Below are 115,343 nucleotides of genomic sequence, written 5' to 3'. Positions count from 1 at the left end.
CCGGTGTGCCCGCCGTGCGGCCGGGGATCGGGAAGAAGCCGAGCTTGCCGGCGAGGGCCGGGTTGGCCTGTTCCACGATCTGGGCGCCGCCGGGGACGGCGATGATCTGGGCGACGTCCCCCTTGGCGAACACGTCCGCCTGCGGCGGCTTGGCCTCGTCGGAGTCCTTGGGGCCCTTGCCCAGCGCCTGGAGCCGCTGGTAGAAGTCCATGGCCCGCAAGGCCTCCGGGCTGTCGAGCGCGCCCTTCCACCGGTCGCCGTCCTTCTCGGCGAGCTCTCCGCCCTCCTCCCAGATGAAGCCGGCGAGGGTGTACCAGTTCTGACCGGGCAGATAGATGCCCTGCGTGTCGCCCCGGTTCAGCTTTCCGGTGATCCGCAGCCACTCGTCACGGGTCCGGGGCGGGGAGGAGATCCCGGCCTTCGCGAAGAGGTCCTTGTTGTAGAGCACGACGCGGTTGGCCGCGTACCAGGGGATGCCGTACTGCTTGCCGTCGATCTTCCCCGGCTCGGCGAGGCCGGGAAGCCAGTCACCGCCCCGCAGTTCCCCGACCTTGTCACTCAGGTCGAGCACGCCACCACTCTGCGCGTACTGTGCGACCTGGGTGTTTCCCACCTCGATGACGTCGGGGGCGTCGTTGCTCGCGAGCGCGGCGGTGATCCTCTCGCCGATTCCGTCCCACTCCTGTATCTGGATGTCCAGGACGGTGTTCTTGTGCTGCCGCTCGAAGTCCTGCTCGAATCGCTGGAGGTACGCGTCGGTGACGCTGTCCTTCATGATCCATACGGTCAGTGTGCCGGGGCCGGCCGCCCGGTCGGAGCCGGACGAGGAGCTACCGCAGGCGGTGAGGACACAAGCGGCCGCGAGTGCCGCGGCGGTGGGGATGAAGCGGATCTTCACTGGATTCACCTCGGGGGAGTGTTGACCAGTTGGTCAACTGGACAACGATGTGGCTTGAAGGTGGCATAGACCAATGTGGCCGTCAACCCCCCGGGTGACAGGGCTTTTTCGGTAGGCGGGGCAGCGGTGAGCGCCTAAACTGCCGTTTACCACCAGACCAGTTGTGGGCGGCGAGGCAGAGAGGTCGGAGTCATGGAGAACAACTCCTCAGGGGCCGTACTCAAGCGGGAGCGGGTCCGGGAGTTCCTCCTCGGCCTGATCGAGGTACGCAGTCCCGGCGACGCCATCCCCTCGGAGCGCACGCTCAGCGCCGAACTGGGCGTGTCCCGGCCCACCCTGCGGGCCGCGGTCGACGAACTCGTCGCCACGGGGCAGCTCGTACGCGAACACGGCCGCGGCATGTTCGTCGCCCCCGCCAAGATCACTCAAGAACTGGTCTCCGACGACGCCGCCGTCGCCGTGCCCCGGGCCGGGGGCGCCTGGTCCAGCAGACTGCTGAGACTGGACACCATCCGCGCGGGCGCCCGCATCGGCCGCAAGCTGCGTGTCTCCCCGGCTGCCGAAGTGGTCTACATCGCCCGGCTGCGGCTGGTCGACGGAACGCCGATGGCCATAGAGCACCTGCACATCCCCGCAGCCCTGGTCCCCTCCCTCAGCCCACGGGAGCTGGAGGCAGGGGATCTCTACGACCACCTGCGCGAGCACCACCAGGTCCACGTCGACCAGGCGGTGCAGTCCATCGAGCCGACCGTCGTGAACGAGGCCGAAGCCGGCGTGCTCGACGTTCCGGTTCTTTCCCCCGCCCTGCTGATCGAGCGCCTGACCACCGACACCGCCGGTCATCCGGTCGAGTACGTCCACTCCGTCTACCGGGGCGACCGCTACCGCATCGTTTCCCGGCTCGCCCTGGGCGTCACCGCCCCGCACTCACGTCCCGGGAGCCACCACCCGGGCATCCCACCGGGCGACTTCGCGCACGGGGACATCATCACGTCATCGACGACAGGAGACGCCCGCTGACCGCGCCGAGCCACCGGCGGCGGCCACCGCGGGCGCTCGGCCCCGCATCACCAGGCGCAGCGACCGGGGCCGCCGGTCCCGGCCACGTGGGTCCGCGGCGCGGGCAGCCGGTGGCCGACGGGAGCCGACGAGGTTCGGCCGGGGACGGTCACGCCAGACGCGGCACTGGTGGACCCGCGCCACTGCCACCCCCGGCCGGGCGGTGGCGGTGCGGCCTCGCAGAGACCCGACAGGGGGCGGCCTGGCGGATGCCCGACAGGGGGGCGGCCTGGCAGAGACCGACAGGGGGGCGGGGACGCGGACCGTATCGACCCCCATTCCCCGGCGTCGCGGCGGTGCACCACCTGAGAACGCTTCCTCGGCCGGCCCCCGGGCGGTGAACGGCTCCTCGTGGGCGCACGGTCTGGGCCCGACAGCGGGGCGGTGGGCGGGGCCGGCGCCGGCGCCGGGGCCGCCCCGGGGCCTCTACGGCAGGGGACGCCCGGGGCGGCGGCCGTCGGCGCCCGGGACCGTCGGGTCACCGCTCGGGCGGCGAGTGGCCGGGTGGGGGATCAGATCGGTGTCGAAGTCGCCGTCGGCGATCTCGCGGGCGAGCTGGGCGAGCTGACGTTGGTGGGCACGGGCGTAGGAGCGGAAGGCGGTGAACGCGTCGTCGAGTGAGATCTGCCAGCGCTCCGCGAGGATGCCCTTGACCTGTTCGAGGACGATGCGGCTGGTCAGGGCGTACTGGAGCTGGGCACGCTCGATGTGGCTGTGGTCCAGGGTGCGCTGCTGAAGGATGGCGATGGTCGCGATGTCGGCCAGTGCCTGAGCGAGGGTGATGTCCGGTTCACTGAGCGGTTCGGGGTCGGTCTGGAACAGGGCGAGTGCGCCGATGACACGGCCGCGCAGCCGTAGCGGGAGCGCGTTGGTGGCCACGAATCCGGTCTCGTGGGCACGGGCGGCGAACTGCGGCCAGCTCACCGTGGTCCCCGGGTCCGTGAGGTTGATGTTGGTGCGGGCCTGACCGCTCTTGTAGCAGTCCACGCAGGGGCCTTGGTCGTGCTGCAGGGCGAAGAGTTCCAGCAGCCGGGTATGTTCGTCCGAGGCGGCGATGGTCTGCAGGATGTCGTGCTGGTCGGCCAGCAGGATGCCGACCGCCGCCACGTCCAGCAGCTCCATGCAGCGCACCGAGAGCTGCTGGAGGAAGTCGATGAGGTCGAAATCGTCGGTCAGGGAGTCCGCGACTTCCACGAAAACCTCGGTGAGCCGCTGTTCGCGGGGCATGTCGATCAGTCCTTGTCTACGACGGTCGGGGGCGTGCCGTTGCCGTTCCGGTCCAGGCGAAGCTGCCGGTCCACCACGTCCTGGGAGATCTCGGTGATGGAACGCCCACTGCTGTAGGCATGCGCGCGCAGCCGCAGCAGGGCTTCGGGCAGGGGCAGGGAGAGTTGGACGCTGACCATACCCGTCGCCTGGTGGATCACGGCGTGCTGCAGGGCGGGCGGGGAGTCGGCAGGGGACGCCCCGGCCACGCGCGACTCACCGGCGCCCAGACACCGTCCGGTGAGCGCGTCGGCCAGGACCAGCGCGTCGTCCGCCTGCTGGGCGGTCAGGGGACCCGGGGTGCGGCGTACGGTGGTCAGGACGCCCGTGCGGATCGCGCCGATCGCCATGGGGAAACAGAAGACCGCCCGGACCGGCAGGGCGGGAGCCTCCATGGCCAGCGCGGGCCAGCGGGCAAGGCGTACACCGACCAGGTCGGGCACCCACACCATCGCGCCGGTACGGGCCGCGTCGGGCCCCGGGCCCTCCCCGAGAGTGAGCTGAAGGTCCTCGAAGCGGCGCGTCGCGGCGTCCGAGCACCACAGGAGCTCGGTGAGGCCGCCCTCGGTGACCAGGGAGACCGCGAGGCCGTCCACGCCCAACGCGGCGGCGCCGGCCGCGGTGACATCGACGACCCGGCCGGAGCCGTCGTCGGACCGCAGCAGACGCAGGACCCCGACCATGAGATCACTGATCACCCCGCACCACCTCGCCCCCTGCCACCGACGCCGAGCGGGTTCCAGGTCGTGCTTCCCGGCCCGGTCACGAGGCCAGCGATGGGGGACCTCCGGCGGCCGGGTCGCCCGCCACGGCGGCGTGCGACGCGGACACCAAGGGCCGGTCGTAGAGGAGGAAGCCGGTGTCGGTCAGATCCAGGAGGCGGGTCAGCATCGGGTTCGGGTGGCGCAGCCACAGCACACCCCGGGCACTGGTGGTGAGCCGAGACGAGACCAGGAAGGCGTTGAGGCCGCTGACGTCGCAGAAGGTGAGGAGAGTCAGGTCTATGTCGACCTCGCGGATTCCGTCCGCCAGGCACTCTTCGACCACCTCGCGCACGCAGTGCGCCGTCTCCAGGTCGAGTTCACCCGCCAGGGTGATGGTCGCGTGGCTTCCCCGGTCGCGCCGGTGGAAGTTCAGTCTTGAGAGAACAGGCATGGTGCCTCAGTTCTTATGACCACCTGGGGCGGTGCCGGGCGGGCCGGGGGTTCCGGCTGCGCCTGGCACGTGTCCCATGTGGTCGGACGCCTTTACAGGTCAGGCAGAAGCGACGGATGGCAACCCTGTCGCAGGGCGCCGTGCACCCGGCCGGCTTCACCTCGCATTGTGGGTCTGTGGTGGTCCGGAGTCCTGTCCACTCCCCGCAGACACCAGCACGACAACAGCATTGGGCCACGCCGGGGTCTGGGACGTCCATCGCAGCATAGCCCTCGCGCGCACCCCCCGGCAGCCGTTCCCCGGCCACAGCCTTCCACCGGCCCCCGGCACCTCGATCCGGTTGTTCCGGTTGTTCCGGTCGATCCGGCCCTCGGCTTCACGGAGCGGTTCCTTCCCCGGTGCCCCACCGGTCACTGGTGGTACTCGCGGTCCCGCCGGTCCCAGTGGCTGGGGCGCTGCTGCCTGTACCGGCGCTCCCAGCGGTCCTGACGGTCCCTGTACGCCCGGTAGTCCTGGTAGCTGCGGTACTCGGAAGCACGGCGGTGGGGCCCACCCCTCGCGCCACGCCGGCCGGAGTGCGCGAGATCGAAGACCAGAACGGCTGCGGCCACCCACCAGACGGGACTGAGGAACCCGAGACCGAACAGGGCCAGGAGGAGGATGAGAAGTAGGACGGACATGGCCAGCCTTCCCGGAGCGCGACGGAGCATGGCTGCCGGGGACTGGGGCTTCACTCAACACCGTAGTCCTGCCAGGAGCTTACGGATAGCGCCCGTACCCCGCGGGAACGGCCGGCATCGCGGAATCGACGCTGCCGTGGGGCAGGAGGGGACAGTGCGCCTTGCCGAGGCCGGCGTCCGGCGTCGCCCCCCGGGGCGAGCCGGGAGATGCCCTACGCCGGGTACGGGGGGCGCCGCGACAGGTCGGCCGCTGATTGCCACCGGCCCCGTAGACGGCGGAGGCCGCCCCTCGTCGACGGCACGCACAGGCGGCAGAGATACGGCTGAACCCACGCCTTCCGCGGACCAGCACGTCACCGGTCGCGGAGTACGCGCGACGTTCGGGCTCTCAGGCGGCCCGGTGGGTCAGCCTCGGGTGCACGCGATCCTACGGAGCCGTGACGCAGGGACGGGGTATCCGCCGTTCATGAGGCGTTGGTGGGAGTGGATAGGTGCTCCGGTCGTCCTGGGCATCGCAGTGGGCTCGCTCTCCGTCGACGGGGTCGTACAAGCCGCCGTCACATGGACGGCGGATCCGCCAACGGCATCCCGCGCTCCGGAGCGGGGCACTGGCGCGTCAGGGGCCGTACGGAGAACTCGTTGCCGTCGGGGTCGAGCATCAGCACCCGGCCGTCGCCGCCCCCGCCGATGTCGGTGCGCGTCGCGCCGAGCGAGATCAGGCGGTCGGTCTCCGCCTCCCAGTCGGCGCCGGCAGGGAGCGCCAGCTCGAAGTACAGCCTGTTCCTACCCGTCTTGGGCGCCACCGGAGGACCACCCCACGTGATCTTCGTGCCGCCGTTCGGCGACTGGATCGCGGTCTCCTCGTCCTGGTCCCAGACCAGCGGCCACCGCAGCACCTCGCTCCAGAAGTAACCGACCTCCTGCGTACCGTCGCACGCCAGAGCTCCGACGAAGCCGGTGTCGGCGAGGAACTCGTTGCCCGCCTCGATGACGCAGAACTCGTTGCCGTCCGGGTCGGCGAGCACCACATGGCCCTCTTCGGGGAGTTGGCCCACGTCGATGTGCTTCCCGCCCAACTCCAGCGCCCTGGCCACCGTCCGCAGCTGATCCTCCGGAGACGTGCTCGTCAGGTCGAAGTGCGCCCTGTTCTGGCCGACCTTCGGCTCCTGGCTCGGCAGGAAACGAATGCGGAACCCGGCTGGATCGGGGGGCAGGATCGTGACGTCGTCGTCCGGACCATCGGCCGGCTCCCAGCCCAGGAGCCCGGACCAGAACCGCGCCAGGCTTGACGGCCGGGTCGCGTTGAAGCAGATCGCGAACAGTTGACTGGTCATACCTTGTGCCTCTCCGATCCACTGACGGCCGGTACGGCACCCCGCCCGCCCCGAGGGCGCAGCCTAGGGGCGGCCCCGCGGCGCCCGCATCCGAGTTTCCGTCGCCGGGAATCCGGTCCCGCGAGGTGACGCAGGTTCCTCTGCCCGGTCATCTCGTGCGGGCGGCGGACCTTCGCCGAACAGTTGCCAGGCTTGACCTGTCGGTAAGGCCGAGGGACCGAGCGCCTGCGGTCGACACTGACCGCGGTCGGCCTCGACCTCGCCGGCCGGGCCGGTGCCCGCCTGGCGCGCGTCTTCGGCGTGTCCGTGAGCCGCAGCACGGTGCGGCGGCTGGTCGAAGCGTTACTCGACCCCGAAGTTCCGGCCCCGCGGGTGGTGGTCGGCGTCGATGAGTACGCGAGCCGCGAGGGGCGTCACTACGGGACTGTCCTGGTTCATCGCTGGCCTCACCCTGCCCTGGAGCTCCGGGGTCGTCGAAGGCCACGTCAACCGGACCAAGATGCTCAAACGCCCGATGTTCGGCCGGGCCGGCTTTCATCTCCTCCGCTAGCGCGTCCTGCTCTACTCGTGAAGCACAGGTCAGACCGCATCATCAAGGAGGCCGAACCCTTCCGGGAACCCTTCCAGGAACTCCCGCCGCACAGGGTCGGATTCGGCTTCGGCCATCGTCCCGAGTAGGTCGGCCAGTTCGCTCCGTTGGTCGCTCGGCAGCTTACTGACCAGGTGGGCTACACCCTCCAGGACCTTGACGGCGTCGTCCGGATCCATCTGCTCGTCTTCACTGCCCTCGATGAACCGCAGGACATCGACCAAAGCTGCGGCCAGGGCGTGGGTCAGAGACGAGTACACGGGCATGAAGGCGGTCTCCCACAGGGCACGGCAGCAGAGTCAGGCCATCCCACCACATGCCACTGACATCACTCTCAGCCAGCCCTCCACGAAAGTGAGCCGGAGCCGGAACGCGTGAACGTGCGGGCGGGGCCGCGACCGGTCCAGGCTCGCGGTCGCAGGGAGCCGAAGACCCGGCGCACACCTCTTGACCAACGACACCTACCGCTCAGTACGCTCGGTCCACCCCTCGTTGACACCGACGTCCTCTCCCGCGGACCTCGGCGAACCGGCCGTCCGGCATGCTCGGTACGCCTCACCTGTCCGCAGGCACTGCTCCCGTGACCCGGAAGCTCCCAGCCCCCCAGCGCGCTCTGCCCACCGGAACGCGCCGTCGAGCGCTTCCCCGTCCAGCTATCGAGGCCCCCGTGAAGAGATCCCGCGTCACCGCAGCCGCCACCGCGGCCTGTGCCCTTCTCGCCGTACAGGCGCCGGCTCCCGCCCAAGCGTCGGACAGCTCCCGTTTCCACTCCGGCAGCAATCCCGTCCTGTTCGTCCACGGCTACAACGGTGATGGCAGCAACTGGAACACCATGGCCGACCGCTTCGAGTCCGACGGCTGGCCGTCCTCCCACCTGCGCCAGTGGACCTACGACTCCCGCCGGTCGAACACCGTCACCGCCGACCAGGTGTCCACCGAGGTCGATCGTCTCCTCGCGGCCACCGGCGCGACCCGTGTCGACATCGTGAGCCACTCGATGGGCGGGCTCTCCTCCCGCTACTACCTCAAGAACCTCGACGGAACCACCAAGGTCGACGCCTGGGTGTCGCTCGGCGGCCCGAACCACGGAACCGACACCGCCAACGGCTGCTTCGACACCTCCTGCACCGAGATGCGCATAGCCTCCAGCTTCCTCACCGCCCTCAACTCCGGCGACGAGACCCCCGGCTCGCCCCGCTACGCGACCTGGTGGTCGCCCTGCGACACCGTGATCAACCCGGACAGCTCCGTGTCCTTGTCCGGCGCGGCCAACACCAAGACCACCTGCCTCACCCACAACGGCCTGCTCACCGACGCGACGGTGTACGCCCAGGCACGCGACACGATCAACCGCTGACCCGGCCCGTCGCGGACCGGCGGCCGGTGCCCTCCACGGGAACCGACCCGCCGCGCGGCCGTCAGGGGCCACCCGTCAGCGTGCCCCGGCGCACGGAGGGTCTTCCGCCGGTGGCTCAGGGCCAGGTTCACCGTGCCGGGACTGCCGGAGTCGCGGAAGTGGTCGGCCGCCTGTGGGTTGACGGCGACGGCCTCCTCGTGCCGTTCCACGTCCACCAGGAGCCCGCCGCGGAGAGGGCGCTGCCCTCTCGCCGGTTGTCAGCGGTGTGCCGGCAGATCTCCAGGTATCGCCCGAACGCGGAGACGGAGTCCTCGTACTGCCAAAGCTCCATGGTGACGCGGCTGAGCCGGAACAGCGCCCGGCCTTCATCGGCGTGCCGGCTCTTATCGTGAATCCCTCGCCCAGGCGGTAGAGGGCCGGCGCCTCGCCGCGTCGGTCGCCCGGCTCCCGGGAGCCGACCGCGGCCTGGCGCACGGTGGCGACGGGCTCCGCCTCCCGGCCCACCGCGGAGGGGGCGCCTGGGCTTGCCCCGCCCCGCCAACCCGGGGCGGGCCGGATGACGGTGAGGCGTGGGCCTCCCGACGGTGGTCGCCGGACCGCCGGTGGATCTTGGCGGCGTGCCGGCCGGCGGCGAGGCCCCACGCGGTCGGGCCGATCCGTGGCATGAGCCGAACTCGTGAGCCACGGCGTCAACTGCCCTTTAATGAAAGGTGAAAGAAAAGTAGTGACAGGGTCCTTGACCGCCTGTGTGGTTACGGGCAAGGTTCCGGAGAGCGCTCTCCCATATCGTTCCCGTATCCAAGGAGCCCCCGCATGCCCGCAGTTGGCATACCGTCCGTGGCGCCACCGGCGCCGCGCGGATCCGTTCGCCGAGGCGTCGTCGGTGTGGTGGTCACCGCTCTCGCGGCCACTCTGCTCACCTTCGTCCCCGCCCGGACGGCCGAGGCCGCGCCCGTACTCCTCTCCCAGGGCAAGCCGGTCACCGCCTCCAGCCAGGAGCACCACGGCACGCCGGCGACCGCCGCGGTCGACGGCGACAACGGCACGCGGTGGTCCAGCGCCGCCGCCGACCCGCAGTGGATCCGTGTCGACCTCGGTGCGTCGGCCACGATCAGTCAGGTCGAACTGCGCTGGGAGGCCGCGTACGCCAAGGCTTACCGCGTCGAGACGTCCCTGAACGGCACGGACTGGTCGACGGCGTACTCGACCACCACGGGGGCCGGTGGTATGGAGACGCTGAACGTGTCCGGCGCGGCCCGCTACGTCCGGATGCTCGGCACCGCCCGCGCCACCGGATACGGATACTCGCTCTGGGAGTTCAAGGTGTACGGCTCCACGGGCGGCGACGGCGGCCCGACCCTGCCGGGCGGTGGGGACCTGGGGCCGAACGTGCACGTCTTCGACCCGTCGACGCCGGGTATCCAGGCCAAGCTGGACGAGGTGTTCCGGCAGCAGGAGTCGGCGCAGTTCGGCAGCGGCCGGCACGCGTTCTTCTTCAAGCCGGGGACGTACAACAACCTCAACGCGCAGATCGGTTTCTACACCCAGATCGCGGGCCTCGGGCTGCGGCCCGATGACACGACCATCAACGGCGACGTGACGGTCGACGCGGGCTGGTTCAACGGAAACGCCACGCAGAACTTCTGGCGGGCGGCTGAGAACCTGGCCGTCAACCCGGTGAGCGGGACCAACCGGTGGGCGGTTTCCCAGGCGGCCTCGTTCCGCCGCATGCACGTCAAGGGTGGCCTGAACCTGGCGCCGAACGGGTACGGCTGGGCCAGCGGCGGCTACATCGCCGACACCAAGGTCGACGGGCAGGTCGGCAACTACTCGCAGCAGCAGTGGTACACCCGGGACAGCGCGATCGGCGGCTGGTCCAACTCCGTGTGGAACCAGACCTTCTCCGGCGTCGAGGGCGCCCCGGCGAGCAGCTTCCCCGAGCCCCGCTACACCACCTTGAACACCACCCCCATCTCCCGCGAGAAGCCGTTCCTGTACCTCGACGGCAACGAGTACAAGGTCTTCGCCCCCGCCAAGCGCACCGACGCGCGCGGCACCACGTGGGCGAACGGCACTCCGCAAGGCGAGTCGATTCCGCTGAGCCGGTTCTACGTGGTCAAGCCGGGCACGACCGCCGCCACCATGAACGCCGCCATCGCGCAGGGCCTGCACCTGCTCTTCACCCCGGGCGTGTACCACGTCGACCGGACCATCGACGTCAACCGCGCGAACACCATCGTGCTGGGCCTCGGCCTGGCGACGATCATCCCGGACAACGGGGTGACGGCGATGAAGGTCGCCGACGTGGACGGGGTGAGGCTCGCCGGCTTCCTCATCGACGCCGGACCGGTCAACTCCCCGACGCTGCTGGAGATCGGCCCGCCGGGAGCCGCCGCCGACCACGCGGCCAACCCCACCACCGTCCAGGACGTCTACATCCGGATCGGCGGCGCCGGCCCCGGCAAGGCCACCACCAGCATGGTGGTCAACAGCGACGACACGATCATCGACCACACCTGGGTCTGGCGCGCCGACCACGGTGAGGGCGTGGGCTGGGAGACCAACCGGGCCGACTACGGCGTCCGCGTCAACGGCGACGACGTCCTGGCCACCGGCCTGTTCGTCGAGCACTTCAACAAGTACGACGTCGAGTGGTACGGCGAACGCGGCCGGACGATCTTCTACCAGAATGAGAAGGCCTACGACGCGCCGAACCAGGCCGCCATCCAGAACGGCACCACCAAGGGGTACGCCGCCTACCGCGTGGACGACTCGGTGAACACCCACGAGGCGTGGGGACTGGGCAGTTACTGCAACTACAACGTGGACCCGACCATCCGCCAGGACCACGGCTTCAAGACCCCGGTCAAGCCGGGCGTGAAGTTCCACAGCCTGCTCGTGGTGTCCCTCGGTGGAATGGGCCACTACAACCACGTCATCAACGACACCGGAGCGTCCACAGTGCCCGCCGGCACCTCGACCGTCCCCTCCACCGTCGTCTCCTTCCCCTGACACCCGGCCCCCGACCCCTCGCCCCGATCCTCTCGCCCCTGTCCGCCGTCCGCCGTCCGCGCCGGGTGACCCGGCGCGGACCGGCCCCGACTCCCCTCCGGTCCGGGTGACATCCCCGCGACCCGGCCCGGAGGGGCCACCACCCGGTGCCAGGACCCGAACGGTTCGCACCGCGCACCGCCTGACCACCGACCGCGCTGTCCCGAGCCGGGGAACGCTGTCGCGACCACGCGCCGACGGGCGCCGGGGATCCCCCGCAGAGCGTCCCCGCCCCGCCCGGGCCCCCCGCCCCGCCCGGCACTCCGACCCGCCAGGAGAAGCCGTGTCCAGACCCTCCTCACCACCTGCCCCGGCCCGCCGCCGCGCCGGCGTCCCTCTGCTCGCCCTCGGCGCGCTGGTGGCGTCGACGTTCACCCTCACCGCCCCGCCCGCCCAGGCGGCGGACACCCTGCTGTCGCAGGGCAGGCCCGCCACCGCCTCGTCCCAGGAAGCAGACGGATACCCCGCGTCGGCGGCCGTCGACGGGAACCTCACCGGCACCCGCTGGTCCAGCCGGTGGAGCGACCCGCAGTGGGTGCAGGTCGACCTCGGGCAGCGGGCGAGCCTGAGCCGTACCGTCCTGACGTGGGAGGGCGCGTACGGCAGGAGCTACCAGATCCAGGCGTCCGACGACGGCACGGACTGGCGGACGCTGAAGACCGTGACCGGCGGTGACGGCGGCACCGACGACCTCGCCCTCTCCGGCTCCGGCCGCTACGTACGGATGCTGGGAACCGAACGGGCCGGCGGCTACGGCTACTCCCTGTGGGAGTTCCAGGTCTACGGGAACACCGACGGGACCCCGCCGCCTCCCACGGGAGGCGCGGTGCGGGTCGCCGGCTCCCAGGAGAACTGGCAGCTGACCGTCGGCGGTCAGCCGTACACGGTCAAGGGCCTGACCTGGGGGCCGTCCGTCGCGGACGCCCCGAAGTACATGCCGGACGTGCAGTCGATGGGCGTCAACACCATCCGCACCTGGGGCACGGACGCCTCCACGAAGCCCCTGCTCGACACGGCGGCCGCACACGGCATCCGCGTCGTCAACGGCTTCTGGCTCCAGCCCGGCGGCGGCCCCGGCAGCGGCGGCTGCGCCGACTACGTCACCGGCTCGACGTACAAGAACACCATGCTGACCGAGATCGCCAAGTGGGTCGACACCTACAAGGCGCACCCGGCCACGCTGATGTGGAACGTCGGCAACGAGTCGGTGCTCGGCTTGCAGAACTGCTACAGCGGCACGCAGCTTGAGGCCCAGCGCAACGCCTACACCTCCTTCGTCAACGACGTGGCCGAGAGGATCCACGCGATCGACCCGGACCACCCGGTCACCTCCACCGGCGCCTGGACCGGCGCCTGGCCCTACTACAAGCGCAACGCCCCCGACCTCGACCTGTACTCGATGAACTCCTACGGCGACATCTGCAACGTCCAGGAGGACTGGGAGGCCGGCGGCTATACCAAGCCCTACATCATCACCGAGGGCGGCCCGGCCGGTGAGTGGGAGGTGCCGGACGACGCCAACGGCGTCCCGGACGAGCCCACCGACGTTCAGAAGGCCGACGGCTACACCACCGCCTGGGAGTGCGTCACCGGCCACCGGGGCGTCGCGCTCGGTGCCACCCTCTTCCACTACGGCATCGAGCACGACTTCGGCGGCGTCTGGTTCAACCTCCTGCCCGACGGGTTGAAGAGGCTGTCCTATTACGCGGTGAAAAGGACCTACACCGGCTCGACCGGCGGCGACAACACACCACCGGTCGTCACGAACATGGCCGTCAGCGCCGCCTCCTCGGCCCCGGCGGGCGGTGAGTTCGGCGTGCGCGCCGACGTACGCGACCCGGACGGCGACCCGATCACGTACAAGATCTTCCTCAGCGGCAACTACGCCGGTGGCGACAAGCGGCTCGTCGAGGCCCGGTGGCGCTCCACCGGCAATGGCACCTTCGCCGTCACCGCGCCCGAGAAGCTCGGCGTCTGGAAGGTGTACATCCAGGCCGAGGACGGCCGCGGGAACGCCGGCATCGAGACCAAGTCGGTCAAGGTCGTCGCCCCGCCGGTCTCCGGGACCAACGTGGCGCTGAACAAGCCGACCACCGCCTCCTCCTTCCAGACGTCATACGGCGACTGCCCCTGCGAGCCGGCCAAGGCGACGGACGGCGACCCGGCCACGCGCTGGGCCGGCGACTGGAGCGACCCGCAGTGGATCCGCGTCGACCTGGGCGCCCCCACCGCCGTCCGCAAGCTCCAGCTGGTGTGGGACCCGGCCTACGCGAAGTCCTACGAGGTCCAGGTCTCCGACGACGGAAGCACCTGGCGCACGGTCCACACCACGACGACCGGCGACGGCGACATCGACACCATCGACGTCGCGGCGACCGCGCGGCACGTCCGTCTCCACCTGACGGCCCGCGGGACGGGCTGGGGCTACTCGCTCCACGAGTTCGGCGTCTACAGCTGACGCATCACGCACGCCACGCCCCCCGGCAGGGGGCGGCGCTCAGCCCCCTGCCGGGTCACGATCCCCCCACCCACGGGCTGGAGGCCCTCCATGAGATGGCGTTCGAAACGACTCCCCGCGCTCCTTGTCGGCAGCGCTCTCGTCGCAACGGTCCTCGGCGTCGGCACGGTCGCCACCGCGGCCGATCCAGGAAGCGACGGCTACATACCGGCCGTCCCCCAGGTCACCGGCGTCACACCGTCCACGCACACTCCGCCGCCGCGGTACCACAAGGAGTGCTCCCGGTGTACTGCTGCGCGTGCTGGACGACGAGGGGCGGGAACTGTACGCGGAGCACCGCTTCTCCGGCCGTCAGCTCGAGCCGGACCTGCCTCCGGGGGCACGCACGGTGGAGATCAGCGCGCGCCTGCGGCCGGGGTCGGCGGGGGAGTGGTCGTTCGGTGTCGGGGGCTTCGGCCGGATGACGCTCACCGTCGACGGGCGCACGGTCCTGGACGGCACGTTCCCGCGCGAGACGGACGACCCGGCGGTCGTCCACGTGAATCCGCCCGTGCACACGGCCCGGGCGGCGCTGACCTCGATGCGGCCGGTGCACGTGGTGGCGCGGCGCGAACTGGTCCCCGGCTGCGGACGCGCCACCATCGTCACCGCGGCGCCGCCGGACCCCGACGCGGCGAGCGCGCTGGCGGCCGCGGTGGAGGCGGCCCGGGACGCGGACGCCGCGGTGGTGTTCGTCGGTACCACCGAGCACGACGAGACGGAGGGGTACGACCGAACCGGCCTGTCCCTCGGCGGTCACCAGGACGCTCTCGTACGGGCGGTGGCCGCCGTCAACCCGCGCACGGTCGTGGTCGTCAACAGCGGTGGCCCGGTCGAGACGCCGTGGCGGGAGGAGGTGGGCGCGCTGCTGCTCGCCTGGTTCCCGGGGCAGGAGGCCGGCGCGGGGATCGCCGACGTCCTGTTCGGCCTCGCGGAACCGGGTGGCCGGCTCCCCACGACCTGGGGCGCGTCCCTCGCGGACGCACCCGTGACGCGCACGCGGCCCGTGCGGGGCCGGCTCGATTACGCGGACGGCCTCCACATCGGCCACCGGGCCTGGCTGCGGGCGGGGCGCGAGCCGGCTTTCTGGTTCGGCCACGGACTGGGCTACACCACCTGGGAGTACGAGACCGTCGAGGCGCCGGTGAAGGCCGCGGCAGGGGACGCGTTCACCGTTCGGGTACGGCTCCGCAACACCGGGGCCCGCGCGGGGCGGGAGGCCGTTCAGGTATACGCGGCCCGGCCCGGGTCGGCCGTGGAGCGGCCCGTACGCTGGTTCGCCGGCTGTGCGGCGGTCCGGGCGGAGGCGGGCCGGGCGGTGACCGCCGAGGTGGAGGTTCCGGCCCGTGCCCTGCGCCACTGGTGCGAGGAGGAGCGGGCCTGGTCCACGGAGCCGGGGCCGTACCGGCTCATGGTGGGAAGGTCGGCGGGGGACCTGAGGTGGGAGGGGACGGTGACGGTCGAGCAGTGGGCAGCCGGCGGCTGAGACCCCTCACTGCGCCGCCCGTTCCCGCAGAGCCGCCCGCCAGGCGGGGCCCTGCTCTTCCGGATGCGCCTCGGCGCGGCGGCCGCCGCGGGCGAAGAAGTCGGCGAGCGGCAGGATCGCCGCTCCGACCGTGACGGCGTCCGGCCCGAGGGTGCCCAGATCGATCTCCACGCGTGCGGCCGGGTATTTCAGCGAGTACGACGAGGTGTGGGTCCGTACGGAGTCGAGGAAGCGCCGGCCGAGCTGGAGGCCCGCCCAGCCGCCGACCAGGATGCGTTCGGGCTGGAAGAGGTTGACCAGGTCGGAGAAACCGGCGCCGAGGTACTCGGCGGTCTCCTCCAGGACGGCCAGGGCGGTCGCGTCGGCCGGTGCCGTGGTTCCGTCGGCGCCCGGGACGGGATAGGCAGCGGCGAGCATCGCGGTCAGCGCGGTCTCCTCGTCCGTGCCGGCGGGGGGCCGCCCGCCTGCCTCGGACCAGCGTTCCAGGAGGGCCTCGGCCCCCGCGTACGCCTCCAGGCAGCCGCGGGCTCCGCAGCGGCACCGGCGGCCCCGCACCCGCACCGTCAGATGCCCCCACTCCACTGCCCGGCCCGAGCGCATGTCGTCGGTGACGAGGCAGGCGCCGACACCGGAGCCGAAGAGGACCACCACCGCGTTCTGCGCGCCGCGCCCGGCACCGAACCACATCTCCGCCTGGCCGAGGGTCTTGGCGCCGTTGTCGATGTGGTACGGGACGGCCCCGGGCAGGAGCCGTGACTCGCGCAGGAGCCGCTCCAGCGGGACCGCGTCCCACCCGATGGTCTGGCCGTGCACCACGGCGCCGTCCTCGGGGGTCCTGGCGACGATGCCCGGCACCCCGACGCCGACGCCCAGCAGCCGCTCCGCCGGGATCCCGGCCCGGTCCAGGACCTCGGGGATGCCCTCGCGCAGATGCCCCAGAACGACGCCGACGTCGTAGCGGTCGACGCGCCGGGGGCCCTCGGCGTCCAACGGCCGCTCCAGGCGTGCCAGTTCGGTGAGTGCCAGGTCCAGGAGCTCGATCCGTACGCGCGTCTCGCCGATGTCCACGCCGATCATGTAGCCGCTGTCCGCGCGGACGCGGAGCAGCGTGCGGGGGCGGCCGCCGGCCGAGTCGACGCTGCCCGCCTCCTCGACCAGACCCTCGGCGAGCAGCTCGGACACCACGTTGCTGACCGAGCCGGAACTCAGGCCGGTGGCCGGGCCGAGTGAGAAGCGGCTCTGAGGCCCGTCGAAATACAACCGTTGCAGTACCGCGGTGCGGTTCTCCCGCCGCAGGTCACGCACAGTACGGCCGCTGCGCACCTTCACCCTGCCCCCTCATCTCCGTTGTCCTTCAGGCAACTTACATGCGACCGAGCCCTTGACGCGACCTTCGCTTGAGGTTTAACTCACATCCTAAATTAAGCAGCGGGGGGGTTCGGGGTCCGCACGCGGGGAGTCACTCGCGTCGCACCCTCCCCGCAGGTGAAGTCCGCCCACCTCCCCGGAAGGCCCCTGGAGTCATGCGCAGAATCAGAGCCGCAGCCGTCGGCGCCGTCACCCTCTCGCTCGTTCTCACCGCGGCCGCCTGCGGCGGGGGCTCGTCCGGCTCCGGGGGCTCCAACGAGCAGCCGGGAACACTCACCTACTGGGCCTCGAACCAGGGCGCCAGCCTGGAGGTCGACAAGAAGGTCCTCCAGCCCGGACTCGACAGGTTCGAGAAGGAGACCGGTATCAAGGTGAAGCTGGAGGTGGTGCCCTGGTCGGACCTGCTCAACCGGATCCTCACCGCGACCACCTCCGGCCAGGGGCCCGACGTCCTCAACATCGGCAACACCTGGAGCGCCTCCCTGCAGTCCACCGGCGCCCTGCTGCCCTGGGACGCGAAGAACTTCGAGGCGATCGGCGGCAAGGACCGCTTCGTGGACTCCGCCCTCGGCTCCACCGGCGTCGAGGGCCAGGACCCCGCCGCCGTACCGCTGTACTCCATGGCGTACGCGCTCTACTACAACAAGAAGCTGTTCGCCGACGCCGGGGTGGCGAAGCCGCCGGCCACCTGGGACGAGCTGGTCGCCGTCGGCAAGAAGCTCACCGCCAAGGGCCACAACGGCCTCGGCGCCGAGGGATCCAACCTCTCCAACAACATCCACCAGGTGTTCGTCCTCGGCAAGCAGCACGGCGCCGACTTCTTCACCCCCGACGGCAAGGCCGACTTCACCTCCGACGGCGCCGTCGCCGCCGTCAAGCAGTACGTCGACCTGATGGCCAAGCACGAGATCATCGCGCCGGGCAACGCCGAGTACGCGCAGAACCAGTCCCTGAGCGACTTCGCCAAGGACAAGACGGCCATGGTCCTGTGGCAGACCGCGTCGGCCACCTTCACGTCCCAGGGCATGAACGGGGACGAGTGGGGAGTGGCGCCCGCCCCGGTGCGATCCGGAAAGCCCGGCCCGGGCAGCGCCACCAACTCCATGGTCGCCGGCATCAACATGGCCGTCTTCAAGAACACCAGGAACATCGACGGCGCCAAGAAGTTCGTCAAGTTCATGACGAGCGACGAGGAGCAGGTCATCCTCAACAAGGCCTATGGCTCCATCCCACCGGTCAAGAGCGCCCAGCAGGACCCGGCCTTCAACACCCCGGCACTCGCCGTCCTGCGCGAGACCCTGGCGACCAGCGCCACCGCGCTTCCCCAGGTCCCCGAGGAGTCGCAGTTCGAGACCGTCGTCGGCACCGCAGTCAAGGAACTCTTCGCCGACGCCGCCGCCGGCCGGCCGGTGACCACCGAGTCGGTGCGGGCCAAGCTCGAAAAGGCCCAGCAGCAGATGCCCAAGAAGTGAGCACGGACACCACGATGACCCTCACCGCTGCCTCCACCACGGGCGAGCGGACGGCACGGAAGAACTCCCCCGGAGCGGCGCCGCGCTCGCGCCGCTCCGGGCGGCTGCGCCGCATCGGCCTGCCGTACCTCCTGCTGCTCCCCGCCCTCCTGCTCGAACTCCTGGTCCACCTGGTGCCGATGGTGATCGGCATCGTCGTCAGCTTCAAGGAACTCACCCAGTTCCACATCCGCGACTGGGGCGCCGCGCCCTGGGCCGGGCTCGACAACTACTCCCTCGCGGTCGACTTCAACGCCCCCGTGGGCGAGGCGCTGCTGCGGTCCTTCCTCACCACGTGCCTGTTCACCCTGTTCTCGGTCGGGCTGTGCTGGCTGCTCGGGGTGGCCGCCGCCGTCTTCATGCAGGAGACCTTCCGCGGCCGGGGCCTCCTGCGCACGGTCTTCCTCGTCCCGTACGCGCTGCCCGTCTACGCGGCCGTCATCACCTGGGCGTTCATGTTCCAGCGCGACAACGGACTGGTCAACCACGTCGTGCACGACCAGCTCGGCCTCACCGACAGCCCGCCGTTCTGGCTGATCGGCGGCAACAGCTTCGTCACACTGCTCGTGGTCTCGGTGTGGAAGGGCTGGCCCTTCGCCTTCCTGATCGTCATGGCGGGACTTCAGAGCATCCCCCGGGAGCTGTACGAGGCCGCCGCCCTCGACGGGGCCGGGATCCGGCAGCAGATCCGCCGCATCACCCTGCCGTCGCTGCGTCCGGTCAACCAGGTGCTGGTGCTGGTGCTCTTCCTGTGGACCTTCAACGACTTCAACACCCCCTTCGTCCTCTTCGGCAAGGCGGCACCGGAGGCGGCGGACCTCATCTCCCTGCACATCTACCAGTCCTCGTTCCAGACCTGGAACTTCGGCGCCGGCTCTGCCATGTCGGTCCTGCTGCTGTTGTTCCTGCTCGTGGTGACGGGCGCCTACCTCCTGCTCACCTCCCGAGGAAGGAAGGCCACCGATGCCTAGCCACTCCCGGCGGCCGGTCCGCTCCCCGATGGCCGCCCCGCGGTCCTTCCTGTGGAGCCGGCGGATCTTCCTGACGCTCCTCACCGGATTCGTGCTGCTGCCGGTGTACGTCATGGTCTCCAGCTCGCTCAAGCCCCTGGAGGACGTCTCCGGCACGTTCCAGTGGATCCCCTCGGACCTCACCGTCCGCCCGTACTTCGACATCTGGCGAACCGTCCCGCTGGCCGACTACTTCGTGAACTCCCTGATCGTGGCCGGGGCGGCGACCGTCTGCTCCGTCACGATCGCCGTGTTCGCGGCCTACGCGGTCAGCCGCTACTCCTTCCGGGGCAAGCGCGTCTTCACGGTCACGGTGCTCTCGACCCAGATGTTCCCCGGCATCCTGTTCCTGCTGCCGCTCTTCCTCATCTACGTCAACATCGGCAACGCCACCGGCATCGCGCTGTTCGGCTCCCGCGGCGGCCTGATCCTCACCTACCTGACCTTCTCCCTGCCCTTCTCCATCTGGATGCTGATCGGGTACTTCGACTCGGTGCCCCGCGACCTGGACGAGTCGGCCAAGGTGGACGGCTGTGGCCCGCTCGGCGCGCTCTTCCGCGTCATCGTGCCCGCGGCCGTCCCCGGCATCGTGGCGGTCGCGGTCTACGCCTTCATGACCGCGTGGGGCGAGGTCCTGTTCGCCTCCGTGATGACCAACGACACCACCCGCACCCTCGCCGTCGGCCTCCAGGGCTACTCCACCCAGAACGACGTGTACTGGAACCAGGTCATGGCCGCCTCCCTGGTCGTGAGCCTGCCCGTCGTCGCCGGTTTCCTGCTCCTCCAGCGCTACCTCGTCACCGGCCTCACCGCCGGTGCCGTCAAGTAGCCGACGGCAGCCCCCTCACCCCCATCACTCCAGAGAGGCCCTCCGTGTCCGATCCGATAGACCTCGCCGCCTTCCCGCCCCACTTCGTCTGGGGCACGGCCACGTCCGCCTACCAGATCGAGGGCGCCGTCACCGAGGACGGCCGGTCACCGTCGATCTGGGACACCTTCTCCCACACCCCGGGAAAGATCGACAACGACGACCACGGCGACGAGGCCTGCGACCACTACCACCGGTGGCCCGAGGACATCGCGCTCATGCGGCGGCTCGGCACCGACGCCTACCGCATGTCCATCGCCTGGACCCGCGTCCTGCCCGCCGGCGACGGCCCGGTCAACCCGGCCGGCCTCGACTTCTACGACCGGCTCGTCGACGGACTCCTCGACGCCGGAATCACGCCCAACATCACTCTCTACCACTGGGACCTTCCCCAGACGCTCCAGGACCGCGGCGGCTGGACGGCCCGGGAGACGGCCGAGCACCTCGCCGCCTACGCCTCCGTCGTCGCCGGGCGGCTCGGCGACCGGGTCACGCGCTGGGCCACCCTGAACGAACCCCTGTGCTCGGGGTGGATCGGCCACCTCGAAGGCCGGATGGCCCCCGGCCTCACCGACCTGACCGCCGCCGTCCACGCCTCCTACCACCTGCTCCTCGGCCACGGACTGGCCGCACAGGCGATCCGCGCGGCGGCGTCCGGTGCCCGGGTCGGGCTCGTGACCAACCACTCGACCGTGGCGGCCGCCTCCACCCGGCCGGAGGACCTCGCGGCGGCCGCCCGCATGGACGGCCACACCAACCGCTGGTGGCTCGATCCCGTCCACGGCCGGGGCTTCCCCGCCGACATGCGCGAGCTCTACGGCGTCGAACTCCCCGAGCGCCCGGGCGACCTGGAGACGATGGCCGTCCCGCTCGACTGGCACGGCCTCAACTACTACTTCCCGGTCACCGTCGCCGACGACCCGTCCGGCCCCGTCCCGTACGCCCGCGAGGTCCGCCTGCCCGACGTGCCCCGCACCGGTATGGACTGGCAGGTCGACGCCGACGGCCTGGAGTCGTTCCTGATGCGGCTGACCGACGACTACGGCGTCCGGAGGCTCTACGTCACCGAGAACGGCTCCGCCTTCCCCGACACGGTCCGCCCCGACGGTACCGTCGACGACCCCGACCGGGCCGACTACCTGGAACAGCACCTGGCCGCCTGCGCCCGGGCGGTGCGCAAGGGCGCCCCGCTCGCCGGGTACTACGCCTGGTCGCTCCTCGACAACTTCGAATGGGCCTACGGCTACGACAAGCGCTTCGGACTCGTCCACGTCGACTACGCGACGCAGGAACGCACCATCAAGGCGAGCGGCCGCCGGTACGCGGACATCATCCGCGCCCACCGACAGGCCCACGCCTGACCCGCGGCTCCCGGAGCCGAAGAGGCGCCTGCCGACGGACCCGCGCGCCGGCGGGAGCTGCACGGCGGTGACGGGCAGGCCGCCGCCGGTCCCGTCAGGCGGACTCCCGTACGACCAGCTCCGGTTCGAAGATCACGGTCCTGGGCTCGGTCCGCGCGCCCTCGACCTGCTCGTGCAGGAGTTTGGCCATCGTCGAGGCCATGTCCTCCACGGGTTGGCGCACCGTGGTCAGGGGCGGCCGGCACGTCATCGCGATGCTCGAGTCGTCGAAGCCCACGACCGCGACGTCCTCCGGCACCCTCCTGCCCTGCTCGCGAAGAACCTGACAAGCTCCCTGCGCCATCAGGTCGTTGGCCGCGAACACCCCGTCCACCTCGGGATGCTCCCGCAGCAGCGTCGTCATCGCCGCCGCGCCGCTGTCGAGGGTGAAGGCGCCTTCGACGACCGGGGGCGGGCACCGGTCGGCGCGGGCCAGAGCGTCACGGAACCCGGCGAGACGGTCCTGGCCGGCCGGGAGCTCCGGCGGGGCGCTGATCGCCGCGATGTGCCGGCAACCGCGGGCCAGCAGCCGAGCGCCGGCCAGTCCGCCCCCGGCGCGGTGGTCCACGTCGACGTAACTGATCGGTGCCGTTCGGCCGGGACGGGCGAACAGGACGGTGGGGACCTTGGCGGAGAGGAGCATCTCCGGCAGGGGGTCGTCGGCCAGGATGGACACCACCAGCGCCCCGTCGGCGCTGCCCTGCCGCATGTAGTCCACCACCTGCTTCCTGCCCGCCTCGGATTCGGCGAACAGCAGCACCGGGTGCATCGATCGCGCCCGGAGGTACCCCACGACGCCGCTCACCACGCGTCCGAAGAACGGGTCGGCGAAGACCCGGGCGGCGAAGGCGTCCTTGGCCCCGGAGACGATGAGGGCCACGGTTTCCGCTCGCCGGGTGACCAGCGACCGGGCCGCGCGGTTGGGCGTGTAGCCGGTGCGCTCGATCGCGTGACGGACCAGGTCCTGGATGTCGGGGTCGACGTTGCGCACGCCGTTCACGACCCGCGACACAGTCGCACGAGAGACCCCCGCCTCCCGCGCGACATCCTCCAACGTCGGGGCCTGTCTGCTCATCCCCGAACTCTACCGTCGGCGGTGTTCCGACCGGCAGGGAGCCGCCACGGGGCCGGCCGCCGCGCTCCGCCGGTCGCCGGTCGCCGGTCCCGTGCCGACGGCCGGACTCCGGCCCGACCCTCGGCGGCCGCCGCCGCCCTCGCCACCCCCGGCGGGAGCACCGCCGGCATCGGTACGCCCCCGGGGCCGATCCGGACACCGGCGTGGACACCGCGAACGCCCACGGCGGGAACACGAGGCCGGCCGGCCGTGTCCACGCCGTACGCGTTCACCGCGGCGCCGTTCCGGCCAGGCCCGGCCCGTTCCGGTCCGTCGCGTTCCGGCCAGGCCAGGCCCGGCCCGGTCCGTTCCGGCCCGGCCCGGCGACGGACGCTCGGTCGCGGGGGAGGGGCGGAGGCGTCGGATGGTTCATACCGGCTCCTGTCCCGGGCGTCCGGTGGGAAGAGCGGGAAGGTCGGCCACCACGCGGCGCAGCGGCAGCTCCAGGCGCCGCCCCGGTGTTGCCCACCGCGCCAGGGAGCGCTTGGCGGCCTCGGCGCGCCGGGGTGTCAGACCGGGCAGGTACAGCGCATCGACCAGGAGGGCCGCCGCTCGGGCCGAGTCGACGGCCAGGGTGAAGACGCGTCGCTCGTCGCACCGGACGCGAAACCCCGCGGTGCGCAGGAGAGCGGCCAGCCCGTCGCGTGCCCGCGGGTTGGGCCACGGCTGGCGTACGGCGCGCAGCGCCGCCATGACCCGCAGCCAGCCCAGCGTGCCGGACGGGGAGAGCCCGGACCGGGAGGGCACCAGCGCCGCGAGAGTCCCTCCGGGCCGCAGTACGCGCCGGATCTCCCCGAGCACGCGCGGCAGGGGAGTGACGACCGGCAGGCACATGGCCGCGCAGACGGCGCCGGCGCTCGCGGAGGCGGCCGGGAGCGCCTCCGCGCCGGCCCGCACCAGCGGTCCGCGGCCACGGCGCGCCGCTTCGGCGAGTTCCGCCGCCGACAGGTCGATCCCGACCCAGTCGGCGTCCGGGAGCTCGTCGCGGGTGGGCGCCGAGCCGCAGGCCAGGTCGAGGACCGCGCCCTCGACGCCGCGCAGCGGTTCGGCGAGCCAGGCGTAGGGGGAGGTATCGGCCAGTGAGAGGAGCTGCTCGGTGATACCGGGGTGTGCCTGGTGGTAGGCGGTGAGGAAGCGCCGCCAGTCCGGTTCGTCCATCCGACCCTCGTCCCTCTTCCCGCCCGTGGGGCACTGCTCGCCCCCTGCCCTTGCCGTGCCGGGAACCCTGCCGGGCCGGCCCTCCATTCCGTATCGGACACGCCGGACGCCGGACACGCCGGACGCGGCAGGATGACGGGGGCCGGGCTTCCCGGCCGTGATGGTGGGTCCGAGGAAGGGAAGGCTTGGCCCGTGTCATCGGGTTCCCCGCATGTCTCAAGACCGTGTACCGACCGGAGAGAGTCCACAGCATGAGCAGGTACGACCTGGTGGTTATCGGTGGCGGCAGTGCCGGTCTGACCGCGGCCCGGACGGCAGGGCGTTTCGGCGCCCGGACGCTGCTCGTCGAGCGGGACCGGCTGGGCGGGGACTGCCTGTGGACGGGGTGCGTATCGAGCAAGGCGCTGCTGCGTGTGGCCGCCGACGTGCAGGCCGCCCGCCGCGCCGCCGCCTACGGGCTCCCGCCGGTGCCGGGCCCGGCCGACCTGGCGGCGGCCATGGCGGAGGTGAAGCGGGCGATCGGCGCGATCGAGCCGCACGACTCGGCCGAGGCGCTCGCCCCGTACGGAGTGGAGGTCGCCCACGGCGCGGCGTCCTTCACCGGCCCGCGAACCCTGACCACGGGCGATCGGGAGGTGGCCTTCCGGTACGCCCTGCTCGCGACCGGCTCCGCACCGGCCCTGGTGCCGGTCCCCGGCCTGGCCGAGGCCGGGCCGCTGACCAGTGACACCGTCTGGGAGCTGTCCCAACTCCCGCGCCGCCTGGTGGTGCTGGGCGGTGGGCCCATCGGCTGCGAGCTGGGCCAGGCGTTCGCCCGGCTCGGCTCCGAGGTCACCCTCGTGGAGGCCGAGGACCGCCTGGTGCCCCGTGAGGAGCCTCGCGCCTCGCAGGTGCTGCGGGAGCACCTGGAGGCCGAGGGCGTCACCGTACGGACCGGGTACCGTGCCGAGAGAGTCGACGACGGCGCCGTCCACGGGCCCGGCGGCCCTCTCCCCTACGACGCGCTGCTGGCCGTCACGGGCCGCCGCGCCAACACCCGGGGCCTCGGCCTGGAGGCCGCCGGTGTGGAGCGGACCGAGACCGGCGATGTCCGCACCGACGACAGGCTGCGCACCACCAATCACCGGATCTACGCCGCCGGTGACGTCACCGGCCGTTCGGCCTTCACCCACCTGGGCGGCGCACAGGGCGCGGCGGCCGCCACCGACGCTCTCCTCGGGGTGCGCCGCCCCATCGACCACCGCGCGGTGCCCTGGGTGACGTTCACCGATCCGGAGATCGCCCGCGTCGGCCTCACCACCGAGGAGGGGCGCGAGAAGTACGGCGACGCCGTACGCGTCCACACGCTGGAGAACGACCGGGTCGACCGGGCGGTCGCAGACGGCCGCACCGAGGGCTTCACCACTCTGGTGCTGGGACCGCGCGGGAAGATCATCGGGGCCACGGTGGTGTCACCGAGGGCCGGGGAGACCATCGCCCACCTCGCGGCGGCGGTGCGTCTGGGCTGGACGCCCTCCGACTACGCCCGCACCGTCCACCCCTATCCCACCTACGCCGACGGTCCCTGGCACACGGCGCTGGCCGACGTCTACGCCCGTCTGGCCCGGGGGAGCGGCCCCATCGGCGCGCTGCTGAAGCTCCGCAGGGGGTTGATCCGGTGATCCTCCGCATCGTCCTGGGTGCTCTCCTCGCGGCGATGGCGCTGGGCCAGCTCGCTTCCTTCGACGCCATGCCGGCCATCCTCACCGCCTACGGCCTGACGTCCGGCGCGGCCTCGACCGCCCTGGCCGTGGTGTTGATCGCCGCCGAGGCGGTGACGGCCGTGTGGTTCCTCGCCCGGCCCCGCTCCCGTGCGGAGGTGCCCGTGTGGCTGTACACGGGCGTGGCGGTGGTGTGGACGGCCCTGACCGCCCAGGCGTTCGCCCGCGGACTCGTCCTGGACAACTGCGGCTGCTTCGGCACGTACGCCGCCCAGCCGCTGCGCTGGTACGTCCTGGTCGAGGACGCGCTGATGCTGCTGTACGCAGGACTGCTGTGGCGCGGACTGCGCCGGGCCCGGCCCGCCTCGCCGCCGGCCACGGTCCGTCCAGCTCAGACACCGTGGGAGAACCACTGATGCGCATCCTCGCGAAACTGCGCGTCCTCGAACGTGCCACCCGCCCCTACGACACCGGGTTCGCCGAGGCCATGGAACGCCGCTGGGCGGAACTGCCCGACGCCGCCAGAACCCCCGGCCAGATCCTCGGCCGTCACGGCGTCGGCTGCGAGGGCACCCACGGCGTCTTCCCCAGGTGCGACCTGAAGTGCACCCCCTGCTACCACTCCCGGGACGCCAACCGGGTACGCGTCGACGGCCCCCACACCCGCGAACAGGTCGCCGCGCAAATGGCTCTCCTGCGTGAGCTGCGCGGCCCGCGCGCCCACACCCAGCTCATCGGTGGCGAGGTGAGCCTGCTCGCCCCCGACGACCACGCCGCCGCCCTGGCGATCATGCGGGAGCACGGCCGGGAGCCGATGAGCTTCACCCACGGCGACTTCGACGACGACTACCTCACCCGCCTCGCGCTCGGCCCGGACGGCACCCGGCGGTTCGGGCGGCTCTCCTTCGCCGCGCACTTCGACAAGTTCATGTACGGCCGACGCGGTATCGAACGCCCGCCCAGCGAACGGGCGTTGAACCCGCACCGGGCGCGGTTCGCCGCCATGTTCCTCCGTCTGCGGCGGGAGCACGGCGTGCGGTTCTTCCTCGCCCACAACATGACCGTCACCCCGGGCAACCTCGACGAGGTCGCGGGCGTGATCCGCGACTGCCATGCGATGGGCTACGGCATGTTCTCCTTCCAGCCCGCCGCCTTCCTCGGCGACGCACGCCGCTGGAAGGAGGCGTTCCGCGAGGCGACCCCGGACGTGGTGTGGGCGGAGATCGAACGCGGCGCCGGAACCCGGCTCGACTACCGGGTCTTCGAGAACGGCGATGTGCGCTGCAACCGCACCGCCTACGGCTTCTACGTGGGCCGCCGCTGGTATCCGTTCCTCGACGGCGACGACCCGCGCGACCTCGCCGTACGCGACGCGTTCTTCCGGTACTTCGGGAAGATGACCTTCACCGGGACCCCGCCCGCCCTCCTCGCGGCCAGGGTCCTGCGGGTGGTGTTCCGGCACCCGTCCACCGCGGTGACCGCGCTGCGCTGGCTGGCCCGTACGGTCCGCCGGGTCGGGCTGCCGCGGCTGGCCCGCCACCGGATGCGGGTGCGCCCGGTCACGTTCGTCATGCACCAGTTCATGGACGCCCATGTCGTCGCCCCGGCCTGGCAGATGATGCAACGCGGCGAGCAGGCCACTGACCCGCAGCTGCGGGAGGCCCAGGAGCGGCTGGCCGCCTGCCACTACGCCATGGCCCACCCCGAGAACGGCACCCTCGTCCCCGCCTGCGTACAGCACGCCGTACTCGACCCGGCCGAGAACGCGGCCCTGCGCACCCTGCTCCCGATCGTCGAGGTCCGCGCCACCGGCGACCGCTCATCCGGAACGCCACCGAAGGAGAAGTAGCCCATGCGCATGGCCGGTTCCGTCCACCGGTTCGACGCGTGAACGCCCCCGGCCACGGGGGCGCCCCCGCGATCCTGATCATGGCGAAGCCGCCCCGGCCGGGAACGGTCAAGACGCGGCTGCACCCCCTGCTGGGCCCTGCCCGCTGCGCGGCGCTCCAGGCCGAACTCATCCGCCACACCATCGAACTGGCCACCGCCCACACCCCGCGCCGCTACCTCGCCTACGCCCCGGACGTCGGCGGGGACGCCACGGCGGTGCCTGCCGGCGTCCGGTTCCTCCTCCAGCGCGGCGAAGACCTCGGACAGCGTCTGGCCGCCGCCGTCACGGATGCCTTCGCCGACGGCGCGCGCCCGCTGCTGGTCGTCGGCACCGACGCGCCGACCCTCACCGGCGACCATCTGACCGCCGCCTTCACCGCCCTGGAGAGCCACGATGTGGCCCTGGGCCCCGCGCTCGACGGTGGCTACTACCTGATCGGCATGCGCGAGCCCCACACCTCGCTCTTCAGTCTCGGCCCGGACGTCTGGAGCACCGACCGGGTACTCGCCGCCACCCGCGCCCTCGCCCGGGGCGAGGGGCTGAGCGTGGCACTGCTGCGTCCACTGCGGGACCTGGACACCCCCGAGGACGCCGCCGCGCTCCTCCCGGACCCCGCGCTGCCCGCTCCGATCGCCGCCCTGCTCCAGCCCGTGGAGGCGCCATGACACGAGTGTCCGTCATCGTCCCGGTACTGAACGAGGAGGCCGTGATCCGCAGTGCGCTGAGCCGCCTGTGCCGCGACTTCCCCGACTGCGAGCTGATCGTCGTGGACGGCGGCTCCACCGACGCCACCGCCGAACTCGCCGCCCCGCACGCCACGGTGGTCACCAGTGAGCGCGGCCGGGCCAGGCAGATGAACGAGGGTGCCCGGCACGCGTCCGGCGACATCCTGTGGTTCGTCCACGCCGACACCGCCGTCGATCCGGGCGCCCTGGGCCAGATCCGGGCCGCACTCGCCGACCCGGCCGTGGTCGGAGGCGGCCTCACCCTCCGCTTCGACCGCCGTACACCCGCCCTGAACCACCTCGCCCGGGCGTCCAACGCCCGTGCCCGCCGCCTCCACCACATCTTCGGTGACCAGGCCATGTTCGTCCGACGCACCGTCTTCGACGCCCTCGGCGGCTTCCCCGACCTGGCCATCATGGAGGACCTGGAGATGTCGCGGCGCCTGCACCGCCGCGGCCGGCTGTGCCTGCTGCCCGCCACCTCGACGGCCTCCTCGCGCCGCCTGGTCGCCCATGGGACCTGGCGCATGATCGCCTTCATGCAGTACCTGAAGCTGCTGTACTTCGCCGGCGTCGACCCCGAAGCCATCCGGGCCCGCTACGCGGCGGGCCCCCGCCTCTTCGCGAAGAAGAGCCCGGCGGTGGCACGGAGCAGCCGTCCCTGAACGCTTCCTTCCTCTCCCCGTACGACACCCTGGAGACCGACCTCATGCGCATCGCAGTCTGCGGAGGCCCCTACGGAAACCCATACGCCCTCCAGGCATTCGTCGACGACGCCCGCATCCGAGGCGCCGAACGGTTGTTCTGCCTGGGGGACCTCGGCGGATTCGGCGCCGACGTCGACGCGCTGTGGCCGATCCTCACCGGCAACGCCGTCGAGTGCGTCGCCGGGAACTACGACGTGGCCATCGCGCGCGGCGACACCGACTGCGGCTGCGGCTACCGCGACGCCAAGGACAACGAGTACGCCCAACTGATCTACGACCACACGCTCGCCACCACCGGCCGCGACTTCGCCGCCTGGATGGGCACCCTGCCCGCCGAGCGCCGGGAGACCATCGGCGGCGCCGACGTCCACATGGTCCACGGCTCGACGCTGGCGCTGAACGACTTCTGGTGGGAGTCCCTCCCCGACGAGCAGCACCGCCTCCGGGCCGAGGCGTCCGGGGCCGACGTGGTCCTGTGCACCCACAGCGGCCTGCCCTGGCAGCGACGCGTCGGCGACACCCTCGCCGTCAACGTCGGCGTGCTCGGAAAACCCGCCAACGACGGCCGACGCGAGGTCTGGTACGCGATCCTCGACCTCGCCGACGGCACCGCCACCGCCGAGCTGATCCCGCTCGCGTACGACTGGCGGGCACAGGCCCGCTCGATGCGTGCCGCGGGGCTGCCCGAGATCTTCGCCGAGACCATCGAGACGGGCTGGTGGACCACCTGCCTGGAGATCCTGCCGCCGCGTGAGCGTTCCCGCGGCCGCTACCACCTCTACCGCTCCACCCTGCCGACCGGATTCCGGCCGGCCGATGACGGCTGGGGCGAGACCGCACCGCAGGCCCTCGTGGGCGACCGCCCGGTGGTCCCGCTGTTCGGCACCCCCTACTTCCCGCCCCGGCTGTGGATCTACACCAACTTCCACTGCAACCTGGCCTGCGACTACTGCGCGGTCGCCTCCTCCCCGAAGGCGGTTCCCCGCACCCTGCCCGCCGGCACCTTCCGCACCCTGGTCGACGAGGCCGTACAGGCCGGGTTCACCGAGCTGTACCTGACCGGCGGCGAGCCTTTCCTCCACCCCGACATCGTGGACCTCCTCGACCACGCCTCCGCCGAGCTGCCCACCGTCGTGATGACCAACGCGATGCTGCTGCGCGGCCGCCGCGCCGAGGGCCTCGCGGCGCTGGCCGACCGCGAGCTGACCGTGCAGACCTCGCTGGACGGCGCCACCGCACACACCCACGACCTGCACCGCGGCCCCGGCTCCTGGCAGCGCACCATCGACAGCATCCGCCACCTGACCGGCCTGGGACTGCCTCCACGCGTCGCCCTCACCGAGACCGAGGACAACATCCGGGAGGTCCCCGCGGTCGCCGAGCTGCTGGCCGGACTCGGCCTGCCCGCCGACCACTTCGCCGTACGACCGCTGCTGCGCCGCGGCTTCTCCGAGACCGGCGTGGAGATCGGCGAGGACTCCAGCGTCCCGGAGCTGACCGTCACCGCCGACGGACTCCACTGGCACCCCGCCGGAGCCGACCTCACCACCAGCCCCGACCTGCACCTCGCCCCCGCCGGTACCTCGCTCGCCGTGGGCAAGCAGCTGGTCACCGAGCGGTTCTTCACCGCACGCCTCACCGACGGCACCCTGCCCCGCCCCGTCCACTGCGCCATCTGACCCGTACGGAAGAGGGAGTTCACCATGGGGCGACGACACGTCGCGATCCTCGGCGCCGGGCCCGTCGGCCTCGACGCCGCCCTCGCCTGCGCCGACGCCGGACGGCCCTTCACCGTCTACGAGGCCGGGGCCGCTGCCGCCGCCCACGTACGGGCCTGGGGCCATGTCCGGCTCTTCACCCCGTGGGGCCTCAACGTCTCCCACCGGATGCGCGCCCATCTGCCGCACGCCCCGAGCGGCGAAGACTGCCCCACCGGGGCCGAACTGGTGACCCGGCTCCTCGACCCGGTCGCCGCACTGCCCGCACTGGAGGGCAGGATCCGGCTGCGTACCCGCGTCGCCGCCATCGCCCGCACCGGCCTGCTCAAACACGAGCAGATCGGCACCGGCACCCGCGCCGCCGCACCCTTCACCCTCCTGCTCGACGGACCGGACGGCGAGGACACCGCCGAAGCCGATCTCGTCCTCGACTGCACCGGCACCTACTCCCACCCCAACACCCTCGGCCCGGGCGGCATCCCCGCCCTCGGCGAACGGGCCCTCGCCCACCGCGTCACCCGCACCCTCCCCGACACCGCCGAACCCGGCCGCTGGGCCGGAACCGTCCTGCTCGCCGGAGCCGGGAAGTCCGCCCAGACCGCGGCCCGCGACCTCGCCGCCCTGCCCGGCACCCGCGTCGAGTGGGCGGTGCGCAGCCCGGGGCCCGACTGGGGCGCCGTGCCCGACGACACACTGCCCGGCCGCCGGCACCTCGTCGACACCTCCCAGGCCCTCGCCAACGGCACCCACGACCGCGTCACGGTCCACACCGGCACGCACGTCCGGGCCCTGCGACGAGCCGGTGACCGGGTGCGCGCCACCTTCGCCACCGCCGACGGCCCCCGCGAGATCGTCTGCGACCACATCCTGGCGCTGACCGGATACACCGGCGACGCCTCCCTCTACCGGCAGCTGCAGGTCCACGAGTGCTACGCCACCGGCGCCCCCATGAACCTCTCCGCCGCCCTTCTCGGCTCCGCGGGCGGCGACTGCCTCGCCCAGCCGTCCGTCGGGATCGACACCCTGCGCAACCCCGAACCGCACTTCTTCATCCTGGGCGCCAAGTCCTACGGCCGCCTCAACACCTTCCTGCTGCGCACCGGCTACGAGCAGATCGACCGGCTCACCGCCGCGTACACCGGCGAAGCGGAACTGCTGCCGGAGGGGGCCACGGAGTGACGCCGAGGGACGCGGGGTGCGCACGGGAGGAACGGGTGCCGGTCAGGGCGGGGGCTCCCCGGTCCTGACCGTGCGCACGGTCGCGCTGCCCACCGGCCACGGCCGGCGGGCGGCGCGGCCCGCTCAGTGGCTGGCGGTGAGCCGGCCGGCGAGCTTGTCGTGCATGTCGGCGCTGGGCCTGTTCAGGCCGACGATGGTGACCTTCTTGCCGCGCTGGGCGTACTTGGTCTCTATGGCGTCCAGGGCCGCGACGGAGGAGGCGTCCCAGATGTGGGCGTCGGTGAGGTCGATGACGACGTCGTCCGGGTCGTCCCTGTAGTTGAACTGGTAGACGAGGTCGTTGGAGGAGGCGAAGAACAGTTCGCCGGTGACCGCGTAGACGACCTGGTTGCCGTCGGGGTCGACCACTCCCGTCACCTCGGCGAGGTGGGCGACGCGCTTGGCGAAGATCACCATGGCGGTGATCGAGCCGAGGACGACACCGATGGCCAGATTGTGGGTGGCGACGACGGCGGCGACCGTGATCACCATGACGGTGGTCTCGCCGAGCGGCATCCGCTTGAGGGTGTTCGGCCGGACGGAGTGCCAGTCGAAGGTCGCGACCGACACCATGATCATGACTGCGACGAGGGCCGCCATGGGGATGTCGGAGACGACGGGGCCGAAGGCGATGCAGAGCACCATCAGGAAGGCGCCGGCAAGGAAGGTGGACAGGCGGGTGCGGGCGCCGGAGACCTTTACGTTGATCATGGTCTGACCGATCATGGCGCAGCCGCCCATGCCACCGAAGAACCCGGTGACGATGTTCGCGATGCCCTGGCCGAGCGATTCACGCGTCTTGTTGGAGTGGGTGTCGGTGATGTCGTCGACCAGCTTCGCGGTCATCAGTGACTCCATCAGCCCGACGAGCGCGAAGGCGAAGGCGTACGGCGCGATGGTCGTCAGGGTCTCCATCGTGAACGGCACGTCCGGCAGGCCCGGCACCGGCAGCGACGAGGGCAGCTCGCCCTTGTCGCCGACGGTCGGCACCGCGATGCCCGCCGCGACCGTGATGACGGTGAGGATCACGATCGAGACCAGCGGGGCGGGGATCACCGCGGTGATCCTCGGGAAGAGGACCATGAGCGCCAGGCCGCCGATGATCAGCGGGTACACCGGCCAGGGGACGTCGCGCATCTCCGGCACCTGGGCCATGAAGATCAGGACGGCGAGCGCGTTGACGAAGCCGACCATCACCGAGCGCGGGATGAACCTCATCAGCTTCGCCACGCCGAGCGCGCCCAGGGTCACCTGGAAGACGCCGCCGATGATGACCGCGGCGATCAGGTGGCCGAGGCCGTACTCGTGGTTGAGCGGGGCGATGACGAGCGCCATGGCGCCGGTGGCGGCGGAGATCATGGCCTTGCGGCCGCCGATGACCGAGATGACCACGGCCATGGTGAAGGAGGCGAACAGGCCGACGGCCGGGTCGACGCCCGCGATGATGGAGAAGGAGATGGCCTCGGGGATCAGGGCCAGGGCGACCACCAGACCGGCCAGCACCTCGGTGCGGAAGACCTTGGGGGAGGCCAGCCAGTCGGGCTTGGACATGCGCAGCTTCGGGGCTGCGGCGAGCGGTGAGGACATGCGACCGTTTCCGTTCGGGCGCAGGCACCCGTCAAGGGGATGCGCACGCGTCGTACTCGACTCCGCACCGGGGCGGATTGCCCGGCGGCCCGGCCACTCGGGGCCCTGCCGGGGGATTGGCAGCCGTTCCTGCTGCCGGTCGGGCATCATTGCCCGGAAGTCTGCGGGTGCCGGCGGGCCCCAAGGGGCCGCGCTCCGGCGGAACGCCCCGGTCGCCTCGGTGCGGCAGGAGCCTTCTCCGACGGGAACTTTACCCTGACGTGAGGGGAGAGTCGACCCGCGGTGGGTGAATGGCAGGTAAACGCGCTCTCGGACCATGTGATTCCAGATACGTATGCTGGAGCACTTCGAACATGCGAACGTGCGGGACGCAGAAGGAGAAGGCGTGACGATGACCGAGCGGCGGATGCAGATCGGTGAGGTGGCCGACCGGACCGGTTTGTCGCTGCGCACGATCCGTCACTACGAGGAGGTGGGCCTGGTGACCCCCTCGGCCCGCAGCAAGGGCGGCTTCCGCCTGTACACCGAGTCCGACGTGGAGCGGCTGATGGTCATCCGCCGCATGAAGCCGCTGGACTTCTCCCTCGAGGAGATGCGGGACCTGCTGGAGATCACGGACCGGCTCGCGGCGGTGGACGATCCGCCGACCGGTGAGGAGCGTGAGCGGCTGCGTGAGCGGCTCGACTCCTACCGCGAGGTCGCGGACGCGCGCTGCGAGAACCTGCGTGCTCGGCTGATGGCCGCCGAGGACTTCGCCGCCACGCTCAGGCGGCGCATGGACGGCTGACGACAGCCGCCGGGAGGGGGTCCGGTGGTCGCCGGACCGCCCCTGCTCGTGGGTCCTCGTCGGCGTCCCCGTGTGCGTCGCGGGTCACGGGCCCGGCCTGCTGGGAGCGTCCCGGTGCTTCGGTGCTTCGGTGCTTCGGTGGCCCGGTGGCCCGGTGGCGCGGTGAGCGGTGTCGTTTCCGTCGTCCTCGCTGATGTGCGTACGAGCGGTCCGTCCGGCCTTGACGGCCACATGACGCCCACGTGACGGACGACACGGAGCGCGGGCGGCACCCGCACGCCACTGGGCAGGGCTCCGGGCCCCGGTGACGGCAGCCGGAGACCACCTCGGCAGCCGCCGCAGGCCCGGCGGGGGGCAAGTGGATCACAACCGGCGCACTCTCCGGTAGCGTCACCGTATGAGTCATCCACATCCCGAACTGAGTCCCGCGCCGTCGCTGCCCGCCGGAGGGCTGAGGGTCACCCCGCTGGGGGGCCTGGGCGAGATCGGCCGCAACATGACGGTTTTCGAGCACGCCGGCAAGCTGCTCGTCGTTGACTGCGGCGTGCTGTTCCCGGAGGAGACGCAGCCCGGCGTGGACGTGATCCTGCCGGACTTCACCTCGATCCGGGACCGCCTGGACGACATCGTGGGCGTGGTCCTCACCCACGGGCACGAGGACCACATCGGCGGTGTGCCCTACCTGCTGCGCGAACGCCGGGACATCCCCGTCATCGGCTCCAAGCTGACGCTCGCCTTCCTTGAGGCCAAGCTCAAGGAGCACCACATCAGGCCGGTGACGGTGCGGGTGAAGGAAGGGCAGCGGAAGGCCTTCGGGCCCTTCGACTGCGAGTTCGTGGCGGTCAACCACTCCATCCCCGACGGTCTCGCGGTCGCCATCCGCACCGGCGCCGGAATGGTGCTGCACACCGGCGACTTCAAGATGGACCAGTTCCCCCTCGACGACCGGATCACCGATCTGCGCGCGTTCGCCCGGCTGGGGGAGGAGGGCGTCGACCTGTTCCTCACCGACTCCACCAACGCCGAGGTGCCCGGTTTCACCACCTCCGAGCGGGAGCTGAACCCGGCGATCGAGCAGGTCATGCGGACCGCCCCGCGCCGGGTCATCGTCTCCAGCTTCGCCAGCCACGTGCACCGTATCCAGCAGGTCCTCGACGCCGCCCACCAGCACGGGCGGAAGGTCGCCTTCGTGGGCCGGTCGATGGTCCGCAACATGGGCATCGCCCGCGAGCTGGGCTATCTGAAGGTCCCGCAGGGGCTCCTGGTCAGTGTCAAGGAGCTGGAGAAGCTCCCCGACCACCAGGTGACCCTGGTCTGCACCGGCTCCCAGGGCGAGCCGATGGCCGCCCTCTCCCGGATGGCCAACCGCGACCACATGATCCGTATCGGCGAAGGTGACACCGTCCTCCTCGCCAGCTCCCTCATCCCGGGCAACGAGAACGCCATCTACCGGGTGATCAACGGCCTGACCCGGTGGGGCGCCCACGTCGTCCACAAGGGCAACGCCAAGGTGCACGTCTCCGGGCACGCCAGCGCCGGGGAACTCGTCTACTGCTACAACATCGTCAAGCCCCGCCATGTCATGCCCGTCCACGGTGAGTGGAAGCACCTGCGGGCCAACGCCGACCTCGCCATCCGCACCGGAGTGGACCCGGAGCGCGTCCTCATCGCCGAGGACGGTGTCGTCGTCGACCTGGTCGACGGACGCGCCTCGATCGCCGGGAAGGTCCCCGCCGGCTACGTGTACGTCGACGGCATGGAGGTCGGAGGCGCGACGGAGGCGTCCCTGAAGGACCGCCGGGTCCTGGCCGAGGAGGGCGTCGTCACCGTCGTGGCGATCGTCGACGCCGACACCGGGGCGCTCGCCGAGGCGCCCGACTTCCTGGCCCGCGGGTTCGAGCACGACACCGCCACCTTCGAGCCGGTCATCCCGCTCATCGAGAAGACCCTGGCCGCGGCGGCCGAGGAGGGCATCGGCGACCACCACCAGCTCGAACAGCGCATCGCTCGCGCCGTCGCTGCCTGGGCGTTCCGAAGCCACCGCCGCAAGCCCCTGATCATTCCCGTCGTCATCGACGCCTGAGACGGCGGCGCGGACCGGAGGAAGCCCCCACCATGACCACCCGCTTCGAGGAACTCGACTGGAAGCCGACGCCGATCGGCGACATCAGCCTGAGGCGCCGACGCGACCCGTCGTCGGGAGACGACGTGTACGAGGTGAAGCTCGGCGACGAGTTCCTGATGTCCAGCCTCTTCACCGAGGGGGAGATCGCCCTCGCCCGGCTGGGCCTCGCGCCGCTCGCGCATCCGGAACTCGATGTCGCCGTGGGCGGCCTCGGACTCGGATACACGGCGCGCGCCGTACTGGACGAGCCCCGCGTCCGCTCCCTGGTCGTCGTCGACGCCCTGGCCGAGGTCATCGACTGGCACCGGCGCGGCCTCGTCCCGCTCGGTGCCGCGCTGAGCTCGGACGACCGCTGCCGGCTGGTGCGGGGCGACTTCTTCGCCATGGTGCGAGACGGTCACGGCCTCGACCCCCAAGCCGAGGCCCGCCTCTTCCACGCGATCCTGCTGGACGTCGACCACTCGCCCCGCCATGTACTGCACCCCAGCCACGCCGCGCTCTACCAGCAGGCGGGCCTGAGCGCCCTCGCCCGCCTGCTCCACCCCGGAGGCGTCTTCGCCCTGTGGTCCAACGACCCACCGGACGATGACTTCGTCTCCCTCCTGGCCCAGGTCTTCCATGAGGCCGCAGCCCACGTGGTGGAGTTCCCCAACCCCCTGCAGGGCGGCGCCTCGGCCAACACCGTCTACGTGGCCGGGACGGGCGAAGCTCTGCCCACGGGCGTCTGACCGCCGCGTACCCGTTCGGAGGGCGCCGTTTCCGTTCTCGTACGCGCATCACCGTCGGCGTCGTACGCCGTCGCAGGCCTCGGCGAGGCCTGCGACCGGTGCGGAGCAGTGGGTTAGGGTGCCTCGGTGACCGCACCCTCCCCAGCCCTTCCCCTCCGCAGCACCGCACTGTCCGACGCCCGGATCGTGGAGCGCGAGGAGGACGGGACCGTCCGGCCCGCGCTGGTGTGGGCGCCCGGGCCGGGGTGGCGCATGATGTCCTCCGCCGTCCTCGGCGGAGGCTGGGGCGAGCGGCACTGGGTGCTCAACGCCCAGGTGCGAGGCGGCTACCGCAGACTGGACGCCGACCGTCACCTGGCGGACGTCGCCGCCGGAGCCGGGCTGCGCGGACCTGGCGCCGGGTTGATGACCGCGGCCTCCGTACGGGACTTCCGGCATGCGACGGAGGACGGCGCGGAGGCCCTGGTCACCGCCGGAGTGGGGGTGCGCGGCTGGGCCGCGGCGCCCGGCCCCGCCACGGCCGGACCGCCGCCCGCCGGGACCATCAACATCATCGCCGCGCTCCCCGTCCCCCTGAGCCCGGGGGCGTACGTCAACGCGGTCGCGACGGTCACGGAGGCCAAGGTCCAGGCGCTGCTGGACGCGGGGTTCGACGCGTCCGGCACGCCGACCGACGCGGTGTGCGTCGCGGCGCCCGTCGCGTGCGGCGAACGGGCGGAGGAGCAGTTCATGGGCCCCCGTTCGCCGTGGGGCGCCCGGCTCGCCCGTACCGTTCACGCGGCCACCTACGCCGCATGTCTCCGCGAGCGGGAGGCAGGCCCGGCGCCGGCCCGCTGAGCCGGCGCCCGGCCGCTCGTCGTCGCCGGACCCCGTGGTCCGGCGTGCGCGCGGGGACCGCACCGGCCGGCGGGCCGGGACCGCGCCGCGGAACCTTCCCGCCCCCCCCCAACGGGCAGAAGGGCGGGAAGGCGGTCGGCGGGGCTGCGCCGCGCCCGACGGACGTCGCGCCTCCCGGTACCGGAGGGCGCGGACGAACCGTACGGTGTGCCCGCGTGTCTCGAGGTCCCGGAGGGGCGGCGTCGTCCGCTCCGGTGACGGGCGGTTCCCGGGCACCCCGGCACGAAAAACGCGGCTCATGCGCGTCGCCGCGCACGCGGGGGCGCGCTTCGGCCAGGTGTCAGAGGTCGAACTCGTGCGGCGGCAGGTCGAGCGTGAAGCACGCCTCTCGTACGACGCCCTGCTCCGTCTTGTCGAAGTCGCCGTCCGCGCCTCCGATGATGATGCCGATCTGGATGACGGCACGGGCCTCGGCGGGCTTCTTCTTCGCCTTGGCGACCTCTTGCATGACGCTGACCTTGCCGAAGTCGAAGTCGGCGGTGAGCTTGTTCAGGTTGTCGTCGAAACGGCGCTGCAGGTCGTCGGCGGGGAAGTTCTGCAACACCTCGTTGGAGGCGATCAGTTCTGCGACGCGGCGCCGTTCGGACGGGTCGACGGTGCCGTCGGCGGCGGCGACCAGGGCGCACATCGCCATGGAGGCGTCGCGGAAGGCGCCGCTCTTGAGGTCGTTCTTCTTCGCCATGAGCTGGGTCTGCATCGTCGATGCGGATTCCCTGAGGCGGTCCCAAAGGGCCATGGGTTACTCCCTCTTGCGTCGGGGTGGCCCGGGCCGGACGGGGGACCGGCCCGGGCCACCATTATTCTACAGTGATGTAGAAACTATCAGGAGCGCAAGGGCACCTTCAGCCCTTTTCACCCGTCCCCCTCGCCTCCGAAGAAGTCCCCGACCTCGTCGACCACTTGGGCCGCGCCAACCACTTAGGCCGCGTCGGCCGCGGGCACGGCCTCCGTTCCGGGGCCGGTTGTGGCGGGTGCTACCGGCCTCGCGCTCGTCCCGGACCGGGTCGGGAGGGGCCGTTCGCACATGGTGACCGCGGCGACAACGCTTGCTGATCGCCGCCTCGTCGGCCATGCTGCCGGGGACCGCGAGGCCACCGGCGAGGATGACGTGAGTGACCGGACGAAGCACTCGGCAGCCCTGCTCCTGCTGATCAGCTCTGCAGCAGCTCTCGTGATCTTCTCTCCCGACGCTGTTGACCAGCCCGTCGTTCGGTGGACTGCCCTCGGCACCGCCTGCGCCTCGCTCGTCGGCGTCGTCAGCGTCCGCCGCTCGCGGCAGCGCCGCGAGTAAGCCGGCGGCTTCCACTGCCCCGACGTCCAGGGGAGGGGCCGCTCTGTCCCTGAACCCTCGGCTACGCCGCCGGGCCGAACGCCTTCCGGTACCCCTGCGGGCTCGTACCCACCACCCGACGGAAGCGCTCGCGGAACGCCGTCGGCGAGCCGAATCCGCACTGCCAGGCGATCCGCTCCACCGAAGAGGACGTCGTCTCCAGCAAATACTGTGCCCGCCGCACCCGAGCCCGGTGCAGCCACTGCAACGGCGTCGTCCCGGTCTGCTCGCGGAAGCGGCGGTTCAGGGTCCGGGTGCTCATCCCGGCGCGCGCCGCGATGTCGTCCAGCGTGAAGTCCTTCTCACAGTTGTCCTCCAGCCAGGTCAGCAGTGGCTCGAAGGTGGCGCCGGACGGCGCCGGCGGTCGGTCGTGGACGATGAACTGGGCCTGGCCACCCTCCCTTTCGAGCGGCATCACGGACATCCTGGCGGCGTGCGCGGCGACCGCCGAGCCGTGGTCCTTACGGATCATGTGCAGGCACATGTCCATGGCCGCCGCCGCGCCGGCCGAGGTCAGGAACTGGCCGTTGTCGACGTAGAGCACGTTCGGGTCGACCGTCACCTTCGGGTAGCGCGCCGCCAGGTCCGGCGCCGCGATCCAGTGCGTGGTCGCGCGCAGGCCGTCCAGCAGGCCCGTCGCCGCGAACAGGTACGCGCCGACGCAGACGGAGGCGATGCGCGTGCCCTCGGCCGCCGCCGCGTGCAGGGCCTCGCTGACGCCCGGTGGCAGTGGGTCCGGCGGGTCCTCCACGCCGGGCAGGATGATCGTGTCCGCCTCGGTCAGTACCTCCAGTCCGTACGGCGCCCGCACCGTGAACGCGCCCGCACTCACCTCCTCCCGGTCCGAGCAGACCCGCACCCGGTAGGCCTCCCGGCCGTCCGGCAGCCGGGCCCAGCCGAAGGCGTCGATCGGGGCGGAGAGGTCGAAGGGGATCACGCGGTCCAGGGCCAGTACGGCGACGGTGTGCATGACGGAAGCGTATGGCCGGATCACCGGTGTACGACGTGATTCCGCCGACCGCCCTCCCACGCCTCTCACCAGCCGCGGGCCCCCGGCTACCTCATGAATACCGCATGGCGAGAATCCGTTGAAAGGTGGCACTATTGCCAATTCTCCCAGCGGTCCGCTCCCGCCTACCGTCACCGCCGTGACCAAGTTTCTCCTCGCCGTCCACGTCATTGCCGCGATCGTCGCGATCGGGCCCGTGACCGTCGCCGCCAGCATGTTCCCGCCCGCCGCGCGCCGCGCCATGGCGTCGCCCGATGACGTGCGGGCCGCCGAGACACTGCGGCTGCTGCACCGCATCTGCCGGGTGTACGCCACCGTCGGTGTCGTCGTGCCGGTCTTCGGATTCGCCACCGCGGGCAACATGGGGGTGCTCGGCGACGCCTGGCTGATCGTGTCCATCGCGCTGACCGCCCTCGCCGCGCTGGTCCTGGGCGCACTGATACTGCCCCGGCAGAGCGCGCTGCTCGAAGCGAGCACCGGAAGGTCGCTGGATGCGACCGTGCGGCTCGCCATGTTCACCGGGGTGTTCAACCTGCTGTGGGCGGTCGTGACGGTGCTGATGATCGTCCGGCCGGGGTCCACGACCGGCGCCTAGACCGACGAGGACGCGCCCTGCGCCGCGGCCGGGCGGAGCCGACCGGTCCCGGCCCTGGTGGAGGGCCGCGCCCTCGCCCGGGCCTCACCGCTCCGGCGGTCCTCGGCCCCGTCGGCTGCCTCGTTCGTACCATCCGGAATGGCAGTCACGAGATCGCCGGGCGACGGTGAATACGGCAAGCACCCGCCGCCCCACCTCTGTCCTGCCTGCGAAGGAGCCCCCCATGTCCGAACGCAATACCCTGATGCGCAGTCTGCACGACGTGGGGCTGGCCGCGTGGTTCGGGGGCTCCCTCATGGGCGCCGTCGGTCTGAACGAGGCGGCGAAGGCCGAGGGCGGTACCTGGGCCGCGACCGCCCGCATCGCATCGTCCGGGTGGGCGAAGTGGACGCCCGTCAACGCCGCGGCGATCGGCGCGCACCTCTTCGGCAGCGGCGGCTTGCTGGTCGCCAACGCTCCCCGCGTCGCCGCGCAGCAGGGGGTGGGCGCCTCCACGCTGGCCAAAACCGTCATCACCGGTGCGGCGCTGGCCGTCACCGCATACGCCCGCGTGCTCGGCAAGAAGATCGAGCTGGCCTCCTCGGCCGACCCCGAGGATGCCGAGAAGGCGGCCAAGCACCCCATCGACACCGACAAGGCCCAGCGCCAGCTCGCCTGCGCCCAGTGGGCGGTACCGGCCCTGACCGGAGCGTTGGTGGTCCTCAACGCCCTGCACGGTGAGCAGCAGCGCCCCGCCGAGCAGACACAGGGTGTCTGGCAGCGGGCCCGGTCGATGGCGCCGCACATGCCGTCGGTTCCGGACTGGCATCTGACGCACTGACCGCGAGGCGGAGAGCCCCGTATTCCCTGGTTGAGCCGGAGTCACGCGCCCACCCCCGCGTCACGGCCCTGGCCACCGCCGCCACCGCCCGGCGTCGGTGGCCAGGGCCGTCACCCGTCGGCCGCCGTTCACGTGGAGGCCCGGGTGTGACGATGGGCGCGCTGGTCATGCCTTCACGCCTGCCGCCGCCGGTTCACGCCGCTCCGGCCGCCGCCAGCACCGCCACCGGCAACAGAAGCATCCATTGAGGCAGGCGCGCGAGCGGTCTCGACCAGCCGGCCGCCAGGGAGACGGTGAGAAACACGCCCGAGTAGGCGACGAAGTGGGCGGCCAGGATCCAGGCGATCGTGTCCCCGCCCGGTCGGTTGCCCAGGGCCAGCCAGAGCAGGACGGCGGCGGCCAGGACCAGGTCGGCCGTGACCATGTGCCAGACCGCGTACAGGACGCGTCGGGGCTCGTCAGGGAGGTCGCCGGCGAGCAGCGGCCGAACGACATCCCGGCCACCCGCCACGGCGTGGATGGCGGCGACCGCGCCGGCGGTCGCGCCGGCGGCGAGGAACCAGGCGTTCACCGGGTCTCGATCCCGCGGCCCACGATGGCCGCCAGCTGAGCGGCGAGCTGGGGGCCGGGCCGCTCGCCCACCAGGCCGACATGGAAGAAGACGGCTCCCGCCAGCGTGTCCAGCACCAGGTCGACCGGCAGGCCGGGGTCGGCCTCCCCGCGCCGTACCGCTCGCTCGAACACCGCCACCAGGCCGTCCTTGGCCGGGGCCAGGAACTCGGAGCGGATACGGGCCCGCAGGTCCGGGTCGGCGGCGAAGTCGGCCAGCAGGCCCGGCAGGGCAGCGGTCGCGGCCGGAGCGGCGAACTCCTGGACGAGGGACTCCAGCAGGGCGGTCAGATCACCGGTGAGGCTGCCGGTGTCCGGGGCCGGGGCCGCCTCGGTCCGGGTGAAGACCGCCTCGTACACCAACTCCGCCTTGCCCGGCCAACGGCGGTAGACGGTGTCCTTGCCGACGCCGGCCCGAGCCGCCACCGCGCCGATGGAGGCGGCGGCGTAGCCGAGTTCGGCCACCAGCTCGGCGGCGGCGGTCAGGATCGCCTGATGGGCACGGCTGTCTCGCGGGCGTCCACGCGGGGCGCTGGGGTGCGTCATGCGATTAACCATACGGGACGACCCGTTGGGTTAAGGGGCCGGGATGCGGCCGCTGACGGCGGGGCGGCCGACTCCGTGTAGGGGAACGGCCGTTGAGGCAACCCGGGAACGGCCGACGGGGGTCTTGGGTCTTGGGCCGGGAGGACTGCGAGGCGGGCACACGGTCGTGTGCGGCATCAGCCGCGTGCAGCGGAACCGGGTGGCGGCCTGTCGGCTCGGCGGGGCTCGCGGTCCGGGTCGACGTGACGGGCCTCATCGTCGCGACCGGCGAACGGCTGTGGCTCGCCGGAAGGGTGGCGTGGTGTCGCCGACGGGAACGGCCGGCCGGGCCCCGGTGCTCACGGTGATGCTTCGTGCGCCTCGCGTGCGGATGCCGCGGCCCGCGCCCGAGCGGCGTGGGGCTGCCCTACCGTGCACGGCGCCCAGGGCCGGCGGGGCGCTCCTGCCCCTCCCGAAGCGCTTCGACTGCGTGGCCGGAATGCTGGCACCGCAGCCTAGGGGGCGCTTCTCTCGATGTCGCCCTCCGGTCGATGAAACCCTTGACGGTGACGGCGTTTGCTGTAACGGTAGCGAGGCCCGCGGACAGAAGGGCGTCAGTCGAAGCGGTTCGACAGTAGGAGGTCAGGTGCGGGGCATCGGCACCCATGCCGCACGCTTTCCGATGTGTTACCACCCCTGGCCCGGCCCGGCGGTGACCGAGGCCGCCCGTGAGCTGCCCACCGGGGGTCTCCGGTGACCGCAGTCGCCCCGCCGTCCAGCACCGGGCTCGACGGGAACGACGGGAACGGCACCTGGCGGTTCGGCGGCCTCACCGACGGCGAACGCGCCTTCTTCGGTGACCCGCTGGCAGAACTCGTCGGCCTGGACCCCCTCACCGCCGCCGAGGACGACCCCGACCTTATGGCCGGCTACCGCTCCATCGCCCCCGGCCTGCGGACGCGCACACCCGGCGCCCGTGCCCGGCTCGCGCTGTACCGCGTCTACCTCGCGCTGGTCATGCGCGTCGAAAGGGTCCCCCGGGCGTACGCCCCGGACCACGCGGCCTGGCTCCGATCGTGGTCCGACGAGCGCGTCCCCGAGCAACTCGCCGTACTGAACCGACTCTCCGACTGAGAGGTGCTCGGCCTTCGGCGCCGCCCATGGCGGCAGAGGACGCGGCCGGATCCGGTTCCCGTGCCGGAGGTTCGCCGACGAGTCGGGAGGAGGGTCATGGATGCTCCCTCGCCGGCGAGGGGGAGCGCCCACCCGCCCCGGCCGGTGCGGCAGACACTCTCGCCGGTCCGTGCCGCACCACCACTACCACCTCGCGGCAGGCGCCGGCCGCCGCGTACGAGGGAACCGCCGTCACGGCCCCGCCCGCCTCGACGAGCCCGACACCGGTTCGCGGCCTCGAATCCCGCTGCCCCGGAGACACGTGCGCGCCCGCCGCGTCCGGCCGCTGACGGGCGGCCCGGGGCCACCCGGGCGGGAACCGTACGACGCCTGCTCGGGCGGCCCCGGCCGGTTCCCGGCAGCACGGCACCCGCCGCGCCCGGCACGGGGCCGTCCTCGCGGGCACCGCCGATCCGGGGAGCAGCCCGGTGACGCCGGGAACCACCTGCCTCCAACGGGCCGGCCCCCTCCTCCTCGCGTGATCCACGCACCCCTCCACCGAGAAACACGGGAACCCCATGAAGTTCACCGACGGCTTCTGGCTGATGCGCGAGGGCGTCCACGCCGCGTACGCCACCGAAGTCCGCGACCTCCATGTCAGCGACGACCACATCACGGCCTACGCGGCCGTCCAGCGTGTCCGGCATCGCGGGGCGACGCTCAACACGCCCCTCATCACCACCGAGTTCTTCTCGCCCGCGGAAGGGGTCATCGGCGTACGCGTCACGCATCACGCGGGCAAGGCCCACCCCGGGCCCGACTTCGAGCTGCCGGGCGCGGGGACGGGGAGCGGCACGGGCCGCACACGGCGCGAGGGCGACCTCGTCGAGCTGTGCAGCGGTTCGCTCACTCTGCGCCTGGACACCGGGAAGCCCTGGGCGCTCGAGTTCGTGGACGGCGACGGGCGCCGGCTGACCGCCGCCGAGCGCAAGGGCACCGCCTTCGTCACCACTCCCGACGGCGCCCACCACATGGCCGCGCAGCTCGCCCTCGGTGTGGGCGAGCAGATCTATGGTCTCGGCGAGCGCTTCACGCCCTTCGTCAGGAACGGCCAGAGCGTCGACGTCTGGCAGGCCGACGGCGGCACCAGCAGTGAACAGGCCTACAAGAACGTTCCCTTCTACCTCTCCTCGCGCGGCTACGGCGTCTTCGTCAACCACCCCGGCAAGGTGTCCTTCGAGATCGGCTCGGAGTCGGTCGGCCAGGTCCAGTTCAGCGTCGAGGACCAGACGCTCGAGTACTACGTCGTCGCCGGCCCCACCCCCAAGGAGGTGCTCACCCGCTACACCGCGCTCACCGGCCGTCCCGCCCTGCCGCCCGCCTGGTCCTTCGGCCTGTGGCTGACCACGTCCTTCTGCACCGCCTACGACGAGGCCACCGTCACCTCCTTCGTCGACGGCATGGCCGAGCGGAACATCCCGCTCTCCGTCTTCCACTTCGACTGCTTCTGGATGCGCGAGTACCAGTGGTCGGACTTCCAGTGGGACCCCGCCACCTTCCCCGACCCAAAGGGCATGCTCGCCCGTCTCAAGGCCCGGGGGCTGAAGATCAGCGTGTGGATCAACCCGTACATCGCGCAGAAGTCGACGCTGTTCGCGGAAGGCGTGGCCGGCGGCTACCTGGTGCGGCGGCCGAACGGTGACATCTGGCAGTGGGACCTGTGGCAGCCGGGCATGGCCCTGGTCGACTTCACCAATCCCGAGGCCCGCGCGTGGTTCCAGGACCGGCTGCGGCCGCTCCTCGCACAGGGCGTCGACTGCTTCAAGACCGACTTCGGGGAGCGGATCCCGACCGACGTCGTCTGGCACGACGGCTCGGACCCCGAGCGCATGCACAACTACTACGCCCAGCTCTACAACCGGACCGTCTTCGAGCTCCTGGAGAAGGAGCGCGGCACCGGCGAGGCCGTCCTCTTCGCCCGTTCCGCCACCGCGGGCGGCCAGCAGTTCCCCGTCCACTGGGGGGGCGACTGCTTCGCCTCCTTCGAGGCCATGGCCGAGTCCCTGCGCGGCGGACTCTCGCTCTCCCTGAGCGGCTTCGGCTTCTGGAGCCACGACATCGGCGGCTTCGAGGGCACCCCCGACCCGGACGTGTTCACGCGGTGGCTCGCCTTCGGCCTGCTCTCCTCGCACAGCCGGCTCCACGGCAACGTCTCCTACCGGGTGCCGTGGGAGTTCGGCGAGACCGCCGTCGAGGTCGCCCGGTGCTTCACCCGGCTCAAGCACCGCCTCATGCCCTACCTGTACGGGGCCGCCACCGAGGCCCACACCACCGGCGTCCCCGTCATGCGGCCCATGCTCCTGGAGTTCCCCGACGATCCGGCCTGCCGGACACTGGACCGGCAGTACATGCTCGGCCCCGACCTGCTCGTCGCACCCGTCTTCACCGCGGACGGCGAGGTGGAGTACTACCTGCCGCGGGGGACCTGGACCCACCTGTTGACCGGCGAGACGGTGACCGGACCGGTGTGGCGGCGGGAAAGGCACGGCTTCGACAGCCTGCCGCTGTTCGTGCGCCCCGGGGCGGTGCTGCCGCTCGGTGCCGACGACCAGCGGCCGGACGCCGACTGGCTGGACGAACTGACCTTGCGGGTCCATCCGGAGTCCGAGGGCGGACCACTCCGCCGCGCGGTCGCCGTGCCCGACCACACCGGCCGGACGGCGGCCGTCTTCCACGTCGCGCGGACGCACGACGGCCTGCGCGTGCGGGCCGAGGGAACGGATCGTCCCTACCGGGTGGAGGTCGTCGGCGGCGGCTCCGCCCGGGGCGCGGGTGAAGTGGTCGTGACCACGCGCTGACGAGCCTCGGCGCCCCCACGACGCGCTGGTGCCCCGGCGGCACGGGCCGCCCTCCCCGGCCGGGACCGGGCGCCGCCGGGCACCAGCGGGTACGAGGCGGGCGATGCGGCGCACCCGACGGGGTGTCGCGCGAGGTCACCACGTGCGTGCGGGCGTGCGTTCGTGCGGGCGTGCGCGGGGGGCGGGTTGCGCACCGGTGCCACGGCCTCGCGCGGGCGTGCGCGCGGGTGCGCGTCGGCGCGCCCCCGCCGTGGGTGGCGGTGAGCGCGGCGAAACCCGGCACTGGGGGAGTCCCGGTGCCGGGCTGTCGCGTGGTGGTGCTCTCAGCCGGTGAAGGAGAGCCGCGCGAGTCGTACCGGACCACGGAGCCGGATGTGCAGGTCCCGCACGCCGGACAGCGAGACGGCGGCGCCGGCGGTGGCGTAGGCGTACGGGCCGGCGACGAGGGGGGTGTATGACGCCAGGAGTGTCCCGTCGGCCGACCGCAGTTCGACCGTGGCCGGACCGGTCGCGGACATCTCCGCCGACGCGGTGACGGCACCGGCGCCGAAGTCGCACCGGCGGAAGACCAGTTCCCCGGTGCCGTCGGCCGCGACCGTCACCGCGTCGCCGGACACCTTGGTGCGGTCCACGATCACGGTTCCGCGCTGCTCGTCGTAGTCCGCGGCTTCCAGCCCGCGCTCCAGCACGGGGCGCGGCACAGGCTCCTCGTCGTCGATCCACAGGCCGGCCGTGAGCCGGACGTCCGTGCTCGACGCGCCCACGAGGAGGACGTACCGCCCCGTGTCGACGGTCCACCGGTCCCGGGCGACGTCCCAGAAGCCGAGGGCCGCGAGGGGCACCGTGAACTCCAGCCGCTGTTCCGCTCCGGGAGCCAGGCGCATTCTGCGGTGGGCGACGAGCTGCCGCAGGGGACGGACCACGGCCGACTCCGGGGCCCGGACGTAGACCTGGGCGACTTCGTCCGCCTCGCACGTTCCGCTGTTGGCGACGGTGAAGGACACCCGGACGGTGTCGCCGGCGCGGGTGGCCGACAGACCGTCATAGGAGAAGGACGCGTAGGACAGACCGTGACCGAACGGGTAGAGCGGGGTGCCCTCGTGGTACAGGTAGGTCTGCCGGCTGCCGATGATGTCGTAGTCCAGCAGGTCCGGGAGATCGGCGTCGGACGCGTACCAGGTCTGCGGAAGCCTCCCCGCCGGGGAGACGTCGCCGGCCAGGACGCGGGCCAGCGCCGTGCCCGCCGCCTGTCCTCCGTGGGCGGTCCACAGCAGGGCGGGCAGGGCGGCGTCCGCGTCGGTCACCGCGTACGGATACGACGAGACGAGGACGAGCGCGGTGCGAGGGTTCGCGGCGCGGGCCGCGCGCCACAGCTCCGTCTGGTCGTCCGGCAGGCGAAGCGTGACGCGGTCCTCGGTCTCGCGTCCGTTGATGTGGGGATCGTTGCCGGCGACGACGACGACCACGTCGGCGGCCGCGGCGGCCGCGGTCACGTCGTCCACGCCGTGGCTCGCCACGACGATCTCGAAAACGTCCCCGTCGTCGGCAACCCTGAGGCCCTCGGCGGCGACTGAGACGTACCGGCCCGTACCCACATGCGCGAGGAGATGGCCCGCACCGTGTTCTTCCAGCCGGAACGTCTCCTGCACCACCCAGCCCCCGGGCTGGTCGGCGGAAGCCCGAACGAGACCGTCCTCGGCGACCGAGAGGTGGTTGCCGTCGGGCGCTCGCAAGGTGAACAGCCCCTCGCCCCACCGCACCATGGCGAACTCCGTCGGGTCGCCGCCGACGGTCAGCGGCGGGAGATCGGTACGTCCGCCGAGCAGCGCCGGGTCGAGCGCTCCCCCGGCCGCCCGTGCGGTCCCGGTGCCGGACGCGGACGGCACGCGCACCCAGCCCGCCGCCGTCCGCAGCCGCACGCGGTCCGCCCCCTCGGTGAAGGAGACGTTCTCCGTGCCGAAGCGGGCGCGCAGTCCGTCCAGGGGTGTGGAGCGGTGGATCAGCGTTCCGCTGTACCAGTCGAGCTTGCACTCGTCGGCGAGCAGCCCGACCACCGCGATACGGGTGCCTTCGGCCAGCGGCAGCAGGCCGTCGTTCTTGAGCAGTACGACGGCCTGTTCCGCGGCCTCCCGCGCGAGCTCCCGGTGTTCCGGGGTGTCGAACGCCCCGGCCCCGGCGTACGGGTCGAGCTCCGGGTCGAACTCCCCGAGGGAGAAGCGCATGCCGAGCAGCCGGCGCACGGCCCGGTCGACGACCTCCTCCTCGACGAGCCCCCGGTCGAGTGCCGCGCGGACCCGGCCGACGATGACCGAGGAGTCCTGGCCGTGGTCCGTGAAGCTGTCCACTCCGGCGCGCAGGGCGGCGGCCGTGGCCTCCTCGTGGGTGTCGTAGTAGTGCTCGGAGTCGACGAGGTTGGAGGGCGCGCCGGCATCCGAGCAGACCACCAGGGGCCGGTCGGTCCAGGTACGCAGATGGGTGCTCAGCAGGGGGGAGAGGTGGTTCGGCCTGCCGTTGACGAGGTTGTAGGAGGGCATCACTCCGGCGACCGCCCCCGCCTCCACGGCGGGGCGGAAGGCCGGCAGGTCGTACTCGTGCAGGACCCGGGGGCTGATCGAGGACGAGCAGGTGTCCCGGTCGGTCTCGTTGTTGTGGGCCAGCCAGTGCTTGAGCACCGGCGCGGTGCGCCAGTACACGGGGTGGTCTCCGCGCAGGCCGCGGGTGTAGGCGACGGCGATGGCGGAGGTCAGCCGGGGGTCTTCGGAGTAGCCCTCCTCGTTGCGGCCCCACAGGGGGTGCCGCAGCAGATTGACGGTGGGGGCCCAGACGTTGAGGCCGACCCGCGGGTCGCGGGCCCGCATGGCGCGGACCTCCTCACCGACTGCCTCTCCGACCCGCCGTACGAGGTCCTCGTTCCAGGTGGCACCCAGACCGACGGCCTGCGGGAAGACGGTGGCGGGTCCCATCCACGCGACACCGTGCAGCGCCTCCTGGCCGGTACGGAACGCCTCGACGCCCAGGCGCTCGACGGCGGGCGCGAACTGGTGCAGCAGCGCGATCCGCTCGTCGCGGGTCAGCCGCTGGAGCAGGTCCTCGACGCGTTCGTCGAAGGAGAGGGCGGCGTCGCGGAAGGATGGCCGGTCGTCCGGCCGGTTGTCGGTCACAGAGTGTCCCCAAGGGTGAGCGTCCTGAGCGCTTCTGCGGGTTCGAAGCGCTTCGATGCTGGAGGTGGGCGCAGGAGGGTGTCAAGACGTACCGGTGCGGGGCGGGCGCTCTCCGGACTCACCCGATGCCTCCACATGCTTCGCAACCAAAGCGAAACGAAAGAAATGCGGAGTGACTCTTGAACGGCTTGTCCGCGTCACTTAACCTCGCTGCAACATCGAAGCGCTTCGACGAACCTGGTCGAATATCGCTCGCCGCTTCGTGTGTCGCCGCTCAGCCTCATCCGCCGACTCGCATGCGTACGGCCGCTCTCGAACGTGCACTGGCTGCCCGCATGAAGAAAGGGGCAACGCCATGCCCGACACCAAGGCTCGCAGCCGGAGAACGTTCCTGGGCTCCACCGCGGCCGCGGCGATCGCCGTCGCCGGCGGTGCGCCCCTGCTCAGCGCGTGCAGCGGTTCGTCCGGCGGCGACCGCGCCGAGGGCGCCACCACCGGGAAGAAGCTCCAGGGCATCCTCCCCGCGTTCGTCGGGTCCGACGTCGTCAAGCCGGACCTGCCGAGCAAGAACGGTTCGGCCATAGGCTTCACCACCGCCCCGCCGGCCTCGGAACTCGCCGTCTCCGTACCCGAGAAGCTCGGGAAGGGCAGCACTCTCACGATCATGGCTCCGCTCTGGGGCACCTCGCCCAAGGACGGCAACCCGTACTGGACGGCGATGGACGAGAGCATCGGCGTCAAGGTGAACTGGCAGAACCAGGACGGCAACACCTACGGACAGAAGCTCGGAGCCGTCCTCGCCTCCAGCTCCGTCCCGGACGTCGTGGTGATCCCCGGGTGGGAGCTCGGAGGCAAGATACCCAGCGCCGTCAACAACAAGTTCGCCGACCTCGGCCCGTACCTGTCGGGGGACAAGGTCAAGGACTACCCGAACCTGGCGGCGATCCCGACCGGCGCCTGGCAGCGCGCGGTCTTCGGCGGCAAGCTCCGCGGCCTGCCCATGCCGACCAGCGACATTCCCAACATCGCGCCCTTCTACAGGTCCGACCTCTTCACGGCCAAGGGCTACCGACCCCCGACCACCACCCAGGAGTTCTTCGACCTGGCCAAGGAGATCACCTCCGCCAGGAACAGGGTCTGGGGCTGCGGCGACATGACCTGGGCGGCGTTCAAGTTCTTCGGTGTTCTCGACGAGAAACCCACCTGCTGGCGGCTCGTCGGCGACAAACTGGTCCACCGCGTCGAGACCGACGAGTACCTCGAGGCCCTCGAGTGGTCCCGGTCCCTGTACTCCGCCGGGCTCGTGCACCCCGACGCCAAGGCCGAGACCGGTGACCTCGGCAACCTCTTCACGGCAGGCCGGGTGTGGATGTACAACGCGGACATCTCCGACTGGTACGGCAAGACCGTCGTCCAGCGGGGCGACAGCCCCGGCTTCTCCATGGCCGCCATGGACTACTTCCACCACGACGGCGGCAAGCCCCGCCTCTACGCCGGCTCGCCCTCCAACATCTGGGCCTTCGTCAACAAGAACGCCGACGAGAGGACCATCCGTGATGTCCTCGCGGTCGCCAACTTCACCGCGGCCCCGTACGGCACCAAGGAGCAGCGGCTCAAAGCCTACGGCGTCGAGGGGATCCACCACACCGTCAAGGGCAACGAGATCACCAAGACCGAGGTGGGCAACAACGAGGTCTTCGCGACCTACGAGTACGTCGCGAGCCCTCAGCAGTTCTTCGCGTACCCCAACCACCCCGACGTCGCCGAGGGCATGGTGCGCTGGCAGCAGCGCATGGGCGCGTTCGTCACCAAGCCCCTGTTCTACGGCATGCAAGTGCAGGAGCCCAACCGCTGGGCCGATCTCAACAGTCAGTTCGAGGACCTGGAGAAGGACATCGTCCGCGGCCGGAAGAAGGTCGGTGACATGCAGCAGGCCGTGTCGGACTGGCGCTCACGCGGCGGCGACCGACTGCGCGACTGGTACCGCAAGCTCCTGGACGAGACCGGCGGCCAGGCGTCCTGACAGCGCCGGCCGAAGGGGGAACGAGGAGAGAGAGCGTGTCGCAGAGCAAGGTGGCGGGTCCCGACCGGGTCGCCGAGGACAGCACGGTGGCCCCGGCCCCGCCCGGCCCGCGCCGGGGCGCCGGTGCGGCGAGGGGGACGAAAGCCCCGTCCCGCGCGCCCAAGGGCGTCCACTGGAGAACCCGGCTGCGTCGTGATCGCACCCTGATCCTGATGACGCTGCCCGCGATCCTGCTGGTCCTGGTCTTCAACTACGTACCACTGCTGGGCAACGTCGTGGCCTTCCAGGACTACGACCCCTACCTCGGCGAGGACGCCTGGCAGGCCGTGCGCGAAAGCCCCTGGGTGGGAATCGAGCACTTCAACCGCATGCTGGAGGACCGGCTCTTCTGGCAGGCGCTGGGGAACACCCTGACGATCTTCCTGGTGCAACTCACCCTGTTCTTCCCCGTGCCGATCCTGCTCGCGCTCCTCATCAACAGCTTCGTCCGGCCCCGGGTCCGCGCCGTGGCGCAGGCGGTGCTCTACCTGCCGCACTTCTTCTCCTGGGTCCTGGTCGTCACCATCTTCCAGCAGATGTTCGGCGGCGCCGGCATGCTGGCACAGACCCTGCGCGAACACGGTCACCAGGGTATCGACCTGATGACCGACCCCGGGCTGTTCAAGTTCCTCGTCACCTTCGAGATGATCTGGAAGGACGCGGGCTGGGGCGTCATCGTCTTCCTCGCCGCGCTCTCCGCCGTCAGTCCCGATCTGTACGAGGCGGCCGCGATGGACGGCGCCGGCCGATGGCGGCGGATGTGGCACGTGACGCTGCCGGCCCTCCGGCCCGTGGTCGCCCTGCTGCTCGTGCTCCAGGTCGGCAACGCGCTCACCGTCGGGTTCGAGCAGATCCTGCTCCAGCGCACCGCGGTCGGCCCGACCGCCGCCGAGGTCCTCGACACCTACGTCTGGAACGTCGGTATCCAGTTCGGGGACTTCAGTTACGCGGCAGCCGTCGGAATCGTCAAGGGAATCTTCGGCCTCAGCCTGGTCCTGGCGGCCAACAAGGTCGCCCACATGATGGGCGAGCAGGGGGTGTACAAGCGATGAGCGCCGTGTGGAGCGCCACGCGCCGCGGGGGCACCCGCGGCCGGCTGCGGCCGGTGTGGGAGGAGGAGCCGCGCCGGACGGGTCTCGCGGCGAAGGGCACGGTACTCGCACTCGCCTGCGCGGCGATCCTCTTCCCGCTGTGGATCGTGATCGTCACCAGCCTGTCCTCGGTGAAGACCATCACGGAGGCCGGAGGACTCGTCGTCGTCCCCCGCGGCATCACCTTCGTGGCCTACCAGGAGCTGCTCGGCGGAGGGCAGGTGACCCGGGCGGCACTGGTGAGCCTGGGCGTCACGACCACCGGCACCCTCTTCAGCATGACGGTGTCCGTCCTGTGCGCCTACGGGCTCTCCCGCACCGAGTCGCTGCTGCACCGGCCGATGCTGATGACCCTCCTCGCCACCATGTTCTTCGGAGCCGGGCTCATCCCCACCTACCTCCTGGTGCAGGGACTGGGGCTGACCGACACCTACCTGTCCCTGATCCTCCCCAGCGCGGTGAACGTCTTCAACATCCTCGTCCTGCGGTCGTTCTTCATGAGCGTCGCTCCCGAACTCATCGACAGCGCCCGGATCGACGGCGCGGGCGACTTCCGCGTCCTGTGGCAGATCGTCATGCCACTGTCCCGCGCGGTCCTCGCCGTCATCGCGCTCTTCTACGCCGTCGGCTACTGGAGCGCCTGGTTCAACGCCTCGATCTACCTGAGCGACCAGAACATGATGCCGCTGCAGAACGTGATGATGCAGCTGGTCCTCAAACAGGAACGCCCCACCGGACTCGCACAGGCCATCAACACCGGCCAGCTCTCGCCCCTCTCCATCCAGATGGCCGTCATGGTGCTCGCCCTGCTGCCGGTGGCCGTGCTGTCACCGTTCGTCCAACGGCACTTCAAGAAGGGCATGCTCACGGGCGCGGTCAAGGGCTGACGCCTCCACGGCGTCCCGTGTCCGGCGCGCCCCCGGCGCCCCCGGCCGGGACCCGGCCCCTCCCGTGCCGTCGTCTTCGTCGCGTCGACGTGCCGCGGCCCCCGCCGCCGCCGTGTCCGTCCGTCCCTGACCACGGGCGGACACGGCGGTCTCCACTCCGCGCCCCCAGCGCCCCCAGCCACTCCCGCCCCACGGCCACTTCCGCGCCCCAGCCACCTCCGCCCCGCGGCCACTTCGCACCGCGGCCCCAGGACCCCCACGAAGAGAGGCTCCCAGCATGACCACGCCTTCGAACCAGCCCGGCAGACGCACGGTCCTCGCCGCGGGCGCGCTCACGGGCCTGACGGCCTGGCCCGCGCTCTCCGCGCCCGTCGCCGTGGCCGCGCCCGTCACCGGCGACGCACGGGCGTCCTCCAGGAAGGAGGCCACCACCCAGCGGTACCGCTGGCGCACCGCCGTCATCGGCGGAACCGGATTCGTCACCGGAGTCCTCTTCCACCCCCGGGTCGAGGGACTCGCCTACGCCCGCACCGACATCGGCGGCGCCTACCGCTGGGACAACCGCAGGCGGACATGGATTCCCCTCACCGACCACCTCGGCTGGGACGACTGGAACCTGCTCGGCGTCGAGGCCATGGCCGTCGACGCCCACCACCCCGACCGCCTCTACCTCGCCCTCGGGACGTACTCCCAGAGCTGGTCTGGCAACGGAGCCGTGCTGCGCTCGGAGGACCGGGGGGCCACCTGGTCCCGCACCGACCTGCCCGTGAAACTCGGGGCCAACGAGGACGGGCGTGGCGCGGGTGAGCGACTCGTCGTCGACCCGGCCGACAGCGACACCCTCTGGCTCGGCACCCGTCACGACGGCCTGTGGAAGTCCACCGACCGCGGCGCCACCTGGGCACGGTCCGCGTTCGGGCCCGAGCCGGTGGCGACCGGACAGGGCATCACCCTCCTGGTCGCCGCCGGGCGGACGCTGTACGCGGGATGGGCCGACGGCGGGCCCGCCCTGTACCGCCGCCGCTCCGACGCCACGTGGGAGCCCGTACCCGGACAGCCGGAGGGTGCCTCGGCCCGCGTGCCCATCCGGGCCGCACACGACGCCGCGACCCGCCTGCTGTACGTCACGTTCGCCGACGCCCCCGGGCCCAACGGCCAGAGCGACGGCAGCGTACACGCGCTGAGCACCGTCACCGGCGCCTGGAACGACATCACCCCCGTCCGGCCCGGCGGCACCGCCCCGGACGGGTCGCGCGACACGTTCGGATACGGAGGCGTCGCGGTCGACGCCCGGCGGCCCGGCACCCTGGTGGTGACGACCAACAACCGCTGGGCGGCGGTCGACACCGTCTTCCGCTCCACCGACGGCGGACGTACCTGGACGTCCCTGAAGGAGCGTGCCGTCCTGGACGTCGCCGAGACACCGTACCTTCGCTGGGGCGAGGACCGGCCCAAGTTCGGCTGGTGGATACAGACGGTCGCCGTCGACCCCTTCGACTCCCACCACATCGTCTACGGCACCGGCGCCACCCTCTACGGCACACGCGACCTGGTGCACTGGGCGCCCGAGATCCGCGGCCTGGAGGAGAGCTCCGTACGGCAGCTGATCTCCCCTCCCCGCGGCAGGGCACACCTGATCAGCGGCCTGGGCGACATCGGCGTCATGTACCACGACTCCCTGACCGCCTCGCCCTCCCTCGGCATGGCCACCGACCCCGTCTTCGGCACCGCCACCGGGCTCGCGATGGCGGCCCGGAAGCCCTCGTACGTCGTACGGACGGGCTGGTCCGCGAACCGCAACGGCGCCTGGTCCGGCGACGGCGGCAGGACCTGGCAGCCCTTCGCGAGCCAGCCGGACATCGCCGGCACGGCGCCCGGTCCCATCGCGACCGGTGCCGACGGCCGCGTACTGCTGTGGTCGTTCGTCCACTGGGACGGCTCCACGTACGCCACCCACCGCTCGACCGACAACGGGGCCACCTGGGCGGAGGTGCCCACCTTCCCCCGGGGCGCCACGCCGGTCGCCGACCCCGTGGACCCCCGGTGCTTCTACGCCTACGACACGGCGAACGGCACCGTCCACCGATCGGCCGACGCCGGCCGGACCTTCACCCCCGCCGCCTCCGGGCTGCCGTCGGGCGACACCCAGTTCCGCCTGGCCGCCGCCCCGGGCCGCAGTGGCCACCTCTGGCTCTCCGCCAAGTGGAACGGGCTGTACCGGTCCACCGACGGCGGCCGCACCTTCACCGGGATCACCAGCTGCTGGGCCTCGTACACCCTGGGCTTCGGCAAGGCCGCCGCCGGCGCGAAGTATCCGGCGATCTTCCAGGTCGGCGCCGTCGGGCAGATCACCGCCGTCCTGCGCTCGGACGACGAGGGCGCTTCGTGGATCCGCGTCAACGACGACGCGCACCAGTGGGGCTGGATCGGCGAGACGATCACCGGCGACCCCCGTGTCCACGGCCGCGTCTACCTCGGCACCAACGGCCGCGGCATCCAGTACGCCGATCCCGTCTGACCCTCCGGACGCCCCCGCCCGCCTCCGTGACGAAGCGAGTCATCGCATGCCTTCCCTCAACGACGCCACCGGCCCCCGCATCCTCTTCGGCGGCGACTACAACCCCGAGCAGTGGCCCGAGGAGACCTGGCCCGAGGACGTGCGGCTCATGAAGCAGGCGGGGGTCAACTCCGTCACGGTCGGGGTGTTCTCCTGGGCGAGGATGGAACCCCGCCCGGGGGAGCGCGACTTCGGCTGGCTGGACCGGCTCATGGACCTGCTGCACCAGCACGGCATCGGAGTCGTCCTCGCCACCCCCACCGCCTCACCGCCGGCCTGGATGGGATCCCTGCACCCCGAAACCCTGCCGCGCGGTGAGGACGGGTCGGTCGTCTGGTACGGATCACGCCAGCACTTCTGCCCCAGCTCGCCCGTCTACCGGACCTACGCGGCCGCGATCACCGAAGACCTCGCCGCGCGCTACGGCGACCACCCCGCCCTCCACATGTGGCACATCAACAACGAGTACTGCACCTTCTGCTGGTGCGACGAGACCGCACGGCACTTCCGCCGCTGGCTGCGCCACAGGTACACCACGATCGACGCGCTCAACGAAGCGTGGGGCACCGCCTTCTGGAGCCAGCGCTACGACACATGGGACCGGATCATCCCCCCACGCAAGGCCCAGTACCTGCGCAACCCCGCCTGCACACTCGACTTCCGGCGCTTCACCTCCGACGCGCTCCTGGAATGCTTCACCGCCGAGCGCGACATCGTCGCCGCACGCACCCCGCACATCCCCGTCACGACCAACTTCATGCCGTTCTGGACCGGCCAGGACGCGTGGAGGTGGGCTCAGGAGGAGGACGTCGTCTCCGTCGACGTCTACCCGGACCCCACCGACCCGCACGCCGGCCAGTACGGGGCGATGATCCAGGACATGACCCGCTCCCAGGCGCGCGGGCCGTGGATGGTGATGGAGCAGGCGGCCGGCGCGGTGAACTTCCGCAGCGTCAACGTACCCAAGCCGCGTGGTCTCGGCCGGCTCTGGTCCCTCCAGTCGGTCGCCCGGGGCGCGGACGCGGTCTGCCACTTCCAGTGGAGGCAGTCGCGACAGGGCGCGGAGAAGTTCCACTCGGCGATGGTCTCGCACGCGGGGGAACACGGCCGTACCTACCAGGAGATCAGGCGGATCGGTGCCGAGCTGTCCCGGCTGGGGGAGCGGGTCGCGGGCACGCACGTCACCTCCGAGGTGGCGATCCTCCACGACTGGCACTCCTGGTGGGCCGACGAGCAGGAGGGCCGGCTCTCCGCGGAGGTGCACTACCCCGCCGTCGTACGCGCCTGGCACCGGGCTCTGTGGGAGGCCGGCGTCACCACCGACTTCGCCCACCCCGAGCACGACCTGAGCCGCTACCGGCTGGTCGTCGTCCCGCACCTCTACCTGCTGAGCGACACCGCCGTCGACAACCTCGTCGCCTGCGTACGCGGCGGAGGGACGCTCGTCTCCGGCTTCATGACCGGTGCCGCGGACCACGACGACCGCATCCGTCCCGGCGGCATGGACGAACGCCTGCGCGACCTGTTCGGCATCCGCCTCGTTCACGAGTGGTGGCCGCTGCCGGCGGGCGAGAAGGTGACGTGCGACGGCCTCCAGACCTTCCGGGGAACCCTCTGGGCGGAAGAGCTCGAGCCGTCCACGGCCGAGACGGTCGCCACCTACCGCGGCGGTGAACTCACCGGTATGCCCGCCGTCCTGCGCAACGGACGTGCCTGGTACGTCTCCACGCTGCCGGAGCCGGCCGCTCTCGGCGCGCTGCTCGCCCGGGTCGCCGACGAGGCGGGCGCACGGCCCGTCCTGGAGGACCGGCCGCCCGGCTTGGAGGCGGTCCGCCGCGGTGACCTGCTCTTCCTGCTCAACCACACCGGGGGGCCGCTCACGGTCACGCTGCCGGGCCGGCACCAGGACGTGCTCACGGGCAGCCGTGTCGACGGGTCGGTCCACCTGGAACGCCACGGCGTGGCGGTCCTGGCGTGAGACACGGGACATGGGAGCCACACCCCGCCGGACGGTGGGAGGACGCCTTCCTCAGCGGCAACGGCCGGCACGGCGCCATGGTGTACGGCGACCCCGCCGACGAGCGCGTCATCGTCAACCACCACACCCTGGTCCGGCCCAACGGCAGCGAGGACGCGCGCCCACCGGCTCTCGCCGCCGAACTCCCCGCTCTGCGGGCCGCCCTGCTGGCGGGCGACGTCACGGCGGCGGAGCGCTTCGGAGCGGGCTACCCGCACCTGTGGGTCCAGCCCTTCCACCCCGCCTTCCAGGTCCGGGTACGGCGCGCGGGGGCGAGGACCGAGGAGAACTACCGCAGGCGGGTGGACTTCACCACGGGAATCGTGAGCGCCGTGACCGACGACTGGCGCAGCGATGTCTTCGTCTCCCGCGCCGACGACGTGATCGTTCACCGGATGACCGCCCGGCCGGGCGGCCTGAGCGCCGACGTCCGCCTGGACGAGCGGCTGGCCGGGCTGCCCGGCGGGCTGCGCTTCTCCCGCTCGGCCGGGTGCGAGAAGGGTGAGCACCACAGCGCCCGGGCCGTGCTGAGCCTGCGCACCGAGTACGCGAACGGACGGACCGCCTTCACGGGGACGACCTTCGTGGCCGTCACCGGCGGCCGCGCGGAGGCGGCCGACGCCAGCCTGCGGGTGACGGGGGCCTCCGCGATGCTGCTGCTGACCCGGGTCGAGCGGCACCCCGCCGGGGACGACCCCGCGACGGCGCACCGGGACGCACTGCGCGCGCTGCTCATGGCGGACCCGGCCCGCCCCGGCCGTCCCGCCGTCCCGGCCCCGCAGGACGCCACCGCCACGACGTACGCGCGGCTTCTCGCCCCTCACCTCGCGGAGCACCGCGACGCCTACCTGCGAGCCGGACTCACCCTGACGACGGACCCCGACGAGAGGGAGCTCCCCGGCAGCGTGCTGCTCCGCCGACCGACCAGCCCGGCACTCGTCGAACGGCTCTTCCACGCGGGCCGCTATCACCTGCTGTCGTCCAGCGGCATGCTGCCGCCTCGCCTCACCGGCCTCTGGACGGGCGACTGGGACACCGCCTGGTCCGGCGCCTTCACCACCAACGCCAACCTCAACCTGCAGGTGTCGTCCGCCGCCGCCGGGGCCCTGCCCGAGGTCTCCCGGGCCCACGCGGAACTGGTGCGCGGCCAGCTGGCCGACTGGCGCGACAACGCCCGCGAGATCTTCGGCGCCCGTGGCATCGTCGCACCGTCCCACACCGACGGGGAGAGCGGACACACCCGCCACTTCGAACGCGCCTACCCTCTGCATCTGTGGACCGCGGGCGCCGACTGGCTGCTCCACCCCCTGGTCGACGAAGTCCTCACCAGCGGCCGGCCCGACCCCTGGCTGCCCTCCGTCCTCGTCGAGGCCGCGCTGTTCTACGAGGACTTCCTCGTCAGCACCGGCCCGGACGGCCCCGTCACGGTGGTCCCCTCGTACTCGCCCGAGAACCGTCCCGCCAACGCGAGCTGGGGCACCGTCGACGCCACCATGGACATCGCCGCGGCCCGGCACGCCCTGACCACCGCCGCCGCGTTCCACCCCGGCCACCCGCGCGCCCCGCACTGGCGGGCCCTCGCCGACCGGCTGCCCCCCTACCGCGTCAACGAGGACGGGGCCCTGGCCGAATGGGCACACGCCGGGCTGGAGGACACCTACGACCACCGGCACATCAGCCACCTGTACCCGGTGTGGCCGCTCGACGACATCAACCCCTACGACACCCCCGCCCTGGCGAGGGCCGCACACCGCGCCCTCCGCCTGCGCGGCACCGAGAACGACTCGGCGCACGGCCACCTGCACACCGCTCTCGTCGCCGCCCGGCTGCGCGACGGACACCTGGCGGGCGGAGCGCTCCACCGGGTGCTGCGCGGCGACTACTTCCACGACTCCCTGATGAGCGCCCACTACCCGGGCCGGGACGTGTACAACGCGGACGCCGCGCACACGCTGCCCGCCGTGATCATCGAATGTCTGGTCCAGTCGACCCCCGACCGGCTGGTACTGCTGCCATCAGTGCCGCCGGGGTGCGCCGAAGGCACCTTGCGCGGCATCCGTACGCGCTTCGGGGCGCGCCTCGACCTGAGCTGGTCCGGGACGCATGCGACCGCCGTGCTCCGTCCCTCGGTCGACCGGACGATCGACGTGGTCGCGGGAAGCGACCACTACCCCCTGACTCTCGTCGCCGACGAGAAGCACGTCCTCTCCATCCCCAGGACGACGTGACCCCCGCCCCCGTGGAAGGGACTCCATGGAACGCACCGCACACGCACTGCCCGCCACGCTCCGGGCATGCCGCCGTTACGCACTCGCGATGACGCTCGCCCTGCTCACCGTCGTCGGTCTCGCGTCGTCACCCGCGCACGCCGCCGCCTGGTACTCCCACGACCGTTGGGGGACCTGGAACAGCGGTGGTTACACCCTCTACAACAACATCTGGGGCCAGGGAGCCGGGCGCCAGACCATCTGGGCCAACTCCCCGGCCGACTGGGGCGTGTGGGCGGACCACCCCGGAACCGGGGGGATCAAGTCCTATCCCAACGCGAAAAAGGTGGTCAACCGGAAGATCAGCGCGCTGACGTCCCTCACCAGCCGCTACGCGGTCACCGTTCCGGCGGCCGGCGCGTACAACACCTCGTACGACATCTGGGACAGCCGTTACGAGCACGAGATCATGCTCTGGGTCAACCGGACCGGCCCCGTCGGGCCGCTCGGCACGAGTGAGGGACGCGTGACTCTCGGCGGTCACACCTGGGACGTCCACCGCGGGCACAACGGCTCCAACGCCGTCTACTCGTTCCTGCGCACCGGTGACTCCACCTCCGGCACCGTGGACATCAAAGCCGTCCTCGACTGGCTCAGGGAGTCCAAGCGCTGGATCGGTGACGTGACCGTCGGCGACGTGCAGTTCGGCTACGAGATCACGTCGTCACCGGGCGGACTTGACTTCGTCACCCGCGACTTCGCCGTCTCCTCGCACTGACCTGCGGGGCGCCGCGGCGCGCCGCGGCGCCCCGTCACCCGCCGACGGGCGCCGGTCCACTGCTCGCCCGTACGACGAGCTCCGGCCGGAGGAGGAAGACCTCGTCGTCCGCGTCCCTCTCGATCTTGGCGATGAGGTGGTCGACGGCGTGACGTGCCATCTCGCGTGCCGGGATGGCGACGGAGGTCAGCCGGACCGAACCCTGGAGAGCCACCTGCTCGGGACAGACGGCGACCACCGAGATGTCCTCGGGTACGGCGCGCCTGTCCTGGCGCAACAGGCTGAGCAGCGGCTCCACCGCCTGCTCGTTCTGTACGACGAAGCCCGTGATGCCGGGGCGTTCGGTGAAGATCTGTCCGAGGGCGCCCGCCATCGCGGCGTAGGTGCCCTCGCACGGCCGGTGGAGCACGCGCAGCCCGAGCTGCCGCGCCCGGGTGCGCAAGCCCTGGATGGTGCGCTCCGCGAAGCCGGTCTTCCGCTCGTACACGGCCGGAGCTTCACCGATCACGGCGATCTCACGGTGTCCCAACTCGGCCAGATGCTCCGCGCACAGCGAACCGGCCTCGCTGAAATCGAGGTCGACGCAGGTGAAACCGGTGGTCTGAGCGGGCAGGCCGATGAGCACCGCGGGACGGCCGCTCTCGCGCAGCAGGGGCAGCCGTGCGTCGTTCAGTTCCACGTCCATCAGGATGACGGCGTCGGCGAGGCCGCTGCCGACCACCCGGCGCACGGCGGCCGGCCCCTCCTCGCCGGTGAGCATCAGGACGTCGAACCCGTGCTCCCGGGCGTTGGTGGCGACGGCGATGGCGATCTCCATCATCACGGGGACGTACATGTCCGTGCGCAACGGCATCATCAGCGCGATGATGTTGGACCGGCTGCTGGCCAGTGCTCTCGCTCCGGCGTTGGGGTGGTAGCCGAGTTCCTTGATGCTGCGCTCCACCCGCTGCTTGGTGACCGCGGAGATGGTTCGCTTGCCGCTGAGGACGTAGCTCACCGTGCTGGCGGAGACTCCGGCATGCTGCGCTACGTCGGCAAGGGTGACCATCGGGATCTCCAGGTGATGAAGCGCTTCGACAGCGCACTTCGCATACAACTCAAGGGCTTATGCACAGTAATCCGGTCAGCTGGCACATGTCCAGAGGAAGTAATCGAAGCGCTTCGACGTGCAGGTTCCGTCCCCGGCCTGCGCGGACCGCCCATCCGGCGCCGGTCCTCCCCATGCCCCCTCCCCATGCCCCCTGAGCGGCGGTGCGGGCGGTGGAGCGAGAGGGCGGGGGCCCCGCACCGGTGGGTCCCGGCGCCTGGGCCGGCCGGCCGGTGCACCGGGGCCCATGCGGCCTGTGCCGACGCGAAGCACCGCACCGCGGCACGGGCCCGGCAGGGACACGGTACTCGCCTGACCGGCAACCGGGTGAGACCGCCCGCGACCGCGACCGGACCGGGAGCAGCGCCTTCTCCGACACGGTCGCGGTCCGCCCGCCTCAGCAGGCCCCGTGTACCGCTCTCGCGTCGTCGGACACGGGCCGGACGCGGGGACGCAGGGACGCGGGTGATGTCACAGCGACCGGCCGTACCTCGTCCTAGGGGTCGAACCCTGGTAGACGGAGGAGAGACACCATGGCCGGGAACACCGAGGTCGTCGTGGTCGGAGGCGGATACGCCGGCGTCATGGCGGCCAATCGCCTGACGCGCCGCGACGACGTGACCGTGACGCTGATCAACCCCCGCCCGCTCTTCGTCGAGCGGCCCCGCCTGCACCAGCGGATGGTCGGGTCCCACGACGCGGTCGTCGAGTACCGGGAGGTCCTGAGCGCGCGCGTCCGGCTGGTGGTCGGTTCCGTGACCCGGATCGACACGGCCGGACGCGGTGTGGCGTTGGCTGCCGACGGCACGATCGACTACGACTACCTGATCTACGCGGTCGGCAGCGGCAGCGCCGACCGCCGGGTGCCCGGCGCGGCGGAGTTCGCCTATCCGGTCGCCACCTTCGAGGAGGTGGAGCGGCTGCGGCCCGTCCTCGCCGCCACGCCCATGACGGATCCGGTGACCGTGGTCGGAGCCGGAACGACCGGTATCGAGACCGCCGCCGAACTGGCGGAGCCCGGCCGGGCCGTGACCCTGGTCTGCGGCGGGGTGCTCGGTCCCTATCTGCACCCGCGGGCACGACGCTCGGTCGCGAGGCGGCTGGCCGGGCTCGGCGTGAGGGTGCTCGACGGGCCCCACGCGAAGGTGACGGCCGTGACGCCCGGTGCCGTGCTGCTCGGCGACGGCCGCGAGCTGCCGAGCAGGGTGACCGTGTGGACCGCCGGGTTCGGTGTGCCGGACCTGGCCGCGCGCAGCGGACTGAGCACCGACGCCCTGGGCCGCCTGCTCACCGACGAGACGCTGACCTGCGTGGACGACGTACGCACCGTGGCGGCGGGCGATGCGGCGGCGCCGTCGGGTCTGCCGCTCCGGATGAGCGCCCAGGCCGCGTTCCATACGGGCGCGCATGCCGCGGACACCGTGCTCAGCCGGATCGCGGGTGAACGACCCCGGCCCATCAGCCTGGGATTCAGTGGCCAGTGCATCAGCCTGGGCCGACGCGCCGGGATCTTCCAGTTCGCCCACGAGGACGACACCGCGAGGGGTTTCCACCTCGGCGGCCGCGCCGGCGCGAAGCTGAAGGAGTTCGCCGGGAAGCACGGCCGCAAGTTGCTGGTGGACGAGGCGCGCAAGCCCGGCTCGCACAGCTGGCCCAAGGACGACAAGCGTCGGCGGCGGCTGGCGCACCGTGGCGATGCACCGGCCACCGCCGAACCGGCGGCCTAGCCGGGAACTCGTCCACGGTCCGGGCGTGTCCCGGCCGTGCGGCCGGCCGGCTCTTCAGCCGAGCGAGGCGAGCAGATCGTTGCACGCCTGCTCGCACCGGCGGCAGGCCTCCGCGCAGGCCCTGCAGTGGTCGTGCATGTCGGCGTGGTTGCCGCACTCGTCCGCGCACGCCTTGCACACCGTGGCACACGCTTGCAGTACCGCTCGTGTGACGTTGGCGTCGTATCCGGTGTGGCGGGACAGGACCGAGGCGGTCGCGTTGCAGATGTCGGCGCAGTCCATGTCGGTGCGGATGCACTTGGTCAGATCACCGACCATGCCTTCGGACAGGCAGGCGTCGGCGCAGGCGGTACACGCCTGTGCGCAGGAGATGCATTCCTCGATGCACTTGGCCAGGGCTTCGCGGTCGATATTGCCGAGATCGGCCGGGTAGGTGGTCAGCATTTCCTTGACTGAGGTGGCCATGGTTCTCCGTCTCCTCGGGTCCGCCGCCGTGACGCGCGCCTGGAGGGCTGCGCCGGGAGCCATCGGCGGCGCGGGGACGGGTATCACGGGCGCGCCCCGCGCAAACGTCCCCGCGCGCGATCGTTCGGCGGGGCGGCGCCCGGGCGCACGTGCCGACCGGGCGTCCGTGTGCGGGCGCCCAAGCCGGACCGCACGCGCCGGACCGCACGTGCCGGGGGGTGGATGGCCGTCACGGGCGGGCGTTCCGTGGTGAGGAGGGCTCCGGAGCTGAGGGGCGTGCCGTTCGAGCTGCGTCACCGTGCCTGTATGCCGAGCTCCCGGGTGGCAGGCCCGGCTCATGCACCGGGCCCTCCTCACCCCCGAGCATTGCACAGTGCAAAGAACAGCGCCAGGGGTCCGATCCGCCTGCCATGGCCGCGACAATGTCGCCGCGTCATCCCGCTACGACGGCCTTACCGCCTCCTCGACCTCCCGGAACGTCTCCCTGTCGACCAGACCCGTGTCTTCCAGGACTTCCATGTGGTCCATGACGGTCTGGTTGGCCTGGCGGGCGTGGCGGCGTATGAGGTCGTTCTGCGTGGCCGCCCGGACTTCGGCGATGGTGGCGAAGATCTTGCCGTGCGAGGCGCGCAGCAGATTGGCGAAGAGGCGGTCGAACTCGGCGCCCCGGGCGTTCTCCAGCCGGCGTACGAACCCTTGCTGCTCCTCGGTCGCCTCGTCGGGCAGGGTGACGCCGAGGATCGCGGCGTCCTCACGGACGAGCTGGTCGAGCTTGCTGTGACCGTCCAGCAGGTGCAGTCCGGCCCGCTTGACGGCTTCGCTGGCGGCGTGCGTCTGGGCGAGCCGTCCGGCCGGGATCTCCCACAGCCCGGCCTGGCGCACCTTCACCAGGAAGACGCTGTCGACCTCCGTCACCGGCTGCGGTTCTGCCGGGCGGTCCCGCGCGGCGGACCCGGCGGAGTCCGAGCCCGCGAGATGGGCGCTGCCGTGCTGTGCGGCGACGGCGGGCTGGCCGGCCGAGGCCTGGTCGGTTCCCGCCCGCACGGCCAGGGCCAGGACCGCGATGGCGGCGCACACCACGGAGATCAGGACAGCCGCGCGGAGCGGGGTGATGGGCCGTACGGCGCGTCGTGTTGGACGCATGGGTGCCTCCCGAGTCGGCAGGGTTCAACGGACATGTCGTCGGGAACTCGTCGTGCGGCTGGCACGGCACGCGCAGGGAGGTACGTGGAAGAGCGCCGTGGCGTTCAGGGCGTGGCGTTAAGGGCGCGGTGACCGGGCGCCGTGGTGTTCAACTCCGCTTCGGACGGCGTGCGGAGGGTCGTGCCTCGGCGTCGGCAGGAGGCAACTGCCTCTCCAGGCGGACGAACGGCAGCTCTCGTCCCACACGCCGGTAGCTCTCCGGGGAACCGTCGGTGGGGAATCCCATCGCGGTGGAGAGCCGCCTCGCCAGGAGGGGGTGGGCCCTGGCGTACCGGACCATGACGCCGGCCCCCTCCTCCGGCGTCAGGAAGCGCGCGGTGACCGGGTGGTAGCGCCTGCCGAGCTGAATCGTCGCCTTCGGCTGGTGCTCGAGATTGCGGTACCAGTCCGCCTGCGCGCCGAAGCCCGAGGCGATGGTCCAGGCGGGCTGTCCCGGCTCCCGGTCGACGACTTCCAGCACCGTCTTACGGGTACGGCCGGTCGTACGGCCGGTGTGGATGAGCAGCAGCAGCCGCCCCGCGAACAGCGGACCGAGCCCGATACGGAACATGGCGACGGGAAGCCGCGACACGTGGCGCTTCCAGCCGTGGGGCCGCCGCGGCCGATCGGACGGGTCGGGCGATGAAGTCATGGAAGTACCTACGGACGGGCCGGACGCACCGGCTGCGGTTCGGTAACAGGATCGCGCCATCATGCTTCACCAGCCAAATTTTTGCATAGGCTAAAGCTCGTGGCCGGTCACGGAGCGGTGCCGGACGGCCGCCGCCCGCCATCACCGCTTGACCGCCGGGGATTCCTTCCTTGCCCGAGCCGATCCCCCGTAACGCCCGTGTGCTGTACGCGTTGCCGCATGCCGTCATGGTGGTCGTGGCGGTGATCGACGTGGTGGCCGGGCCGTCCGTGGGCTTTCTGCCGCTGGTGGCTCTCGGGCCCGCCTTCGCCGGACTGGTGGGCGGATGGCGCAGAACCGCCCTGATCGGCGTGCTCGCCCTGCTGCTCTGCGCGGGACTCGGCCTGTACGACGGGCTCTTCGCCGACCGTCGAGGGCTGACCGCGCTCGCCTCGGTCGCGGGGGTCACGGTGGCGAGCCTGTGGGCGGCGGTGCTGAGGCAGCGGCGTGAGAACGAGCTGGCCCGGATCCGGTCGATCGCCGAGGTCGTGCAGCGGGTGCTGCTGCGACCCGCCCCGCACAGCGCCGGGGGCCTGGACGTAGCCGTCTCGTACACGTCGGCGCTCGCGGAGGCACGTGTCGGCGGTGATCTCTACGAAGTCGTCGACTCCCCGGCAGGCGTACGCGTGATCGTCGGGGACGTCCAGGGCAAGGGCCTGGAGGCGGTGGGAACCGCGGCTCTGCTGCTGGGCGCCTTCCGGGAGGCGGCCCACCTGGAGCCGGACCTGGGAAGCGTGTGCGAGCGGCTGGAGAGAGCGGCCGACCGGGAGTTGCGTGGCGAGAAGTTCGTGACGGCCGTCGTGGCCGAGGTGGGACCGGACCACCGTGTCACCATGGTCAACTACGGTCATCCTTCCCCGCTCATGGTGGACTCCGGCGGATCCGTCACCAGCCTGGACCCGCCCACTCACGCACCGCCCCTGGGCCTCGGGCTGCCCGGCCCCGAACGGCCCGCGGCCCACAGCACCTCGCTCGCGCCGGGGGACCAGCTCCTTCTGTACAGCGACGGCGTGACCGAGGCCCGAGGAGCCGATCGCCGCTTCTACCCCCTGGCCGAGCGATGCGCCTCGCTGCTGCACCCGGACCCGAAGGTCACTCTGACAATGCTGCGGGCCGACCTCATGCGCTACACCGGCAGCCCCCTCCACGACGACGCCGTCATGCTCCTGCTGCGCCGGCCCGGCCCATGAGCCCCGGCCGCACACGGCACGGCCTGCGCACGCGGCACGGTCGTACCCGGCACGGCCGGCAACCATGCCCGGGACCGCGCACGGTAGAAAGGGTGCATGGCCCCTGAACAGCAGCCTCCGGCGACAAGGGATGTGGACGCGGTGACGGGCGCCGTCTTGACGGCGTCCCGGTTGCTCGTGGCCATCTCGGCGCGGTCCCTCGCCTCCGTGGAGGAGAGCGTCACCCTGCCGCAGTTCCGGCTGCTGGTCGTCCTGTCCAGCCAGGGTCCCGCCAAGCTGGTGAGCCTCGCCGAACGGCTGGGCGTCAATCCCTCGACGGCCATGCGCATGGTGGACCGGCTCGTCACCGCCGGGCTCGTCGACCGCCGCGTCAATCCCCGCAACCGGCGTGAGACCATCCTGCAACTCACCGCCGCGGGCGGTGAAGTGGTCGACCACGTCACCGCCGAGCGGCGACAGGAGATCGCCGCAGTGGTGGCCCGTCTCCGGCCCGCTCAGCGAACCGCTCTCGTGTCGGCGCTCACCGCGTTCAACGAAGCGGGCGGAGAACCGGCCGTCGTGGAGACGGGGACCGACCCGTATCCGCTCGGCTGGTCCGACGGCAACGCCTGACCGCGTCCTGCCCTTGCACTCCGCGCCCGCCGTTCCACCGGCGGGCGCGATCCGTCGGCATGCCCGCGCGACCCGGGGCCTCCTCCCGCCCGGGGACGGAAGGAGTCGCGACCCGAAAAAAGGGTAAAACGCCTTTAAAGGGTGAATTCACCCTTTACGGGTGGCTTCGCGGAGTCGTCACGGCCAGGAGGGCGCAATGGATCCATGGCTGATCTGGTTGATCGCCGCAGGGGCGCTTGCCGTGGCCGAGATCTTCACCCTCACCGCCGCGCTCGGAATGCTGGGTGTGGCCGCGCTGGTCACGTCGGGGTTCGCGGCGTTCGGCGGTCCCCTCCTTCCGCAGTTCCTGGTGTTCACCGTCGTCGCCACGGTGAGTCTGCTCTTCGTGCGCCCCATCGCGGTGCGCCACCTGCGCCGGCCCCAGGGTGAACGGTTCGGCGTGGAGGCGCTCGTCGGCAGGGCCGCCTATGTGGTCTCGGAGGTGTCCGGGCTGGGCGGCCGGGTCCGCATCGACGGGGAGGAATGGACGGCTCGGCCCTACGACGAGACGCTCGTCATCCCTCCCGGCACGACCGTCGACGTCATAGAGATCAGCGGAGCCACCGCGCTCGTCTACCCCCGGGAGTGAGTCATGGAAGTCTCGGCGCTGCTCGTGGCAGGCGTGATCGTCGCCGTTATCGCCGTCTTCACCGTGATGCGGGCGGTACGCATCGTGCCTCAGGCGCGCGCCCGCAATGTCGAACGGCTCGGCCGCTACCGCCGCACGCTGAGACCAGGTCTGAACCTCGTCATTCCCTACATCGACCGGGTCTACCCGGTGATCGACTTGCGGGAACAGGTCGTCTCCTTCAGGCCGCAGCCGGTCATCACCGAGGACAACCTCGTCGTCGAGATCGACACCGTCCTGTACTTCCAGGTCACCGACCCACGGGCGGCCGCGTACGAGATCGCCGACTTCCTGCAGGGTGTCGAACAGCTCACCGTCACCACTCTGCGCAACGTCGTCGGATCCATGGACCTGGAGAAGACCCTCACGTCGCGCGACACCATCAACAACCAACTCCGCGGCGTACTGGACGACGCCACCGGCAAATGGGGGCTGAGAGTCAACCGGGTGGAGATCAAGGCCATCGACCCTCCGCAGTCCATCAAGGACGCGATGGAGAAGCAGATGCGTGCCGAGCGCGACAAGCGGGCGGCGATTCTCGGGGCGGAGGGGCAGCGGCAGTCGCAGATCCTCACCGCCGAGGGCGACAAGCAGTCCGCCGTGCTGCGGGCGGAGGGCAACCGCACCGCCGCGATCCTCAAGGCCGAGGGCCAGTCCCAGGCCATCGACGAGGTGTTCCAGGCCGTGCACCGGAACGATCCGGACCCGAAGCTGCTCGCCTACCAGTACATGCAGATGCTGCCCCAGCTCGCCCAGGGGCAGGGCAGCACCTTCTGGGTGATCCCCAGCGAGGTCACGTCCGCGCTGCAGGGGGTGTCGCGCGCCTTCAGCGAGGTGCTGCCCCAGTCACCGGCCACACGCGAGACGCCCGCGGAGGACAAAGCGACCGCCCAGGCGGCCACCGACGCCGCGCAGGCCGCGGAAGCCGCGGCCGAGGCCCTCGCCGACGCGGCCGAGGCCGACACCGGACCACGCCCTCTCTCCGACGGCCGTCAGGGAGCACCGGACCCGGAGTAACCGCCCGTCACCGCCTTGTGTCCGGCGGCTCCCCGCTGTGGGGGCACCGCCGCACACCCGAGGCACCGGCGAACCCCCGCGCACGATGGCCCCGCCCCCGGGCGGCGGCCGCCGGCCGGTGAGAGGCCACGCCGCACCGCCTGACGCCCACATCGCCACGGCGACGCACCACTTCCGGTCCGGAAGCCAGTACCCGTGCCGTCGCCACGGTGCGGCGCAGGGAACGCCGTGCCAACGAGTCGCCGCGCGCCCCTCGCCTGTTACTCACTGGTAAGGAATGATGGCGGGCAACCATCCACACGGCCGGGGCTGAGGTAGCGGTGACGACTTTCGAGGAACGGACCACGGTGCACGCCTTCCGGGACGACGCCCTGGGGGAGCACGACGCCGTCGGTCTCGCCGAGGCGATCCGGCGGCGCGAGGTGGGCGCCGTCGAGGCCGCCCGGGACGCGGCCGAGCGGGTACGGGCGGTCGAGGCGCGGCTCAACGCGGTCCAGGTGCACCTCGACGCTCCGGCGCACGCCACCGGGTCGGACGGCGCCTTCGCCGGAGTGCCGGCCTTCCTCAAGGACAACACCGACTACCTGGGCCTGCCCACCGGCCACGGCAGCACGGCCTTCACCCCCAGGGACGCGCGGCGGCACGCCCCGTTCGCCCGGCAGTTCCTGAGCAGCGGCGTCACGGTGCTGGGCAAGACCCGGCTGCCCGAGTTCGGCTTCAGCCCCACCACCGAGTACGAGGGCGCCGAGCCGGTCCGCAACCCGTGGAACACGGGCTACTCGGCGGGCGGTTCGTCGGGCGGCAGCGCGGCGCTCGTCGCTGCCGGGGCGGTGCCGGTCGCGCACGCCAACGACGGCGGTGGATCGATCCGGATCCCCGCCGCGTGCTGCGGACTCGTCGGCCTCAAGCCGACCCGTGGCAGGGTCCTGGCGAACGCGCAGAGCCGCCAACTGCCGCTGGACATCGTCTCCGACGGCGTCGTGAGCCGCTCGGTGCGGGACACCGCCGCGTTTCTCGCCGCCGCCGAGACGTACTGGCGCAACCCGAAGCTGCCGCCACTGGGCCTGGTCGAAGGCCCTTCGGAACGGCGGTTGCGCATCGGGTTCCTGCTGGACTCGCCGAACGGCGTCCCCGCCGACACCACCACCCGGGCGGCCGTCACGGACACGGTGGCGACACTCGAACGGCTCGGCCACGCCGTGGAACCGGTGGAGCTCGCCCTCGACCCCCGCTTCACCGACGACTTCCTCACCTACTGGGGGCTGTTGTCGTTCCTCATCGGCGCCACGGGCCGGACCCTGGGCGCGAACTTCGACCGGCGCCGCATGGACGGCCTCAGCCAGGGGCTGCGCGAGGAGTACCTGAAGAAATGGCGGCACACCCCCGGCGTGCTGCGCAGGCTGAAGCGTACGAGGGAGGCGTACGCGGCGGCGTTCCGCGGACTCGACCTCGTCCTTTCCCCCGTGCTCGCCCACACCACGCCACCGATCGGTCACCTCAGCCCGGCCGTCCCGTATCCGCGACTGATCGAGCGGATTCTCGCCTACGTCGCGTTCACACCACTCAACAACGTCGTGGGCACCCCGTCGATCTCGGTGCCCACCACCACCACCACGACGGGGGACGGGCTGCCTGTCGGGGTCATGTTCTCCGGCCGGCCCGGCAGCGAACGGACGCTCCTGGAGGTCGCGTTCGCCCTGGAAGCGGACCGGCCCTTCCGGCGCATCCAGGACGTGTGACGTCTCGGCCCTCCTCTCTCCCCGTACCTCCCGCGACCGCGACCGCGGCCACGACCACTGGCCACGACCACGACCGGGCCGTGGTCGTGGCCGCACGGCACGGCGGGGGCCGGTGAGACGCCCATCGGCGAGGGCGGCTCCGCCCGGGACAGCGCCCAGCGCGAGTGGGCCCACTCCCGCCGCCACGGGCGGGCGGGTTCAGGCGGGGCAGATCCGGGGCGGCAGGCCCTGGTACATGCCCCGGCGCTCGCTCTCGTCGAGGTCGCGGCCCACGACCTCGCACACGTGCCTCTTCCAGAGCGCGGGGTCGAGACGGAAGATGTTCGTGTTGCTCATGCGCCCCAACCGGAGCAGCACCTTCCCGCCCCTGGCCACGCCCAAGAAGGTGTGTTCCTCGTCGAAGTCGTAAAACTCGCTGCGGCTCAGGTCCGTCAACCGCAGGAAGCGCACGGACGCCCCGTTGGCCAAGTAGAAGTCGGAGCTGTCTCCGACGAAACCCGCCTGGTACAGGCCGTGCGACTTCAACGGCCCTATCGGGCCGACGATACGCTCCGGTTCGCCCTTCCCGGGACGGCGCGGCAGCTTCCACAGCTCGAGCATCTCGCCCTTCGTCTTCGTCACCGCGTACCGTTGGCCGTTGTCGAGTGTGGCGTTGACGATGTCCGCACCGAAGCGCAGACGGAGCTCCCGGTTCTCACGGCCCGTGCGCAAGTCGACGGCGTAGAGCGTCGGGTCGCCCTTGATCATGATCTGCACGTGACCCGGTTCTGGGTGCCTGCTCAGGAAGAAGGGCGGGGGACTCTTCCTGGTGAGCCGGAGGTCGTTCACGTCCAGAGGCTCCGACAGGCGCTCGCCCTTGCGGGCGTTCCAGCGCTCGATACGGGTGCCGGAGACCGTCACGAGCTCGTCGTCGGCGAGGAAGGTGAACTCCACCGTATCCTCCGGTTCCCCCGACCCGTCGACGGGCGGCATGACCGTGGTGACCTCCGCGACCAGGCGCAGGGAGGGGAGTTCCCGGATGGCGACCCTGTCGTGGCCGACGAGGTCGGCCACGAGTGTCTCGGCGCGGTTGACGACGAGGTTACGGGACTCCTCCGGAGCCGTCGCCATGTCCCTCTTCGCGGATGCGAGAACCCTCAGCCTGCCGGTCGGATCGCGCGGGCTCTCGCTGGAGTCGAAGACGACCAGCCGCTCGCCGCGACTGCCCAGGTGGGCCAGCATGCGGTCGCCGCCGTCGAGCAGCACCGGAGCACTGTCGACCGTGAGGTAGTCGACCTCGATCCGGTGACCGGTCACCGATGTCTCGTCCCAGGTGACCATCGTCGGCGAGCGCGGATCTCCGATGAGGGGCAGGTCGGAGATGAGCGTGGTTCTGGGCCCGAAGAAGGGCTTCACCTTCTGACCGGGCCGGCTGTCGACCAGGTGCCAGCCACCCAGCTCGGACACCGCGTACTGCTCACCCGTCGCGCTGATCGCTATGTCGTTGCAGCCCGCTTTGGCCTCGTAGCGGTGCAGCTCGCGACCGTCCGCCACCCGGATGAGGCGGTAGACCGACTCGCTCGCCGTGGCTCCCCGTGCGCAGACGGCGAGCGCGGCCCCGTCGGCCGACAACCCCAGGTGCGCGACCCGCGACTCCGTGTGCGCCCGGTCCGCCAGTGTGCGCGTCCGCCCCGTGCGGGTGTCGACCGCCACCATCGAGGCCTCCTCAGGAGTCCGTCCGGGCCGCTGGGCCACGACCGTGTTCCCGTCCGGGCCGAACCACACCCTCTCGACGTCAGGCCCGGCCACGGGCACCTCCCGCCGCTCACGCTTCTCCAGGTCCCACAGCCACAACCGCCGGTCGTCCTTCCCGGCCACGTGGACCGCGGCCACCCGGCTGCCGTCGGGCGAGAGGGACGCGATGCCGACCGGGCCGCTGAACATGGACGAGGGAGGGGCGAGGGTCGCCCCGCGGATCGTCTCGGCCCCGCCCAGCAGGCCCTTCACGTCCGTCGCTCCACGGCGCACGTCGCGCCAGGAGAGCGAGCCGTCCGCCAGGTAGGCGATCCGCCGGCCGTCCTCGCTGACCATCGGGGCGGTGGCCGCCGCCGGCAGCCGCAGTGGCACGCGCCGGACCTTGCCGCCGGTGCGGACGAAGAGCGTCGCGCTACCCTTCTCGGTCGTCACCAGGGTCACGCCGCCGTCCGCGCTCATCGCGACCGCTTCGATCTCCCCCTCGGCGCCGGTCAGCACCCACTGGGCGTCCTTGAACCGGTCGTACCCGCGCATCAGGGCACTGCGGGCCTCCTGGGTCGGCGCGATGTCGTACGCCGCCACGGCGGCCAGCGCCGCCTGCCCCGGGTCCGTGGCCGCCATCTCCTCGGAGAGGATGGCCAGCGACCGTGACCCCGACTCCGCCTCCCGCTGCTGGTTGACCTCGGACTGCTGGACGAGGAAGGTACCGAGCCCCGCGATCAGCGCGAACACCAGTGCCACCGCCGTCCACGCGGCCCGCAGCCGGTTCCGGCGCGCGCGGTGCCGCTGTCGCGCGAGGGCGAGGAAGGCCCGCTCGTCCTCCGTCAGTTCCTCTTCCCGGTCGGCCGACCACCGCTCCACCGCCGCGAGCTGGGACGGACCGGGAAGAAGGTCGGGGGACCTGCCGCCGCGTTCCCAGCGCTCGCGGTCGTGACCCAGTTCCGCCCGGCCGGCCAGGAACGTGCCGTCGGCCGTCACCTGCCGCCGGAGTGCGGGCCAGGCGGTGATGAGTGCCTCGTGGGCCAGTTCGGCGGTCTCGGGCTCCTTCTCGCCTCCGCGCAGGACGAGCAGACGCCGCCCGGCGAACGACTGGGCGATCCTCCACCGGGTCTCGCCGGCCTCGTCACGGGTGAGACGGCGGCGCAGCGGGGTCTCGCTGCCGGGAAGCACCCGGACGAGGCCGGTGAGCAACCGCAGTGCCTCGGCTTCCACGGCCTTCCGTCCGCCGACGCACTCCTGCCAGGCTCGTTCGGCGTGGAGTTCCAGCGCTCCGGCGACGCCGCCCATCTCTTCGTACGCCGTCGCCCGCAGCCGCCCGCCGGCCCGCTGTTCCCACAGCTGCTCCAGGACGAACCCCAGGAGCGGCAGGACCCCGGCCTCGCCGCCCGCGTCGTCCAGGATGCGCCGGTCGAGGCCGGTGTCGTACGCCACTGCCGGGACGCGCTCCAGCGGCCTGAGGACCACCTGGCGGAGTTGTTCCCGGGACATGGGGGTCAGCGGGAGGGTCGCTCCGCCGTGTAGCGCGGGACCGAGCCGGGGGTGGCGCAGGACCGCGTCGACGAAGTCGGCCCGGAGGGTGGCCAGCACCCGCAGGCCGGCCGCAGGACGCTCGGGGAAGAGCAGGTCGACGGCTTGTGCGACCTCGGCGTCGGTGCGGTCCAGGAGCGCTTCGGCCTGGTCGAGGACGACGAGGAGCCTGGCGGAGGCCGAACCGCGGACGCGGTGGAACGTGTCCGTGAGGTCCTTCGCCGCGAGCCACCTCTCGATGGTGTCGGCGTCGTCCACCCGCGGCGGCAGCCCGTACCGCCCCGTCCGGACGGCTTCGTACAGTTCGGTGGCGAGCGCGGAGCGCGGGGAGGACACCTGCCCGGCGTTCACCACCAGGACGTCGTACCCCGCCCGTCGCATCCGGGGTACCACTCCGGCCAGTGCCAGCGACGACTTGCCCGAACCCGAAGGACCGTACAGGGTGACGGTCCGGTCGTCGCCGTGCAGGACGCGGACCACCTCGTCGGCATCGGCGTCCCGGCCGAAGAAGACGTCCGCGTCGTCCTCCCGGAAGGTGGCCAGTCCCCGGAAGGGACCGGCCGGGAGGATGACCGGGGCGAGCTGGTCCAGCTCCCTCAGTATGGTCCTGGTGCGCAGGACGAACGCCTGCTGGCCCTCCCGCTCGGGCTGGGCAGCCACCACCAGGCCGACGGCCGCCCCGATCTCGTTGTCCCAGACGGGGCTGCCGCTGAAACCCCTCCTGATGTGCGCGGTCTGCCCGTCGGCGCGGGACAGCTGCACCCAGCCCTCGCTCGTGCTCCCGGCCAGCTTCCCCCGGAACCAGATCTCGCCCGGTTCGCCACCGGTGAAGCCCACGGCCCGCGCCCCGTGTTCCCAGACGCTCTCGGGATCGGCCATGGGCAGGGGGTGGACACCGGGTACGGCGTCCCGCAGCCGCAGCACGGCCATGTCACCGGTACGGTCCGCCCTGGTGGGGACCCAGTGCTCGACCTCCCCGGTCCGGCTCGGCGGCCCGGCGTGGCCGTCCGGGCGGTCGGCCAGGGGGAACTCGACCGTGACCTCGGTCCCGGCCGGCACCGTCTCGTGCCGTGGCCGGCCCAGGGCGTCCGACACCACATGCGCGCAGGTCAGCACCAGGTCGGGAGCGATGAGTGCGCCCGCACCGGCGACCTCGCCGTTCCGTCCCGCGATCCGCGCGACCGTCGAGGCCAGGATCTCGTCCGCGCTGTGCCGTTCCGCCCCCGTCACCGGCGACCTCCGCGTTCCGTGGTGAGCCCGTCCGGTCACGTTCCCTGCGGATTATCGCCAGCCGCGTCGCGTGCGTCACTCCTGTTCCAGGTCAAACTGACGGTGAAATTCGCCGCCGTCGCGGTACTGGCGATGACGACGTCCGCCTGGGCGGACAGGGACACGCCGAACTCCAGCGTGATCTCGTCCGGCGCGTTCGCCAGCCCGCTGAACCGGTTGACGAAGCTCTCGGCCACCGGCCGTACGGTGTCCAGCATCTGGCCGAAGGTCCGCTCGGCCCGTACGACGGACCGCTCCCCCCGGCCCACCCGGACGAGATCCTCCTCCTGCTCCCGTATCTGGACACGGATCGTTTCGTCGCTGCCGTCGCCCAGGGGCACTTCGACGTGGACAAGGCGTTCACTCATGGCGTCCTCCAACAGCCGGGGGCTGGCGATCATAACGAAGTCACCTCGGGGACAGGGCAGTTGCCGGAGCCGGAGTGGCGAAACGACCGGTTCCGCAGGCCCGTGCCGGGCCCGGCCTGGCCGGGATGGCGCGCGGTGACCCCCGCTGCCGGACCGTTCACGCCACCGGCGCTCCTCCTCCGGTGCGGGCCCGGACCCCCGGTCCGGTGGTGCCGGGCGCCCCGGAGCCCGGCCGTGCGACGGCCGGTAGAGTCTTGTGCGACACGAAGGTCCTGCTCAGGCTCAGGGGGTGGCGCGTGAAGCGTCCGACGATGGCGGACATCGCGCGTCGCGCGGGCGTCTCCAAGGTCGCCGTGTCCTACGCCCTCAACGACCAGCCCGGAGTGTCCGAGGAGACCAGGGCGTCCATCAAGGCCATCGCGGAAGAGCTCGGGTGGCGCCCCAACAACGCCGCCAGGGTGCTCGGCGGGGCACGGGCCCGGGCGGTCGGGCTGGTCGTGCGCAGGCCGGCCCGCACGCTGGGCGTCGAGCAGTTCTTCATGGAGTTCGTCAGCGGCATCGAGAGCGTCCTCTCCGGGCGGTCGTACGCGCTGATGCTGCAGATGGTCGAGACCCATCAGCAGGAGAGCGCGGTCCACCGGCGCTGGTGGGGCGAAGGCCGGGTGGACGGGGTCTTCCTGGTGGACCTGCACTCGTCGGACACGCGCGTACGCGCCGTCGAGGAGATGGGGCTGCCGGCCGTGGTCGTCGGACCGCCGGAGACCTCCGGCTCCCTGCCCTCGGTGTGGTCCGACGACGGCGAGAGCGTGCGGGAGATCGTGCGTTACCTGGCCACGCTCGGCCATCGGCGCGTCGCCCGGGTGGCCGGCCCCGCCGAGCTGGCCCACACCGCCGAGCGCGACGCCGTGATGCTCGACGCCTGCCGCGAGGCGGGCCTGCCACGGCCGGCCGTCGTCCACACCGACTACACGGGCGACGAAGGGGCTCGGGCGGCACGCCGCCTGCTCATCGGGCCCGACCGCCCCACCGCGATGGTCTTCGACAACGACATCATGGCGGTGGCGGCCCTCTCGGTGGCCCAGGAGCTGCGTCTCGACGTCCCCGGCGACCTCTCCATCGTGGCCTGGGACGAGTCGCCCCTCACCCAGGTCGTCCGCCCCGCACTCTCCGCCGTGTCCCGCGACATCCCCGCCTACGGGGCCCACGCGGCCGAGGCGCTGCTCGCACTCGTCGCGGGCGACCGGGTCACCGATGTGCGCGAGGGCTACGCCCGCCTCGTGCCGCGGGGCAGCACCTCCCCACCGCGTACTCCCTGAACCGGCCACGGCCGGGGCGGTCGCCCTCCACGGAAACGCCCCCGGGCGCCCCCTACTTGGTGGCGCCCCGTGCGAACCCGTTGTAGATCCATCGCTGGAGCAGCAGGAACACGACCAGGGTGGGGAGGATCACGAGGATCGCGCCCGCCGAGATGGCCTCCCAGTGCGCTCCGAAAGGTCCCTTGAAGCGGAACAGGGCGGTGGAGATGGTGCCGAGGTCCTCCGAGTGCAGGTACAGGAACGGGATGTAGAAGTCGTTGTAGGTGGTGATCCCCTTGATGATCACCACGGTCGCGACGGCCGGCTTGAGCAGGGGAAGGATGATCTTCCGGTAGATGGTGAAGGCGTTGGCGCCGTCGAGCCGGGCCGCCTCGTCCAGCGACGCGGGAATGCCCCGGATGAACTGCAGGAAGATGTAGACGGAGACGATGTCCGTCCCCATGTAGAGCAGGATGGGCGCCCAGCGGGTGTCGACCAGCTCGAAGCCGTTGATCAGCTGGAAGGTCGCGACCTGCGTGGTCACGCCCGGTACGAGCGTCGCGACCAGGAACAGGGCCATGACGAGTTTCTTGGCGCGGAACTCGAACCGGTCGATCGCGTACGCCGTCATCGAGCCGATGAGCACGGTGCCGCCGATCGAGAAGAACAGGATGAACGCGGTGTTGCCGAAGGCGGTCAGCATGTGGCCGTCGGTGAAGGCGGTGACGTAGTTGCCCACGTTGAGCCAGTTGCCGGGCAGCGAGAGCGCGCTGCCGTCGGAGACCTCCTGGGACGTCTTGAGGGACGTCAGGAAGACGACGGCCAGGGGCAGCAGGACCACCAGTGTGGCGATCAGCAGCGACAGGTAGGTCAGGGCGGTCCCGACGGGGAAGCGGCGCCGGGCGGAGCGCGGGGCGGAGGAACCGGCCGGTGCGGCGGGGGCGGCCGCGGCGGAGGAACCGGCTGAAGCGGCGGTCAGGTCGGGGGTCATACGAGGTCCACCTTGTCGTCGGGCACGAGGCGGCGCTGGATCCAGGTGACCAGGAGGATGATCGCGAGCAGCACCACGGCGGCGGCCGAGGCCAGGCCGGTCTTGTTGAACTGGAAGGCGAGCTTGACCGTCTGGATCACGAAGGTCGACGTCCCGGTCGCCCCGCCGGTCATGATGTAGGGGATCTCGAACACCGACAGGGAGCCCGAGATCGCCAGGATGACGCTGAGGCTGAGCACCGGTTTGATGCTCGGGGCGATGATGTGCCGGAACCGCTGCCACTTCCCGGCGCCGTCCAGCTCGGCCGCTTCGTGGAGCTCGCCCGGGATGGACTGGATCGCGCCGAGGAAGAGCACGAAGTTCAGCCCGGTGAAGCGCCAGACGGAGACGCCGGCGAGCGAGACGTTGGCCGAGGTGGGGTCACCGAGCCAGGCGTGGTCGCTCCGCACGCCGAGCCAGGAGAGCACCGAGTCGAGTGTGCCGCCGTCCTGGAAGAAGTAGAGGAAGACGAAGCCGATGGCGACACCGTTGATGAGGTAGGGGAAGAAGAGGATGCCCTTGAAGAAGTCGCGGAACCGGAGGTTGAAACTGAGGACCGTCGCGAAGTACAGGGCGACGGCTATCTGGAAGATGGACGCGGCCAGGTAATAGCCGCTGACGAAGAAGACCCGGAAGAGTTCGGGACGGGTGAGGATCTGTACGTAGTTGTCGACGCCGGTGGGGTTCCGGTCGGGGCTGACGCCGTCCCAGTCGGTGAAGCTGTAGGAGACCATGCTCACCACCGGGACGTAGGTGAACGTGATCAGCAGCGTGAGCGGCGCCGCCAGGAACAGCCACGGTGTGATCCGCCGGAGGGGGGAGTGGCGCCAGGAACGCCCCCGTGGTGTCCGGCCACCGGGGTGCTGCTTCGCCCCGCGCCCCGTCCGGCGGACCCTTCGGGCCGGACGCTGCGGGCCGGCCGGGGTGGCCCGGGGTGCGGTGTCGGTCGTCTCGGTCATGTCGGCCTTTCGTGTCCGCGGGAGCGGGAGGACGTGGGCCCGACGGGGTCGTACGCCGCCGGGGCCCGTGGCCGCCGGGTCAGGAGCCGGCGGTCCTGGCAGCCTCGTTCCACCTCTTGTCCAGGTCGTCGAAGTAGTCCTGGAGGGTGCCCTGCTGGGCTCCACGCGCGATGTCGATCAGCTTCTGCCGGTAGTCGGGCTTGTTGAGACCCAGCTCGGCGGCGTTGTCGATCGCGTTCACCGTGCCCGTCTCCGCCTCGGACCGCTCAACGAAGGTGACATCGTTGTCAACGAATTCCTTGAGCGTGGCCGGCATGGGTGCCGACTTCAGTGCCGGAACCGCTCCCTCCGTCGCCGGGTAGCCGGACTTCCCCGTGAACCAGTCGATCCAGGCGCGGGCCGCCGGCTTGTTCCCGGAGTGAATGCTGACCGCCTGCTGGTAGTCGGAGACGAGCGTGGCGCAGAACTTCCCGTCCCGCTGGGCGGGGAAGGGCAGGAAACCGATGTCGTCCGGGGAACCGCCGGCCTCCTGTGCCGCCTCCCGCATCTGCGTGATCGCCCAGGAGCCCAGCATCATCGCGCCGATCTTCCCCTTGCCGAGAAGATTCTTGGAGGTCTCCCAGTTGGTGGTGGACGGGTCCTTCTCCGACAGTCCCCGCTTCACGATGTCGTGCAGCAGCGCATCGATCGTGTGGAGTTCGCCGCCCGCCTTCCAGGGCGAGACGGGGCCCGACAGCTTGTCGGTGGCCTTCGCGTCACAGGTCACCGACCCGATGTTGGAACTCCACTGCACGAGAGGCCAGCCGTCCTTGAAGTTCGTGTAGTAGGGCACGGCCCCCGTCTTGTCCGCGACCGTCTCCAGGGCGGCGGTGAACTCCTGGGGCGTCTTCGGCCACTGCGTGACGCCGGCCTTCTTCCACAGTGCCTTGTTGTGGACGAAGCCATTGGCGGTGCCGAACTGGGCGATGCCGTAGACCTTGCCGCCGACCTCGGTCTTGTCGCTGAAGCGGTACAGGCGCGACAGCTCCGCTTTGGTCCCGAGGGGGGCGAAGAACTTCGGGTAGTCGTTCTTGGCGACCACCGCGGGAATCATCAGCACGTCGCCGTACGCCTTGGTGTTCATGCGGATCTTGACCTCCCCCTCGTAATCGGTGATGCCTTCGAAGGTCACCTTCACCCGTGGGTAGATCTTGTTGAACTCCGCCGTGTAGCGCTTCATCGCGCCGTTCTGGACGAGGTCGGTGCGGTGTGTGAGGACCTTGATCTCGCCCGACACGCCGCCGGGGTCGGTGGGCGCGGCCGCCGTCTCGCCGGGGGTGCCGCCTCCACCGCCGCACCCCGCCACGGTCAGCATCGTGACAGTGAGAAGCGCGCCCGTGAGCGTTTTGGTCTTCCCCATGTGCCCAACTCCTTCAGGGTTACGGCTCAGGTCTACGGGTGGGATGTCGGCACTATGTCAGCCGGAAGTGAACCGGTAAAGTAGTAGTTTTCGGCGCGATGCCCAATCGTTACCGGCATCTTCGTTCCGGACCCCAAGTGGGTTGTGTCCGGGCGCTTTTCACGTGCAGGGCGTAACGGAATCGAGCTTTACCGGTTCATGGACACCGGGGAATGCGCCGGTTAGGTTGGCCCGCGTCGCACACGCACCCCACCCGCCAGGCGATTGGAGCCGCACACCATGAAGGACGTCACCCAGCTGATCGACGGCTGGAGTCTGCGCCACGACGAAACGCTGCTCCCGGCACGCGTTCCCGGCTGCGTTCACACCGACCTGCTGGCCGCCGGGGTCATACCGGATCCGTACCTCGGGCGGAACGAGACCGAAGTCGCGTGGGTCGGCGGGCGCACCTGGTCGTACGTCACGGACCTGGTCCACGACAGCGCGCACGAGCGGACCGACCTCGTCTTCGACGGCCTGGACACGGCCGCCACGATCACCCTCGCCGGCGAAGCCCTGGGGAAGACCCGCAACATGCACCGCGGCTACCGCTTCGACGTCACGGGCCGCACCGGAGCCCTGGAGGTGCGCTTCACCTCCGCGTACGAGGAGGCCGCCGCCGTCCGCGCCCTGACCGGCGAGCGGCCGAACGTCTACCCCGAGCCATTCCAGTACATCCGCAAGATGGCCTGCGGTTTCGGATGGGACTGGGGACCGACCGTCGTGACCGCCGGTATGTGGCGCCCCGTGCGGCTCGAGCACTGGTCGACGGCGCGGATCGACCGGGTCCGCCCCCTGGTCACGGTCGAAGGCGGGACGGGCCATGTGGAGGTACGGCTCGAGGTGCGGCGCTCGGAGCGCGGCTCCGGGCGGCCGCTCACCGCCCGCGCCACCGTGCGGGGCCCCGGGGCCGGGGCGGGAGCCACGGCCGAGGTCTCGTTCACCGGCGAGGAGGCCGTGCTGCGCCTGAAGGTCGGCGAACCCCGGCTGTGGTGGCCGCGCGGCCACGGCGACCAGCCGCTGTACGGCCTCGACGTGACGCTGCTCGACGGCGGGGCCGCGCTCGACGCCTGGCGACGGCGGATCGGGTTCCGGACCGTCGGGATCGACCGGTCGGCCGACGCGCACGGCACCGGATTCACCTTCGTCGTCAACGGTGTGCGGATCTTCGCCCGCGGCGTCAACTGGATCCCGGACGACGTCCTGCCCTCCCGCGTCACCCCGGAGCGGTACCGGGCGCGGCTGGCCCAGGCGGTGGAGGCGAACGTCGACCTGGTACGGGTGTGGGGCGGCGGCATCTACGAGGACGACGCCTTCTACGACGCCTGCGACGAACTCGGCCTGATGGTCTGGCAGGACTTCCTCTTCGCCTGCGCCGCCTATCCGGAGGAGCAGCCGCTGCGGGGAGAGATCGAGGCGGAGGCGCGCGACAACGTTGTCCGTCTCATGCCGCACCCGAGCCTGGTGCTGTGGAACGGCAACAACGAGAACCTGTGGGGCTTCCGGGACTGGGACTGGGAGCCCGCCCTCGCGGGTGACTCCTGGGGCGAGGGCTACTACCTCGGGCTCCTCCCGCGGATCGTCGCCGAACTCGACCCCACCCGCCCCTACACGGCGGGCAGCCCCTGGTCGGGCTCCTGGGACCACCACCCCAACGACACCCGGCACGGCACCCACCACTCCTGGGAGGTGTGGAACCGGCAGGACTACGCCGAGTACCGGTCGAGTGTGCCCCGGTTCGTGGCGGAGTTCGGCTGGCAGGCGCCGCCCGCCCTGGCGACACTCCGACGTGCCCTGCCCGGAGAGGACCTCGCCCCCGACTCGCCGGGAATGCTGCACCACCAGAAGGCCGAGGACGGCAACGGGAAGCTGAACCGGGGCATCGCACGCCACTTCGATCTCCCCGAGGGCGACTTCGACCGCTGGCACTACCTGGCCCAGGTCGTCCAGGCCCGCGCCGTCGGGTCGGGCATCGAGCACTGGCGGGCGCACTGGCCGCTGTGCGCGGGCACGGTCGTCTGGCAGCTCAACGACTGCTGGCCGGTCAGCTCGTGGGCCGCCGTCGACGGTGACGGCCGCCTCAAGCCGCTCCACCACGAGCTGCGCCGGGTGTACGCCGACCGTCTGCTGACCCTCCTGCCGGGCAGGAGCGAGGATGACGGCCCGGAGCTCGCCGTCGACAACCAGTCCGCCGACCCCTGGCGTACCGCCGTGACCCTGCGGCTGCTCGACGCGGACGGCGGAGTGGTCCGGGAGGCCGTCGTCGAGGTGGCGGCCGAGCCGCGGTCGGTGGCCCGGACGGCACTCCCGCCGGAGCTCCGCCCCACGCCGGGGTCGCCCAAGGAGTTCCTGGTCGCCGACGCGGACGGCCTGCGCGCGGTCCACTTCCCGGTACCGGACAAGGAGTTCGCCTACCCACGGGCGCGGTACGACGTCCGCACGGAGCCCGTGCCCGGGCGGACCGGCGCCGTCGATGTCGTGGTCACGGCGCGCACCCTGGTCAGAGACCTCCTGTTGCAGGCCGACCGGCTCGCGCCCCAGGCGGTCGCGGACAGCGGGCTGCGGACCCTGCTCCCGGGTGAGGAAGCCCGTATCCGGGTGACCGGCTGCGGCGACGTGCGGGTCGCGGCGGTCCGCGCCGCGCTGTTCAGCGCGGACCCGGCGTGAACCAGGCTTCCCCACGCGTCACCATCAACGACGTCGCCGCACGGGCGGGCGTCTCCAAGGGCGCCGTCTCCATGGCGTTCAACAACCGGCCAGGGGTCTCCCAGGCCACCCGGCGGCGGATCTTCGAGGTCGCTTCCGAGCTCGGGTGGTCCCCGCACCAGACCGCGCGCAGCCTGTCCAGCCGGCGGGTGGACATCGTGGGTCTGGCGATCTGCCGTCCGGCGAGGCTGCTCGGCCTGGAGCCCTTCTACATGGAGTTCATCTCCGGCATCGAAAGCGTCCTGGCGGAGCGCTCCTGCTCCCTCCTGCTCCGCCTGGTACGTGATCTGCGCGAGGAGATCACGCTGTACGAGGGGTGGTGGCGCGGCAAGATGATCGGTGGCGCGATCCTCGTCGACTTCCACGACGACGATCCCCGCGTGCCCGCGCTGAGGGCCATCCGCCTGCCCGCGGTCGCGGTGGGCCACCCGTCGCTGACGGGTGGTTTCCCTTCCGTGTGGACGGACGACGCGACGGCCGTGGCCGAGGCGGTGCGCTACCTGGCGGCGCTGGGGCACCGGCGTATCGCCCGGGTGGGAGGTCCGGCCGGACTCGGGCACAGCGGCATCCGCAGGGCGGCGTTCGAAGCGGCGATGGCCGAACTCGGCCTGGGCGGCCGCCGGCAGGTGGCCACCGGCTTCGCCGGGGAGGAGGGCGCCCGGGCGACCCATGGCCTGCTGCTGACACCGGACCGGCCTACGGCGATCGTGTACGACAACGACATCATGGCCGTCGCGGGCGCGGCGGTGGCCGCCGAGATGGGGCTGACCGTGCCCGACGACGTATCGCTGCTCGCCTGGGACGACTCCCAGTTGTGCCGGCTGACCCATCCGCCGCTGTCGGCGATGAGCCACGACGTCCACCAGTTCGGCGGGGAGGTCGCCCGCGCCCTGTTCGGGGTGATCGACGGTTCGTGTGGTGAGTCGCTGCGGGTACCGACGCCGTCGCTGACGCCACGGGGGTCCACCGGGCCGCCCCGGCGGTAGCGGGCTCACCGCCCGGGGCCGTGCCTCGTCACCCGGAGGCACGGCCCTGTCCGTCGAGGAACGGCCCCTCCGGCCGAGGAGCCGCCCCTCCCGGTGGGGGGCCGCCCCGCCCGCGGAGGGGGCACCCTGCTCGCGGAGGGGGCACCCTGCTCGCCGGTGCACGTCCTGCCTCCGGTTCTTCGTGCGGTGCCGGCCGTGCGGTGCCGGCCGTGCGGTGCCGCGACGGTGCCGGCCGTGCGGTGCCCGCGACGGTGCCGGGGCGGGGGCCGGCCGGGGCGGGCGGGTGGTTCGGGGCGCCGCGCCGACGGGGCAGGCACCGACGGGGCAGGCACCGACGGGGGCGCCGCGCCGACGGGGGCAGCGCCCCGGCCCGTACGGTCCGGGGCGGTCCGGCGGTCAAATCCTGGAGCAGGCGGTGCCGTTGAGGGTGAAGGAGGCGGGGACGCCGTTGCCACCGGTGGAGCTGCCGTTGAGCCCGAAGCTCACCGTTCCGCCTGCCGGGATGGTGCCGGTCCACGGCTCAGGGGTGGCACGGAGCTGGTTGCCCTGCTGGACGACCTTCGCGTTCCAGGAGGAGTTGAGCGTCTGTCCGCCGGGGAAGGCGAAGTCGAGCTGCCAGCCCGTGATGTCGCGGGTGCCGGTGTTGCGGATGTCGACGGAGGCGTTGAAGCCGCCGCTCCATTCGTCCAGGTGGTAGGAGACGGCGCAGCCGCCGGTCGCCGGCCCGTCGGTGGTGGTGACGGAGACGGTGGCGGAGCGGGGGGAGCGGTTGCCCGCGGCGTCCCGGGCGTAGACGGCGAAGATGTGGGCGGTGGCCGGGGCCAGGCCGGTGAGGGTGACAGCGGTGGCGGCGGTGGTGGTGACGGGGGTCTCCCGGGTGCCGTCGACGCGTACGACGTCATACGCGGTGACACCGGTGTCGTCGGTCGCCGCCGCCCACGCCAACCGGGCTCCGGTGGACGTCACGTCGGAGGCGGTGGGCCTGCCCGGGGCGGTGGGGGCCCGGGTGTCGTCCCCGCCGGGAGAGCCGTACACACTCGCCTCGCGGGAGGTCTGCTTGATGCCGTCGGGACCTTCGAAGAGGCGCCTGCCCCAGGTGGTCAGGCGACTCGCGTCGAAGTCGGCCGCCAGGTCGAGGTACTCGACGCCGCCGCCGTTCCCGCTCCAGGACCATCCGAGGTAGCCGAGGTCCAGCTCCCGGGTGGTCGCCAGGATGGCGTCCTCGTCGGGATTTCCGTCCGAGTGGTCGTGCCCGAACTCGCCGACCACGATGGGCAGTCGGCGTGCGACGAACCGGCCCAGGTAGTCCCGTACCTCCGCGGCGGTGTCGAACACGCCGTACATGTGGACGGAGAAGACGACGTTGCGCTGTGGGTCGGCGGCGAAGACACCCGGCGCGTTGTCCCGCATGGTGAAGGTCCAGTCCTGCCCCCAGGCGGGGGCGTCCGCCATGAGGGTGTGGGTGAATCCGGCGGCCCGCAACCGCGTGATGGCGTTGGTGGTGTCCGCGGTCCACGCCGTGTACCCGACGTTGCCGTGCGGTTCGTTGCCGAGGTTCAGGATGACGTACTTCTCCTGCCCCTTGAGCGCGTCCTGGACCTCGATCCAGTAGTCGACCGCGTCGGACAGGGAGATCGCTCCGGCCTGTTCGCCGTATCCGGTGGTGTCATGGGCCTCCAGCACGCAGACGAGGCGGTTGGCCTTGCACTGGCTGACGACCTTCGCGACGTCGGCGGAGTCGTTCTTCGTCCAGCGGTCCCCCGTGCTGAGGACGATCCGCGCCGAATTGGCCCCGAGCGCCTTGGTGTCGGAGAGCGCCTGGCCCGTCCTGGCGGTGTACCAGGCGTGGGCGTGGTTGACGCCTCGCATGACGAAGTCGTTGCCGTTCGCGTCGAGGAGGCGGCCGTCGCGTACGTGGAAGCCGGCGGCCGGCTCGGCGGCCTGTGCCGCGGGTGGGCCGGTGAACATGGTGGCGACGACGGCCAGCAGCGCTCCCGCCGCGGTGGCCAGTTTCCTGCTCATGGGGTGCTCCCGATTCGGTGGCGCGTACGCCGCGTCGGTGCGCTCCGCGGCATACGGCTTTCCTGATGTGGAGGATGCGGTGCTGCCGGCCCGACGGACTTCTCCGACGGCGTGGAAGGGACTTCCCGGCAGCCGTCGGGGCCGTGCTCGTGCGGCCGTCGAAGCCGACTGGTGTCCCGCCGTCCGGCGTCGTGCTGCGGCTCTCACCGGGCGGCGGGAGGAATGGCGCCGGGGACCTGTCGCGCCTGTTCGCGCGACCGGTGCTCACGACGGTCGGTCATCTCGGCCGTCTCGGCGACTGAGGAGAGGCTAGGGCTCCGCGGCGGCTGGAACAAGAGATACAACGGAACCGGTTAAGTTCAGTGCCCGCCCGTGTCCGGGCGATCGCCGGACAGGGCGACCGTGGCACGGAAGGCCGTCCCCTGGCCCGTCACGGTGACGCGCTCCCGGGCGGGTACGTAGACCGCGTGGCCCGGACCGATCCGCAAGGAGATGCCAGCGGAGGTGAGGTGGGCCTCGCCCCGGGTGCACAGGACGATCTGAGGGGCGCCGGGGCCGAGCGGTCGCGGACGCGCCCGGGCGTCGAGCGCCATCCGCGAGAGACGGAAGTCCTCGACGGGCGCCGGATACACGTGCTCGTCCCCTTCGGCGCGGGGGAGCAGGACAGGGGTGGGGAGGGCGCTGAAGCGCACCACCTTCAGCAACTCGTCCCGGTCGATGTGCTTGCTCGTCAGGCCGCACCGCAGGACGTTGTCGGAGCTCGCCATGATCTCCACCCCGAGACCGGAGAGGTACGCGTGCGGGACGCCCGCGCCGAGGCAGAGGGCCTCTCCCGGGGCGAGGCGCACATGCCGCAGCATGAGCGCGGGCAGCAGTCCCGGATCGCCGGGGTGGGCACGTGCGACGGCCAGGTAGGCCCTGAAGTCCGCCAGGCCGGCACACGGTGACAGGAAGCCGGTGAACACGTCCCTCAACGCGCCCTGGTCCACGTCGTCGCGGAGCGCCCCGATGAAAGGCCGCAGATCCGGTACGTCGAGCCGGTCCATCAGGTCGGCGCACTCGCCGGGCCAGATCGCGGAGTCGAAGTCCGGGGCCGGGGCCGGAGCGGGGGCGGGGGCGGAAGCGCGGGGGAGGGGCGGGAGCCGGAGCGCGGGCGTGGCCACGCCGTTCCGGTGACGCGCCCAGGGGAGGGCCACCCCACGGCGCCCCCCCGCACGGGCCCCGGCCCGCAGGCGCACCCCCGTCCGAGACGCGCCCCGAAGACGCGCGGCGTCCGTGGGGGTCCCGTACGGATTCCGGGCGGGGACGTACGGGACTTCGCCGACCGGCCCTCAGCGGGAGGTGTCGAGCACCAGCTTGCCGACCGTCCGGCGGGCGCGGAGGTCCTCGTGCGCCCGTGCCGCATCGGCCAGCGGGTAGACACCGCCGACCCGTGGCGCCAGGCGTCCGTCACCGACCATCGCCAGCAGTTCGGACATCGGCTCCCGGTACATCCCGGGGCGCCCGATCGCGTGCATCAGCCAGAAACCCACAACCGCCCGGGACCGGCCCATCAGCTGTGCGGCGTGGACGGGTTGCGGTGCCTGCCTGCTCGCCATGCCGTACGTGACGAGCCGGCCGAACGGCGCCAGGGCGGCGAGGGACTCCTCGAAGACCTGGCCGCCCGTCATCTCGAGGACGACATCGACCTTCCGGCCTCCGTTGGCCTCCGTCAGCCGGTCCTTCAGCCCGTCCGCGTGGGAGTCGACGGCGACGTCCGCGCCGAGGGAGAGGGCGAGTTCGCGCTTCTCCGGGGTGGAGGCGGTGGCGATGACACGACCGGCCCCGAACGCCTTCGCGAGCTGCACGGCGAGCGACCCGGTGCCGCCCGCGGCGGCGTGCACGACGAGCGACTCGCCCGGCGCCACACGCCCGGAGGTGCGCAGCAGGTGCCAGGCGGTGAGACCCTGCACGATCAGTGCCAGGGCCTGGCCGTCGCTCACCGCGTCGGGGACGTCGATCGCCAGGTCCTCCCGGACCGACGCCTTCTCGGCGTAACCGCCGTAGTTGTCCGCGAGGGCGACGATCCGGCGTCCGTCCTCCGTGCGGCCGACCACCTCACCGCCCGGGATCATGGGCAGGGCGGAAGAGGACAGGTACGAATCCTCGACCGCGTGCGTGTCGGCGTAATTGACGCCGGCCGCCGAGACGCCGACCAGCAGGCGGCCGGGCTCCGGCCGGGGGTCGGGCACCTCCACCAGCCGCAGCACTTCCGGCCCGCCGAATTCGGTGACGTGTATCGCACGCACAGCCGCTCCTCACTTCCTGGGTCGTCCCGTGGGGTGCTCCCGCGGAGCCCCGGCGTCACGTTCCCACCGGGCGAGGAAGATTACCAACTGCTCAGTATGTGACCTGCGCCACGCCCTGGTGGCGGTAGTGGCGGCAGTGGACGCCGACACACGCCCTGTCCGGCCGACGCCCTGACGGGCTCCGCGCCGCGCTCCCGCGTCGGTGACGTCGCGGCGGTCGCCGTCGCCGTCCGTCGCCGGGGCCGTCGCCCTCCCCGCCGTACGGAACCGGCGGCGCGGCGGGGCGCCATGGCCGCGTTCCGGCCCGGCGCGTCCCGGGGGTCGGGCGCGGCGGACGGCTCGTGGGTGCGCCGCCCGGGCGGAAGGCTTCCCCGCTCACGTGCCCCGCCCCCGTCCGGGCTCTCCGCTCCACCCGCCCCCACCACCGGCGAACCACGCGGAGGACGCGCCGCCGACGGAAGGCGGAGGCGGAGGCGGTCCGGCACGGCGGTCCGCGCCGGGCCCGGCGCCCCTCGCCCCCGGCCCGACCGTGACCGGGACCTCGCCGCCGCGCGGCCTCCGCTCCCGGCCGGGGCGGGAACCGGGACGGCCGGCGGCCCCAGGGGCACCGGGCGCCCGGTCCCATGGCCTGTCCGGTCGCGGTGGCGGGGACAGCAGCGCGTGCGCCATCACGAGCAGCACGCCCGCGCCGTTGACCAGGCCGCCGACCACGTCGCTCGGATGGTGCATCCCGCGGTACACGCGGGACACCGCCACGGCGGGCGGCACGACCAGCAGCAGACCGGCGACGACGTACCGCCACGGCCCGCGCAGCCGGCTGACCGCGAGCGTGGCCAGCCCGCCGTAGAGGGCGAGCGCCGCCCCCGCGTGTCCCGAGGGAAAGCTGGAGGTCGGCGGGGCGGGATCGAGCCGCGGCACGTCGGGCCGAGGCCGCTCCACGCACGCCGTGACCAGGAGGAAGAGGAGCGACTGCGCGGCGACCGAACCCACGAGGAACAGCGCCTCCGTCCACCGTGCGGCACGCGGGAGCACGATCAGCGCGACGGCGCACGCGAGCGTGACACCGATGACGCTCTCGGTGGAGGCGGCGAACGCCAGCCACTCCGAGACGACCGTGGCCGTGCCGCTCCGCCGCCCGGCGAACCAGGTGTTGACGGCGTCCTCCGCCGAGAAGGGCCACCGGGCCGCCGCCGGACCGGTGATGAGCAGGCCCGCCCCCACCATGAACAGCCCCAGGAACGGCAACGGCACCAGTGCACCGATCCGTCCCGCCGCCACACCGCCACCCGTCGTCATGGCCGTCTTGTTGCCCCCCGCGCCCGGCCGAACCATGACGATGCGCGGTTCACGACGCCGGGGAACAGGGATCCGGCCTCTCCGGCCGCCCGTCCCGCGCGAGTTCCGCGTTGAACTGCGCGCCGGCCAGCAACACCACGTGGGAGACCCACAGCCACACGAGGAACGCCGCCACACCCGCCAGGGAGCCGTAGAGGCGGTCGTACCTCGCGACGTGCGCCGCGTAGAACGCGAACCCCATCGACGCCAGCAGCCAGAGCAGCACCGCCAGCGTCCCGCCGGCCACCGTCTGCCGCACCCCACGGGACTCGGGCGGTCCGGACCGGAAGAGCAGCAGGACCAGGGCGACGACCACCACGAACAGCAGCGGCCACTTCAGACCCGCCCAGATGAACGCCGCTTGGTGGTCCGTCCCCGTACCCCGGCCGATGGCCCTGGCGACCCACTCGGCGGCGGTCAGCGTCAGCACCCCGCTGACCAGCAGAGCGAGCACGGCCAACGCCCTCAGCAGGATGGCGGGGAACGTCCGCCACGCCGGACGGCAGTCGGGAGCGCCGTACATCGCGTGCAACGCGCGCCGGAACACGGCCAGGTAGCTGGAGGCGGACCACAGGGCGGCGCCGGCGGTGAGCACGACCAGCACCCAGCGCACCGACGGCTCCTCCGCGGAGCCGCCCAGCGCCTGCTCCAGCACCGGGCGGGCCGCCTCCGGCACGAAGGCCCCCAGCTGCGCGACGACCTCCTGCGGAGAGCCCGTGCCGAGCAGCGTCAGCGAGAAAACGGTCACCAGCAGGGCCGGGAAGACCGCCAGGACCGCGTAGTACGTCAACGCCGCCGCCCAGTCGGTGAGATCGTCCTCCCACACGGCGACCGGCGTGCGGGCCAGGGCTCTGCCGTACGCCCTGTGCTCGCGCCGGCCGGACGCCGAGCCGCTCGCGGGGACACCGATCGTCATGAAACCACCGCTCCGTTCCGGCCTGCCGCGACCCGGCCGCCGCCTCTGCGAGGGGAGACCGGCGAGGTCTCCTTCCTGCTGCCCCGCGACGGCGATGTCACGCCACGCCACGGGTGCGGCCGCCACGGGTGCGGCCGGGCGGGAACGCGCAGGCTGATTCCGGGGCGGTGAAGTGGTGATGAGGAGAACATGACGACACCGGAAGCGCGTACCAGGCAGCAGCAGTTGCAACAGCTCGAGGACCGGCTCGGCGAGCGGACACCGCCCCCGATCGACGGCCAGACCCGCATCCCGCTGCCCCCGCCCGGCACGGCGGACGACAAGGAGGACGGAGCCCCGGCGCCATGACCGGACACGGCGGCCCCGGCGTCGGCGCGCCACGGGCCGGAGGCCGGGCCGGGTGCCGGTCCGGCCTCCGTCGGCAGACCTACGGCTTCCGCCGCATGACAGGCGGCGGCGGGACGCCAAGAATGCCCCCATGAGCACCGTTGCCGGCACACAGGCCTATCTCGACCGCATAGGGACCACACGCCCCTCCCGCCCCGACGCCGGCGCACTGCGCGAACTGCACCTGCGGCACCTGCTGACGGTGCCGTTCGAGAACCTCTCCATCCACCTCGGTGAGGAGATCGTCCTGGAGGAGAAGGCGCTGCTCGACAAGGTCGTCCACGCCCGGCGCGGCGGCTTCTGCTACGAGCTGGGCGGCGCGTTCGCCGTGTTGCTGCGCGACCTCGGCTTCCGGGTGGCCTTCCTCCAGGTGCGGACTCTCGACGACGAAGGCCGCATCGGCATCCCCTACGACCATCTGGCGCTGCGCGTCGGCACGGACGACGGCACCGGACCCTGGCTCGTGGACGTCGGGTTCGGCGACCACAGCCACTACCCGCTGTCCCTGCAGGAGCGCCGGGACCAGGACGACCCGGCCGGAGTGTTCCGTGTCGACGAGACCCCGGACGGAGACTGGGAGGTCCTGCGGAACGGGCAGGCGCGGTACCGCGTCGAACGGCGGGCACGGACGCTGCCCGACTTCGAGGCCGGCTCCTGGTACCACCGCACCTCACCGGCGTCGCACTTCACACGGTCCCCGGTCTGTTCGCTGCTCACCGAGGACGGCCGGGTCACCCTCAGCGGCCGCAAGCTGGTCACCACCGCGGACGGGCGGCGCACGGAACGGACGCTGGAGGGCGACGACGAGACGCTGGCCGCCTACCGCGACCTCTTCGGCATCGTCCTCGACCGGCTGCCGGCCGGGCCGGGGACCCCCGACGCCCCGCGCGGGAGCACCGTTCAGAGCCCGGCGACCCTGCCGCTCGCCGACAGCTCGTAGACCAGGGTGACCGTGCGGTGGCTGTCGGGCGGGAGGGCGACGTTCCAGCGGACGACCCCATCGGCGTCGATCGCGTCGGGCACCGGCGAGCAGGCCTCCTCGCGCAGCCGTACGTCCACCGCCGAGGTCTCGGACACCGGGATCCGCTCGCGGAGGGCGACCACCCGCTCGCCGGTCTCCCCGGGGGCGGAGAACCTGGACACGTACAACCGGACCGTGCGGGTGACCACGGTCCGCTGCGTGATGCCCGCGGACTCGCGGGACTCCTCGGTCTCCCGGATCACGCGGTGGTCGTCACGGCTGCCGAACGCGAGCTCGGCGGCGGCGCCGGGAGCGGTGAACTCCAGCATGCCGCGACCGCTGAACCCACTGTCGCGGACCAGGTCCACCGGTCCGGCGAGCAACGCGTGGCCGGACAGGTTGTCGAACCGCACCACCTGGGTGACGAGTGGGGAGAGCTCCGGTGAGCAGGCGTACTCGCTGCCGGCGGCCGTGGTGAACGCCGAGAGCGGCACCCGGTGGGCACGGCCGTCCGAGGGCACGGAGACCGGCGCGGGGGAGTGCAGCACCCGCGCCTCGCCACCGTCGTCGACACCCGGCAGGCCGAGCACCGGGGCGGGGCCGAGGTCCCCGGTCTCCTCCTCACGGACCTCGACGTCGACGGTGCGGCGCTCCGCCGCTGAGCGGTCCTTGAGGATCAGCCGGTCCTCGCCCAGCCGCGGCGGGTCGGTGGCCTGCGCCGACCGGGCCGTCGACAGCGTCAGCCGTACGTCCGACCAGTCCTCGCCGGTGCGCTGCCAGACCATCGCGTCGGTCTCCAGCGTCAGGCAGTCCCCGTCGAGCACGGCCCGGTAGGCGGGCCGCCACAGCGCACACGGGGTGAGGTGGCTCAGGCGGAGCCGGACCGGCCCGGCGACCGCGGCCTCGACAGTCAGCTCGACATGGCCGACCAGCTCGGCGGGGTCCCCCTCGGCGAGGTCCACGGCCCGCTGAGCCTCCCCGAGTTCCTCGGCGAGGCGGGCCAGTCGGGCCTCGGCGGCGCGGAGTCGTTCACCGTACGCGTCGCGTTCCTCGGCCACCCGGTCCAGTTCGCGTGCCCAGCGGGTGGTCGCGGTCTCCCCGGCGCCGGCGCCCTCGCCGATCTCCCGGAGCAGGTCGGCGGCGAGGCGGCCGAGCAGGTCGAGGCGGGCACGCAGCCGGTCGCGTCGCTGCCCCAGCGCGAGCCGCTCCTGCTCCAGGGCGTGCGTCCGCCGGCGCAGGGGGGAGTCGTCGCCGGCGGAGGGCTCCGGCCCGCGGGGCGTCCAGGTCCGGACGATCCGTACGTCCAGCACAGCCGTGGGGTGGTCGGCGGTCAGCTCGGCGTGGAGGGTGCGGTCGACCGCCAGGGCGCTGACCGGCCCGAGGCGCAGCCGCTGCACCCCGGCCTCCAGGCCGAGTTCGGCGGAGCGCTCGACGTGGGCGCGGTCCTCCAGGCAGGTGACGGCGGTGACGGGGAGGGCGATCGGCTCGGGTGCCGTGGACATGAGGTGTGTCAGCTCCTGCGGTTGCCGCCGACCAGGGCCTTGCCGGCCGGGATGCGGATCTCGTAGCCGCCGTCGAGGGCGGCGGTGCCGCCGGCGGGCAGGTCCACCCGCCAGACGCGGGTGCCCGGGGCGTGGTGCTCGGACCCCGTGCCGTCCTCGGGGGCCGTCCAGTCCGCCCGTTCCTCGATGCGGACGTCCGGTTCGGAGGTGACGGGCACCCGCTCGCGGACCTCGACGGTGACCGGCCTCGCGAGCCGGTTGGCCAGCTCCACGTGGACACGGTGGTCGAGCACGGTGGTGTTGTTGCGCAGACCCGAGGTCGACTCGCGCAGGTTCGTACGGCGGGTGACCCGGATGCCCTCGGCCGGCCCGAGCCCCACCCGGCAGACACCGCCGGCGGCGAGCGTGGGCAGTGCGGCGGTCAGCAGGAAGTCGTCGTCGACGGTGACCTCCACCGGGCCGGCCAGCAGGGCCTGGCCGGTGGCGTTGGAGAGCACCAGCGTCGCGTACACGGTCTGCTCCACGGACGGTACGCACAGGTACTCGGTGCGCAGACCGACCGGGATCTCGCCGACGGTGATGGTGTGCCAGGTGCCGTCCGAGGGGACGTCGGCGCGGGCGGCGGCGTCGAAGCGGTGGTCGAAGGAGCCCGCCGACTCGCGGGGCCGCACGGCGTGGCCGGGCAGTGGCAGCGCGGCCACGGCTTCGGCGCGGCGGCGGTACTCGGCCGCCACCGCGTCGAAGGGGGAGTCGGGGAACAGCCTGCCCCTGTGACCGGCCCCGTCCTCCGGGCCGCGCAGCACGAGGGAGGCGTAGTCGAGTTCGGCGCCGCTCGGCCGTGGCGGCCCGGCCGTCGGTGCCGGGGGAGGCGGTGGCACAGCCACTCCGGGAGCTTCGGGCGCCATGGGGGCGGAGGCCGCGTAGGGCCCGCCACCGGTACGCGGCCTGCCGCTCGGCCGCGCCTGGACCGGCTGTGCCTGGACCGGCTGTGCCGGAGCGGGCATGGCGCCGCCGAAGACCCCCGGGGAGGCACCGGCCGCGCCGCCGGGCACCGGGAAGGCGCCGGGGGGCCCGCCGTAGCCCCGCGGTGCCGGAGGCGGCGGAGGCGGGGGGACGGGACCGGGCACGGAACCGGGCACGGAACCGGCCCCGAAGGCCACGGGCGCGGCCGCCGCTGCCGGAGGCGGGCCGGCCGCGTCGTACCCGGTGAACAGGTCGCCGAGCCCCGCCGGGGGCTCGCGCCAGCCGGAAGGCGCGGGGGCGGGTTGCCGGCGTCCGATCCGCAGCGAGCGCAGCCGCGGCAGGTCGGTGCGGCGTCGCAGGTCGGCGGTGGCCAGGGCGACGCGTACGCCGGTCCAGTCCTCGCCCGTGCGCTGCGCGACCGACGCGCGCAGCACCAGGTTTCCGGTGCCGCCGCCCTCACGGTGGGTCAGCCGGTAGCCGGGCACCCAGACGGCGCCCGGGACCCCGTACTCCAGCTCCAGCTCCACATCCTCACCGCAGGTGCCGTCGAGTGCCACGACCGCGCAGACCGTGGTCCGCACGTGCGCCGGCGGTGCGTCGGTGGAGGCGTGGGCGAGCCTGTCCGCGGCGACGGCGAGTTCGTGCTCGACGCGGCGCAGCGCCTCCTCCAGTTCGGTGAGGCGTGCGTGCAGTCCCGTCAGCCGCTCGTCGACGAAGTCGGCGAGATCCAGCCACGCGTCGACCGGCGTCAGGCGGTGCGGGTCCTCGCGCCTGCGAGCCGGCGGAACCGGAAGCAGCGCCCTGACCTCCTCGACCAGGCCCAACTGCCGGTCCCGGCGTGCCAGGGCCGCCGCATGCTCGTCGGACAGCCGCTCCACCTCGCGCCGCGACTCATCGAGCGTGCCGGTGCCGAGCGGCTCGGCCTCGACTTCCACCCGGGCCTCGGTGACGCGCACCCCGGAGTTGTTCAGGACACGGGCCCGCAGTGAGCCGGCGTCCAGCGAACGAGGCAGCCCCGTCACCCGCACCCGGCCGTCCGGCGGCACGCTGCCCCGGGCCAGGCGGTGACAGACCGCGCCTTGCGCGTACACCACGACCGAATCGAGGGTCGACCCCCATCGAGGTGCTGTCCCAGCAGTCATGTACTCCGCCCCCCACCGCGTCCTTGACCGGGCGAAGCCTACGCCCGGGCGGTCCGCGTCCTCCCGCCGAGCCGGTCCACGTCCCCCCCCCCCCGCCGAGCCGGTCCGCGGCCTCTTCGTACGGCCGGGGGGCGGGCACCGATCGTGCGAATGCGCCTCTCAGGGGCGCGCGTCAGTCCTCCGCGCGGGACGGTCGCGCCTCGGGGCCGTCAGGAGACAGGACGCCGGCACCCGCGGGTGCCGGCTCGGTCTCCGGCTCCTGCGGCGGCTCGCCGAGCTGCTCGCGCAGGTAGTTCCAGACCACCGCGATCAGCGCGGCGATCGGCACCGCGAGCAGGCTGCCCACGATGCCGGCCAGGCTCCCGCCCAGCGTCACCGCGAGCAGGACGACTGCCGCGTGCAGGCCGAGTCCACGACTCTGGATCATGGGCTGGAACACATTGCCTTCGAGCTGCTGCACGACGACGATGATCGCCAGCACGAGCAGCGCGTCGGTCAGGCCGTTCGACACCAACGCGATGAGAACGGCGACGAATCCCGCGAACAGGGCGCCCACAATGGGTACGAACGCGGACACGAAGGTCAGCACCGCCAGCGGGAGGACCAGCGGAACTCCCAGAATCCACAGGCCGAGGCCGATGAAGACGGCGTCGAGCAGACCGACGAACGCCTGGCACCGCACGAACGAGCCCAGAGTGTCCCAGCAGCGCGCGGCCACGGTCGGGACGTCGGTGGCGAGCCGGCCGGGCAGCTGACGGGTCAGCCACGGCAGGAACCTCGGGCCGTCCTTGAGGAAGAAGAACATCAGGAACAGCGCCAGGACCGTGGTGACCACACCACTGAACACGGTGCCGATCCCCGTCACCACGGTGGTCACCATGCTGCCGACGCTGTCCTGGACGCGGGCGACACCGGCGTCGAAAGCTCCCGCTATCTCCTCGTCGTCGATGTTCAGCGGCGGCCCGGCGGCCCACTCGCGCACCTGCTGGACGCCCTCGGCCACACCCTTCGCCAACTCGGCGGACTGCGACGCGACCGGCACCGCGATGAGCGCCGCGATGCCTGCGACGACGAGGAGGAACAGCACGGTCACCGCCGCCGCGGCCGGCGCGGGACGCCACCCGTGCTGCCGCAGGAACCGTGTCAGCGGCCAGGTCAGCGTGGTGAGCAGCAGCCCCACGACCAGCGGCCAGACGACCGGCCACGTCCGGCCCAGGAACCACACGACCACCGCGACCATGACGAGGACCAGCAACAACTCGGCGGAGACACGCGCCGATGTCCGCAGCGCGGCGGCGGCTTTCGTGGAATTCAGAGTGGCAGGCATGCGCGTCAGCCTACTGACACGGTTCCGCCCCGGTGACCGACGGTGAGGTGCTCGCATGTGTACGGACCGTTCATGGTGACCGGGCAGGGGCCGTCCGCCCCGGGCCGGGGGTGACCCGATGGGATGGCGGCCTGAGTGAGGCGGGCGGGGCGGGGCACCCGGACGCCATGCAGGGACTCCGTGCGCTCGTCATGCCCACCGCGTCACCCACACCGGCCCACCCCGCACGGCGGAGCCGCCACTCCGTACGCCCACGCGCCAGGCACCGCCGTCCGAGCCGGCCCGGAAGCAGGTGGCATCGTCTCGTCATCGCCTACCGCGACATCGACTTCCTGGCCGGCCCCGGCCCTGCGGGCGGCGGTGGCGGTGGCGGGCTCCAGGACCTGCTGCTGGTCCATGTCCGCAAGGTCGTCGGGCGGGTGACGTTCCGGGTCTGCTCGGCCTGTGCCACCGGGACCATCACCGCTGTGGAGGTGGACGACTCGCTGGTGAACACCGGGCTGCCCACCAGGGCGGTGGCGCATCTGCGCAGCCGGTATCCGGACCTGGCCTGGAGCACGACGCTGGAGCGGCGTCTCACGCGGGACCTGTTCCGCCGCATGCGCGTCCTCACCACCCCCGAGAGCCGCTGCCCCCACGGGTGACCGGCGGCCACACGAAGCGGCACGGCGGCACGCCGGGGCGGTCGGGGATCGCGGACCGCGCCTCGACCACATGCGTCCGAACGCGCCCGCCCACACCTGGCCGGTCGGCCGACGCCGCCTGCGCGGGACGTCTCCGGACCGGCCGGTGGACACCGGAGTACCGTGGCGTCGGTCTCCCGACGTCCCGTCAGGGACGAGGAAGGCGCCAGCGGCAGTCAGAGGCAGGACGGCCGGTCCGGAGGCGGGCCGGGACAGTAAGGGGGTGGCCCGTGAGGGTCAAGGACTTCGATCATGTGGTGCTGAACGTGGCGGACGTCGAGCGGTCCCTGGAGTTCTACTGCGGGCCTCTCGGTCTGGAGCCGGTACGGGTCGAGGAGTGGCGGGCGGGCAAGGTGCCGTTCCCGTCCGTGCGGGTCACCCCCACGATGATCATCGACCTGTTCGCCCGCACCCGCGGTGAGTCCAACGTGGACCACATCTGCCTGGTCGTGGACCCCGTGGACTGGCAGGAGGTCCTCGACTCGGGCACGTTCGACGTGCTGGAGGGACCGGTCAGCCGCTTCGGCGCACGTGGCACCGCCCAGTCGGTCTACGTGAGGGATCCCGACGGCAACACCGTCGAACTGCGCTGGTACCCGCAGGACACCGAGGAGTGAGAGCCCCGCCGCCGCCCGCCCACGGACGAGCGGCGGCAGCCGGCCACCCAGGCCCTGGCCGTGACCGGTCACCCGTGGCCGTGGCCGGTCACCCGAGACCGGGGCCGGGCGCACAGCAGCCGTCCCCCCGCATCACCCGGCCGACCTCCAGCCAGTCCCGCGCGTCCCGCCCCGACCGTTCCTCCTCCGCCCGGCCACCGGGCCCGCCGAAGGCCCCACCGAGGGCCGCCCGCTCGTACAGGACCCCGCCCTTGAGCACCGCCACCGTGGCGACCAGCGAGTCGAAGTCGGTGAACGGGTCGCCGTCCACCACCGTCAGGTCCGCGATCTTGCCCACCTCCACGGTGCCCAGATCCCCGTCCACGGCGAACGCCCGCGCCGGGAGCGCCGTCGCCGTCCTCAGCGCCTCGGCGGGCGACAGACCGCCGAGGTGCAGCGCCCGCAGGTTCAGGTGCAGGGAGAGCCCCACCGGGACGATCGGCGCGTCCGTGCCCAGCGCCACCACACCGCCGGACGCGAGGATCCGCCGGTACACCCCGATCTCCGTACGCAGCGTCTCCAGGTGCGCGGCGCTCGGCGGCTGCGCGGACATCCTCCGCACGAGCGCGGAATCCCACGGCGGCATGATCGACTCGACCCGCTCGTCCCGGGCGAGACCCGGATCGGCCCCCAGGAGCCACATCGCGGTGAACGGTGTGGCGATCAGGGTGAAGCCGCCCCCCGGAGCGGTGTAGATCTCCCGCACGTCCTGCTGGGCCCGGCCGGCCGCGGACACCGCGTGCCCGGTCTCCCCGCGCTGCGTCGCCTGCAGGTGCGTGGTCATGTCCTGCCCGGTCTGCAGGCCGGGCGAGCAGAAGTGACTGCCCACCCTCACCCCGAGCCGCTCGTGCGCGAACCGCGCCGCCTCCTCCATCACCCAGTCCGGGGCCCTGACATACGTCTTGACCACGTCCCAGTCGAGCGCCGCACCCCGTTCCAGCGACCGGCGCAGCCCCTCGCGCGTGCGGTGGGCCCTGCCCATGCTGTACGCCACCCGGGAGCCGTCCAGCAGCTCCCCGCAGCTGAGCAGCCGGGGCCCCGCCAGCTGCCCGGCCTCCACCGCCTCCCGCACCCGGGCCTGCTCGTGGGCGAACCCGCCGAGCGACACGGCGGTCGTGATGCCGTACGCCAGCTGGCAGGCCGTCTGCCGGCCGCCGTACGTGTACTGCCAGGGATGGGTGTGCGCGTCCCACAGTCCGGGCAGCACGGTCCGGTCCGAGGCGTCGACCCGCCGCGTCGCCGGCCGATGCCGGCCCGGCCGGTGGGGCTCCACCGCCGCCACGCGCCCGCCGCGTACGACGATGTCGACGTCCTCGCGGACCGACGCCTCGTCGCCGGTGCCGTCCCAGAACCGCCCGGCGCGCACGACGGTGTCGGCCGGGTCGGCCCGCCGGTAGTCCAGCGGTACGCGCACGGTACGCGGGGCGCCTCCGTCGACGCCGGTCAGTCGCAGCCGGGTGCCGGACAGGTACAGCAGCGTGCGGGAGTCACCGGACCAGGAGGGCGTGTCGGCGGGTTCGCCGGAGAGCTGCCGCAAAGGCCCCGCCGGCCGGCCGTCCGCCGTCACCGGCAGCAGGCACAGGGCCGATTCCACCACCAGCGCCATCCAGCGGCCGTCCGGCGACCACACCGGGCCCGAGCCGTAACGGTCGGAGACCGACATGTGCGGCGCCACGGCGTGCAGCCGGGCGGCGCCGGTCGCGGCGTCGACGACGCGGATGAGGTTGTAGCCCTCGCGGAACCGCTGGTTCAGCCGGTTGCGGTCGCACAGGGCGAGGAAACGGCCGTCCGGGGACCAGCTGGGCCGACCGGGCAGACCGCCGCCCCCCAGGGGCGCCGCGAGCACCCGTTCGGTGCCCGTGGGCAGGTCCTTGACCACGAGACGGCCCGTCAGGTCCAGGCACGCGAGCCGGCCGCCGTCGGGGGAGAGGGCCGGATGGACCCGCCCGCCGGTCGCCAGTACCGTGCGCGTACCGGTGGCGAGGTCATGGCGGTACACCCCGAGCAGGCCGTCGCCGTCGTCGGCGTACACCAGCGACTTGCCGTCGGGCGCCCACACCGGCCCCAGGAGGTAGCGCGTCACGTCCGCGCGCACCAGCCGGCGCGGTGGCCGGCCGCCCGTGGTGTCCGCCACCCAGAGGGAGTTCAGCGCGGCGAACGCGAGCCGCCGTCCGTCTGGCGCCAGCACCGGCAGGTGCACACCGCGCACCGGACGCGTCCGGCCGCCCTCGAAGTCGTGGGTCTTGGGCCGGTAACGCGGCCGTCGCACCGGCACGGTCCCCTCGAACGGGATCCGCTCCATGGCGCCGGGCGCCTCCGGGCGGACGAGGGTGAACCGGCCGTCGACGGTGAGCAGGAGCTCACCGCAGGCGGTCCAGCGCGGTGGTACGGGCGCGACGTCCCCGGGCACGGCCACCGGCTCGCCGTCGACGACGAGGGCGCACCCGCCGTGGGGCGCCGGGGTGACCCGCAGGTACGCGAGCCGCCGCCCGTCCGGCGACAGCGCGGGGACCATCACCTGGGCGGCCGCGGTACCGGTGTGCACGGCACGCACCGGCCCGCCGCCGTCCGCCGGTACGGAGACGACGGTCCGGGCGTCGAGAGCCGTCCCCGTTGGGGTGGCCGTCACGGCCGCCCGCACGAACAGGATCCGCTTCCCGTCCGGCGACCACGTCGGGTCGAAGTCCTCCCAGGGGCCGTCCTGTAGCGGGCCGGCCTGTCCGGGCAGACCGCTGACGGCGGTGAGGGCCCCGGTCCGCAGGTCGAGCACCTGGACGCGGTAGGGGGCGCCGCTGACGGGATCGCCGCCGCGTTCGGAGGCGAAGGCGATCCGATGCCCGTCGGGGGACCAGGCAGGCCCCCGGTCGTCCCAGGGCCCGTCGGTGCGGCGGCGGACGTCCGAACCGTCGGGCCGCATGGTCCAGATGTGGAACCCGCCGCCCTGGTAGGCGCAGAAGGCGACCAGGGAGCCGTCGGGCGAGTGGACGGGCCGGTTGGGTTCCAGCGCCGCCGGGGTGAGCGGGACGGCCGTGCCGCCCGCGCGGGGCAACGACCACAGGACGTGCTGGACTTCGGCGATCAGCCGGTCGCCGGAGGGGGCGAGGTCGGCCGCCCCGTTCGTCGCGGCGGTGTAGCGCAGTGACACGACCTGCTCCCTGGCCGCCGCGGCCGCCGCCGCGCCGGGCGTCATCAGCACGGCTCCCGCCGCCGATCCGGCCCCCGTCAGGAACCGTCGGCGTGACACCGCCGCCACGGATGCCGGCACACCGGCCGGGAGGTTCCCAGCGGGCCCCACCGGCGGAGCGGCGGTCCGCGCCGGCCCCGGCGCGCCTGTGGTCGTCCTCGTCTCCCGGCCCGTCCCTCTGGCGTCCAACAGCCCTCCGCTCAGCAAGTCCGGCCCCGCCGGTCCCGGCGGCCCGGCGCACGGAAACCGAGACGCCACACATGGTTCCGCACACCGGGCGTCGGGGAGGCGCGGACACCCCCAAGGCGCAGGACGTTGTCCGGAAACCGACCGGTGCCCGGTACCCCGGACGGCCCGTGGTGAGCCGTAGGGCATGATCGGGGGATGTCCGATCGCATCATCGCCGCCTGTGACGGGGCGGCCAAGGGAAACCCCGGTCCGGCCGGCTGGGGGTGGGTCGTCGCCGACGCCGAGGGCCACCCCGAGCGCTGGGAGGCGGGGCCGCTGGGCCGTGCCACCAACAACATCGGTGAACTCACCGCCCTGCTGAGGCTGTTGGAGGCCGTCGACCCGGCAACCCCTCTCGAGGTGCGCATGGACTCCCAGTACGCCATGAAGGCCGTGACCCAGTGGCTGCCGAACTGGAAGCGCAACGGCTGGCGCACGGCGGCCGGCAAGCCCGTCGCGAACCAGGAACTCGTCCAGGGCATCGACGCCCTGCTGGCGGACCGGGACGTCGAGTTCCGCTACGTGCCCGCCCACCGGGTGGACGGCGATCCGCTGAACGCGATCGCCGACCAGGCCGCGAGCGACGCCGCGGTCACCCAGCGGGCCGCCGGTACCGCACTCGGCGACACGGAGGTGCCGCGGCCCGTGCCGGAGCGCAGCGCCCCGGCACGGCCGAGAACCGGTGCCGCGCCCAAGAAGCGGCCGGCCCGCGCCGCGTCGGGAGGGGCCGCGCGCACCATCAAGGCGAAGTTCCGCGGCACGTGCCCCTGCGGCAGGACGTACGCCGCCGGTGAACCGATCGCCAAGCTCGGGACGCGCTGGGGCCACCCCGACTGCGGAACGTTGAGCCCCGCCGGCTCCTCCGACTGACCCCTCCGCCGCGGCCGGGGGCTCAACGGCCCGCCGCGCCCCGCGGCGGGTGCCGCAGAGGCGGCGCCCGGATGTCGCGGAGCCGGGCCACTCGGGCGACGAGCCGTCGGCAGGGGGCGCCCCGGCCACCACGCGGGTGCCCGGGCGCAGCCCATGCGCGGGCGCGAGCTCACCCCCTGCCGACCGCGCGACGCCACCCGTACGCCCGGATCACCGGTCACGGTGCGTCTGGCGCGGCGGCGCCCACGGCGGACCGGACCCCCGGCCGAACAGAGCCGCGGTGCACACCAGTCCACCGGTTCACTCGATCGTTGACGCGCCAGGGGCGGCCGGTCCCCATGCCCGCCCCCCTCCCCCCGGCCGGAGGGGGCAGCAGGATGACACGCTCCCACCGCTCCGGCGCGCTCCGGACCGTCGCCCGTCCTGCGGGACGAGCCGGTCCCGGGCCGGCGCGCTCGAAGGTGCCGGCCGCGCACGCTGCTAGTCGTCGGTGGCGGGCGCCTCGTCGCCCTCGTCGCCCCGGTCCCCGTTGTCCCGACTCTCGGCGGGATCGGCATCCTCCGTACTGGTCGACGGAGCGTCCATGGTGGCCGCCTGGGCGGTGGGGGGTGCCGGGCTGAGGGCGGCGATGGCCGCCCCGGTGACGAGGGACGCGACGGCGAGCATGCTGCGCTTCTTCATGCCCGGTTCAACTGCGGCCCCCCGCCGACGTCACGACGGCACGCCCTTCGAACGAACGTCGCCCCCGTGCCGGTGATCGGGTGTGCCCCGCCAGGGGCGTTATGGGCCGTTCCGGTGCGAAAAGCGTGTCCTTCGGGGGCCGGTCGTCGTTCCGCAGCGGAGTGTCCGTTACGTCCCGTGCGGGAGTGGTCCATGCCGATGCGTCGTCGAGAAGCCCTGGGAATCGCGGGCCGGGGAACACTGGCCGGGCTGGGCGCGGCGGTGCTCGGCGGCGCCGGGAGCCGCGCGTTCGCCGCCGCCTCCTCGCGGACGCACTTCCCGGCGCTGGTGATCGGGTCGGGGTTCGGCGGTGCCGTGGCCGCGTTGCGGCTCGGACGGGCGGGCGTCGACACGCTCGTGGTGGAGCGCGGGCGCGAGTGGCCCGTCGCTCCCCGCAAGCACGTCTTCGGGTCGATGAACGGCGTCACCGACACCATGTTCTGGTTCCGCGGCAGCACCCGCTGGCCGGCGCTGCCGCCCACACCCGTCCGGCCGGGTCCCGGGATCATGGAGGTGTCCGAGGAGAACGGGCTCGACATCGCCTGCGGGGCGGGGGTCGGCGGCGGGTCGCTCGTCTACACCGGGGTCACGGTGGCTCCGCCGCGACGGTACTTCGAACGGCTCTATCCCCCCGGTCTGCGCTACGAGGAGTTCGCCCGCACCTGGTTCCCGAAGGTCCGCCGCATGCTGGGCGCTTCCCCGATGCCCCGGGACGTCTACCGCTCCCTGCCGTTCACCCACTCCCGGCTGTGGGACGAGCACCTCGCCCGGACGGGCTTCCGGACCTTCCCGCTGGAATCGACGTTCGACTGGGACGTCGTCCGGCGGGAACTCGCCCACACGGCACCGCTCTCGGCGACCGTCGGTGAGTCCGACTTCGGCTGCGGCAACGGTGCCAAGAAGTCGCTGACCCGCGGTTACCTCCCGGCGGCCCTGGCCACCGGCCACGTACAGCTGCGCGCCCTGCACGAGGTGCGGTCCATCGGCCGACGGCGCGACGGACGGTTCTCCGTGGAGGTCCGCCGGCTCACCACAGGGGGAGCCGTGCTCGGCACCGCCGAGTTCACCTGCGACATGCTGTTCGTCGCCGCGGGCACGCTGAACACCAACCGGCTCCTGGTGGCGGCACGCGACCGCGGCGACCTCCCGGACCTGCCCGCCTCCCTCGGCACCGGATTCGGTGACAACGGCGACCAGCTGACCCTGCGCTCGCAGACCCTGCGCTTCCACGGCGGCTCACAGGGCTCACCCTGCGCCTCCGGCGCCTTCTTCCCCGACGAGTTCGACCTGCCGCTCCTCGCGGAGAGCTGGGTCCTCCCCGGCTACCACGCCGTTCCGGCGCTCATCACCTTCAGCGTCACCGTCGACGGCGACAACCGGGGCACCTTCCGCTACGACCCCCGCACCCGCCGGGTGGCCCTCGCCGACTGGTCGGCCGGGAAGTCCGAGGCGGCCGCCAGGTCCGCGCGGGAGCTCAGCTCCCGGGTCATCGCCGCCAACCCCGGCACGCTCCCTGTCACGGTCACCACCCGCCCCTTCACCGGGCACCCGCTCGGCGGCTGTGCCATCGGCCGCACCACCGACCTCGAGGGCCGGGTCCACGGCGTCGAGGGCCTCTACGTACTCGACGGGTCGCTCGTGCCCGGCAACGCCGGAGGTGTGAACCCCTCCCTCACCATCGCGGCCCTCGCCGAACGCGCCATGGCGGGGATCGTCACCCGAGCGGGCTGACGGCCGGCCCCGGCCGCCGCGGAGGTATGTTGCGGTGAGCACTTCCGAAGAGGGGGCTGGGTGACAGTGGGCAATGGCCGGACGGTCCGCGACCTGCGGCGCGAGAACCGCACCGCCGTGCTGCAGTGCCTGTACTTCGACGGACCGCTGAGCCGCTTCTCGCTCGGCCCCGCCACGGGCCTGAGCTCGGGCTCCGTCAGCAACGTCGTCGCCGAGCTGGTCGCCGAGGGGCTGGTGGAGGAGGCCGGAAGCGTCGACTCCGCCGGCGGGCGGCCCCGCACCCTGCTGCGCGTCAGCCCCGGCAGCGGCTGCATGATCGGCGTCGACGTCGGTGAGACCCGGGTGCGGATCGAGCTCTTCGACCTCACCCTGACCGAACTGGCCCGCACCGAGCGCCCCCTGGCGGCCGGTGCCCCCGGCGGGCACGAGCGTTACGACGTCGGTGTCGTCGTCGACCATCTGCGCGGCGGCATCGCCGAGGTCCTCGACCGGGCGGGTGTCGACCCCGGCCACCTGCTCGGCGTCGGCGTCGGAGTGCCCGGGATCGTCGCCAGGACGCCGGAGGACGGAGCCGTCGTGCACGGCCAGACCATCGGCTGGGACGCGGTGCCCCTGGAGCGGCTGCTGCGCGCCGCCGTCGCGCTGCCCGACTCGGTGCCGTACTGCATAGACAACGGCGCCAAGACGCTCGGGCAGGCGGAGATGTGGTTCGGCGCGGGACGCGGCGCGCACAGCGCCGTGGTCGTGCTGTTCGGCTCCGGCGTCGGCGCGTGCGTCGTCACCGACGACATGGGACCGGGCCGCGCCGTCGAGTGGGGGCACCTGACGGTACGGGTCCGGGGGCGCCGCTGCCGCTGCGGGGCGCTCGGCTGCGTGGAGGCGTACGCCGGCGCCGAGGCGCTGCTGGAGCGGTGGGCCGAGGCGGGCGGGCGCCCGCCCGCCGGGGCGGACGAGGAAACGGCGCTGACCGCGATGCTCGCCGCCGCCTACCCGGATCCGGAAACGGGCGCGGAGCCGGACGCCACCGCCCTGGCCGTACTGGAGGAGACCGCCGAGTACCTCGGCGCGGGCTTCTCCGACCTGATCAACCTCTTCCAGCCGGAGCGCATCCTCGTCGGCGGCTGGGCCGGCCTCCAGCTCGGGGAACGGTTCCTGGAGTCGGTGCGGACCCACGCCGCGTCGTACGCCCTCGCCTACCCGGCCGCACGCGTCAGCGTCGAGCTCGGCCGGCTGGGTCCCGACGCCGTCACGGTGGGCGCGGCGATCCTGCCGCTCGCCGACTTCTTCGCCCGGGGAGGCCGCCGCGCCGGGGCCGGCCCCGGGCCGGGGCTCGTGGAGCAGGCGTCACCGGCCTGGCGGGCGACGCTCCGGGACCGCGCGGCGCAGTGAGCGGCGCCATGGGCGGGGGACGGCCGCCGAGCCCGCGCCGCGGGTGACCCCGGCGTGCGGAGGCGGGGCCGGGGCGGTAGACACGTGGGTGTGCAGACGTTCCTGCCGTTCCCCCGGTTCTCGGCCTGTGCCGAGGTGCTCGACCAGCGTCGCCTGGGCAAACAGCGGGTCGAGGCGCTCCAGGTGCTGCGCGGGCTGACCGTGCCCGGGTACGGCTGGCGACGGCACCCGGCCGTACGGATGTGGGTCGGTTACGAGGAGGCCCTGGTCCGCTACGGGCTGGACATCTGCGCCGCGTGGACCGCCCTGGGCCACCGGGACACCTGCGCGGTGTCCCTGCTCGCGGGTTTCCAGGGCGTCCGCCCCGGCGCACCGGTCCGTCCGCAGGGCGAGCTCGCCGAGGCAGGCGAGGTGCCACCCTGGCTCGGCGACCCCGGCTTCCACCGGAGCCACCAGTCGGCCCTGCTGCGGAAGGATCCCGACTTCTACGCGGCGCACTTCGCCGGGGTCCCGGCCGACCTGCCTTACGTGTGGCCCGGATCCGACCGCGAGGCGGCCTGACACCCTCCGCGAGACGGCCCGGCACCCTCCACGAGGCGCGCTGCCCGGCTGTGCCATACTCGGCCGCGCTCCAAGCACATCGCAGCCGGGGGAACATCGTTGAGACTCACGCCTGCCGTCATCGACACGGCGCCGGTCACAGGCACGGGCGGCGCCGGATGAGCGGCATAGCGCTGACCGTCCCGTACCTGGACACGGACGCCGACCAGCTGTCGTTCGTCCTGGGACGTCCCGCCCGCGAGGCCCTCGCCGTGCGCGACCTCGCCGTCGGCGGACTCGACGTACAGCTCAGGCTGCTGGGCGCCTCCCACCAGGTGTTCGCCGGCCCGGTCCAGGAGACCGTCGCCTGCCTGCCCGGCGTCGAGGGCGGCCTGCCGGACACGGCGGCACAGGACTTCGACGACTGGCACTACGACTTCGGCGCCCGCGTCCGGCGCTTCGGCCCCAGGGAGTTCAGCGCCCGGGTGGCCCGGATCCGGAGCCGCTCGGAGGTCCATCCCCGGGCGCTGTACGGAGTCTTCCCCGGCTCGCCGGAAGCGGTCACCGCACTGACCGTCGAGCGGGAGAGCGCCGGGCTGAGCTGGCGCACCTGGCACACCTACCCGCAGAGCCGCCGGATCGTGGCGACGCACACCCGGCTGGAGGCCCGATGAAGACCGCTCGACGCGTCAGCGTGATGCTCCTCGCCACGCTGGCCCTCGCCGCCTGTTCCAGCGATCCGGACGACGACGACGGCAACGCCGTACCGTCCGGCTGGATCCGCGGCGCGTACTCCTCCAGCGGCGCCGGCTACGTCGACAGGGCGGATCCGGCGCCCAGGGTCGCGAAGGAGATCGACGGCAACACCCCGGCCGTGGCCCGCCTCACCGACGGTGGCAAGGAGTTCCTCCGCTACCGCAACGACATCGTCGCGATCAGCCCGCACGCCGGCGGCACCGGCAGCCTGATCGAGATCGCCGACTACCGCACCGGCTACCACCGCTGGCGCACCCACCTCGGCTCCGTGTGGCCGGACCCCGACAGTGCCGCGTTCCGCGGCGGGGGCCCCGGCTCCGGCAAGTGACCTGCCGGGTCGGCACACCCGCGGCCCCTGCGCCCCCCTCCTCCGTTTCCGTCTCCTCCCGAACCCCTCGACGACGTCCCCGAAAGGCACACCGTGGCAGAGATCTTCGAGTCGGCAGGCATCGCCCTGCTCTACGGCCTCGTCGGCTTCGTCGTGATGGCGGTCGGCTTCATCGCACTCGACCTCGTCACCCCCGGAAAGCTCGTCCACGTGGTGTGGACCGAGCGCAACCGCGGCGCCGCCGTTCTCCTCGCCGGCCAGACGATCGCCATCGGCCTCGTCATCGAGCAGTCCATCCGGGCCAGCGAATCGGAACAGGGCCTCTCCGAGGGCCTGTTCAGCACCCTCCTCTACGGGCTCGCCGGCGTCGTCGTGATGACGCTGATCTCGGTCGTCGTCGGGCTGCTCACCCCCGGCCGCCTGGGCCACGCCGTGCTCGACGACAACGGGACCAGCCCCCACCCCGCCGCCTGGGTCCAGGCGGCGATGTACCTCGGCACGGCCTTCATGGTCGGCGCCGCCGTTTCCTGAGCCCCACCATGAGCACCACCGCACCGGACCGCACCACCCCGGCCGCGTCCCCCCGGCCACCGGGGGCGCACGCGCGCGGGACACGCTTCCTGCTGCTCCTCGCGGTGTTCGTCTGCGCGGCCTGCGGGCTGGTCTACGAACTGGCGCTGACGGCGCTGGGCAGTTACCTCATCGGCAACTCCGTGATGCAGACCTCCGTGGTCATCTCCGTCATGGTCTTCGCCATGGGCATCGGCTCCCTGGCCGCCAAGCCGCTGCAACGCCGCGCGGTCGGGGCCTTCGCCCTCGTCGAGATCCTGCTCGCGCTCGTCGGCGGCCTGTCGGTGCTCATCCTGTACGTCGCCTTCGCCTGGCTGCGGCTGTACATGCCGGCCATGGTGGTCGTCTCGTTCGTCGTGGGCCTCCTCGTGGGAGCCGAGATCCCGCTGCTGATGACGCTGCTCCAGCGGATCAGGCGGCAGGAGGCGGGCAGCGCCGTCGCCGACATGTTCGCCGCGGACTACGTCGGCGCGCTGGTCGGCGGCCTCTGCTTCCCGCTGCTGCTCCTGCCCGCGTTCGGCCAGCTCAGGGGCGCACTGGTGGTGGGGGCGGTCAACGCGGTGGCCGGGGTCGTCGTCGTCCTGTGGATCTTCCGCCGCGAGACCCGCCCCATGGTGCGCAACGGGTTGCTGGCCGGCGCGGCCGGCGTCCTCGCGGTCCTGGCCGCCGTGTACGTGCTGGCCGACGACATCGAGGTCACGGCGCGCCAGCAGCTCTACCGCGATCCCATCGTGCACGCCGAGACCACGCCGTACCAGGACATCGTCGTCACCCGCTCCACCGCCTTCACCGGGGAGCCGGACACCCGGCTGTTCCTCAACGGCGACCTGCAGTTCTCCTCCGTGGACGAGTACCGGTACCACGAGGCGCTCGTCCACCCCGCCCTGTCGGGGAAACGCTCCTCCGTGCTCATCCTGGGCGGCGGCGACGCGCTGGCCCTGCGCGAGGTCCTGCGCTACGACGACGTCGACACGGTGACCCTGGTCGACCTGGACCCGGCGATGACCCGCCTGGCACGTACGTTCACACCGCTGCTCGACCTCAACGACCACGCGCTGTCCGACCCGCGCGTCACGGTCGTCCACGCCGACGCCTTCAACTGGCTGCGGGACGCGACCGGGCGCTACGACACGGTCATCGTCGACTTCCCGGACCCCGACACCGCCGCGCTGGCCAAGCTCTACAGCGTGGAGTTCTACCACCTGATGGGCCGGGTCCTGACCCCTGACAGCCGCGTGATGGTGCAGGGCGGCTCACCGTTCTTCGCGCCCAAGTCGTACTGGTCCATCGACGCCACCATCCGCGAGGCCGGCTACGCCACCACCCCGTACCAGGTCGACGTCCCCAGCTTCGGCAACTGGGGCTTCGTCCTCGCCACCCCCGGCACCGGCGGCCCGCCACCGGCGCTGCGCCTGGCGGCCGGTACGCCGCCGCTGCGCTTCCTCGACGACGACGTCCTCGCGGCCGCCACCGTCTTCCCGGTGGACCGGCGTCCCCAGGACGTACGGGCGAGCACACTGATGGATCCGGCGGTGCTGGAGTACACCCGCCACGAGTGGCGGAACTACTGAGCCGGGGCAGCCACCCTCTCGTCGGGGGGACGGGCTGCCGCGCGGGGCGCTCGGGGTCGTCCCGGCCTCGCGCGAGCGCCGCCGTACCGGCCCGACGTGGTCGTGCGGCGTGGAGGCGCACCCGGCCCGGGCCGTTCGCCACGGCCGGAGGGCCGTCGCGTACGGCTGCCGGGACGCCGGACGCCGCTGGGGGCGGGGCGCCGCCCCGGGGCAAGGTGGTCGGCGGCGGCGTCACGCAGAGCCCGGACGCTGGCAGGACGGGCACGGTTCGTCATGACCGTGGGCGTTGATGACGGTGCCCCATTCACCGCAGTCGTGGCAGTCGCGGGCGAGAGCTGTGTTGATGCGAAACGCTGGGGTGGGAGCAGTCGGGTCGGCTTCGTGGGCCATGCGGGCGAACTCCTCGTAATGCGCGGTACGGGAAATGTTGTCATGGTTTGCATACGTATGCAACAGGTCGGAGGTCACGCGGCAGGCCCGGGAGCGACAGGCCCGGGCGCTCCCGGCCCGGTCGGCGTCGTCACGGGAGCCGGTGAACGCGTCCGTCCTCCCGCTGCGTCCGCCCCGCGCGAGCCGCCACGGCGCCGCGGCACGACGCCGCCGGGGCCGGCCGCTCGTGCGCGGCCGGCCCCGGGGTGCGGTGCGGGGACTGCGGGGGGTCGATCGCTCCCTGCGTGGTGCGTGGTGCGTCGACATGAACTGACGGATGGGTCGTGGGCGTTGATCGCATCCGTTGCTGGCGCCGGGCGAGGATGGGCAGGCCGGTGCGGGACCTGCGCCAGGTGGTGAACGGGATCTTGTAGAAGCTGTCCACCGGGGCTGCCTGGCGTACCTAGTCGGTGATGACGTTGAACGCCGAGAAGATCTTCGGCCGGTCCTCCGGCACGCCCGCTTCTCTGAGGGCGGGCAGGAGGTGTTCGGAGAACCGTTGGAGGGCTTCCTCCGATTCCCAGACGTCGACGACGATCCATCCGTCGGGGGTGGGGCCGGCGGCGTGCGAAATCAGGCCCGGAACCGGATAGTCGGCCCGTGAGCCGAGGCCGCCCTTGCCGCCGCTCACCCGGTCGGTCACCTGCTCGTACTGGGCCTGGGTAACACCCGGCATCTCCTGCACCATGATGATCGGCATCAGGTACGCACCTCCTCGTTCGCCCCCTTCCAGTCCACTCCCTCCGCCAGAGGACCGCCACCGGTGCGCTCTGGCGTCCACGCACGATGCCGTCGTCCAGCGCCCAGGGAAGGGGCCTGGGAAGGCGAGGTCCTCGGCCGGTCCCACGCGGCGGGCTGACCAGCAAGATCCACCTGGCCTGCGACGGGCGGGGCCGGCCGCTCGCCTCCACCCTGACCGGCGGGAACGTCAACGACCGCACCCGGTTCGAGCCCGTCATGGACCGGATCAGCGTCAGGCGGCCGGGCCCGGGACGTCCCCGGACCCGGCCCGGCCGTGTGGTCGCGGACAAGGGTTGCTCCGCCCGCGAAATCCGGGCCCACCCGCGACGACGCGGGATCGCCTGCACGATTCGGCGAGCGGATCGACCGGATCAACGGCCGCATCCGCCGAGGCGAGAGGCTCTGCCGGCACGACCGGTCCGCCTACCGGCGGCGGAACGTGATCGAGCGCTGCCTCAGCCGGCTCGAGCAGAACCGGGCCCTGGCCACCCGCTACGACGAACGCGCCGCCCAGTACCAGGCCATGGTCACCCTCGCCTGCCTTCGACTCGGCTCCACGACTTCCCCGACACGACCTAGTACGGACCGTTGACGTTGTCGATGGAGCCGTACCTGTCGGCGGCGTAGTTGCAGGCGGCGGTGATGTTGGCGACCGGGTCGTACGGGTCTGTCGACGTGCCCGGCACGTGGTAGGCCTCGAAGGTCGGAGCGATCACCTGGAGGAGGCCCTTGGAGGGCGTTCCGTTGATGGCGTTGATGTCCCAGTTGTTGATCGCCAGCGGGTTGCCCGAGGACTCGCGCATGATGTTGCGGTGGATCCCCTCGTAGCTGCCGGGGATGCCGTGCCGGGCCATGACGTCCAGCGCCTCCCGGATCCAGCCGTCGAGGTTGTCCGGGTACGTCGCGGCCTTGGCGGCGACCGGCGCCGCCTTGCGCTCGGCGGAACGGTCGGCCCGCTCGGGCGTGGCGGAGGAGCGCGCGGCCGGGGCCTTCGCGCCGATCGTCAGCTCGAGGCCGGGACGGATCAGGGACGGGTCGGCGCCGACGGCCTTCCGGTTGTCCTCGTAGAGCTTCTGCCAGCCACCGCTCACCCCGTGCTCCCTCGCGATCTTGGAGAGGGAGTCGCCCGCGACGACGGAGTACGTGACCGGACCGGCCTTCGCCGTGACGGTGGCGCTCGGTGCGGCGGCGACCGCGGCGGTGACGGCGTGCGTGGCGGTGGGCGCCGCGCTCGGGGCCGCCTGCGCGGTGGTGGCGCCGATCATGGGGAGCGCGAGTGCCGCGCCGCCCGTGCCCGCGGCGACGAAACGGCGGGCGAGCGGATTGTTCTTGGGACGGCGGTGCTTACCCTTTGCGGGCATGGCGAATTCCTCTCCGTCGCCTACGAGGTGAGCTGTCGGGTTCGGACTGGAGATGTCCGGCCGCGGTATCCGCGACTTCACCCCGAGCCGTTCCGGAAGTGCTCCGGACCGGCGACTTACCTGGGTCCCCCGCTCCTGCCGTACGTACGTGAGTGGGTGGGTGGGTGGGGTCTCCGGACGGCGGCAGGATTCGGCGGTCCATCCGGATTGAGGGGACCGTAAGCGAGGGGGGCCGGACGGAACAAGGCTCGAATCGACCGCCGCGAACCTTTCCCACGCGCGTGTCGAACCGTCAACTTCGCTGTGTGCGAGCGGAAAAAAGGCCTGTGGAACGGTCCGGGGCCGGAACCGTCCGGTGATTCTTATCACGCCCGCCCATCCGGGGTCACAAGTCCCCTATGTGCGGCCCAATATGGGCGGTCACCGCGATACCGCCAAAGGGTGAATAAACGTCCAAATTGGACTAAAGGTGTGTCGTGGTGTGGTGGGTGGTCGTCGTGCCCGGGTGCGGCCGGCGCGCACGACCGGCCAGGTGCCGGCGCCGAAGCCCGCGCGCGGCCCCGCTCCGCTCCGGTTCGGCTCCCGCTGGCGGGGCCTGGCGCGGACGTGGCCCCGTTCGCGCTGGCGGCCGAAGAGGGAAAGGGGCCTCGGCCGGGCCGTCCCCGGTGCTGCCGAACCGGTGCGGCAGCCGGGTGCCGCACTCGGCCGCCCCGCCCGGCCGGCGCGTGCAGCCATGCGTAGCCCTCGTGTGTACGGGGCCGGGCGGTCCGCAGCGGCGGTTCCGGGGCCGGGCGGCGCCGGCCTGCCGGTGGCCGGCGAGAGGGCCCGCGGCACCAGGCGCCGGCCCCTTGGCGGTGACGGCTGGTCGCGGCGGATCACGGTGGGGCGGGGCGGCCGCGGACGGTCACCAGGAGACGTCGTCGAGCATCAGCTCCACCGGCTGCCGTGGCCCGGCGGCCGGTGACTGCTCCGTCCACATCACCTTCCCGGTGGGGGTGTACCGGGTGCCCCACCGCTCGGCGAACTGGGACACCAGGAACAGCCCGCGGCCGCCCTCGTCGGTGGTGGCCGCGCGCCGCAGGTGCGGGGAGGTGCTGCTGCCGTCGGACACCTCGCAGATCAGGCAGCGCTCGTAGAGCATCCGCACATGGATCGGCTCGGATCCGTAACGGATGGCGTTCGTGATCAGCTCACTGAGCATCAGCTCGGTGCTGAACCCGATGTCCTCGAGTCCCCACTGCTCCAGCTGGCGCCCGCACGCGGCCCGCACCCGGGCGACGGCCGAGGGGTCGGGGGGCACGTCCCAGTCCGCGACGCGGGCCCGGTCCAGCAGGTTCGTCCGCGCCACCAGCAAGGCGATGTCGTCGCGTCGGTGCGGCGGCAGCATGGCGCTGAACACGGCCCGGCAGGTCTCCTCGGGTGTGCGGTCCGGGTGGCCCGACAGCGTCTCGCGCAGTACGCGGAGCCCCGTGTCCAGGTCGCGCTCACGGTGCTCGATCAGCCCGTCGGTGTAGAGCACGAGCCGGGTGCCCTCCGCCAGCTGCAGCTCGG

At 72.3% G+C, this 115,343-nt stretch carries 91 protein-coding genes, 2 pseudogenes and 1 riboswitch (2 of these 94 cut by a window edge); of the genes and pseudogenes, 55 read left to right on the top strand and 38 right to left on the bottom strand.

Translation table 11 applies throughout. The features are described from left to right. A protein-coding gene (locus tag ABD347_RS14180) for an extracellular solute-binding protein (protein ID WP_344360778.1) crosses the window boundary here: on the bottom strand, positions 1 to 898 show its 5' portion. Its footprint begins 359 nt before the window's first position; 898 of the gene's 1,257 nt are visible here — the first part of the coding sequence; the start codon lies at positions 896 to 898; the stop codon falls past the left edge of the window. 192 nt (positions 899 to 1,090) lie between these two features. Between ABD347_RS14180 and ABD347_RS14175 the strand changes: the two genes are divergently transcribed. Further along, a complete protein-coding gene (locus tag ABD347_RS14175; protein ID WP_344360776.1) occupies positions 1,091 to 1,918 on the top strand; it encodes a GntR family transcriptional regulator in 828 nt (275 codons plus the stop codon). 465 nt (positions 1,919 to 2,383) lie between these two features. Here the strand turns inward: ABD347_RS14175 and ABD347_RS14170 are convergent, their stop codons facing one another. The 5 genes from ABD347_RS14170 to ABD347_RS14150 form a co-directional block, all read right to left on the bottom strand. Further along, the gene (locus tag ABD347_RS14170; RefSeq protein ID WP_344360774.1) at positions 2,384 to 3,184 is read right to left on the bottom strand and encodes a GAF domain-containing protein; all 801 of its coding nucleotides are present in this window, start codon (positions 3,182 to 3,184) and stop codon (positions 2,384 to 2,386) included. Between the two features lie 5 nt (positions 3,185 to 3,189). Further along, on the bottom strand, positions 3,190 to 3,921 hold the full coding sequence (locus ABD347_RS14165; protein ID WP_344360772.1) for an ANTAR domain-containing protein: 732 nt from the start codon (positions 3,919 to 3,921) through the stop codon (positions 3,190 to 3,192). Positions 3,922 to 3,985: 64 nt separating this feature from the next. Beyond that, positions 3,986 to 4,378 carry an STAS domain-containing protein gene (locus ABD347_RS14160; protein ID WP_344360770.1) on the bottom strand — a complete coding sequence of 131 codons (393 nt, stop codon included), beginning with the start codon at positions 4,376 to 4,378 and terminating at the stop codon, positions 3,986 to 3,988. 410 nt (positions 4,379 to 4,788) lie between these two features. Continuing rightward, positions 4,789 to 5,058, bottom strand: a complete 270-nt coding sequence (locus tag ABD347_RS14155; protein WP_344360768.1) for a hypothetical protein — start codon at positions 5,056 to 5,058, stop codon at positions 4,789 to 4,791. A 557-nt stretch (positions 5,059 to 5,615) separates the two neighbouring features. Then, positions 5,616 to 6,392, bottom strand: a complete 777-nt coding sequence (locus tag ABD347_RS14150; protein ID WP_344360766.1) for a VOC family protein — start codon at positions 6,390 to 6,392, stop codon at positions 5,616 to 5,618. A 388-nt stretch (positions 6,393 to 6,780) separates the two neighbouring features. On the opposite strand from ABD347_RS14150, the gene ABD347_RS14145 reads away from it, so the two are divergent. Further along, the gene (locus tag ABD347_RS14145; protein WP_344360896.1) at positions 6,781 to 6,942 is read left to right on the top strand and encodes a hypothetical protein; all 162 of its coding nucleotides are present in this window, start codon (positions 6,781 to 6,783) and stop codon (positions 6,940 to 6,942) included. A gap of 29 nt (positions 6,943 to 6,971) precedes the next feature. Here the strand turns inward: ABD347_RS14145 and ABD347_RS14140 are convergent, their stop codons facing one another. After that, positions 6,972 to 7,247 carry a hypothetical protein gene (locus tag ABD347_RS14140; RefSeq protein WP_344360764.1) on the bottom strand — a complete coding sequence of 92 codons (276 nt, stop codon included), beginning with the start codon at positions 7,245 to 7,247 and terminating at the stop codon, positions 6,972 to 6,974. 401 nt (positions 7,248 to 7,648) lie between these two features. Between ABD347_RS14140 and ABD347_RS14135 the strand changes: the two genes are divergently transcribed. The 4 genes and pseudogenes from ABD347_RS14135 to ABD347_RS14120 form a co-directional block, all read left to right on the top strand. Continuing rightward, on the top strand, positions 7,649 to 8,338 hold the full coding sequence (locus ABD347_RS14135; RefSeq protein WP_344360762.1) for an esterase/lipase family protein: 690 nt from the start codon (positions 7,649 to 7,651) through the stop codon (positions 8,336 to 8,338). A gap of 813 nt (positions 8,339 to 9,151) precedes the next feature. Continuing rightward, a complete protein-coding gene (locus ABD347_RS14130; RefSeq protein ID WP_344360760.1) occupies positions 9,152 to 11,350 on the top strand; it encodes a discoidin domain-containing protein in 2,199 nt (732 codons plus the stop codon). A gap of 322 nt (positions 11,351 to 11,672) precedes the next feature. Continuing rightward, positions 11,673 to 13,847, top strand: coding sequence for a discoidin domain-containing protein (locus tag ABD347_RS14125; RefSeq protein ID WP_344360757.1), 2,175 nt, complete (start codon positions 11,673 to 11,675; stop codon positions 13,845 to 13,847). A 226-nt stretch (positions 13,848 to 14,073) separates the two neighbouring features. Then, a pseudogene (locus tag ABD347_RS14120) lies at positions 14,074 to 15,372 on the top strand (glycoside hydrolase family 3 C-terminal domain-containing protein); the annotation flags it as partial. A gap of 6 nt (positions 15,373 to 15,378) precedes the next feature. Here ABD347_RS14120 and ABD347_RS14115 read toward each other — a convergent pair. Continuing rightward, positions 15,379 to 16,701, bottom strand: coding sequence for an ROK family protein (locus ABD347_RS14115; RefSeq protein WP_344360755.1), 1,323 nt, complete (start codon positions 16,699 to 16,701; stop codon positions 15,379 to 15,381). Positions 16,702 to 16,895: 194 nt separating this feature from the next. Here ABD347_RS14115 and ABD347_RS14110 point away from each other — a divergent pair, with 194 nt between their 5' ends. Genes ABD347_RS14110 through ABD347_RS14095 form a run of 4 tightly spaced genes read left to right on the top strand, consistent with a single transcriptional unit; the run spans position 16,896 to position 21,490 of the window. Next, complete coding sequence (locus tag ABD347_RS14110; protein ID WP_344360752.1) at positions 16,896 to 18,212, top strand: extracellular solute-binding protein; 1,317 nt, start codon at positions 16,896 to 16,898, stop codon at positions 18,210 to 18,212. 14 nt (positions 18,213 to 18,226) lie between these two features. Next, on the top strand, positions 18,227 to 19,222 hold the full coding sequence (locus ABD347_RS14105) for a carbohydrate ABC transporter permease (RefSeq protein WP_344360751.1): 996 nt from the start codon (positions 18,227 to 18,229) through the stop codon (positions 19,220 to 19,222). A gap of 28 nt (positions 19,223 to 19,250) precedes the next feature. Next, a complete protein-coding gene (locus ABD347_RS14100) occupies positions 19,251 to 20,090 on the top strand; it encodes a carbohydrate ABC transporter permease (RefSeq protein WP_344360887.1) in 840 nt (279 codons plus the stop codon). Between the two features lie 44 nt (positions 20,091 to 20,134). Further along, complete coding sequence (locus ABD347_RS14095; protein ID WP_344360749.1) at positions 20,135 to 21,490, top strand: GH1 family beta-glucosidase; 1,356 nt, start codon at positions 20,135 to 20,137, stop codon at positions 21,488 to 21,490. Between the two features lie 94 nt (positions 21,491 to 21,584). On the opposite strand, the gene ABD347_RS14090 is transcribed toward ABD347_RS14095, so the two are convergent. Beyond that, positions 21,585 to 22,604 carry a LacI family DNA-binding transcriptional regulator gene (locus ABD347_RS14090; protein ID WP_344360747.1) on the bottom strand — a complete coding sequence of 340 codons (1,020 nt, stop codon included), beginning with the start codon at positions 22,602 to 22,604 and terminating at the stop codon, positions 21,585 to 21,587. A 408-nt stretch (positions 22,605 to 23,012) separates the two neighbouring features. Next, positions 23,013 to 23,801 (bottom strand): class I SAM-dependent methyltransferase, encoded by a 789-nt coding sequence (locus tag ABD347_RS14085; protein ID WP_344360744.1) that lies wholly within the window; start codon positions 23,799 to 23,801, stop codon positions 23,013 to 23,015. A gap of 251 nt (positions 23,802 to 24,052) precedes the next feature. Between ABD347_RS14085 and ABD347_RS14080 the strand changes: the two genes are divergently transcribed. Genes ABD347_RS14080 through ABD347_RS14050 form a run of 7 tightly spaced genes read left to right on the top strand, consistent with a single transcriptional unit; the run spans position 24,053 to position 31,721 of the window. Next, positions 24,053 to 25,462: a dihydrolipoyl dehydrogenase family protein gene (locus tag ABD347_RS14080; RefSeq protein ID WP_344360741.1), complete on the top strand. Its 1,410-nt coding sequence runs from the start codon at positions 24,053 to 24,055 to the stop codon at positions 25,460 to 25,462. Beyond that, positions 25,459 to 25,917, top strand: a complete 459-nt coding sequence (locus tag ABD347_RS14075) for a MauE/DoxX family redox-associated membrane protein (RefSeq protein WP_344360739.1) — start codon at positions 25,459 to 25,461, stop codon at positions 25,915 to 25,917. Before ABD347_RS14080 ends, ABD347_RS14075 begins: the two co-directional genes overlap by 4 nt. Next, on the top strand, positions 25,917 to 27,350 hold the full coding sequence (locus ABD347_RS14070) for a radical SAM protein (protein WP_344360737.1): 1,434 nt from the start codon (positions 25,917 to 25,919) through the stop codon (positions 27,348 to 27,350). Before ABD347_RS14075 ends, ABD347_RS14070 begins: the two co-directional genes overlap by 1 nt. Positions 27,351 to 27,388: 38 nt before the next feature. After that, the gene (locus ABD347_RS14065) at positions 27,389 to 28,057 is read left to right on the top strand and encodes a TIGR04282 family arsenosugar biosynthesis glycosyltransferase (RefSeq protein ID WP_344360734.1); all 669 of its coding nucleotides are present in this window, start codon (positions 27,389 to 27,391) and stop codon (positions 28,055 to 28,057) included. Beyond that, positions 28,054 to 28,782 (top strand): TIGR04283 family arsenosugar biosynthesis glycosyltransferase, encoded by a 729-nt coding sequence (locus ABD347_RS14060; protein WP_344360731.1) that lies wholly within the window; start codon positions 28,054 to 28,056, stop codon positions 28,780 to 28,782. The genes ABD347_RS14065 and ABD347_RS14060 overlap by 4 nt, the downstream gene beginning before the upstream one ends. 44 nt (positions 28,783 to 28,826) lie before the next feature. Then, positions 28,827 to 30,503, top strand: a complete 1,677-nt coding sequence (locus tag ABD347_RS14055) for a radical SAM protein (RefSeq protein WP_344360728.1) — start codon at positions 28,827 to 28,829, stop codon at positions 30,501 to 30,503. A gap of 24 nt (positions 30,504 to 30,527) precedes the next feature. Further along, positions 30,528 to 31,721, top strand: a complete 1,194-nt coding sequence (locus ABD347_RS14050) for an FAD-dependent oxidoreductase (protein WP_344360726.1) — start codon at positions 30,528 to 30,530, stop codon at positions 31,719 to 31,721. A gap of 123 nt (positions 31,722 to 31,844) precedes the next feature. Here ABD347_RS14050 and ABD347_RS14045 read toward each other — a convergent pair whose 3' ends face one another. Then, positions 31,845 to 33,347: a SulP family inorganic anion transporter gene (locus ABD347_RS14045; RefSeq protein WP_344360724.1), complete on the bottom strand. Its 1,503-nt coding sequence runs from the start codon at positions 33,345 to 33,347 to the stop codon at positions 31,845 to 31,847. A gap of 391 nt (positions 33,348 to 33,738) precedes the next feature. On the opposite strand from ABD347_RS14045, the gene ABD347_RS14040 reads away from it, so the two are divergent. The 4 genes from ABD347_RS14040 to ABD347_RS14025 all read left to right on the top strand — a co-directional run bounded on the left by ABD347_RS14040 (position 33,739) and on the right by ABD347_RS14025 (position 37,824). Then, complete coding sequence (locus ABD347_RS14040) at positions 33,739 to 34,134, top strand: MerR family transcriptional regulator (RefSeq protein WP_344360885.1); 396 nt, start codon at positions 33,739 to 33,741, stop codon at positions 34,132 to 34,134. A 397-nt stretch (positions 34,135 to 34,531) separates the two neighbouring features. Continuing rightward, positions 34,532 to 36,217 carry a ribonuclease J gene (locus ABD347_RS14035; protein WP_344360722.1) on the top strand — a complete coding sequence of 562 codons (1,686 nt, stop codon included), beginning with the start codon at positions 34,532 to 34,534 and terminating at the stop codon, positions 36,215 to 36,217. 32 nt (positions 36,218 to 36,249) lie between these two features. Next, positions 36,250 to 36,987 carry a spermine/spermidine synthase domain-containing protein gene (locus ABD347_RS14030; protein WP_344360719.1) on the top strand — a complete coding sequence of 246 codons (738 nt, stop codon included), beginning with the start codon at positions 36,250 to 36,252 and terminating at the stop codon, positions 36,985 to 36,987. Positions 36,988 to 37,113: 126 nt separating this feature from the next. Further along, positions 37,114 to 37,824, top strand: a complete 711-nt coding sequence (locus ABD347_RS14025; protein WP_344360717.1) for an adenosylcobinamide amidohydrolase — start codon at positions 37,114 to 37,116, stop codon at positions 37,822 to 37,824. 340 nt (positions 37,825 to 38,164) lie between these two features. Here ABD347_RS14025 and ABD347_RS14020 read toward each other — a convergent pair whose 3' ends face one another. Next, entirely contained in the window at positions 38,165 to 38,620 is a 456-nt protein-coding gene (locus tag ABD347_RS14020; protein WP_344360714.1) for a tellurite resistance TerB family protein, read from the bottom strand. Positions 38,621 to 38,992: 372 nt separating this feature from the next. Here ABD347_RS14020 and ABD347_RS14015 point away from each other — a divergent pair, with 372 nt between their 5' ends. Further along, positions 38,993 to 39,175 carry a hypothetical protein gene (locus tag ABD347_RS14015; protein ID WP_344360712.1) on the top strand — a complete coding sequence of 61 codons (183 nt, stop codon included), beginning with the start codon at positions 38,993 to 38,995 and terminating at the stop codon, positions 39,173 to 39,175. Positions 39,176 to 39,236: 61 nt separating this feature from the next. Here the strand turns inward: ABD347_RS14015 and ABD347_RS14010 are convergent, their stop codons facing one another. After that, a complete protein-coding gene (locus tag ABD347_RS14010; RefSeq protein WP_344360710.1) occupies positions 39,237 to 40,184 on the bottom strand; it encodes a GlxA family transcriptional regulator in 948 nt (315 codons plus the stop codon). Positions 40,185 to 40,362: 178 nt separating this feature from the next. Between ABD347_RS14010 and ABD347_RS14005 the strand changes: the two genes are divergently transcribed. Next, a complete protein-coding gene (locus ABD347_RS14005) occupies positions 40,363 to 40,818 on the top strand; it encodes a hypothetical protein (RefSeq protein WP_344360708.1) in 456 nt (151 codons plus the stop codon). A gap of 223 nt (positions 40,819 to 41,041) precedes the next feature. Beyond that, entirely contained in the window at positions 41,042 to 41,638 is a 597-nt protein-coding gene (locus ABD347_RS14000) for a hypothetical protein (RefSeq protein WP_344360705.1), read from the top strand. A 193-nt stretch (positions 41,639 to 41,831) separates the two neighbouring features. Here the strand turns inward: ABD347_RS14000 and ABD347_RS13995 are convergent, their stop codons facing one another. Further along, entirely contained in the window at positions 41,832 to 42,209 is a 378-nt protein-coding gene (locus ABD347_RS13995; protein WP_344360703.1) for a hypothetical protein, read from the bottom strand. After that, positions 42,206 to 42,793, bottom strand: coding sequence for a TetR/AcrR family transcriptional regulator (locus ABD347_RS13990; protein WP_344360700.1), 588 nt, complete (start codon positions 42,791 to 42,793; stop codon positions 42,206 to 42,208). Before ABD347_RS13990 ends, ABD347_RS13995 begins: the two co-directional genes overlap by 4 nt. A gap of 732 nt (positions 42,794 to 43,525) precedes the next feature. On the opposite strand from ABD347_RS13990, the gene ABD347_RS13985 reads away from it, so the two are divergent. Further along, positions 43,526 to 43,906: a hypothetical protein gene (locus tag ABD347_RS13985; protein ID WP_344360699.1), complete on the top strand. Its 381-nt coding sequence runs from the start codon at positions 43,526 to 43,528 to the stop codon at positions 43,904 to 43,906. Between the two features lie 557 nt (positions 43,907 to 44,463). After that, positions 44,464 to 46,743, top strand: coding sequence for an alpha-xylosidase (gene yicI / locus ABD347_RS13980; protein WP_344360696.1), 2,280 nt, complete (start codon positions 44,464 to 44,466; stop codon positions 46,741 to 46,743). Between the two features lie 323 nt (positions 46,744 to 47,066). Here yicI and ABD347_RS13975 read toward each other — a convergent pair whose 3' ends face one another. Continuing rightward, positions 47,067 to 49,904 (bottom strand): glycoside hydrolase family 3 C-terminal domain-containing protein, encoded by a 2,838-nt coding sequence (locus ABD347_RS13975; RefSeq protein WP_344360693.1) that lies wholly within the window; start codon positions 49,902 to 49,904, stop codon positions 47,067 to 47,069. A 355-nt stretch (positions 49,905 to 50,259) separates the two neighbouring features. Here ABD347_RS13975 and ABD347_RS13970 point away from each other — a divergent pair, with 355 nt between their 5' ends. The 7 genes from ABD347_RS13970 (at position 50,260) to ABD347_RS13940 (ending at position 61,503) form a co-directional block, all read left to right on the top strand. Next, complete coding sequence (locus tag ABD347_RS13970) at positions 50,260 to 51,927, top strand: extracellular solute-binding protein (RefSeq protein ID WP_344360690.1); 1,668 nt, start codon at positions 50,260 to 50,262, stop codon at positions 51,925 to 51,927. Between the two features lie 35 nt (positions 51,928 to 51,962). Continuing rightward, complete coding sequence (locus ABD347_RS13965) at positions 51,963 to 53,018, top strand: ABC transporter permease (protein ID WP_344360688.1); 1,056 nt, start codon at positions 51,963 to 51,965, stop codon at positions 53,016 to 53,018. Next, positions 53,015 to 53,944 carry a carbohydrate ABC transporter permease gene (locus ABD347_RS13960; RefSeq protein WP_344360687.1) on the top strand — a complete coding sequence of 310 codons (930 nt, stop codon included), beginning with the start codon at positions 53,015 to 53,017 and terminating at the stop codon, positions 53,942 to 53,944. The genes ABD347_RS13965 and ABD347_RS13960 overlap by 4 nt, the downstream gene beginning before the upstream one ends. Before the next feature lie 277 nt (positions 53,945 to 54,221). After that, positions 54,222 to 56,462 carry a 1,4-beta-glucanase gene (locus tag ABD347_RS13955; RefSeq protein WP_344360686.1) on the top strand — a complete coding sequence of 747 codons (2,241 nt, stop codon included), beginning with the start codon at positions 54,222 to 54,224 and terminating at the stop codon, positions 56,460 to 56,462. A gap of 46 nt (positions 56,463 to 56,508) precedes the next feature. Next, a complete protein-coding gene (locus ABD347_RS13950) occupies positions 56,509 to 58,479 on the top strand; it encodes a beta-galactosidase (RefSeq protein WP_344360684.1) in 1,971 nt (656 codons plus the stop codon). After that, positions 58,476 to 60,746, top strand: coding sequence for a glycosyl hydrolase family 95 catalytic domain-containing protein (locus ABD347_RS13945; protein WP_344360683.1), 2,271 nt, complete (start codon positions 58,476 to 58,478; stop codon positions 60,744 to 60,746). Before ABD347_RS13950 ends, ABD347_RS13945 begins: the two co-directional genes overlap by 4 nt. A gap of 25 nt (positions 60,747 to 60,771) precedes the next feature. Beyond that, positions 60,772 to 61,503: a glycoside hydrolase family 12 protein gene (locus tag ABD347_RS13940; protein ID WP_344360680.1), complete on the top strand. Its 732-nt coding sequence runs from the start codon at positions 60,772 to 60,774 to the stop codon at positions 61,501 to 61,503. Between the two features lie 34 nt (positions 61,504 to 61,537). Here ABD347_RS13940 and ABD347_RS13935 read toward each other — a convergent pair whose 3' ends face one another. Continuing rightward, positions 61,538 to 62,551 (bottom strand): LacI family DNA-binding transcriptional regulator, encoded by a 1,014-nt coding sequence (locus tag ABD347_RS13935; RefSeq protein ID WP_344360679.1) that lies wholly within the window; start codon positions 62,549 to 62,551, stop codon positions 61,538 to 61,540. A 572-nt stretch (positions 62,552 to 63,123) separates the two neighbouring features. Between ABD347_RS13935 and ABD347_RS13930 the strand changes: the two genes are divergently transcribed. Beyond that, positions 63,124 to 64,317, top strand: a complete 1,194-nt coding sequence (locus tag ABD347_RS13930; RefSeq protein ID WP_344360677.1) for an NAD(P)/FAD-dependent oxidoreductase — start codon at positions 63,124 to 63,126, stop codon at positions 64,315 to 64,317. 54 nt (positions 64,318 to 64,371) lie between these two features. Here ABD347_RS13930 and ABD347_RS13925 read toward each other — a convergent pair whose 3' ends face one another. The 3 genes from ABD347_RS13925 to ABD347_RS13915 form a co-directional block, all read right to left on the bottom strand. Next, a complete protein-coding gene (locus ABD347_RS13925) occupies positions 64,372 to 64,782 on the bottom strand; it encodes a four-helix bundle copper-binding protein (RefSeq protein WP_344360675.1) in 411 nt (136 codons plus the stop codon). A 441-nt stretch (positions 64,783 to 65,223) separates the two neighbouring features. Beyond that, positions 65,224 to 65,925 carry a DUF4142 domain-containing protein gene (locus ABD347_RS13920; RefSeq protein WP_344360672.1) on the bottom strand — a complete coding sequence of 234 codons (702 nt, stop codon included), beginning with the start codon at positions 65,923 to 65,925 and terminating at the stop codon, positions 65,224 to 65,226. A gap of 148 nt (positions 65,926 to 66,073) precedes the next feature. Continuing rightward, positions 66,074 to 66,556 carry a nitroreductase family deazaflavin-dependent oxidoreductase gene (locus tag ABD347_RS13915; protein WP_425575652.1) on the bottom strand — a complete coding sequence of 161 codons (483 nt, stop codon included), beginning with the start codon at positions 66,554 to 66,556 and terminating at the stop codon, positions 66,074 to 66,076. A gap of 230 nt (positions 66,557 to 66,786) precedes the next feature. On the opposite strand from ABD347_RS13915, the gene ABD347_RS13910 reads away from it, so the two are divergent. The 5 genes from ABD347_RS13910 to ABD347_RS13890 all read left to right on the top strand — a co-directional run bounded on the left by ABD347_RS13910 (position 66,787) and on the right by ABD347_RS13890 (position 71,880). After that, positions 66,787 to 67,845, top strand: coding sequence for a PP2C family protein-serine/threonine phosphatase (locus ABD347_RS13910; RefSeq protein ID WP_344360669.1), 1,059 nt, complete (start codon positions 66,787 to 66,789; stop codon positions 67,843 to 67,845). Between the two features lie 96 nt (positions 67,846 to 67,941). Then, entirely contained in the window at positions 67,942 to 68,457 is a 516-nt protein-coding gene (locus ABD347_RS13905; RefSeq protein WP_344360666.1) for a MarR family winged helix-turn-helix transcriptional regulator, read from the top strand. A gap of 196 nt (positions 68,458 to 68,653) precedes the next feature. Next, complete coding sequence (locus tag ABD347_RS13900; protein WP_344360664.1) at positions 68,654 to 69,085, top strand: NfeD family protein; 432 nt, start codon at positions 68,654 to 68,656, stop codon at positions 69,083 to 69,085. A gap of 3 nt (positions 69,086 to 69,088) precedes the next feature. Next, positions 69,089 to 70,141 carry an SPFH domain-containing protein gene (locus tag ABD347_RS13895; protein WP_344360663.1) on the top strand — a complete coding sequence of 351 codons (1,053 nt, stop codon included), beginning with the start codon at positions 69,089 to 69,091 and terminating at the stop codon, positions 70,139 to 70,141. 320 nt (positions 70,142 to 70,461) lie between these two features. Further along, positions 70,462 to 71,880 (top strand): amidase, encoded by a 1,419-nt coding sequence (locus tag ABD347_RS13890; RefSeq protein WP_344360662.1) that lies wholly within the window; start codon positions 70,462 to 70,464, stop codon positions 71,878 to 71,880. A gap of 198 nt (positions 71,881 to 72,078) precedes the next feature. Here ABD347_RS13890 and ABD347_RS13885 read toward each other — a convergent pair whose 3' ends face one another. Then, the gene (locus ABD347_RS13885) at positions 72,079 to 76,371 is read right to left on the bottom strand and encodes an nSTAND1 domain-containing NTPase (protein ID WP_344360659.1); all 4,293 of its coding nucleotides are present in this window, start codon (positions 76,369 to 76,371) and stop codon (positions 72,079 to 72,081) included. Positions 76,372 to 76,406: 35 nt separating this feature from the next. Continuing rightward, complete coding sequence (locus tag ABD347_RS13880; protein ID WP_344360656.1) at positions 76,407 to 76,778, bottom strand: CU044_2847 family protein; 372 nt, start codon at positions 76,776 to 76,778, stop codon at positions 76,407 to 76,409. Positions 76,779 to 77,074: 296 nt separating this feature from the next. Here ABD347_RS13880 and ABD347_RS13875 point away from each other — a divergent pair, with 296 nt between their 5' ends. Then, positions 77,075 to 78,094: a LacI family DNA-binding transcriptional regulator gene (locus ABD347_RS13875; protein WP_344360653.1), complete on the top strand. Its 1,020-nt coding sequence runs from the start codon at positions 77,075 to 77,077 to the stop codon at positions 78,092 to 78,094. Positions 78,095 to 78,146: 52 nt separating this feature from the next. Here the strand turns inward: ABD347_RS13875 and ABD347_RS13870 are convergent, their stop codons facing one another. The 3 genes from ABD347_RS13870 to ABD347_RS13860 form a co-directional block, all read right to left on the bottom strand. Then, entirely contained in the window at positions 78,147 to 79,064 is a 918-nt protein-coding gene (locus ABD347_RS13870) for a carbohydrate ABC transporter permease (protein WP_344360651.1), read from the bottom strand. Further along, positions 79,061 to 80,062: a carbohydrate ABC transporter permease gene (locus ABD347_RS13865; RefSeq protein ID WP_344360648.1), complete on the bottom strand. Its 1,002-nt coding sequence runs from the start codon at positions 80,060 to 80,062 to the stop codon at positions 79,061 to 79,063. The genes ABD347_RS13870 and ABD347_RS13865 overlap by 4 nt, the downstream gene beginning before the upstream one ends. 79 nt (positions 80,063 to 80,141) lie before the next feature. Continuing rightward, entirely contained in the window at positions 80,142 to 81,461 is a 1,320-nt protein-coding gene (locus tag ABD347_RS13860; protein ID WP_344360645.1) for an ABC transporter substrate-binding protein, read from the bottom strand. Between the two features lie 279 nt (positions 81,462 to 81,740). Between ABD347_RS13860 and ABD347_RS13855 the strand changes: the two genes are divergently transcribed. Continuing rightward, positions 81,741 to 84,167, top strand: a complete 2,427-nt coding sequence (locus ABD347_RS13855; RefSeq protein WP_344360643.1) for a glycoside hydrolase family 2 protein — start codon at positions 81,741 to 81,743, stop codon at positions 84,165 to 84,167. Next, positions 84,164 to 85,192: a LacI family DNA-binding transcriptional regulator gene (locus ABD347_RS13850; RefSeq protein ID WP_344360641.1), complete on the top strand. Its 1,029-nt coding sequence runs from the start codon at positions 84,164 to 84,166 to the stop codon at positions 85,190 to 85,192. The genes ABD347_RS13855 and ABD347_RS13850 overlap by 4 nt, the downstream gene beginning before the upstream one ends. A 396-nt stretch (positions 85,193 to 85,588) precedes the next feature. Here ABD347_RS13850 and ABD347_RS13845 read toward each other — a convergent pair whose 3' ends face one another. The 5 genes from ABD347_RS13845 to ABD347_RS13825 form a co-directional block, all read right to left on the bottom strand. Beyond that, positions 85,589 to 87,214, bottom strand: a complete 1,626-nt coding sequence (locus tag ABD347_RS13845) for a cellulase family glycosylhydrolase (protein WP_344360638.1) — start codon at positions 87,212 to 87,214, stop codon at positions 85,589 to 85,591. 359 nt (positions 87,215 to 87,573) lie between these two features. Further along, positions 87,574 to 88,377 (bottom strand): cupin domain-containing protein, encoded by an 804-nt coding sequence (locus tag ABD347_RS13840; protein WP_344360635.1) that lies wholly within the window; start codon positions 88,375 to 88,377, stop codon positions 87,574 to 87,576. A gap of 168 nt (positions 88,378 to 88,545) precedes the next feature. Next, on the bottom strand, positions 88,546 to 89,502 hold the full coding sequence (locus ABD347_RS13835; protein ID WP_344360632.1) for a quinone oxidoreductase family protein: 957 nt from the start codon (positions 89,500 to 89,502) through the stop codon (positions 88,546 to 88,548). Positions 89,503 to 89,877: 375 nt separating this feature from the next. Then, positions 89,878 to 90,798, bottom strand: coding sequence for a phosphatase PAP2 family protein (locus ABD347_RS13830; protein WP_344360629.1), 921 nt, complete (start codon positions 90,796 to 90,798; stop codon positions 89,878 to 89,880). Between the two features lie 49 nt (positions 90,799 to 90,847). Continuing rightward, positions 90,848 to 91,753: a YihY/virulence factor BrkB family protein gene (locus tag ABD347_RS13825; RefSeq protein ID WP_344360626.1), complete on the bottom strand. Its 906-nt coding sequence runs from the start codon at positions 91,751 to 91,753 to the stop codon at positions 90,848 to 90,850. A 189-nt stretch (positions 91,754 to 91,942) separates the two neighbouring features. Between ABD347_RS13825 and ABD347_RS13820 the strand changes: the two genes are divergently transcribed. Together ABD347_RS13820 and ABD347_RS13815 are read left to right on the top strand one after the other, a co-directional pair. Next, positions 91,943 to 92,101: a hypothetical protein gene (locus ABD347_RS13820; RefSeq protein WP_344360624.1), complete on the top strand. Its 159-nt coding sequence runs from the start codon at positions 91,943 to 91,945 to the stop codon at positions 92,099 to 92,101. A gap of 130 nt (positions 92,102 to 92,231) precedes the next feature. Continuing rightward, positions 92,232 to 93,080 carry an arylamine N-acetyltransferase family protein gene (locus ABD347_RS13815; RefSeq protein WP_344360621.1) on the top strand — a complete coding sequence of 283 codons (849 nt, stop codon included), beginning with the start codon at positions 92,232 to 92,234 and terminating at the stop codon, positions 93,078 to 93,080. Here the strand turns inward: ABD347_RS13815 and ABD347_RS13810 are convergent. From ABD347_RS13810 to ABD347_RS13800, 3 genes are all read right to left on the bottom strand, one after another. Then, a complete protein-coding gene (locus tag ABD347_RS13810; RefSeq protein ID WP_344360618.1) occupies positions 93,041 to 94,603 on the bottom strand; it encodes a DUF4139 domain-containing protein in 1,563 nt (520 codons plus the stop codon). The genes ABD347_RS13815 and ABD347_RS13810 overlap by 40 nt on opposite strands. Positions 94,604 to 94,611: 8 nt before the next feature. Continuing rightward, positions 94,612 to 96,708: a DUF4139 domain-containing protein gene (locus ABD347_RS13805; protein WP_344360616.1), complete on the bottom strand. Its 2,097-nt coding sequence runs from the start codon at positions 96,706 to 96,708 to the stop codon at positions 94,612 to 94,614. A 172-nt stretch (positions 96,709 to 96,880) separates the two neighbouring features. Continuing rightward, entirely contained in the window at positions 96,881 to 98,035 is a 1,155-nt protein-coding gene (locus tag ABD347_RS13800; protein WP_344360613.1) for an AI-2E family transporter, read from the bottom strand. 167 nt (positions 98,036 to 98,202) lie between these two features. Here ABD347_RS13800 and ABD347_RS13795 point away from each other — a divergent pair, with 167 nt between their 5' ends. Together ABD347_RS13795 and ABD347_RS13790 are read left to right on the top strand one after the other, a co-directional pair. Continuing rightward, positions 98,203 to 98,679 carry a hypothetical protein gene (locus tag ABD347_RS13795; protein WP_344360610.1) on the top strand — a complete coding sequence of 159 codons (477 nt, stop codon included), beginning with the start codon at positions 98,203 to 98,205 and terminating at the stop codon, positions 98,677 to 98,679. Positions 98,680 to 98,948: 269 nt separating this feature from the next. Beyond that, the gene (locus tag ABD347_RS13790) at positions 98,949 to 99,335 is read left to right on the top strand and encodes a VOC family protein (protein ID WP_344360608.1); all 387 of its coding nucleotides are present in this window, start codon (positions 98,949 to 98,951) and stop codon (positions 99,333 to 99,335) included. An 88-nt stretch (positions 99,336 to 99,423) separates the two neighbouring features. On the opposite strand, the gene ABD347_RS13785 is transcribed toward ABD347_RS13790, so the two are convergent. Continuing rightward, positions 99,424 to 102,618, bottom strand: coding sequence for an amidohydrolase family protein (locus tag ABD347_RS13785; RefSeq protein WP_425575651.1), 3,195 nt, complete (start codon positions 102,616 to 102,618; stop codon positions 99,424 to 99,426). A 324-nt stretch (positions 102,619 to 102,942) separates the two neighbouring features. Between ABD347_RS13785 and ABD347_RS13780 the strand changes: the two genes are divergently transcribed. Then, positions 102,943 to 103,656, top strand: coding sequence for a ribonuclease H family protein (locus ABD347_RS13780; protein ID WP_344360606.1), 714 nt, complete (start codon positions 102,943 to 102,945; stop codon positions 103,654 to 103,656). Between the two features lie 480 nt (positions 103,657 to 104,136). Here ABD347_RS13780 and ABD347_RS13775 read toward each other — a convergent pair whose 3' ends face one another. Beyond that, on the bottom strand, positions 104,137 to 104,337 hold the full coding sequence (locus ABD347_RS13775) for a hypothetical protein (protein WP_344360604.1): 201 nt from the start codon (positions 104,335 to 104,337) through the stop codon (positions 104,137 to 104,139). 192 nt (positions 104,338 to 104,529) lie between these two features. Between ABD347_RS13775 and ABD347_RS13770 the strand changes: the two genes are divergently transcribed. From ABD347_RS13770 to ABD347_RS13740, 7 genes are all read left to right on the top strand, one after another. Beyond that, positions 104,530 to 106,107, top strand: coding sequence for a GMC oxidoreductase (locus ABD347_RS13770; protein WP_344360602.1), 1,578 nt, complete (start codon positions 104,530 to 104,532; stop codon positions 106,105 to 106,107). A gap of 60 nt (positions 106,108 to 106,167) precedes the next feature. Continuing rightward, entirely contained in the window at positions 106,168 to 107,496 is a 1,329-nt protein-coding gene (locus ABD347_RS13765; RefSeq protein ID WP_344360600.1) for an ROK family transcriptional regulator, read from the top strand. 90 nt (positions 107,497 to 107,586) lie between these two features. Continuing rightward, positions 107,587 to 108,057, top strand: a complete 471-nt coding sequence (locus ABD347_RS13760; RefSeq protein ID WP_344360599.1) for an MSMEG_6728 family protein — start codon at positions 107,587 to 107,589, stop codon at positions 108,055 to 108,057. Positions 108,058 to 108,215: 158 nt separating this feature from the next. Beyond that, the gene (locus ABD347_RS13755) at positions 108,216 to 108,710 is read left to right on the top strand and encodes a DUF2617 family protein (protein ID WP_344360597.1); all 495 of its coding nucleotides are present in this window, start codon (positions 108,216 to 108,218) and stop codon (positions 108,708 to 108,710) included. Next, the gene (locus ABD347_RS13750) at positions 108,707 to 109,120 is read left to right on the top strand and encodes a DUF4247 domain-containing protein (RefSeq protein WP_344360596.1); all 414 of its coding nucleotides are present in this window, start codon (positions 108,707 to 108,709) and stop codon (positions 109,118 to 109,120) included. The genes ABD347_RS13755 and ABD347_RS13750 overlap by 4 nt, the downstream gene beginning before the upstream one ends. Positions 109,121 to 109,213: 93 nt before the next feature. Next, a complete protein-coding gene (locus tag ABD347_RS13745; protein WP_344360594.1) occupies positions 109,214 to 109,651 on the top strand; it encodes a DUF350 domain-containing protein in 438 nt (145 codons plus the stop codon). Positions 109,652 to 109,659: 8 nt separating this feature from the next. Further along, positions 109,660 to 111,261, top strand: coding sequence for a polyamine aminopropyltransferase (locus ABD347_RS13740; protein WP_344360592.1), 1,602 nt, complete (start codon positions 109,660 to 109,662; stop codon positions 111,259 to 111,261). Positions 111,262 to 112,093: 832 nt separating this feature from the next. On the opposite strand, the gene ABD347_RS13735 is transcribed toward ABD347_RS13740, so the two are convergent. Further along, positions 112,094 to 112,390 (bottom strand): hypothetical protein, encoded by a 297-nt coding sequence (locus tag ABD347_RS13735; RefSeq protein ID WP_344360590.1) that lies wholly within the window; start codon positions 112,388 to 112,390, stop codon positions 112,094 to 112,096. 63 nt (positions 112,391 to 112,453) lie between these two features. Here ABD347_RS13735 and ABD347_RS13730 point away from each other — a divergent pair. Further along, positions 112,454 to 113,023: pseudogene (locus ABD347_RS13730) on the top strand (IS5 family transposase); the annotation flags it as partial. Here ABD347_RS13730 and ABD347_RS13725 read toward each other — a convergent pair. Together ABD347_RS13725 and ABD347_RS13720 are read right to left on the bottom strand one after the other, a co-directional pair. Next, positions 113,007 to 113,792, bottom strand: a complete 786-nt coding sequence (locus ABD347_RS13725; RefSeq protein ID WP_344360588.1) for a transglycosylase SLT domain-containing protein — start codon at positions 113,790 to 113,792, stop codon at positions 113,007 to 113,009. The pseudogene ABD347_RS13730 and the gene ABD347_RS13725 overlap by 17 nt on opposite strands. Before the next feature lie 4 nt (positions 113,793 to 113,796). Further along, positions 113,797 to 113,961, bottom strand: a riboswitch (cyclic di-AMP (ydaO/yuaA leader). Between the two features lie 735 nt (positions 113,962 to 114,696). Beyond that, positions 114,697 to 115,343, bottom strand: partial view of a SpoIIE family protein phosphatase gene (locus tag ABD347_RS13720; RefSeq protein ID WP_344360587.1) — the 3' portion only. The gene runs 2,140 nt beyond the window's last position; only the last 647 of its 2,787 coding nucleotides appear in the window; its start codon lies beyond the right edge, outside the window; its stop codon occupies positions 114,697 to 114,699.

This window comes from Streptomyces gobitricini (assembly GCF_039532985.1).
GTDB lineage: Bacteria > Actinomycetota > Actinomycetes > Streptomycetales > Streptomycetaceae > Streptomyces > Streptomyces gobitricini.
The sequence above is the reverse complement of the archived record's forward strand: the minus strand, read 5'-3'. Positions and strand labels throughout refer to the sequence as shown.

Coding starts and splice junctions, on each gene's coding strand:
- ABD347_RS14175 (WP_344360776.1), top strand. CDS start 1,091: ATGGAGAACAACTCCTCAGGGGCCGTACTCAAGCGGGAGCGGGTCCGG.
- ABD347_RS14170 (WP_344360774.1), bottom strand. CDS start 3,184: ATGCCCCGCGAACAGCGGCTCACCGAGGTTTTCGTGGAAGTCGCGGAC.
- ABD347_RS14160 (WP_344360770.1), bottom strand. CDS start 4,378: ATGCCTGTTCTCTCAAGACTGAACTTCCACCGGCGCGACCGGGGAAGC.
- ABD347_RS14155 (WP_344360768.1), bottom strand. CDS start 5,058: ATGTCCGTCCTACTTCTCATCCTCCTCCTGGCCCTGTTCGGTCTCGGG.
- ABD347_RS14150 (WP_344360766.1), bottom strand. CDS start 6,392: ATGACCAGTCAACTGTTCGCGATCTGCTTCAACGCGACCCGGCCGTCA.
- ABD347_RS14145 (WP_344360896.1), top strand. CDS start 6,781: ATGAGTACGCGAGCCGCGAGGGGCGTCACTACGGGACTGTCCTGGTTC.
- ABD347_RS14140 (WP_344360764.1), bottom strand. CDS start 7,247: ATGCCCGTGTACTCGTCTCTGACCCACGCCCTGGCCGCAGCTTTGGTC.
- ABD347_RS14130 (WP_344360760.1), top strand. CDS start 9,152: ATGCCCGCAGTTGGCATACCGTCCGTGGCGCCACCGGCGCCGCGCGGA.
- ABD347_RS14110 (WP_344360752.1), top strand. CDS start 16,896: ATGCGCAGAATCAGAGCCGCAGCCGTCGGCGCCGTCACCCTCTCGCTC.
- ABD347_RS14105 (WP_344360751.1), top strand. CDS start 18,227: ATGACCCTCACCGCTGCCTCCACCACGGGCGAGCGGACGGCACGGAAG.
- ABD347_RS14100 (WP_344360887.1), top strand. CDS start 19,251: ATGGCCGCCCCGCGGTCCTTCCTGTGGAGCCGGCGGATCTTCCTGACG.
- ABD347_RS14090 (WP_344360747.1), bottom strand. CDS start 22,604: ATGAGCAGACAGGCCCCGACGTTGGAGGATGTCGCGCGGGAGGCGGGG.
- ABD347_RS14085 (WP_344360744.1), bottom strand. CDS start 23,801: ATGGACGAACCGGACTGGCGGCGCTTCCTCACCGCCTACCACCAGGCA.
- ABD347_RS14080 (WP_344360741.1), top strand. CDS start 24,053: ATGAGCAGGTACGACCTGGTGGTTATCGGTGGCGGCAGTGCCGGTCTG.
- ABD347_RS14070 (WP_344360737.1), top strand. CDS start 25,917: ATGCGCATCCTCGCGAAACTGCGCGTCCTCGAACGTGCCACCCGCCCC.
- ABD347_RS14060 (WP_344360731.1), top strand. CDS start 28,054: ATGACACGAGTGTCCGTCATCGTCCCGGTACTGAACGAGGAGGCCGTG.
- ABD347_RS14055 (WP_344360728.1), top strand. CDS start 28,827: ATGCGCATCGCAGTCTGCGGAGGCCCCTACGGAAACCCATACGCCCTC.
- ABD347_RS14050 (WP_344360726.1), top strand. CDS start 30,528: ATGGGGCGACGACACGTCGCGATCCTCGGCGCCGGGCCCGTCGGCCTC.
- ABD347_RS14045 (WP_344360724.1), bottom strand. CDS start 33,347: ATGTCCTCACCGCTCGCCGCAGCCCCGAAGCTGCGCATGTCCAAGCCC.
- ABD347_RS14040 (WP_344360885.1), top strand. CDS start 33,739: ATGACCGAGCGGCGGATGCAGATCGGTGAGGTGGCCGACCGGACCGGT.
- ABD347_RS14035 (WP_344360722.1), top strand. CDS start 34,532: ATGAGTCATCCACATCCCGAACTGAGTCCCGCGCCGTCGCTGCCCGCC.
- ABD347_RS14030 (WP_344360719.1), top strand. CDS start 36,250: ATGACCACCCGCTTCGAGGAACTCGACTGGAAGCCGACGCCGATCGGC.
- ABD347_RS14020 (WP_344360714.1), bottom strand. CDS start 38,620: ATGGCCCTTTGGGACCGCCTCAGGGAATCCGCATCGACGATGCAGACC.
- ABD347_RS14010 (WP_344360710.1), bottom strand. CDS start 40,184: ATGCACACCGTCGCCGTACTGGCCCTGGACCGCGTGATCCCCTTCGAC.
- ABD347_RS14000 (WP_344360705.1), top strand. CDS start 41,042: ATGTCCGAACGCAATACCCTGATGCGCAGTCTGCACGACGTGGGGCTG.
- ABD347_RS13990 (WP_344360700.1), bottom strand. CDS start 42,793: ATGACGCACCCCAGCGCCCCGCGTGGACGCCCGCGAGACAGCCGTGCC.
- yicI (WP_344360696.1), top strand. CDS start 44,464: ATGAAGTTCACCGACGGCTTCTGGCTGATGCGCGAGGGCGTCCACGCC.
- ABD347_RS13970 (WP_344360690.1), top strand. CDS start 50,260: ATGCCCGACACCAAGGCTCGCAGCCGGAGAACGTTCCTGGGCTCCACC.
- ABD347_RS13960 (WP_344360687.1), top strand. CDS start 53,015: ATGAGCGCCGTGTGGAGCGCCACGCGCCGCGGGGGCACCCGCGGCCGG.
- ABD347_RS13955 (WP_344360686.1), top strand. CDS start 54,222: ATGACCACGCCTTCGAACCAGCCCGGCAGACGCACGGTCCTCGCCGCG.
- ABD347_RS13950 (WP_344360684.1), top strand. CDS start 56,509: ATGCCTTCCCTCAACGACGCCACCGGCCCCCGCATCCTCTTCGGCGGC.
- ABD347_RS13940 (WP_344360680.1), top strand. CDS start 60,772: ATGGAACGCACCGCACACGCACTGCCCGCCACGCTCCGGGCATGCCGC.
- ABD347_RS13935 (WP_344360679.1), bottom strand. CDS start 62,551: ATGGTCACCCTTGCCGACGTAGCGCAGCATGCCGGAGTCTCCGCCAGC.
- ABD347_RS13930 (WP_344360677.1), top strand. CDS start 63,124: ATGGCCGGGAACACCGAGGTCGTCGTGGTCGGAGGCGGATACGCCGGC.
- ABD347_RS13925 (WP_344360675.1), bottom strand. CDS start 64,782: ATGGCCACCTCAGTCAAGGAAATGCTGACCACCTACCCGGCCGATCTC.
- ABD347_RS13920 (WP_344360672.1), bottom strand. CDS start 65,925: ATGCGTCCAACACGACGCGCCGTACGGCCCATCACCCCGCTCCGCGCG.
- ABD347_RS13905 (WP_344360666.1), top strand. CDS start 67,942: ATGGCCCCTGAACAGCAGCCTCCGGCGACAAGGGATGTGGACGCGGTG.
- ABD347_RS13900 (WP_344360664.1), top strand. CDS start 68,654: ATGGATCCATGGCTGATCTGGTTGATCGCCGCAGGGGCGCTTGCCGTG.
- ABD347_RS13895 (WP_344360663.1), top strand. CDS start 69,089: ATGGAAGTCTCGGCGCTGCTCGTGGCAGGCGTGATCGTCGCCGTTATC.
- ABD347_RS13880 (WP_344360656.1), bottom strand. CDS start 76,778: ATGAGTGAACGCCTTGTCCACGTCGAAGTGCCCCTGGGCGACGGCAGC.
- ABD347_RS13870 (WP_344360651.1), bottom strand. CDS start 79,064: ATGACCCCCGACCTGACCGCCGCTTCAGCCGGTTCCTCCGCCGCGGCC.
- ABD347_RS13865 (WP_344360648.1), bottom strand. CDS start 80,062: ATGACCGAGACGACCGACACCGCACCCCGGGCCACCCCGGCCGGCCCG.
- ABD347_RS13860 (WP_344360645.1), bottom strand. CDS start 81,461: ATGGGGAAGACCAAAACGCTCACGGGCGCGCTTCTCACTGTCACGATG.
- ABD347_RS13855 (WP_344360643.1), top strand. CDS start 81,741: ATGAAGGACGTCACCCAGCTGATCGACGGCTGGAGTCTGCGCCACGAC.
- ABD347_RS13845 (WP_344360638.1), bottom strand. CDS start 87,214: ATGAGCAGGAAACTGGCCACCGCGGCGGGAGCGCTGCTGGCCGTCGTC.
- ABD347_RS13830 (WP_344360629.1), bottom strand. CDS start 90,798: ATGACGACGGGTGGCGGTGTGGCGGCGGGACGGATCGGTGCACTGGTG.
- ABD347_RS13825 (WP_344360626.1), bottom strand. CDS start 91,753: ATGACGATCGGTGTCCCCGCGAGCGGCTCGGCGTCCGGCCGGCGCGAG.
- ABD347_RS13820 (WP_344360624.1), top strand. CDS start 91,943: ATGACGACACCGGAAGCGCGTACCAGGCAGCAGCAGTTGCAACAGCTC.
- ABD347_RS13815 (WP_344360621.1), top strand. CDS start 92,232: ATGAGCACCGTTGCCGGCACACAGGCCTATCTCGACCGCATAGGGACC.
- ABD347_RS13810 (WP_344360618.1), bottom strand. CDS start 94,603: ATGTCCACGGCACCCGAGCCGATCGCCCTCCCCGTCACCGCCGTCACC.
- ABD347_RS13805 (WP_344360616.1), bottom strand. CDS start 96,708: ATGACTGCTGGGACAGCACCTCGATGGGGGTCGACCCTCGATTCGGTC.
- ABD347_RS13800 (WP_344360613.1), bottom strand. CDS start 98,035: ATGCCTGCCACTCTGAATTCCACGAAAGCCGCCGCCGCGCTGCGGACA.
- ABD347_RS13795 (WP_344360610.1), top strand. CDS start 98,203: ATGCAGGGACTCCGTGCGCTCGTCATGCCCACCGCGTCACCCACACCG.
- ABD347_RS13780 (WP_344360606.1), top strand. CDS start 102,943: ATGTCCGATCGCATCATCGCCGCCTGTGACGGGGCGGCCAAGGGAAAC.
- ABD347_RS13775 (WP_344360604.1), bottom strand. CDS start 104,337: ATGAAGAAGCGCAGCATGCTCGCCGTCGCGTCCCTCGTCACCGGGGCG.
- ABD347_RS13770 (WP_344360602.1), top strand. CDS start 104,530: ATGCCGATGCGTCGTCGAGAAGCCCTGGGAATCGCGGGCCGGGGAACA.
- ABD347_RS13755 (WP_344360597.1), top strand. CDS start 108,216: ATGAGCGGCATAGCGCTGACCGTCCCGTACCTGGACACGGACGCCGAC.
- ABD347_RS13750 (WP_344360596.1), top strand. CDS start 108,707: ATGAAGACCGCTCGACGCGTCAGCGTGATGCTCCTCGCCACGCTGGCC.
- ABD347_RS13740 (WP_344360592.1), top strand. CDS start 109,660: ATGAGCACCACCGCACCGGACCGCACCACCCCGGCCGCGTCCCCCCGG.
- ABD347_RS13735 (WP_344360590.1), bottom strand. CDS start 112,390: ATGCCGATCATCATGGTGCAGGAGATGCCGGGTGTTACCCAGGCCCAG.
- ABD347_RS13725 (WP_344360588.1), bottom strand. CDS start 113,792: ATGCCCGCAAAGGGTAAGCACCGCCGTCCCAAGAACAATCCGCTCGCC.